This is a genomic window from Rahnella sp. WP5 (assembly GCF_000745615.1).
Lineage (GTDB): Bacteria > Pseudomonadota > Gammaproteobacteria > Enterobacterales > Enterobacteriaceae > Rahnella > Rahnella aceris.
In genome coordinates, this window is the sequence record NZ_JQJR01000011.1 from 173,014 (window position 1) to 287,004 (window position 113,991).

At 52.4% G+C, this 113,991-nt stretch carries 101 protein-coding genes, 2 pseudogenes and 1 other annotated feature; of the genes and pseudogenes, 41 read left to right on the top strand and 62 right to left on the bottom strand.

From position 1 onward, the window contains the following. Positions 1-319: 319 nt before the first annotated feature. The 5 genes from EX31_RS11205 to EX31_RS11225 form a co-directional block, all read right to left on the bottom strand. Entirely contained in the window at positions 320-1,291 is a 972-nt protein-coding gene (locus EX31_RS11205; RefSeq protein ID WP_013575185.1) for a chemotaxis protein, read from the bottom strand. A gap of 192 nt (positions 1,292-1,483) precedes the next feature. Next, positions 1,484-2,461 carry an oxidoreductase gene (locus tag EX31_RS11210; protein WP_037034816.1) on the bottom strand — a complete coding sequence of 326 codons (978 nt, stop codon included), beginning with the start codon at positions 2,459-2,461 and terminating at the stop codon, positions 1,484-1,486. Between the two features lie 105 nt (positions 2,462-2,566). Then, on the bottom strand, positions 2,567-3,235 hold the full coding sequence (locus tag EX31_RS11215; RefSeq protein ID WP_051931018.1) for an acrylate utilization transcriptional regulator AcuR: 669 nt from the start codon (positions 3,233-3,235) through the stop codon (positions 2,567-2,569). Between the two features lie 170 nt (positions 3,236-3,405). Beyond that, entirely contained in the window at positions 3,406-4,743 is a 1,338-nt protein-coding gene (locus EX31_RS11220; protein ID WP_037034819.1) for an LLM class flavin-dependent oxidoreductase, read from the bottom strand. A 9-nt stretch (positions 4,744-4,752) separates the two neighbouring features. Continuing rightward, positions 4,753-5,739, bottom strand: a complete 987-nt coding sequence (locus EX31_RS11225; RefSeq protein WP_037034821.1) for an MsnO8 family LLM class oxidoreductase — start codon at positions 5,737-5,739, stop codon at positions 4,753-4,755. Positions 5,740-5,968: 229 nt separating this feature from the next. Here EX31_RS11225 and EX31_RS11230 point away from each other — a divergent pair, with 229 nt between their 5' ends. The 7 genes from EX31_RS11230 to EX31_RS11260 all read left to right on the top strand — a co-directional run bounded on the left by EX31_RS11230 (position 5,969) and on the right by EX31_RS11260 (position 12,091). Next, on the top strand, positions 5,969-7,153 hold the full coding sequence (locus EX31_RS11230; RefSeq protein ID WP_037034822.1) for an amidohydrolase: 1,185 nt from the start codon (positions 5,969-5,971) through the stop codon (positions 7,151-7,153). A gap of 201 nt (positions 7,154-7,354) precedes the next feature. Then, positions 7,355-8,287: an ABC transporter substrate-binding protein gene (locus EX31_RS11235; protein WP_037034824.1), complete on the top strand. Its 933-nt coding sequence runs from the start codon at positions 7,355-7,357 to the stop codon at positions 8,285-8,287. Between the two features lie 15 nt (positions 8,288-8,302). Beyond that, positions 8,303-8,818 (top strand): GNAT family N-acetyltransferase, encoded by a 516-nt coding sequence (locus EX31_RS11240; protein WP_013575178.1) that lies wholly within the window; start codon positions 8,303-8,305, stop codon positions 8,816-8,818. Positions 8,819-8,833: 15 nt separating this feature from the next. Continuing rightward, complete coding sequence (locus EX31_RS11245) at positions 8,834-9,748, top strand: amino acid ABC transporter permease (RefSeq protein ID WP_013575177.1); 915 nt, start codon at positions 8,834-8,836, stop codon at positions 9,746-9,748. Between the two features lie 15 nt (positions 9,749-9,763). Next, positions 9,764-10,609: an amino acid ABC transporter ATP-binding protein gene (locus tag EX31_RS11250; protein ID WP_037034826.1), complete on the top strand. Its 846-nt coding sequence runs from the start codon at positions 9,764-9,766 to the stop codon at positions 10,607-10,609. A gap of 389 nt (positions 10,610-10,998) precedes the next feature. Then, entirely contained in the window at positions 10,999-11,403 is a 405-nt protein-coding gene (locus tag EX31_RS11255; RefSeq protein ID WP_013575175.1) for a CidA/LrgA family protein, read from the top strand. Further along, positions 11,396-12,091 carry a CidB/LrgB family autolysis modulator gene (locus EX31_RS11260; RefSeq protein ID WP_013575174.1) on the top strand — a complete coding sequence of 232 codons (696 nt, stop codon included), beginning with the start codon at positions 11,396-11,398 and terminating at the stop codon, positions 12,089-12,091. Before EX31_RS11255 ends, EX31_RS11260 begins: the two co-directional genes overlap by 8 nt. 304 nt (positions 12,092-12,395) lie before the next feature. On the opposite strand, the gene flgL is transcribed toward EX31_RS11260, so the two are convergent. The 11 genes from flgL to flgB all read right to left on the bottom strand — a co-directional run bounded on the left by flgL (position 12,396) and on the right by flgB (position 22,531). Beyond that, entirely contained in the window at positions 12,396-13,358 is a 963-nt protein-coding gene (gene flgL / locus EX31_RS11265) for a flagellar hook-associated protein FlgL (RefSeq protein ID WP_013575173.1), read from the bottom strand. 27 nt (positions 13,359-13,385) lie between these two features. Beyond that, positions 13,386-15,038 (bottom strand): flagellar hook-associated protein FlgK, encoded by a 1,653-nt coding sequence (gene flgK, locus EX31_RS11270; protein ID WP_037034827.1) that lies wholly within the window; start codon positions 15,036-15,038, stop codon positions 13,386-13,388. A gap of 140 nt (positions 15,039-15,178) precedes the next feature. Then, positions 15,179-16,129, bottom strand: a complete 951-nt coding sequence (flgJ, locus tag EX31_RS11275; protein WP_013575171.1) for a flagellar assembly peptidoglycan hydrolase FlgJ — start codon at positions 16,127-16,129, stop codon at positions 15,179-15,181. Beyond that, positions 16,129-17,235 carry a flagellar basal body P-ring protein FlgI gene (locus EX31_RS11280; RefSeq protein WP_037034828.1) on the bottom strand — a complete coding sequence of 369 codons (1,107 nt, stop codon included), beginning with the start codon at positions 17,233-17,235 and terminating at the stop codon, positions 16,129-16,131. Before EX31_RS11280 ends, flgJ begins: the two co-directional genes overlap by 1 nt. Before the next feature lie 10 nt (positions 17,236-17,245). Then, positions 17,246-17,950, bottom strand: a complete 705-nt coding sequence (locus tag EX31_RS11285; RefSeq protein ID WP_071823641.1) for a flagellar basal body L-ring protein FlgH — start codon at positions 17,948-17,950, stop codon at positions 17,246-17,248. A gap of 127 nt (positions 17,951-18,077) precedes the next feature. Then, entirely contained in the window at positions 18,078-18,860 is a 783-nt protein-coding gene (gene flgG, locus EX31_RS11290; RefSeq protein WP_013575168.1) for a flagellar basal-body rod protein FlgG, read from the bottom strand. Positions 18,861-18,881: 21 nt separating this feature from the next. Beyond that, on the bottom strand, positions 18,882-19,637 hold the full coding sequence (locus EX31_RS11295) for a flagellar basal body rod protein FlgF (protein WP_013575167.1): 756 nt from the start codon (positions 19,635-19,637) through the stop codon (positions 18,882-18,884). Between the two features lie 34 nt (positions 19,638-19,671). Beyond that, positions 19,672-20,916, bottom strand: a complete 1,245-nt coding sequence (gene flgE / locus EX31_RS11300) for a flagellar hook protein FlgE (RefSeq protein ID WP_037034831.1) — start codon at positions 20,914-20,916, stop codon at positions 19,672-19,674. 77 nt (positions 20,917-20,993) lie between these two features. Continuing rightward, positions 20,994-21,698, bottom strand: a complete 705-nt coding sequence (gene flgD, locus EX31_RS11305; protein WP_013575165.1) for a flagellar hook assembly protein FlgD — start codon at positions 21,696-21,698, stop codon at positions 20,994-20,996. An 11-nt stretch (positions 21,699-21,709) separates the two neighbouring features. Then, complete coding sequence (gene flgC, locus EX31_RS11310; RefSeq protein ID WP_013575164.1) at positions 21,710-22,114, bottom strand: flagellar basal body rod protein FlgC; 405 nt, start codon at positions 22,112-22,114, stop codon at positions 21,710-21,712. Between the two features lie 6 nt (positions 22,115-22,120). Continuing rightward, a complete protein-coding gene (flgB, locus tag EX31_RS11315; protein WP_013575163.1) occupies positions 22,121-22,531 on the bottom strand; it encodes a flagellar basal body rod protein FlgB in 411 nt (136 codons plus the stop codon). A 164-nt stretch (positions 22,532-22,695) separates the two neighbouring features. Between flgB and flgA the strand changes: the two genes are divergently transcribed. The 3 genes from flgA (at position 22,696) to EX31_RS11330 (ending at position 24,391) form a co-directional block, all read left to right on the top strand. Beyond that, on the top strand, positions 22,696-23,427 hold the full coding sequence (gene flgA / locus EX31_RS11320) for a flagellar basal body P-ring formation chaperone FlgA (protein ID WP_015689767.1): 732 nt from the start codon (positions 22,696-22,698) through the stop codon (positions 23,425-23,427). 159 nt (positions 23,428-23,586) lie between these two features. Further along, positions 23,587-23,889, top strand: a complete 303-nt coding sequence (gene flgM / locus EX31_RS11325; protein WP_013575161.1) for a flagellar biosynthesis anti-sigma factor FlgM — start codon at positions 23,587-23,589, stop codon at positions 23,887-23,889. A 49-nt stretch (positions 23,890-23,938) separates the two neighbouring features. After that, positions 23,939-24,391 (top strand): flagella synthesis protein FlgN, encoded by a 453-nt coding sequence (locus EX31_RS11330; RefSeq protein WP_013575160.1) that lies wholly within the window; start codon positions 23,939-23,941, stop codon positions 24,389-24,391. Between the two features lie 431 nt (positions 24,392-24,822). On the opposite strand, the gene EX31_RS11335 is transcribed toward EX31_RS11330, so the two are convergent. From EX31_RS11335 to EX31_RS11390, 12 genes are all read right to left on the bottom strand, one after another. Beyond that, a complete protein-coding gene (locus EX31_RS11335; protein WP_037034832.1) occupies positions 24,823-25,239 on the bottom strand; it encodes a flagellar protein FlhE in 417 nt (138 codons plus the stop codon). 1 nt (position 25,240) lies between these two features. Continuing rightward, entirely contained in the window at positions 25,241-27,325 is a 2,085-nt protein-coding gene (gene flhA, locus EX31_RS11340; RefSeq protein WP_037034835.1) for a flagellar biosynthesis protein FlhA, read from the bottom strand. After that, positions 27,318-28,472 carry a flagellar biosynthesis protein FlhB gene (gene flhB / locus EX31_RS11345; RefSeq protein WP_013575156.1) on the bottom strand — a complete coding sequence of 385 codons (1,155 nt, stop codon included), beginning with the start codon at positions 28,470-28,472 and terminating at the stop codon, positions 27,318-27,320. The genes flhA and flhB overlap by 8 nt, the downstream gene beginning before the upstream one ends. A gap of 325 nt (positions 28,473-28,797) precedes the next feature. Then, complete coding sequence (gene cheZ / locus EX31_RS11350; RefSeq protein ID WP_013575155.1) at positions 28,798-29,442, bottom strand: protein phosphatase CheZ; 645 nt, start codon at positions 29,440-29,442, stop codon at positions 28,798-28,800. 10 nt (positions 29,443-29,452) lie between these two features. After that, a complete protein-coding gene (gene cheY / locus EX31_RS11355) occupies positions 29,453-29,842 on the bottom strand; it encodes a chemotaxis response regulator CheY (protein ID WP_013575154.1) in 390 nt (129 codons plus the stop codon). A gap of 46 nt (positions 29,843-29,888) precedes the next feature. After that, positions 29,889-30,938, bottom strand: coding sequence for a protein-glutamate methylesterase/protein-glutamine glutaminase (locus EX31_RS11360; RefSeq protein ID WP_013575153.1), 1,050 nt, complete (start codon positions 30,936-30,938; stop codon positions 29,889-29,891). After that, positions 30,938-31,810, bottom strand: a complete 873-nt coding sequence (gene cheR / locus EX31_RS11365) for a protein-glutamate O-methyltransferase CheR (protein WP_013575152.1) — start codon at positions 31,808-31,810, stop codon at positions 30,938-30,940. The genes EX31_RS11360 and cheR overlap by 1 nt, the downstream gene beginning before the upstream one ends. Before the next feature lie 62 nt (positions 31,811-31,872). Beyond that, positions 31,873-33,543: a methyl-accepting chemotaxis protein gene (locus EX31_RS11370; RefSeq protein WP_037034837.1), complete on the bottom strand. Its 1,671-nt coding sequence runs from the start codon at positions 33,541-33,543 to the stop codon at positions 31,873-31,875. A 121-nt stretch (positions 33,544-33,664) separates the two neighbouring features. Further along, complete coding sequence (locus EX31_RS11375) at positions 33,665-35,359, bottom strand: methyl-accepting chemotaxis protein (RefSeq protein ID WP_013575150.1); 1,695 nt, start codon at positions 35,357-35,359, stop codon at positions 33,665-33,667. A 96-nt stretch (positions 35,360-35,455) separates the two neighbouring features. Beyond that, complete coding sequence (locus tag EX31_RS11380) at positions 35,456-36,049, bottom strand: hypothetical protein (RefSeq protein WP_037034841.1); 594 nt, start codon at positions 36,047-36,049, stop codon at positions 35,456-35,458. A gap of 8 nt (positions 36,050-36,057) precedes the next feature. Then, on the bottom strand, positions 36,058-36,354 hold the full coding sequence (locus EX31_RS11385; protein WP_037034842.1) for a hypothetical protein: 297 nt from the start codon (positions 36,352-36,354) through the stop codon (positions 36,058-36,060). A 198-nt stretch (positions 36,355-36,552) separates the two neighbouring features. Beyond that, on the bottom strand, positions 36,553-38,028 hold the full coding sequence (locus tag EX31_RS11390) for an MFS transporter (protein WP_037034845.1): 1,476 nt from the start codon (positions 38,026-38,028) through the stop codon (positions 36,553-36,555). A 114-nt stretch (positions 38,029-38,142) separates the two neighbouring features. On the opposite strand from EX31_RS11390, the gene ftrA reads away from it, so the two are divergent. After that, the gene (gene ftrA / locus EX31_RS11395; protein WP_037034847.1) at positions 38,143-39,156 is read left to right on the top strand and encodes a transcriptional regulator FtrA; all 1,014 of its coding nucleotides are present in this window, start codon (positions 38,143-38,145) and stop codon (positions 39,154-39,156) included. A gap of 561 nt (positions 39,157-39,717) precedes the next feature. On the opposite strand, the gene cheW is transcribed toward ftrA, so the two are convergent. The 7 genes from cheW to EX31_RS11430 all read right to left on the bottom strand — a co-directional run bounded on the left by cheW (position 39,718) and on the right by EX31_RS11430 (position 47,580). Further along, positions 39,718-40,215, bottom strand: a complete 498-nt coding sequence (gene cheW, locus EX31_RS11400; protein ID WP_013575095.1) for a chemotaxis protein CheW — start codon at positions 40,213-40,215, stop codon at positions 39,718-39,720. Positions 40,216-40,297: 82 nt separating this feature from the next. Beyond that, positions 40,298-42,334 (bottom strand): chemotaxis protein CheA, encoded by a 2,037-nt coding sequence (gene cheA / locus EX31_RS11405; RefSeq protein ID WP_153375938.1) that lies wholly within the window; start codon positions 42,332-42,334, stop codon positions 40,298-40,300. A 36-nt stretch (positions 42,335-42,370) separates the two neighbouring features. Then, the gene (motB, locus tag EX31_RS11410) at positions 42,371-43,474 is read right to left on the bottom strand and encodes a flagellar motor protein MotB (protein WP_013575093.1); all 1,104 of its coding nucleotides are present in this window, start codon (positions 43,472-43,474) and stop codon (positions 42,371-42,373) included. Then, positions 43,471-44,361, bottom strand: coding sequence for a flagellar motor stator protein MotA (motA, locus tag EX31_RS11415; protein ID WP_013575092.1), 891 nt, complete (start codon positions 44,359-44,361; stop codon positions 43,471-43,473). The genes motB and motA overlap by 4 nt, the downstream gene beginning before the upstream one ends. A 176-nt stretch (positions 44,362-44,537) precedes the next feature. After that, entirely contained in the window at positions 44,538-45,146 is a 609-nt protein-coding gene (flhC, locus tag EX31_RS11420; RefSeq protein ID WP_013575091.1) for a flagellar transcriptional regulator FlhC, read from the bottom strand. 2 nt (positions 45,147-45,148) lie between these two features. Continuing rightward, a complete protein-coding gene (flhD, locus tag EX31_RS11425; RefSeq protein WP_013575090.1) occupies positions 45,149-45,493 on the bottom strand; it encodes a flagellar transcriptional regulator FlhD in 345 nt (114 codons plus the stop codon). Between the two features lie 1,262 nt (positions 45,494-46,755). Further along, positions 46,756-47,580, bottom strand: coding sequence for an SDR family oxidoreductase (locus EX31_RS11430; protein WP_037034849.1), 825 nt, complete (start codon positions 47,578-47,580; stop codon positions 46,756-46,758). Positions 47,581-47,909: 329 nt separating this feature from the next. After that, positions 47,910-48,031: a sequence feature (His leader region), on the top strand. Positions 48,032-48,104: 73 nt separating this feature from the next. On the opposite strand from EX31_RS11430, the gene hisG reads away from it, so the two are divergent. Genes hisG through hisIE form a run of 8 tightly spaced genes read left to right on the top strand, consistent with a single transcriptional unit; the run spans position 48,105 to position 55,259 of the window. Then, a complete protein-coding gene (hisG, locus tag EX31_RS11435) occupies positions 48,105-49,004 on the top strand; it encodes an ATP phosphoribosyltransferase (RefSeq protein ID WP_013575087.1) in 900 nt (299 codons plus the stop codon). A gap of 3 nt (positions 49,005-49,007) precedes the next feature. Further along, the gene (hisD, locus tag EX31_RS11440) at positions 49,008-50,321 is read left to right on the top strand and encodes a histidinol dehydrogenase (RefSeq protein ID WP_037034855.1); all 1,314 of its coding nucleotides are present in this window, start codon (positions 49,008-49,010) and stop codon (positions 50,319-50,321) included. After that, the gene (gene hisC / locus EX31_RS11445) at positions 50,321-51,454 is read left to right on the top strand and encodes a histidinol-phosphate transaminase (protein WP_037034856.1); all 1,134 of its coding nucleotides are present in this window, start codon (positions 50,321-50,323) and stop codon (positions 51,452-51,454) included. The genes hisD and hisC overlap by 1 nt, the downstream gene beginning before the upstream one ends. A gap of 14 nt (positions 51,455-51,468) precedes the next feature. Next, positions 51,469-52,533, top strand: a complete 1,065-nt coding sequence (hisB, locus tag EX31_RS11450) for a bifunctional histidinol-phosphatase/imidazoleglycerol-phosphate dehydratase HisB (RefSeq protein ID WP_015689709.1) — start codon at positions 51,469-51,471, stop codon at positions 52,531-52,533. Further along, positions 52,533-53,123, top strand: coding sequence for an imidazole glycerol phosphate synthase subunit HisH (gene hisH / locus EX31_RS11455; RefSeq protein WP_013575083.1), 591 nt, complete (start codon positions 52,533-52,535; stop codon positions 53,121-53,123). Before hisB ends, hisH begins: the two co-directional genes overlap by 1 nt. 5 nt (positions 53,124-53,128) lie before the next feature. Beyond that, the gene (gene hisA, locus EX31_RS11460; RefSeq protein ID WP_037034858.1) at positions 53,129-53,866 is read left to right on the top strand and encodes a 1-(5-phosphoribosyl)-5-[(5-phosphoribosylamino)methylideneamino]imidazole-4-carboxamide isomerase; all 738 of its coding nucleotides are present in this window, start codon (positions 53,129-53,131) and stop codon (positions 53,864-53,866) included. Next, positions 53,848-54,621: an imidazole glycerol phosphate synthase subunit HisF gene (gene hisF / locus EX31_RS11465; RefSeq protein WP_037034859.1), complete on the top strand. Its 774-nt coding sequence runs from the start codon at positions 53,848-53,850 to the stop codon at positions 54,619-54,621. The genes hisA and hisF overlap by 19 nt, the downstream gene beginning before the upstream one ends. A 23-nt stretch (positions 54,622-54,644) precedes the next feature. Next, positions 54,645-55,259, top strand: a complete 615-nt coding sequence (gene hisIE, locus EX31_RS11470) for a bifunctional phosphoribosyl-AMP cyclohydrolase/phosphoribosyl-ATP diphosphatase HisIE (protein ID WP_037034927.1) — start codon at positions 54,645-54,647, stop codon at positions 55,257-55,259. A gap of 118 nt (positions 55,260-55,377) precedes the next feature. On the opposite strand, the gene gndA is transcribed toward hisIE, so the two are convergent. Then, positions 55,378-56,787, bottom strand: a complete 1,410-nt coding sequence (gene gndA / locus EX31_RS11475; RefSeq protein ID WP_013575079.1) for an NADP-dependent phosphogluconate dehydrogenase — start codon at positions 56,785-56,787, stop codon at positions 55,378-55,380. Positions 56,788-57,290: 503 nt separating this feature from the next. Between gndA and EX31_RS11480 the strand changes: the two genes are divergently transcribed. Genes EX31_RS11480 through EX31_RS11490 form a run of 3 tightly spaced genes read left to right on the top strand, consistent with a single transcriptional unit; the run spans position 57,291 to position 63,122 of the window. Then, complete coding sequence (locus EX31_RS11480) at positions 57,291-58,109, top strand: ABC transporter permease (RefSeq protein WP_037034861.1); 819 nt, start codon at positions 57,291-57,293, stop codon at positions 58,107-58,109. Continuing rightward, a complete protein-coding gene (locus EX31_RS11485; protein WP_051931020.1) occupies positions 58,099-59,490 on the top strand; it encodes an ABC transporter ATP-binding protein in 1,392 nt (463 codons plus the stop codon). The genes EX31_RS11480 and EX31_RS11485 overlap by 11 nt, the downstream gene beginning before the upstream one ends. Beyond that, the gene (locus EX31_RS11490) at positions 59,487-63,122 is read left to right on the top strand and encodes a glycosyltransferase (RefSeq protein ID WP_037034863.1); all 3,636 of its coding nucleotides are present in this window, start codon (positions 59,487-59,489) and stop codon (positions 63,120-63,122) included. The genes EX31_RS11485 and EX31_RS11490 overlap by 4 nt, the downstream gene beginning before the upstream one ends. Before the next feature lie 69 nt (positions 63,123-63,191). Here the strand turns inward: EX31_RS11490 and EX31_RS11495 are convergent, their stop codons facing one another. The 4 genes from EX31_RS11495 to rfbC form a co-directional block, all read right to left on the bottom strand. Further along, positions 63,192-64,088: a glycosyltransferase family 2 protein gene (locus tag EX31_RS11495; protein WP_037034865.1), complete on the bottom strand. Its 897-nt coding sequence runs from the start codon at positions 64,086-64,088 to the stop codon at positions 63,192-63,194. A 50-nt stretch (positions 64,089-64,138) separates the two neighbouring features. After that, positions 64,139-64,972 (bottom strand): glycosyltransferase, encoded by an 834-nt coding sequence (locus EX31_RS11500; protein ID WP_037034867.1) that lies wholly within the window; start codon positions 64,970-64,972, stop codon positions 64,139-64,141. A 123-nt stretch (positions 64,973-65,095) separates the two neighbouring features. Then, positions 65,096-65,968 (bottom strand): dTDP-4-dehydrorhamnose reductase, encoded by an 873-nt coding sequence (rfbD, locus tag EX31_RS11505; RefSeq protein WP_037034869.1) that lies wholly within the window; start codon positions 65,966-65,968, stop codon positions 65,096-65,098. Then, entirely contained in the window at positions 65,965-66,501 is a 537-nt protein-coding gene (gene rfbC, locus EX31_RS11510) for a dTDP-4-dehydrorhamnose 3,5-epimerase (RefSeq protein ID WP_037034871.1), read from the bottom strand. The genes rfbD and rfbC overlap by 4 nt, the downstream gene beginning before the upstream one ends. 613 nt (positions 66,502-67,114) lie before the next feature. Here rfbC and rfbB point away from each other — a divergent pair. Both rfbB and rfbA read left to right on the top strand, forming a co-directional pair. Continuing rightward, on the top strand, positions 67,115-68,179 hold the full coding sequence (rfbB, locus tag EX31_RS11515) for a dTDP-glucose 4,6-dehydratase (protein WP_037034873.1): 1,065 nt from the start codon (positions 67,115-67,117) through the stop codon (positions 68,177-68,179). Positions 68,180-68,198: 19 nt separating this feature from the next. Beyond that, positions 68,199-69,071: a glucose-1-phosphate thymidylyltransferase RfbA gene (gene rfbA, locus EX31_RS11520; protein WP_037034876.1), complete on the top strand. Its 873-nt coding sequence runs from the start codon at positions 68,199-68,201 to the stop codon at positions 69,069-69,071. Between the two features lie 115 nt (positions 69,072-69,186). Here the strand turns inward: rfbA and galU are convergent, their stop codons facing one another. After that, positions 69,187-70,074 (bottom strand): UTP--glucose-1-phosphate uridylyltransferase GalU, encoded by an 888-nt coding sequence (gene galU, locus EX31_RS11525; RefSeq protein WP_013575068.1) that lies wholly within the window; start codon positions 70,072-70,074, stop codon positions 69,187-69,189. A gap of 462 nt (positions 70,075-70,536) precedes the next feature. On the opposite strand from galU, the gene EX31_RS11530 reads away from it, so the two are divergent. Beyond that, positions 70,537-72,126 (top strand): TerC family protein, encoded by a 1,590-nt coding sequence (locus tag EX31_RS11530; RefSeq protein ID WP_013575067.1) that lies wholly within the window; start codon positions 70,537-70,539, stop codon positions 72,124-72,126. A 78-nt stretch (positions 72,127-72,204) separates the two neighbouring features. On the opposite strand, the gene asmA is transcribed toward EX31_RS11530, so the two are convergent. The 4 genes from asmA to apbC all read right to left on the bottom strand — a co-directional run bounded on the left by asmA (position 72,205) and on the right by apbC (position 76,618). After that, the gene (asmA, locus tag EX31_RS11535) at positions 72,205-74,055 is read right to left on the bottom strand and encodes an outer membrane assembly protein AsmA (protein ID WP_037034877.1); all 1,851 of its coding nucleotides are present in this window, start codon (positions 74,053-74,055) and stop codon (positions 72,205-72,207) included. A 43-nt stretch (positions 74,056-74,098) separates the two neighbouring features. Continuing rightward, positions 74,099-74,680 carry a dCTP deaminase gene (dcd, locus tag EX31_RS11540; protein WP_013575065.1) on the bottom strand — a complete coding sequence of 194 codons (582 nt, stop codon included), beginning with the start codon at positions 74,678-74,680 and terminating at the stop codon, positions 74,099-74,101. A gap of 37 nt (positions 74,681-74,717) precedes the next feature. Next, positions 74,718-75,359, bottom strand: a complete 642-nt coding sequence (gene udk, locus EX31_RS11545) for a uridine kinase (RefSeq protein ID WP_013575064.1) — start codon at positions 75,357-75,359, stop codon at positions 74,718-74,720. 146 nt (positions 75,360-75,505) lie between these two features. Continuing rightward, positions 75,506-76,618 carry an iron-sulfur cluster carrier protein ApbC gene (apbC, locus tag EX31_RS11550; RefSeq protein ID WP_013575063.1) on the bottom strand — a complete coding sequence of 371 codons (1,113 nt, stop codon included), beginning with the start codon at positions 76,616-76,618 and terminating at the stop codon, positions 75,506-75,508. Here apbC and metG point away from each other — a divergent pair. Continuing rightward, complete coding sequence (gene metG / locus EX31_RS11555) at positions 76,612-78,801, top strand: methionine--tRNA ligase (RefSeq protein ID WP_255347860.1); 2,190 nt, start codon at positions 76,612-76,614, stop codon at positions 78,799-78,801. The two genes, apbC and metG, sit on opposite strands and share 7 nt — an antisense overlap. Positions 78,802-78,945: 144 nt before the next feature. On the opposite strand, the gene EX31_RS11560 is transcribed toward metG, so the two are convergent. Then, a complete protein-coding gene (locus EX31_RS11560; RefSeq protein ID WP_231576049.1) occupies positions 78,946-79,131 on the bottom strand; it encodes a DUF1127 domain-containing protein in 186 nt (61 codons plus the stop codon). A gap of 255 nt (positions 79,132-79,386) precedes the next feature. Here EX31_RS11560 and EX31_RS11565 point away from each other — a divergent pair, with 255 nt between their 5' ends. Together EX31_RS11565 and EX31_RS11570 are read left to right on the top strand one after the other, a co-directional pair. Further along, the gene (locus EX31_RS11565; protein ID WP_013575060.1) at positions 79,387-80,805 is read left to right on the top strand and encodes an aminotransferase-like domain-containing protein; all 1,419 of its coding nucleotides are present in this window, start codon (positions 79,387-79,389) and stop codon (positions 80,803-80,805) included. 25 nt (positions 80,806-80,830) lie between these two features. Further along, positions 80,831-81,721: a LysR substrate-binding domain-containing protein gene (locus EX31_RS11570; RefSeq protein WP_015689689.1), complete on the top strand. Its 891-nt coding sequence runs from the start codon at positions 80,831-80,833 to the stop codon at positions 81,719-81,721. A 119-nt stretch (positions 81,722-81,840) separates the two neighbouring features. On the opposite strand, the gene EX31_RS11575 is transcribed toward EX31_RS11570, so the two are convergent. After that, positions 81,841-82,122 (bottom strand): CBU_0592 family membrane protein, encoded by a 282-nt coding sequence (locus tag EX31_RS11575; protein WP_013575058.1) that lies wholly within the window; start codon positions 82,120-82,122, stop codon positions 81,841-81,843. Between the two features lie 219 nt (positions 82,123-82,341). On the opposite strand from EX31_RS11575, the gene EX31_RS11580 reads away from it, so the two are divergent. The 5 genes from EX31_RS11580 to EX31_RS11600 are packed head-to-tail and all read left to right on the top strand — an operon-like array spanning position 82,342 to position 89,375. Further along, complete coding sequence (locus EX31_RS11580) at positions 82,342-83,925, top strand: ABC transporter substrate-binding protein (protein WP_013575057.1); 1,584 nt, start codon at positions 82,342-82,344, stop codon at positions 83,923-83,925. Beyond that, on the top strand, positions 83,925-84,872 hold the full coding sequence (locus EX31_RS11585; protein WP_013575056.1) for an ABC transporter permease: 948 nt from the start codon (positions 83,925-83,927) through the stop codon (positions 84,870-84,872). Before EX31_RS11580 ends, EX31_RS11585 begins: the two co-directional genes overlap by 1 nt. A gap of 11 nt (positions 84,873-84,883) precedes the next feature. Then, positions 84,884-85,711, top strand: a complete 828-nt coding sequence (locus EX31_RS11590) for an ABC transporter permease (protein WP_013575055.1) — start codon at positions 84,884-84,886, stop codon at positions 85,709-85,711. Further along, positions 85,708-87,351 (top strand): ABC transporter ATP-binding protein, encoded by a 1,644-nt coding sequence (locus EX31_RS11595; RefSeq protein ID WP_015689688.1) that lies wholly within the window; start codon positions 85,708-85,710, stop codon positions 87,349-87,351. Before EX31_RS11590 ends, EX31_RS11595 begins: the two co-directional genes overlap by 4 nt. After that, entirely contained in the window at positions 87,348-89,375 is a 2,028-nt protein-coding gene (locus EX31_RS11600; protein WP_037034881.1) for a CocE/NonD family hydrolase, read from the top strand. Before EX31_RS11595 ends, EX31_RS11600 begins: the two co-directional genes overlap by 4 nt. A gap of 178 nt (positions 89,376-89,553) precedes the next feature. On the opposite strand, the gene EX31_RS11605 is transcribed toward EX31_RS11600, so the two are convergent. Further along, positions 89,554-90,000, bottom strand: a complete 447-nt coding sequence (locus EX31_RS11605; RefSeq protein ID WP_013575052.1) for a winged helix-turn-helix transcriptional regulator — start codon at positions 89,998-90,000, stop codon at positions 89,554-89,556. 103 nt (positions 90,001-90,103) lie between these two features. Between EX31_RS11605 and EX31_RS11610 the strand changes: the two genes are divergently transcribed. Together EX31_RS11610 and EX31_RS11615 are read left to right on the top strand one after the other, a co-directional pair. Beyond that, positions 90,104-90,898 carry an SDR family NAD(P)-dependent oxidoreductase gene (locus EX31_RS11610; RefSeq protein WP_037034883.1) on the top strand — a complete coding sequence of 265 codons (795 nt, stop codon included), beginning with the start codon at positions 90,104-90,106 and terminating at the stop codon, positions 90,896-90,898. Between the two features lie 92 nt (positions 90,899-90,990). Beyond that, positions 90,991-91,680 carry a fumarylacetoacetate hydrolase family protein gene (locus EX31_RS11615; protein WP_013575050.1) on the top strand — a complete coding sequence of 230 codons (690 nt, stop codon included), beginning with the start codon at positions 90,991-90,993 and terminating at the stop codon, positions 91,678-91,680. A gap of 20 nt (positions 91,681-91,700) precedes the next feature. Here EX31_RS11615 and EX31_RS11620 read toward each other — a convergent pair whose 3' ends face one another. The 7 genes and pseudogenes from EX31_RS11620 to EX31_RS11650 form a co-directional block, all read right to left on the bottom strand. Next, entirely contained in the window at positions 91,701-92,507 is an 807-nt protein-coding gene (locus EX31_RS11620) for a hypothetical protein (protein WP_037034885.1), read from the bottom strand. Continuing rightward, positions 92,507-92,704 carry a hypothetical protein gene (locus EX31_RS11625; RefSeq protein WP_037034892.1) on the bottom strand — a complete coding sequence of 66 codons (198 nt, stop codon included), beginning with the start codon at positions 92,702-92,704 and terminating at the stop codon, positions 92,507-92,509. Before EX31_RS11625 ends, EX31_RS11620 begins: the two co-directional genes overlap by 1 nt. A gap of 134 nt (positions 92,705-92,838) precedes the next feature. Next, complete coding sequence (ansP, locus tag EX31_RS11630) at positions 92,839-94,320, bottom strand: L-asparagine permease (RefSeq protein ID WP_013575047.1); 1,482 nt, start codon at positions 94,318-94,320, stop codon at positions 92,839-92,841. A 230-nt stretch (positions 94,321-94,550) separates the two neighbouring features. Next, on the bottom strand, positions 94,551-95,399 hold the full coding sequence (gene bglG / locus EX31_RS11635; protein ID WP_037034893.1) for a transcriptional antiterminator BglG: 849 nt from the start codon (positions 95,397-95,399) through the stop codon (positions 94,551-94,553). 168 nt (positions 95,400-95,567) lie between these two features. Continuing rightward, the gene (locus EX31_RS11640; protein WP_037034894.1) at positions 95,568-96,965 is read right to left on the bottom strand and encodes a glycoside hydrolase family 1 protein; all 1,398 of its coding nucleotides are present in this window, start codon (positions 96,963-96,965) and stop codon (positions 95,568-95,570) included. A gap of 22 nt (positions 96,966-96,987) precedes the next feature. Next, on the bottom strand, positions 96,988-98,862 hold the full coding sequence (bglF, locus tag EX31_RS11645; protein ID WP_037034895.1) for a PTS beta-glucoside transporter subunit IIABC: 1,875 nt from the start codon (positions 98,860-98,862) through the stop codon (positions 96,988-96,990). 304 nt (positions 98,863-99,166) lie between these two features. After that, positions 99,167-99,939 (bottom strand): annotated as a pseudogene (locus EX31_RS11650) (SDR family NAD(P)-dependent oxidoreductase). Positions 99,940-100,057: 118 nt separating this feature from the next. On the opposite strand from EX31_RS11650, the gene EX31_RS11655 reads away from it, so the two are divergent. The 3 genes from EX31_RS11655 to EX31_RS11665 all read left to right on the top strand — a co-directional run bounded on the left by EX31_RS11655 (position 100,058) and on the right by EX31_RS11665 (position 105,043). Next, positions 100,058-100,957, top strand: coding sequence for a LysR family transcriptional regulator (locus EX31_RS11655; RefSeq protein ID WP_037034896.1), 900 nt, complete (start codon positions 100,058-100,060; stop codon positions 100,955-100,957). A 298-nt stretch (positions 100,958-101,255) separates the two neighbouring features. Beyond that, positions 101,256-102,668, top strand: coding sequence for an MFS transporter (locus EX31_RS11660; protein WP_037034897.1), 1,413 nt, complete (start codon positions 101,256-101,258; stop codon positions 102,666-102,668). Further along, complete coding sequence (locus EX31_RS11665; protein WP_037034898.1) at positions 102,665-105,043, top strand: glycoside hydrolase family 3 N-terminal domain-containing protein; 2,379 nt, start codon at positions 102,665-102,667, stop codon at positions 105,041-105,043. The genes EX31_RS11660 and EX31_RS11665 overlap by 4 nt, the downstream gene beginning before the upstream one ends. 63 nt (positions 105,044-105,106) lie before the next feature. On the opposite strand, the gene ruvB is transcribed toward EX31_RS11665, so the two are convergent. From ruvB to aspS, 6 genes are all read right to left on the bottom strand, one after another. Continuing rightward, positions 105,107-106,114, bottom strand: a complete 1,008-nt coding sequence (gene ruvB / locus EX31_RS11670; RefSeq protein ID WP_037034899.1) for a Holliday junction branch migration DNA helicase RuvB — start codon at positions 106,112-106,114, stop codon at positions 105,107-105,109. A gap of 8 nt (positions 106,115-106,122) precedes the next feature. Further along, on the bottom strand, positions 106,123-106,737 hold the full coding sequence (ruvA, locus tag EX31_RS11675; RefSeq protein ID WP_013575037.1) for a Holliday junction branch migration protein RuvA: 615 nt from the start codon (positions 106,735-106,737) through the stop codon (positions 106,123-106,125). Positions 106,738-106,824: 87 nt separating this feature from the next. Further along, positions 106,825-107,346 (bottom strand): crossover junction endodeoxyribonuclease RuvC, encoded by a 522-nt coding sequence (gene ruvC / locus EX31_RS11680; protein ID WP_013575036.1) that lies wholly within the window; start codon positions 107,344-107,346, stop codon positions 106,825-106,827. A gap of 108 nt (positions 107,347-107,454) precedes the next feature. Then, on the bottom strand, positions 107,455-108,198 hold the full coding sequence (locus EX31_RS11685) for a YebC/PmpR family DNA-binding transcriptional regulator (protein ID WP_013575035.1): 744 nt from the start codon (positions 108,196-108,198) through the stop codon (positions 107,455-107,457). 25 nt (positions 108,199-108,223) lie between these two features. Then, positions 108,224-108,670: a dihydroneopterin triphosphate diphosphatase gene (gene nudB, locus EX31_RS11690; RefSeq protein WP_013575034.1), complete on the bottom strand. Its 447-nt coding sequence runs from the start codon at positions 108,668-108,670 to the stop codon at positions 108,224-108,226. Continuing rightward, positions 108,670-110,466, bottom strand: coding sequence for an aspartate--tRNA ligase (aspS, locus tag EX31_RS11695; protein WP_037034901.1), 1,797 nt, complete (start codon positions 110,464-110,466; stop codon positions 108,670-108,672). The genes nudB and aspS overlap by 1 nt, the downstream gene beginning before the upstream one ends. Positions 110,467-110,801: 335 nt before the next feature. Between aspS and EX31_RS11700 the strand changes: the two genes are divergently transcribed. Together EX31_RS11700 and EX31_RS26005 are read left to right on the top strand one after the other, a co-directional pair. After that, positions 110,802-111,377 (top strand): hydrolase, encoded by a 576-nt coding sequence (locus tag EX31_RS11700; protein ID WP_037034903.1) that lies wholly within the window; start codon positions 110,802-110,804, stop codon positions 111,375-111,377. A 219-nt stretch (positions 111,378-111,596) separates the two neighbouring features. After that, positions 111,597-112,032 (top strand): annotated as a pseudogene (locus tag EX31_RS26005) (transposase); the annotation flags it as partial. A gap of 87 nt (positions 112,033-112,119) precedes the next feature. On the opposite strand, the gene EX31_RS26325 reads toward EX31_RS26005, so the two are convergent. After that, complete coding sequence (locus EX31_RS26325) at positions 112,120-112,584, bottom strand: hypothetical protein (protein WP_037034906.1); 465 nt, start codon at positions 112,582-112,584, stop codon at positions 112,120-112,122. Positions 112,585-112,808: 224 nt separating this feature from the next. Here EX31_RS26325 and EX31_RS11720 point away from each other — a divergent pair. Next, positions 112,809-113,983 (top strand): IS3 family transposase gene (locus EX31_RS11720; protein WP_156106971.1). Its coding sequence is split into 2 segments (ribosomal slippage): positions 112,809-113,067 and positions 113,067-113,983, totalling 1,176 coding nucleotides; the frame shifts between segments, so codons are not numbered across the junction. Positions 113,984-113,991 lie beyond the last annotated feature (8 nt).

Below are 113,991 nucleotides of genomic sequence, written 5' to 3' on the forward strand. Positions count from 1 at the left end.
ATGCTGATATTATTTTTTCAGTTTCATGCAAATAAATTTTTTCGTTATGAGGGTCAGCCTTAAATACGTTGTTAACGCTGTTATTATTAAAACAATTCTTATCGTCGCTCTAATGGATAATTTCGATATCACTATCGAAATTGTAGATACGGGGCGGATCTTAATAGGGGAAAACGTGGCGAAGGAACAGACTGACCGGGGAAATGCTGCGCAGCAGGAAATGCAGGCAATAATTTTTCTGCACGTTGTTCGGTATGCCGCTGATAATAAAAAGCCCGCACAAGAGAACGGGCCTTTTATACATCAGTGTTTGATGAAATTACACATGGGCGATTTTCTTCGCATCCAGCGCTTTATGAATAGCCGCTTCCAGTTCGTTGATTTCAAACTTCGCCACGTAACCGTCGGCGCCCACTTTACGCACGTGATCTTCGTTGGCGCTGCCGGATAATGAAGAGTGAATGATCACCGGAATATTTTTCAGGAATTCATCACGCTTGATATTGAGCGTCAGCGTAAAGCCATCCATTTCCGGCATTTCCAGATCAGTTAAGACAAAGGAGATTTTATCGGAAATGGGCAGCCCCTGGGCTTTGCATTCTTCGGCCATTTTGCGGATTTTATTCCAGGCTTCCAGACCAGTGACATGCATCTGCGCCGGAATCTCCATCATGTTCAGGCCTTTTTCCAGCATCTGACGGGCAACTTTAGAGTCTTCGGCGACAATCGCCACCGTACCCGGCTTGAGTTTAAACGCGCTGGTTTTCTTCTTATCCATGTTGATATTGCTGTTCGGAATAATGTCATGGAGAATTTGTTCAACGTCGAGCACCAGCGCCAGACGGTTACTGGATTTATCGCTGTCCAGACGCGCAATACTGGTGATGTTGCGGCTCTTCACACCGGCTTCGGCGGCCAGCACCTGACTCCATTCAAGACGCACAATGTCGTCTACGGATTCCACCGCAAACGCCTGGGTGCTGCGCGCATATTCGGTGACCAGCAAAATGTTCAGGCCGGTTTTTGGTACGCATCCCACCACCGCAGGCAGGTCGATGACCGGAATAATTTCGCCACGGATGTTCGCCATGCCCATCATCGGCGAGACCATTCCGGCGGCTTTGGTCAGCGTGGGCATCGGCACGATTTCGCGCAATTTAAAAACGTTGATACCAAAAAGTTCAGATTGCTCATCATCCGGAGAGGTCCCCAGACGGAACAGCAAAAGCTCAAACCGGTTTGATGAAGTGAGATTGGTTCTCTCATCAATTTCTTTCTGAAAATTATCCATACTTTCCCCATGCCTGTTGTTATTCGTTTTTGACTATGTTCGCGCTGTACGTCATTCGGAAAATAAGGAATTCCATTCTCTTTTTTCTCAGAGGGACATTCTTTATATCGGCCGCTCAGGAGGAATTCTTTATAGCGGGGAGAAAATTGAAGGGAAAGCACCCGGTATCACGGGAATACCGGGCAAAAAGGGTCAGCCGCCGATTTTCACCAGCGTCCGGCCCTGAATTTTATTGTTCAGGAAATCGGCTGCGACAGCCGGAGCTTGTTCCAGGGTAATTTCCGTCGCGGCCTGCTGATAAAAGTCATCCGGCAGCGTATTCAGTAAACGCTCCCAGACGGCAGCACGGCGTTCAGCGGGAACCGAAACCGAATCCACCCCCTGCAAACGGACGTTGCGCAGAATAAACGGCATCACGGTCGTCGGCAGGTTAAAGCCCCCCGCCAGACCGCAGGCCGCCACGCAACCGCCGTAGTTGGTTTGCGCCAGCAGTTTAGCCAGCACTTTGTCACCGACGGTATCGACCGCACCGGCCCAGACTTGTTTTTCCAGCGGACGGGTCTCTGCAAAATCATCGCGGGAGAGAATTTCGCTGGCACCCAGTTTACGCAGATAATCATGCGTAGATTCACGGCCCGTCACCGCAGCCACGGTATAACCGAGTGTATGCAACAAGGCCACCGCCGTACTACCCACGCCACCGCTGGCACCCGTCACGACCACGGTGCCGCTTTCGGGTGTCACGCCCGCTTCTTCCAGCGCCATGACGCACAGCATGGCAGTGAAACCGGCGGTGCCGATAATCATGGCATTGCGCGCAGCCAGACCTTCCGGCAGCGCGACCAGCCAGTCACCTTTGACGCATGCCTGCTCCGCCAGACCGCCCCAGTGCGTTTCGCCAACGCCCCAGCCGGTGAGAATGACGGATTGCCCGACGGAGAAACGCGGGTCGTTGCTGCGGCTGGCATGGCCCGCAAAATCAATGCCCGGCACCATCGGAAACTGACGAATGATTTTGCCTTTCCCGGTGATGGCCAGTGCATCTTTGTAATTCAGCCCTGACCAGCTGATATCAACCAGTACGTCGCCTGCCGCCATGTCCGGCAGCGCAATCTCTTTCACTTCGGCCAGCGTGGCCTTGTCTTGTTGTTCCAGAACCAATGCTTTCATTTTTTTCCCTTTATGATTTCAGGAGATTAAAGTTTTTGTCATGAGGTATGCGATGACTCACGTAATGATTGCAGGTGCTATTTTTTGAATTTATGGCCGACGAGTTTATGAATGAACAGGTGACTGCAGCGTATGACGGAAATACGCCCAGAACTGATCCAGCGGTTCGGCCGAGCGGTACAGTTTTGCGCGCATCACCGCGCCTTCCCAGCCAGACCAGAAAATCTGCGCCAGTTGCGCAGGCGGCATGTCTGATGCGATATCTCCGGCCTGCCGGGCTTCTTCCAGACAGGTGGCAACACGGCCTTCCCATTCGCCCAAAATCGTTTTGAGTTGCTGCGAAAAATCTTCCGGCAACAGCGGGGATTCCTGCAATAAATTGCCGACCAGACAGCCGCGTCTGAACTCAAACTTCGCCATTCCCTCACCGGCATGGGTCACAAACGCACCGATGCGTTGCAGCGGTGACAACTCAGCCCTGAGCAGAAACTTGTCGAGTTTGTGGGCGAAAAATGAGCCGTAAGCCGTCAGAACGGCCATGCCGAAATCCTGCTTACTTTTGAAATAGTGATAAAACGATCCTTTCGGCACCGCGATGTTTTTAATCACCGCGTCGATGCCTGCTGACAGGTAGCCCGTTTCGGTGATCACTTCAAGCCCCGAACGGATCAGCGCTTCACGCGTATCATCAAACTCGCGTGCCGTTCTCGGCGGACGCCCGCGGCGCGGTTTGACTGGCACGTCAGGTTCAGTAGAAAGCTCAGCACTCATCATTTAGACCGATCGTTTTTTAATTGCAGAAAGCCTACGCCCAATTTTTTAGGCGGGCAAGTCCGTGAATGTTTTTACAGGGTAAAAAGTCCCGGACCTAAAAAACCTGCAAAGCAAAAAGCCCGCCCGGAGTTACCGGAGCGGGCCTGTGATACAGCATGAGTATGTTGTAACTATTTTTCGTTCACTGTCTCGCGGCGGGTTTCCTGCACGCTATAACGGTTGGTTTTGAACGGAATATTCAGGCGCTCACGCAACGTCGTTGCCTGCGAGGGATGCCAGTAGCCACGGGCTTCCAGCACCGGTAACACCAGCCGGGTAATGTCGTCCAGCGCTTCGGTCAGTACCGGTCCGCTGATGATAAATCCGCTGGCACCGCCCTCTTCCACCCAGCGGATCAACTGGTCGGCGACCGGTTCTGGCGTGCCGAAGAATTCGCCGCGCGGCAGCGTGGTCTGATACGCCACTTCACGCAGCGTCAGGTTTTCCTCCCGCGCCAGCTTCTTGATGCTGTCGGTGGTGGAGCGGAAAGTGTTTTGGCCTAAATCGCCCAGTTCAGGGAACGGGCCGTCCGGCGGATACTGGCTGAAATCATGGTGATCGAAGAATCGCCCGAGATAGGCCAGCGCATCGTCAAGTGACAACAGCGACAGAAGATACTGATATTTGGCCTCGGCTTCCTCTTCGGTTTTGCCGACAATCGGGCTGATGCCAGGGAAAATACCCACCGGATGGCGGCCATTTTTGCTGACCTGTGCCTGTAATTTTGCCGAATATTCCTGTGCTTCTTCCAGCGTCCGGGCGTTAGTGAAAACGGCATCGGCAGATTTACCTGCCAGCGCGATACCGGCATCCGACGCGCCAGCCTGGAAAATCACCGGCTGCCCTTGCGGTGAACGCTGGATATTCAGCGGCCCTTCGACCGAGAAAAACTGTCCCTGATGATTCAGTTTATGCAGCTTCGCCGCGTCGAAGAACACACCACTTTCGCGGTCACGCACAAACGCGCCGTCTTCCCACGAATCCCACAGCCCCTGCACCACGCTGATGTATTCTTCAGCAATCTGATAGCGCAGCGCATGTTCAGGATGGTCTTTGCCGAAGTTTTTCGCCGAACCGGCCAGCGGCGAAGTCACCACGTTCCAGCCCGCCCGTCCCTGACTGATGTTATCTATTGACGCCAGCTGACGTGCGACGGTAAAGGGATCGCTGTAGGAAGTGGAAATAGTGCCCGCCAGCCCGATGCTGTGGGTAGCCGAAGCCAGCGCAGACAGCAACGCGACAGGTTCGAAACGGTTGAGGAAATGCGGCAGTGATTTTTCGTTGATGTGTAATCCGTCGGCCACAAACAGGAAATCAAAACCAGCCGCTTCGGCGCGCAAGGCTAAATCACGGAAATAGGGGAAATTGACACTGGCATCCGCAGGCGCTTTTTCGTGACGCCACGAATTCATGTGGCCGCCGGCACCGTGCAACATCAGACCCAGCTTGATACTTTTTGAATGGCTCATGAAATCTCCTTAAAGCTGGCCAGCCAGCAATTCGATGGACTTCAGCCGCACACCGGCTTCAGTCAGTGGAGTGTGAATAACAAATTCGTTCACGCACAGGCGGCGCTGAATATCGCGCAGTTGCTCGTGGATATCGCCCGGCGTGCCGTGCAGCACGCTGATTTGCTGCTGTTCGATATGGTATTGCGTCGCACCTGACTGCCGCACAAAGGCTTCAGCCTGTTCGCGGGAACCGACCGTAACGTGCCGGTCGCCCAGCGTGACGCGAAAATTATGCTGGCCAGTCACCAGTTCAGCGGCCTGCTCGCGGGTTTGTGCCGCCAGCGCCGCCAGACTGACCAGCGCCTGCCCTTGTCCGGCGGAATATTCGTGGAAGGCCAGCACCGATTCGGTCATCACTTGCGCTGAAGCATTGATAAAACCGGCGAAGACAAAGTTCCAGCCCAGTGACGCGGCCAGACGCGCGCTTTCTTTGCTGGCACCGAGCAAAAATCGCTGCGGTGCCACCGGCGGACGCGGTAACGCACGGGCTTCTGTGCCCGCCAGATGGTCATCCAGATGCGTGAGATAATGTGTCAGTTGCTGTAACTGCGCCGGGAAACCAGGCGATGATTCGGCCGGTGTATGGGCACGCAGCGCTTTGGTTGACAAGGGTAAACCACCGGGCGCTTTGCCGATGCCGATATCCACGCGATCCGGCGCCAGTGATGACAACAGATGGAAATTCTCTGCCACTTTATACGGGCTGTAATGTTGCAGCATCACACCGCCGGAGCCGATCCGCAGCCGGGAAGTGCGCGCCAGCAGCCAGGCGATCAACACTTCCGGCGAGCTACCGGCCAGCTTTTCAGTATCGTGATGTTCTGACACCCATAAACGGTGATAGCCCAGTTTTTCTGCTGCCAGCGCAAAAGTCAGCGTGGCGTCTAGCGCCTGCGCTGCGGTCTGCCCGTCATTAATCGGGCTTTGATCTAATAAACTCAGTCGGTAATTCACCTGCGCATCCCTTTTTATCCGTTGTGATAAAAAGAGTTCCACGAAATAAGTTCAAAGCTAAATAATAAAAACACGTTTCTATAGTCAGTATTTTGCTATGCAAGGCACTGTGCAAAACGACTATAAATTATAGCGACTGAGTATTTAGTGATTGGCTTCTGTCTGACTAGCATGGAATGACTTGCTACATATCTTTAACAATCATTTTCAGACAATAAGGTTATTTGCCATGAGCATTTCACTTGCCGAAGAAACGAATAGCATTGCCCCCCGACATGAGACAGGACTGGAAGAACAACTCATCGCTTATCGCCGTGAATTACATCAGCATCCTGAATTATCCAATCAGGAATTTGTGACCACGCAAAAGATTACCCAATGGCTGAATGCTGCCGGGATCCGCATTTTATCGCTCGGGCTGAAAACCGGCGTGGTGGCTGAAATTCGCCCGGCACACGGCCCGGTTGTTGCCCTGCGCGGTGACATCGATGCCCTGCCGATTGAAGAAGCCTCCGGTGTGCCGTTCAGTTCGCAACAACCCGGCGTGATGCACGCCTGCGGCCACGATTTTCATACCTCTGTTATTCTCGGCGCGGCCCATCTGCTTAAAGCAAGGGAAGACCAGCTACCGGGCCGCGTACGGTTGTTTTTCCAGCCTGCGGAAGAACGGTTTGGCGGTGCGTCGCAACTGATTAAAGCCGGTGCACTGGAAAACGTTGATGCGATTTTCGGCCTGCATAATGCGCCAGAACTGCCGGTCGGCACCTTTGAGACAAAAGGCGGCGCATTTTATGCCAATGTGGACCGCTTCCAGATAACCGTGACCGGCAAAGGCGCGCACGCCGCACATCCGGAAGAAGGTACCGACAGCATTGTCACCGCCAGCCACATTGTGACCGCGCTGCAAACGGTGGTCAGCCGCAACGTCAGCGCTCAGGAGGCGGCGGTAGTCAGCGTCACCCGTATTGAAGGCGGCAACACCTGGAACGTATTACCCCAAACCGTGGAACTGGAAGGCACGGTGCGCACCTACAGCAACGGGATCCGCGAGCAAATCCCTCAGCGGATACGCAAGGTGATCAACGGGGTGGCAGATGCGCTGGGGGCGAAGGCCGAACTGCACTGGTTTGGCGGGCCGCCAGCGGTGGTGAATACACCGCGCTGGGCAGACTTTGCCTTACAGGCCGCTGCGGAATTTGGCTATAACGCGCAAGTAGCGCAGGCGCAGATGGGGGGCGAGGATTTTGCATTTTACCTGCATCATGTGCCGGGTGCGTTTGTCAGCATCGGCTCGGCCAGCGATTTCGGCTTGCATCATCCGCAATTTAATCCTGATGAGTCGGCTATTTACCCGGCGGCGAATTATTTCCAGCAACTGGCAGAAAAAGCGCTGAGTGAATTAACCGGAAAATAACCTTTTCATACCTGACTTTATTTCCTCACGCCCGGATATTCCGGGCATTTTTCGTGCAAAATTTCCGGCGAAATGTATTTCCACTTTATCTCTTTGATTATTTAATTTTGTTGTTTTACATCCCTGTAACACTCGGGAATAGTGAGAGCGTCACCTCACGGTCATCACCACTTAAAATAAGAATGCAGGGTAAAAATAATAATGATGAAACATAGCGTAACCATCACAGCCACCGCCATCGCGGCAATATTAAGTTTTTCATCAGCGGCATACGCCGCGCCAGGTATTGATCTGATTGCCAATGAAACGCCGGTGAATACACCGAAAAGCCCGGAAGCCGTGGCAAAAATCCCGGCCAACTTTAAGTTTGTCGAACCGGGTACGCTGACCGTGGCGCTGGCTGTGCTCGGCAGCGCCCCACCCTTCGGGCTGTACGCCCGTGACAATAAAACCGTGATCGGCAGCGAGGCGGATATCGCCCGTCTGGTCGCCGACGGTTTAGGCCTGAAACTCAAAGTGGTGCCGGCTTCATGGGAAGACTGGCCGCTGGGCGTGACGTCGGGGAAATACGACGCAGCCATCTACAACATTACCGTCACCAAAGACCGTAAAACCAAATTTGATTTCGCCACCTACCGCGAAGATACCCTCGGTTTCTATGTGAAAAGTGACAGCAAAATCACCTCGATAAAATCCGCACCCGATATCGCCGGTAAACGCATTATTGTCGGCTCAGGCACCAATCAGGAAGCCGTGTTGCTGGCGTGGGACAAAGAAAACCAGGCGAAAGGATTACCGGCGCTGAAACCGCAATATGTCACCGATGACGCTGCCGCGACGCTGGCTATCCAGTCCGGTCGCGCCGATGCCACGTTCGGCCCGAACGTCACCGGCGCGTACAAAGCGTTGCTGACCGGTAAAACCAAACTGGTCGGCACGGTGCCGGGCGGCTGGCCGAAAACCGCCAATATCGCCGTGACGCTGAAAAAAGGGAATGGCCTGGTGGATGCCGTGCAGGCGTCGCTGAACAGCGCTATTGCCAGCGGAGCGTATATCAAAGTGCTGGACCGCTGGGGCGAAAGCGTCGAGAAAATCGATCACTCTGAAATTAACCCGCCAGGGCTGGGCGACTGATCAGGAGCAGAAACGATGAGCGAAGATATTTTCATTCAGACCGTGCCGGAAGACCCGCTGATTGCGCCGGTCATCGAAGGATTATTCGGTGAATACCGCGACCGTTACGGCGATTTCTTCTCGAGCCAGCCGCCGGAAGATGACAGCGTGTTTTCCGCGCCCGATGGCACCTTCATTGTTCTGCTGAGAAACGGCGCGCCCATTGCAATGGGCGCGTACAAACGCTACGACGAACAGACTGCCGAACTCAAACGCATCTGGACTCACCGCGCGCTGCGCCGTCAGGGACTGGCACAAAAAATTCTGCATGAACTGGAGCGTCGCGCAGCCGCGTACGGTTACCGGCGGGTATTTCTCACCACCGGATTCCGCCAGCCCGAAGCGGTCGGATTGTATTTGTCCCACGGTTATCAGCCGCAATTCGACACCCGCCTCGATCCGGAGGTCTATTCCCGGCCACCGTATGACGGGCGCCTGCCGTTTACCAAAACGCTGAAGGCGGACGTGCCGGTCACGTCATCTGCAACGTAACAGAAAGAGAAAATAATGAGCGAAAATGCCCCTTCATCTGTGAATCATCCGCCGCTGAAAGTGGTGCCCGCGCGCTATCCGTGGCGTCTTGCCGGTGCGGTTTTTTCGGCGTTTATTCTGCTGGGCATCATCCAGTCGATTGCCACGAATTCCCGCTGGGAATGGGGCGTATTTCGCCAGTGGTTTTTTGACCCGGTGATCCTGTCCGGGCTTGGCAAAACTCTGTTGCTCACGCTGCTGGGCACCCTTTTTGGGGTGATTTTCGGCACGGCACTGGCCCTCGCCCGCCTGTCGAAATCCTATTTACTGAACGCACTGGCCTGGGGGTATATCTGGCTGTTCCGTTCCCTGCCGTTGTTGCTGGTGCTGATCATTCTCTACAACTTTTCCTATCTCTACGACAACCTTTCGCTCGGCATTCCGTTCACCACGATTTCCTTTTTCAGCACCCCGACGGTGGATTTGCTGGATCAGTTTTCCGTCGCCGTGCTCGGTCTGTCGCTGGTGCAGTCGGCCTATACCGCCGAGATCATTCGCGGCGGGATTTTAGGGGTAGAACACGGCCAGCATGAAGCTGCGGCCGCGCTGGGATTACCGGCCTACCGCCGGACCTTCCGCATCATTTTGCCGCAGGCGTTACGTTCAATTCTGCCGACCGGTTTTAACGAAGTGATCAGCCTGGCGAAAGGCACATCGATTGTTTACGTCCTGTCGATGCCGGAACTGTTTTACACCGTGCAGGTGATTTACAACCGCACACAGCAGGTGATCCCGCTGCTGATGGTCGCCACCATCTGGTATCTGCTGATCACCACCGTGCTGTCGGTTTTGCAGTATTACGTCGAACGCTATTTCTCCCGCGGCACCGTGCGTCAGGTCGCGCCGACACCCTTGCAGCGCCTGCGTCAATGGCGCGTCGCCCGTTCTTAATAAAGGGAAAGCACTATGTCAGAAGCCTTTGATTTATTCGTTAACCGCCCGCAGGAAGCGCCTGTTGAGCAGCTGTTTCCACGCAAACCTCAGGCTGCTACCGTCGGGCGCATCGAAATCAATAATTTGAGCAAATACTACGGCGCGCACAAAGCGCTGGATAACGTGAGTCTGCGCATCGAACCGGGCACCGTGACCGTGATCCTCGGCCCGTCCGGCTCGGGGAAATCGACCCTGCTGCGCACGATTAACCATCTTGAGCGCGTCGATGAAGGTTTTATTCAGATTGACGGCGATTACATCGGCTACCGCCGCAAAGGCGATACGCTGTATGAACTGAAAGAGCGCGCCATCCTCAAACAGCGCACACATGTCGGTTACGTTTTTCAGAATTTCAATTTATTCCCGCACATGACGGTGCTGGATAACATCATCGAAGCGCCGGTGGTTCACGGTCTGCTGAGCCGCAAAAACGCCATCGCCCGTGCCTGTGAACTGCTCGACACGGTCGGTCTGCGCGAAAAAGCGCACGCATGGCCGCGTCATTTGTCCGGCGGACAGCAGCAGCGCATCGCCATCGCCCGTGCGCTGGCGCTGAATCCTAAAGTCATGCTGTTTGATGAACCGACGTCCGCCCTCGATCCCGAACTGGTTGGCGAAGTGCTGGATGTGATTAAGAAGCTGGCGCAGTCGGGCGTCACGCTGGTGGTCGTCACCCATGAAATCGGCTTCGCGCGCCAGGTGGCGGATCAGGTGGTGTTTATGGTGGATGGTCGCGTGGTTGAAAGCGGCGCTGCCGCACAGGTGCTGGAACGGCCGGTTCATGCCAGAACCCAGGCTTTCCTGGAGAAGGTGCTTTAAGACTGGCAAATTTTGGTTTTACAGTGGCACTGAATGCCTGATTTAGACGCCTGACCGAGGAAATTTCAGTTTCTTACGTGCAGTGCTCACATTTGACGCACTGCGCCGAAACCGCCCGGGAGGGAGAAGTGCTTTCTCCCTCCCGGATCTCCCTTCGCTTTTTCAACCAGCACTCCGCTCGCTGGCTATGTTTCAGGTATCACCGCAACAGGCTGGAACCTCTCATTCAGCAAGCTTTCTGAATCGCCCGCAACCCACAATCCGTATTTTCCCCGTTTACCAAACGCCATTTTGGAATACACTTCATTCCTAAATTTCATACTCCGTTTTGTGGCGCAGATCACATCTTAATTGTATGATGAATACATTATTCAACTGGGTGATACACCATGAGCACCGCAATCTCTCTGGTATTCCAATATGTTCGGGCGTTTATTCTGATTTATCTCTGTTTATTCGCCGGGAATGCGATTTCATCTCTTTTACCGCTCACCATTCCCGGCAGCATCATCGGCATGCTGATCCTGTTTGGTTTGCTTTCAACCCAAATTCTGCCGTTCAAATGGGTCAAACCGGGCTGTAATGTTCTGATTCGCTATATGGCGTTGCTGTTCGTCCCTATCGGCGTCGGGGTCATGAATTATTACGAGCAACTGCGCACGCAGTTCGGGCCGCTGGTGGTGTCGTGTCTGGTCAGTACCCTGATTGTATTGCTGGTTGTCGCCTACTGTTCCCACTATATCCATGGCGAACGCGGTGCGGTGACGGATAAAGCGGAGGATAAAAATGATTGATATATTGTGGTCGCTGCCGCTGACGCTGGTGGTGTTTTTCGCCACCCGTAAGCTCGCTATTAAACTTAAAATGCCGCTGCTCAACCCGCTGCTGATGTCGATGGTGGTGATCATTCCCCTGTTGCTGGTCACCCATATCCCTTACGCACGCTATTTCGCGGGCAGCAAGATCCTCAATGATCTGCTGCAACCCGCCGTCGTGGCGCTGGCGTTTCCCTTGTACGAACAACTGCATCAGATCCGCGCCCGCTGGAAATCCATCATCAGTATCTGCTTTATCGGCAGCGTGGTGGCGATGGTGAGCGGCACCGCGATTGCATTATGGATGGGAGCAACGCCGCAAATTGCCGCATCGGTATTACCGAAATCCGTCACCACGCCGATTGCCATGGCCACCGCGCAGTCGATCAATGGTATTCCGGCCATCAGCGCCGTATGTGTGATTTTCGTCGGCATCCTCGGCGCGGTCTTTGGTCATACGATTTTGAATGTTCTGAAGATCACCACCAAAGCCTCACGCGGGCTGGCGATGGGTACCGCATCACACGCACTGGGTACCGCCCGCTGCGCAGAAATGGATTATCAGGAAGGCGCATTCAGTTCACTGGCGCTGGTGATTTGCGGCATCATCACCTCCCTGCTCGCCCCGTTCCTGTTCCCCGTCCTTCTCGCCCTCTTCGGTCATTAACCCATAACGGGCACAGATTCCTCTAACGGGTTCGGATTGTATCAAGGCGGCAACTGAGCGAATCCCCGGGAGCTTACAATAAGTAAGTGACTGGGGTGAACGAAGGCAGCCAACGCAGAGACAATTTGAAGCAGGACGAGGAAAAAGTGTATGTCACTTAAACCTTAGAAAAAGTGACATACAAAGCTGAAAGTACCCGGTTTAAGTACAGTCAGAAAAGAATCTGCCGGTCTGCCGTAAAAGCAGACAGGCAGCGATAACGAAGAGATGGAGCCTGGCGCGTAAGCTTACGCGCCGGAGAGTATTACGAATTCATCTGGAACAGTGACATACCCTGCATGGCGCTGTAGGTCTTATAAGATGCCTGAAGCGCAACCTGCTGCAAGGTGTAGGTCGAAATTGCTGAGGTCCATTCGGTATCGACCAGATTACTGAGTTTGGTCGAGTTCGATACATCGCGGTTGTCGCCCAGTGTATCGAGATTATCCAGTTCGGACATCTGCGTACCCAACTCTGAACGTACGGAAAGCACGTTGTTGAGTGAGTTACTCAGGCCGCGGTTAGCTTTATCGATGGCATCGGTGTATTGCGTATCCGTGGTGTTATCCGCCGATGGCGTTCTCAGCGCAGTCAGCGCACCGTCGATGGTTTTGAATAAATCTGATTCGCTCGGAGAACCGTCCGGTTCGGCTTTCGCATCACCGGTTAAGGCATTAAAAATCTGGTTACCGGTATGGTTGATGGTCATGGTGCGACTGGTATCAACCTGCTGAGTAATAGACGTCGTGCCCCCGGAATAGGTTACCGCACCCGTTGTGGCGTCCTGCGTATAAGGCGGAGTATCACTTTTGTAACCGGCGAAGATGAAGCGGCCGTTACCGTCGGTGCTGTTCGCCAGGTTCACCAGTTGCGATTTCAGGCTGTCCAGTTTTGTCGCCAGAGAAGAACGGTCGTCATCGCTTAAAGAACCGTCACCGGCCTGAACGATCAACGTCTGTGCATCCTGAATCGTCGAGGTCACGCTGCTTAAAATCGACTCTTCCTGACTCATACTCTGGTTAGCAAAGGTACGGGCCACGGAAAACTGGCTGTTCTCCGATTGCGCCTGACGTACCAGCACCGCCTGCGACGCCGCCAGCGGGTCATCCGAAGGCTTGCTCACTTTGCTGCCGGTCGACAACTGTAAACCGGTCGCCTGGAAGCGGTTCTGACCATCCAGTACCGCATTCATGTTTTGGTTGTAAATCATATTGGTACTAAGACGCATGGCATCAGTTCCTTATCAGTTCTGGGATCAGCGAATGTTGATGATCGCGTCGAATATCGTCGAAGCCGTCTGCACGACCTGCGCGTTCGCCAGATAATATTGCTGGTAACGTTGCAGATCGCCGTATTCTTCATCGAGGTTAACCCCGGAGATAGACTGCTGTTGAGCGGTGAGCTGCGTGACGATATTCGCCTGTGAGGTGCTGGTGGTGGTCAGCGTGGAAACCTGGTTACCCACGTTACTTACCATGCTGGCGTATGCGCCCGACAGGGTGGATTTACCTTCCACCAGTTTCGCAGTTTGCAGATTCAGCAGTTTCTGCGCGTTGGTGTTGTCACTCACGCCGCTGTCTGCCGCACCCGCTGCGGCGATCAATGAAGAATCACTGATAGCCAGATTCATGCTGCCCGCAACATTGCTGACCGTTTTGATGGTGATGCTGTCATTGGTATTCGGCGTGCCGGTGACGGAAACCGACAAGCCATCGAAATTCATCGTCGGATCACCATTGCTGTCGGTGCCCGCCGTCGGGGTGATTTTTGCCCCGTCGGAAACGCGGGTTACATCCCAGCTGGTGCCGTTGTAAGCCATAGTGTAATCGCTGGCTTTCACCGCTGCCGTGTCGGTATATGCCACGCTCAGTTGGGCGCTGCCGGTATTTTTGGTGTTGCTGACCGTGGTCGCGCCGGTGAAGGAGAAGAAGTCCGTCCCCGCGTCACCGTTGAGGTCAAAACCGGCTTTGTTGGTGGTATTGAAGCTGTCAGACAGCGCCAGCGCCAGTTGCCCGAGCTGGTTAATGGCCGGTTCCAGGTTGTCTTTACGGAAAGTCAGCGTGCCGCCGAGCGAACCGGTGGTCAGACGGCTTTCCTGAATTTCAGAAACCGAACCGTCCGGTTGGGTCATGCCGACCGTCAGTTTGGAAGGATCGGCACTGGACGGCATCGCAACCACCGTTTTGGCGTTGCCGCCGCTCACCAGCGGCGTGCCGTTGGCGAATGAAATATTGTAAGTATCGCCGTCCTGCTGGGTCACGACCACACCGGTGACGTTGTTCAGCTGACTGACCAGTTGGTCACGCTGATCGAGCAAGGCGTTAGGTTCCTGTCCGGTGCTGCCACGGGTCGCGGTGATCTGACTGTTCAGTTTGGCAATCTGCGACGCATAGGTGTTGATCTGGTCAACATTCTGCGTGACTTGCTGGTTAACGGCGGTATTCATGTCATTCAGGTATTTGGCTGAACTGTTGAACTGCGCGGTTAAACCCTGTGCCTCACCCAGCACTGCCTGACGAGCCGCACTGTCGCTGGCATTGCTGGTCAGCGTTTGCAGGCCTTTAAAGAAAGTCGACATGGTGGCATCGATACCTGTGGAACTGTCGCCGAGCAGGTCATCGATAGAGCTGGCCTGATCAAGCTGCGTTGACAGCGCGCTGCCGGTTGCGCTGGCACCCAGAAGCTGCTTCACCACGAAAGAGTTGTACTCACGATTCACACCGGTCACCGTCACACCGTTGCCGATATAACCGGCAGGAGTAGAGATGCCATTACTTTGCGTAATAATGGCGGTCTGGCGGTTATAACCGGCCACACTCACGTTAGCGATGTTGTTCCCGGTGGTACTGAGCGCCGCCTGCGCTGCGTTCAGTCCGCTCATTGCGGTATTAATTAAGCTACTGGACATGAGTGACCTTTTGGCTGCCGGTGACTTTTTACCACCGTGTAATTAAGGAAGCTGAGCCGGGGGTTTCCCCTTTTCCCATTCTGATCGTGTTATCGGCCTGCACCGCTAAAACTTGAGAAAAAAAACGAGGATTTGCGGGTCTAGAAGATATCTTTTAAATCATGGCTATAGGCTTTCACCGCCTGCTCACCCGCGCCTTTGATTTTCTGGATCACACTCACCAGTTTGTCGGCATAATTCGGGTCGGTCGCGTAACCTGCACGTTGCAAGGCATGCGCGGCTTGTTCAGGAGTACTGGCCGAGGCAACCTGCGCATAACGCGGGTTGTTGGTAAGCAATTTGATGTAATCGCTGATGGCTTCCACATAGGAGCCGTACACGCGGAAACTGGCCTGCACTTTTTTCGCCACGCCGCTGGTATATTCCGTGGTGGTGATTTGGGTGGTCGGACCGTCCCAGCTGCTGCCCGCTTTGATACCGAACAGGTTGAAGCTGCGTTTGCCGTCGGCAGTCGGGATCTCGCGCTGCCCCCAGCCAGATTCCAGCGCGGCCTGCGCCATGATCAGCTGATGCGAAATCCCGCTGTCTTTACTGGCGACCTGTGCCGGAATGGTGAGGCTGGAAACGAACTGTCCGCTGTCGGCTGGCAACGGTGCGCCGCCGGTGGTGCGGTCCGGCGCAGTCGGAATGACTTTGCGCAGATACTGTTCCATCGCCTGCAACGGCATGGTTTTCAGCACTTCGCCGTCCAGCGCCATCGGCACCGTTCCCGCCAGTTCTGACGGTTGCTTGCTGCCACCGGTCAGTTGTTCGACCATCATGTCGGCCATGCCCAGCCCTTTGTCGGACATGTCCTGAGCAATTTGCTGATCGTACATCGATGTATAAAGTTTGGTGGATTCGTTATCCAGAATCCCCCCTTGCGGCAGTGCCTGACGCATGCTTTTCAGCATCATCTGCACGAACACCCCTTCAAACTGCTTCGCCACTTCTTTGATGTGCGCCTGAGGATCCTGCGCCACATCCCGCTTCAGTTTGTTAAGGGATTGCGTGTCATACGCCGCCCCTGACATCGACATCAGATCGCTCATCAGATAATTTCCAAATCAGCACGCAGGCATCCGGCTGTTTTCATCGCCTGCAGAATGGACATCAGATCGATAGGCGTCGCGCCTAACGCGTTCAGGGTACGGACAACGTTGTTCAGGCTGGCACTGGAGCGTACCTGCTGAATCGACCCGCCGGACTGGCGTACGGAAATATTGGTGTTCGGCGTCACTACCGTCTGACCGCCGCCAAATGGCGTATTCGGCTGGCTGACATCGTTCTGGCGATCAACCACCACAGACAGATTGCCCTGTGCAACCGCACAGTTATCCAGGGTCACATCGCGGTTCATGACCACCGAACCGGTACGGGAGTTGATGATGACTTTCGCATCCATCGGCCCGACGTTCACTTCGATATTTTGGATCTGCGCCAGAATGCGCACCTGAGAGGTATTGCCACGCGGCACCACCACCTGAATATTGCGGGAATCCAGCGCTGACGCCACCCCCATTCCCTGACGGTTGATGGCGTCACTGACCTGCTGCGCCAGGTTGAAATCTTCGTCGTTAAGTTGCAGGCTGATCACGCCTTCGGTGCCGAACGTACTCGGCAATTCGCGTTCAATGGTTGCCCCGCCGGTAATACGCCCACCTGAAACCTGGTTAACTTTCACGCTGCTGCCACCGGAGGAAGCGCCTGCACCGCCGACCAGCACGTTACCCTGCGCCAGTGCGTAAACCTGATTATCCACCCCTTTCATCGGGGTCATCAGCAAGGTGCCGCCGCGAATACTTTTGGCATTACCCATGGATGAAACCACCACATCGATGGCCTGACCGGCACGCGAAAACGGCGGCATTTTGGCGGTGACCATCACCGCTGCCACGTTTTTCAACTGCATGTTAGTGCCTGCCGGTACTGTGATACCGAGCTGGGACAACATGTTAGTCAGCGTCTGGGTGGTAAAAGGTGTTTGTGTGGTCTGGTCACCGGTACCGTCAAGACCCACCACCAGCCCGTAGCCGATCAGGGCGTTATCACGCACCCCCTGTACCGTCGTCAGATCACGAATACGGTCGGCGGATGCGGGCAGTACCACCAGGGCGGACATCGCCAGACAGAGAATACCGGAAAGGAGTTTTCGCATGATTGCCTCGTTATAACGGCGATAAGTTTAAGAAGAACCGCTGCAACCAGCCCATGTTCTGCGCTTCATTGATGTAGCCATTCCCGACGTACTCGATGCGTGCATCTGCCACCTGCGTGGAGATAACGGCGTTCGAACCGCTGATGGTGCGCGGGTTGACCACACCGGAGAACCGGATAAATTCAGTTCCCTGATTAATTTCGATTTGTTTCTCTCCGACAACTTTCAGGTTGCCGTTTGCCAGCACTTCCCCAACCGTCACGGTCAGGGTGCCGCTGAAGGTGTTATTGGCCGCTGCGCCGCCTTTACCGGCAAAGGTGTTGGCACCGGTCATATCGAGGTCGGCACGGGCATTACCGAACAGACCTTCCAGATAACGTGGCGCTGTCGCTGCGCCAAAGCTGGTCGCGCCGTTGCGGCTGGCGTTCGCTGAGGAGCTTTTGCTTGCACTGACATTTTCCTGCAAGACAATGGTCAGCGTGTCGCCGACATTACGTGGACGGCGGTCTTCAAACAGAGGCTGATAACCGTAGTTCATCGGCTGAACTGACTGGAAAATCGAACCGTTAGGAACCGGCGGTGCCGCAGGCGCAGGGGTCGCTGTGGTTGCTCCGGGTACCAGCGGGGTATGCGGCATATACGCGCAGCCATTCGCCAGTAACGTGATTAACAGCGGCAGCACCAGCTTGCCTGGTCGGTCTTTAGAAGAAGTCATTACCGACGTGTTTTTTTTGGTCACCACAGTTATCGCCTTTAAAAAATCGACCTGGTAGGGATCTGAACCGGTTCAGGACAGAAGCGTTTCCGCCCCTGCCCTCTTGTTTTCAATCAACCGCCAAACATTACAGCTGGGAAAGTTTCTGTAGCATTTCGTCCGAGGTGGACACGGCTTTACTGTTAATTTCGTAAGCACGCTGGGTCTGGATCATGTTGACCAGTTCTTCCGCCACGTTGACGTTAGAGGTTTCCACATAACCCTGATACAGCAGACCCGCGCCGTTCAGACCGGGGGTGCTTTCGGTTGGTGCGCCGGAGCTTTGGGTTTCCTGGTACAGGTTTTCACCGAGTGATTCCAGGCCGCTGTTGTTGATGAAGGTGCTCAGCGTCAGTTGCCCCACCTGCTGTGCCGCCGTCTGACCTTGCGTGGTCACACTCACGATACCGTCACGCCCGACCGTCATGCTCAGCGCATTCGCCGGAACGGTGATCGCAGGAATAACCTGATAACCACTGGAGGTCACCAGCTGACCGTTCTGGTCAACCTGGAAAGACCCGTCACGGGTATAGGCCGTCGTGCCGTCCGGCAACTGAACCTGGAAGAAACCTTCCCCTTTGACGGCAATGTCTTTGCTGTTGCTGGTCTGCGACAGGTTGCCCTGCGAGAACAAACGCTCAGTAGAAACAGGACGCACACCGGTACCAATCTGTAAACCGGATGGCAGGTTGGTTTGCTCAGAAGACTGCGCACCAGGCTGACGGACTGTCTGGTAAAGCAGGTCTTCAAATACCGCACGCTGGCGTTTAAAACCATTGGTGCTGACGTTCGCCAGGTTGTTGGCGATTACATCCATATTGGTCTGCTGGGCATCCAGACCGGTTTTCGCAATATACAGCGATGGGATCATGTCATTACTCCTCTGCCATCATCAGCTCATTGACAGCAGATTGTTGGCACTCTGTTCATTTTCATCGACGCTGTGGATGACTTTCATCTGCATCTCAAAGCGACGGGCGTTGGCGATCATGTCAACCATGGTTGAAACCGGGTCCGCGTTACTGCCTTCAAGCGTGCCGGGCATGACGTGAATCGTCGGGTCAGGCTGTAAAGCCGCACCCCGTGCCTGAACGGTCGCCGGCGTTGGCCGGAACATACCATCATCGCCACGGGTGACTTCATTGTTGGCCGCTTTCACCAGCTTGAGCTTACCGAGCTGGCCCATGGTGTTGGGGTCAGCACCGGCTTCAAGCACGGCAATGGTCCCGTCCGCAGAAACCGTGAGCTGAGAATTCGGCGGAACTTCAATCGGGCCGTTATCCCCCATCACCGGATGACCCTGAACGGTCAGCTGGTTAGTCGGTGACACTTGCATGTCACCGTTACGGGTATACGCTTCAGAGCCATCAGGCATCTGCACCGCAAGGAAACCGTCCTGCTGTAAAGCCACATCCAGCGGACGGCCGGTGTAGTTCAGCTTGCCCTGCGTCATATCTGCGCCCGGCGTGGATGCCGTGACCAGCGTGCGGGTTTGCAGGCTTTCACCGTCTACCGGCACTGCGCGCATCGCTAAAAGCTGCGAGCGGAAGCCCGGTGTATTGGCGTTAGCCAGGTTACTCGACGTCACCGACTGCTGAACCAGCGTCTGGCTGGCTGCGCCGCCTGCGGTGTAGATAGCGTGATCCATAATGCTGCCCTGTTCTCAGGTGATAAAACGCGTATTAACGCAGGTTAACCAGCGTGTTCAGGATGGAGTCCTGAGTTTTGATGGTCTGCGCATTCGACTGGTAGTTACGCTGAGCAACAATCATGTTGACCAGTTCCGCACTCAGATCGACGTTGGAAGATTCCAGCGCGCCGCTGGTCATTGACGCTAAACCGCCCTGACCCGCGATACCGGTTACAGCCTGGCCGGAAGACGCGGTAGCCGTCCACACGTTGTCGCCTTCAGATTTCAAACCTTCCGGGTTAGAGAAGTTACTCAGCACAATCTGGCCCAGTAACTGGGTTTTGTTGTTGGAGTAAGTGCCGGAGATTGTGCCGTCGTCATTGATGGTGTAACCGGTCATCTGACCCGCTGCATAACCATCCTGAGTCTGGGAACCGATGCTGTCGCTGCCGGTGCTCTGCTGGATACTGCCGGTGAAATCCAGGGAAACGGTTTGTGGCGTCACCGTCCCGTTAGTCGCGGTGTTCATTGGCAACGTCAGTGCCAGACCGGCATTGGCGACGCCTGCGGCGTTAGTGGTACTCACCAGCGCACCACTGGTATCAAATTGCATTGCACCAATTTTGCCAGCTGTTGAACCTGTGACGCTGCCGTCTTGCGCGTAAACATCCCAGTTGTTCGCAGAGGTTTTCACGAAGTAGACGTTGTTATCGTGGGCATTACCCTGTGAGTCATAGGTGGTGATGCTGTTCACGTAGTTGTAGCTGGTGTCATCGCTGCTGCTGAACGTTTTGGCGGCCGGGATCGCCGTATCCGTTGAGTTCAGGTTAGCCACCATCGTACCCACCGTGGTGGCTTTTGCGTTCATCAGGGTGGTCGGGATGTTCAGGGCAACCGGCTGTGCGCCTGCGGCGATAGTCGGGGGGGTGCCGGTGGCCGGAAAACCGGTGACACTCAGACCCTGCATGTTCACCAGATTACGGTTGGCATCCAGTGAGAACTGACCATTGCGGGAGTAATAAACCGCGCCACTGGTGTCCGTCAGACGGAAGAAACCGTTGCCGCTCAGGGCCACATCCAGACCGCGGGAAGTGTTGGTGGTCGTACCGTCATTGAAGTTCTGAGTGACAGCGGCGACTTTAACGCCCATACCGGTTTGGGAACCGGCAAACATATCGGCAAAAGAGGCGGTGGCTGTTTTAAAACCGACGGTCGCGGAGTTGGCAATGTTGTTACCAATCACATCGAGGTTAGTCGATGCCGCGCTCAGGCCGCTGACTGCTTGGGAAAAGCTCATGTTAGCTCCATTGTACTGTGTGTAGTGTTTTTAGCTCCTGCCCCGGCGAAGGGGAGGGAGCGGTCTGAGTGACTCACTTACAAAATCTGGCGTACAGAATCGACTTTCGCGGTTCCGCGTACGCCCAGATCCAACGCGGTATTCCCGGCTGAATCTGTCGTTACACCATTGACCAGCGCATAGTTCAGCGGTGTTGCCACCATTTGCTGACCATTGTTCAGGGCATTGATGCTGAAGGTGTAGCTGCCATCCGGTGCTTTGGTGCCATCGTCCTGTGTACCGTCCCAGGTATAGCTGTGCACACCGGCAGTCTGGGAGCCCAGCGTGATGGTTTTCACCACTTTACCGGTGGCGTCGCTGACTGTAGCGGTGGTGGTATCGGAGGCCGTTTCCAGTTCAAATCCGAATGGCGTGGTGCTGACAGTGCCGTCAGTGTCGCTGCCGACCAGAATTGCGCTGCCGGACACCATCACGCCGTGACCGATCAATGAACTTGCCTGAACAGATGAACCACTGGTGATTTGTCCGGAAATGCTGCCCAGCGTGGTATTGAGTTTTTCAATCCCGCTGACGGTGCTGATTTGTGCCAGCTGACTGGTCAGCTGACTGTTATCCATCGGATTGGTGGGATCCTGGTTTTTCAGCTGGGCGACCAGCAGAGTCAGGAAACTGCTGGATAAATCATCCGCAGAACTGGTTCCGGTTGTGGACGAACCACCGGAACTGGTGCTGGCGATCGTGGTGTTATCAGTGGTGTCATTAATCGACGTGGTAATTGCCATGATTCGCTCCGCTATTGCCCCAGAGTGAGGGTTTTCATCATCAACGACTTGGTGGTGTTAAGCACTTCGACGTTGGCCTGATAACTGCGGGAAGCGGAGATGGTGTTCACCATTTCGCTGACCACATCTACGTTTGGCATCTGCACATAGCCTTTTGCATCCGCCATCGGATTGCCCGGCTCATACACCATGCGCATGGGTGCCGGGTCATCAACGACCTGCGCCACTTTCACGCCGCCGGTTTCCTGACCCGGTGCTGCATCCACCTGGAAAACCACCTGCTTCGCTTTATACGGCTTACCATCCGGGCCGGTGACGCTGTCGGCGTTGGCCATGTTACTGGCGCTGACGTTCAGGCGCTGAGACTGCGCGGCCAGCGCAGAACCGGCGATATCAAAAATACCAAGCATTGACATGGGCTATTATCCTTGCAGCACCGACATCATCCCTTTGATTTGCCCGCCGAGAACGGTCAAATCGGTCTGATAGCGCACGCTGTTATCCGCAAAATTGGTACGTTCACGGTCCATATCGACCGTGTTGCCATCTGCCGATGGCTGGTCAGGGATCCGGTACATCAGATCCATATCAGCAGGCTGTACGTTGGACGCCGGGATATGGCGGTCAGACGTCAGAGACAAGGAGATGCCGCTGCCGCTCGCACGCCCCTGCTCCATCACCTTCTGCAACTGACTGGCAAAATCGATATCGCGCGCCTGATACCCTGGGGTGTCGGCGTTAGCGATATTGGCTGAAAGAATTTCTTGCCGCTGGGCGCGCAGGTTGAGCGCTTCCTGTTGGAACTGTAGTGCGGCGTTCAATTTGTCGAGCATGCGCCCTCCGCAAAGTGAGATTTTGGAGTCGACAGCATAAATGCGAGTGTCAACTGGCTATCGTCTGAATAAGCATGAAATCGGGCGCTATTTGTCCCTTTAGGAATTGCAAAGTGAGCGTAGACTTGTGGCCAGTAGTAGGTTGGCACAAAGGTAAAACGCGAATGAACATGCTGAAAATATGTCGTACAGGCATTACGCTGGGCTGCATCATGACCGGTGCGACGTCTGGTGCTGTGAGCTATGCGCAGTCTTTGCCAGTGCAAGTCAAAAGCGTGCCGGCCTCGTCCAATAGCGATACACTGCTGTCCTCGCAAATTCAGCAGTTCTTCCGCCAGCAATATGCTGAAAGCGGAATGCAGGTGACCGTGGTCGTGAACACCCCGGCGGCGCGTCAGCCCCAATGTTTATCACCACAATTTATGCTTTCACCGAACAGTCGCACCTGGGGCAATGTCTCCGTGGCGGTGAACTGTAACGGCAAGAAAAGTTACGTACAGACCAAAGTGCAGGTCAGCGGAACGTACTGGGTGGCGGCGAAGAACGTGCCAGCGGGCGCTCACCTGACACAAACCGATATGCAACAAAAAACCGGGCGACTGGATCTGCTGCCACCGAAAACCATTCTTGACAGTCAACAGGCGGTGAATGGCATCACGCTGCGAAACATCAGCATCGGCCAGCCGTTAACCTTATCCATGCTGCGCCGTCCTTGGATGGTGCATGCGGGGCAGGAAGTTCAGGTTCAGGCAACAGGCAGTGGTTTTAATGTATCGAGTGCCGGTAAGGCGATGAACAATGCTGCAGCGAATGAATCAGTGCGGATCAGAATGCCGTCAGGTGCAATTGTGAACGGAACAGTAGGCTCAGATGGGTCTGTGACAGTGACGATATAATCCTAAAGTGCAGCCGTTGTTCTGCAAAAAGCTGCAATAAAAGCTAAAGTTATTTCGCCACATGTCGATAACACACGTATCAGAGTCGTCCGCGACGGCATTTTTAAGGGTTTTCATGAGATGTTCAAAACCCTGATCCCCATACTGGAGAAGAAATTTATGGCTATCGATCGTACTCAAGGTGTTTCACCTTTAACCTCGATCCAGCAACGCGAACCGTCTGAAGCTTCAGTACAGAACACGCGTAAAGAAGGCACTGTTTCTGGCACCACCACCAGCGGTACGGCGGTGACCCTGAGTTCAGCACAGGCATCTCTGACTCAGTCAAGTGCGCAGGACATTAACACGGCACGTGTCGAAGAACTGAAACAAGCTATCCGCGACGGTAAACTGACGATGGATACCGGCAAAATCGCTGATGCTTTGTTACAGGACACGCAGGATTATCTCAAAGGTCTTTAAGCTGAAGACCTCAGTGTGAAGACAAAAAGTTGGAAGGTAATAAGGCCCGATGAAGAACTTTATCAAGACCATGACTACCTTGGTTGAAACGTTGCAAGCGCTGGATCAGGTGATTAATCACGAACAAACGATACTGTGCTCAGGCCGCGTAAATGGTGCAGCCTTGCAGCATATAACCGAGCAGAAAAGTTCATTGTTAGCCACGGTAGACTATCTTGATAAACAGCGTCGTCAGCATGACGAACGCCTCAGACAAACCGCACCCTACTCAGATCCACAAGGGCAGAGTCAGCCGGAAATCGCCGCGATGTGGCAAGATATTGTGCAAATGACCGCCAGGCTGAGTCAGATAAATCGTCACAACGGCATGTTACTGGGCAAACAAATCGCCTATAACACCGAGGCGCTGGCGATCCTTAACGCCAGTCAGACGCAGAAATTCTACGGACCGAACGGGCAGGAAACCGTATCGGGGCAAACCGTCAGGAAGATCTCCGTTTAACGCCAGACGAGGGGAACGGTTTCCCCTCCGTATTCGTATTTCCCCCGCGATTCACATCCCGACCTCTGCTGATACCTCTATCAGATTAGCCAGCCTTCTGATTTATCCCGATCTGTTTCCACCCGTCTGATGAGCAGAATGGCTTGCCTGCTGGGCTTTGCCCTGCCCCCGGTTCAGATAAGAGGGGGTTTTAAGGGCTAACACCTGGTCAGTGCAAACTTCAACATATTGATTTTTATTTAATACCCCACCCCAACCCTCCCCTTCGCAGGGGAGGGAGCCGTTCTCAGTTACAGGTGATCCTGGTGTAGCGACCCGGCCAGATGAGTTCCGGTGATAGCTGAACATCCATACAGATAAAATGGGCAAACATTGAGAATGGGAGACGGCGTCCGGAAGGTTTTCAGGGATTACTAGAGCCGGTGGAGGGCTTACTGATAGTTCACGATCACTTCATTACTGATCACCCGCAGCGGCGTATTCATTGCGCCAGCGCCGGGGACAAAATAAACCAGTCTTAATGGTGCAGTGGCGGACTGGCCGTAAAACGATTTTGTCACCCCGCCTTCGGCGTCCAGATTGATGCAGTGATTCATGGTGTTGCAGAGTCTGACCTGTAAACCGGCGGGTCTTGCGCCGAGCACTTCATATTTCCAGCTTAGGGTTGTGATGGTTGCGGAACCTGAACTGCGCACGGGCGCGGATGCCGGCGGTGCTAACGCGCCCGACGACATCATCACGCCACGGTTTTGCAGCACCACGCCGCGCTGGGTATCGGACCATGAACCGGACGCGGCCAGCGCGGGCAGGCTCAGTGTGGTCAGCAACAACAGTGTGGCGCGGCGCATGTTATTCACCGCCGATGGTGGCGGTCATGCGGATCTGGCGGCTGTCGCTCATTTCCAGATTCGACATCACGACGATATTGGGCAGTGAACGGCGCAGGAAGCGTGACAGCAGCGGACGCAGTGCGTGGTTCACCAGCAGAACCGGTGGCGCACTGAGCATATCCTGACGTTGTAATGCCGCCTCGGACTGGGTCAGCAAACGTTCAGCCAGACCCGGTTCCAGACCACCGCCGCTTTGCAGCGCCTGTAACAGCAGACGTTCCAGGGAGGTATCCAGTCCGATAACCTGCACTTCACCGCTGCCCGGGAACCACTGCTGGGTAATCGCCCTGCCGAGCGCAACACGCACCACGGACGTCAGTTCGTTAGGATCCGGCTGGTTCGGGGCATATTCCGCCAGTGTTTCAACAATGGTGCGCATATCGCGGATCGAAACACGTTCAGATAACAGGTTCTGCAACACTTTGTGCATATTGGTCAGGGAAATGATGCCCGGAATGAAATCTTCCGTCAGCTTCGGCATTTCTTTGGTGACACGTTCCATCAGTTCCTGCGTTTCCTGACGGCCAAACAGCTCTTTGGCGTGCATGCTGATCAGGTGATTCAGATGCGTTGCAACCACGGTACTGGCTTCCACCACGGTATAACCCTGAATTTGTGCCTGCTCACGCATTGCAGGTTCAATCCAGACCGCCGCCAGTCCGAATGCCGGATCAACCGTCGCTTCGCCTGGCAATTCGCCAATCGCGCTGCCCGGGTTGATCGCCATCCAGCGGCCCGGATGCGCCGCACCCGTGCCGATTTCCACGCCCTTCATCAGGATACGGTAGCCCGCTGGTGGCAGTTCGAGGTTATCGCGAATATGAATAACCGGCGGCAGATAGCCCATTTCCTGTGCGAATTTTTTACGGATACTGCGGATACGTCCCAGCAGCTCGCCGTTTTGGGCGAAGTCCACCATCGGGATCAGACGGTAGCCCACTTCCATACCCAGCGGGTCTTCAAGCTGAACGTCCTGCCAGCTGGCTTCTACCATTTGTTTACCGTTGTCTGCCACGGCCGGTGCGGCCGCTGCGGTGGTCGGTTTTTTCAGCTCCTGACCACGGGTCCACCACGCCAGCGCCAGCAGCCCGGCGGTGAACATCAGGAAGACAAAGTTCGGCATGCCCGGCACCATACCGAGTAACCCCAGAACACCGGCACTCAGCATCATGACGCGCGGATTGCGGAACAACTGGGTCACCATCTGCTCGCCGACGTCTTCGTTGGTGCCGACGCGGGTGACGATCACACCGGCTGCAGTAGAGATAACCAGCGCCGGGATTTGCGCAACCAGACCGTCACCGATGGTCAGCAGCGTATAGCTTTCAGCCGCATGGCCGAGATCCATACCGTGTTGCAACACACCCACCAGCAGGCCGCCGACGACGTTGATGATCATGATCATCAGACCGGCAACGGCGTCACCCCGCACGAATTTACTTGCACCGTCCATTGAACCGTAGAAGTCCGCTTCCTGCGTCACGTCGCTGCGGCGTTTTTTCGCTTCGTCTTCGCCAATCAGACCGGCGTTCAGATCCGCATCAATCGCCATCTGTTTGCCGGGCATCCCGTCAAGCACAAAACGCGCGCCCACTTCGGCAATACGTCCGGCACCTTTGGTGATAACCATGAAGTTGATCAGCACCAGGATGATAAACACCACGATACCGATGGCGAAATTGCCGCCGACCAGGAAGTGACCGAAGGCTTCAATCACCCGCCCCGCGGCCGCGCCGCCGGTATGCCCTTCCAGCAGGATCACACGGGTTGAGGCAACGTTCAGCGACAGGCGTAATAAGGTGGAAAACAGCAGAATGGTCGGGAATGCTGCGAAATCCAGCGTGCGCTGGGTAAACATCGCCACCAGCAACACCATGATGGATAACGCAATGTTAAAGGTGAACAGCAGGTCAAGGATGAACGGTGGTAACGGCAACACCATCATCGACAGGATGATCAGGATAAGAATTGGGCCTGCCAGTACCTGCCATTGTCCGGACTTAAAGTTGGCGGGTAAACGCAGTATCGCGGCCAGATTAGCCATGGGTATCACTCTCTCCTGCTGCAAAATCCAGACCTTCAGGGACTGGTAAATGTTGAGGTTTTTTCGGGATCAGCCCGCCTTCGCGCTTCCAGCGTTTCAGCTGATAAACCCAGGCCAGAACTTCAGCCACGGCGGCATACAGCGTCGCCGGAATTTGCTGACCAATGTCACTGTGCCGGTAAAGCGCACGCGCCAGAGGCGGCGCTTCCAGCATCGGAATTTTGTGCTCGACACCGAGTTCCCTGATGCGCAGCGCCACGTCTCCCGCGCCTTTCGCCAGTACTTTCGGTGCACTCATTTTGTTTTCACTGTATTGCAGCGCAACGGCGTAGTGCGTCGGGTTGGTCACGATAACGTCCGCTTTTGGCACATCGGCCATCATGCGGCGCCTGGCCATCGCACGTTGCTGCTGGCGGATACGCCCTTTAACGTGCGGGTCACCTTCCTGACTTTTATGTTCGTCGCGGATATCCTGCTTGCTCATGCGCAGCTTTTTCAGGTTGCTCCAGATTTGCCAGAACACGTCGAAACCCACCATCGGCGTTAATCCCAGTACCACCATCAGCCCGCAGAACACCACCATGTTCAGCGCTTCACCCAGTGCGGGAATGGTCGGTTGCGCCATGAGGCGCATCATGTCCGGCCATTTATGCCACAAATACAACCCGGCGACGGTGCCGACCAGCAAGGCTTTCAGAACGGCTTTCAGCAGTTCCGCCAGCACCTGACCGGAAAATAAACGTTTCAAACCGGCAATCGGATCCATACGGCTGAACTTGAACTCAAAGGATTTACCGCTGAACATCAGGCCGCCGAGTAACAGCGGCGCGGCGAGTGCGATCAAAATCAGGCCGCCGATCACCGGCAATAATGCCCAGACTGCGCGGCCCAGCAGCGTCGCCATCTGCTGCAAAACCTGCCGGTCATCGCTGACCATGCCGTGATCAAACTTAAGCCCTTGCGAAATCATCACGCCAAGCTGCCGCGCCATGGATTCGCCCGACATCCACAGCAGCGTTAAGCCGCCTCCCAGCATCAGAATTGAGGTCAGTTCGCGCGAGCGCGGTATCTGCCCTTCCTCACGCGCTTTTTCAAGCCGGTGTGCGGTGGGGGCCTCACTTTTTTCGAGATCGCTTTCTTCAGCCACCGGCGGTTCCTGTCAGGGTTTACCCGGCATGTAAAACACGACGGGCACAATTTCATGCAAACTCCCAACGTCACTGGAGTTGTAGCAAGGCAGCAAGCGAGAGGATCCCGATGAGCTGATATGAGTCAGTGATTCGGGTGAACGAACGACGCTACAGATTCAATGACGCAGGGATAGCATGACAAAAGCGGCGAAGTCTTATTGGTGAATTAGAGAGGAAAAATGGCGGCTATTCAGCAGATGAATTTATTTGTAAAAATTCCAGATAAGAAAAACACCCCTCAGTGCGAGACGGAGAGGTGTTTATTGCTGACGTGCTGGCACATCAAAAACCTAATGAATCCAGCAGATCGTCTACCTGTTCTTGTGAGGCCACAACACCGACACCGTTGGAATCGAGTTGCGGGCCGTTCAGCAGGCTGTCATTTTCACGCTTCGCTTTAGCCTGTTGTTCAGGAATATTTTCCATCAGCACCATTAACAGCTGATTTTCGATTTCCTGTACCACGGTCATCATGCGTTTAATGACCTGACCGGTCAGATCCTGGAAGTCCTGTGCCATCATGATTTCCATCAACTGAGCATTGGTAAAACTGGTGTGCTCAGGGATTTCTTTCAGGTAGCTGCGGGTGTCCGTGACCAGCTCGCGGGCATCCGATAATTCAATCGGATTTTCAAACCATTCATCCCAACGCTTATCAAGTTTCTTCGCGGCAGATTCAAGTTTGTTCTGACGAGGCTGCGCAGCCTCAACACAGTTCAGGGCGCGTTCAGCCGCCTGAGCCGTCATGGTGACAACATAATCAAGACGATCGCGGGCATCCGGAATTGCTTCGGCTGCCTGAGCAATGGCCTGATCCAGACCAAGTTCACGCATGCTGTCACGCAACATACGGGTCAGTTGCCCAATGCGGGCGATAATTTCGCCCGCGGTTGCTGCATCATTTGCAGGCATTGGTATCTCTGCCATATACGGACTCCTACATGCCCAGTTTTTCGAAGATTTTGCCCAGTTTTTCTTCCAGCGTGGCGGCGGTAAAGGGTTTAACCACATAACCACTGGCCCCGGCCTGTGCGGCGGCGACGATGTTTTCTTTCTTCGCTTCTGCGGTTACCATCAGCACCGGCAACTTGCCCAGCGCAGCGTCAGCACGGATGGTTTTCAGCAGATCCAGACCGTCCATGTTGGGCATGTTCCAGTCGGATACCACGAAGTCAAAGCCCCCGGCGCGCAGTTTGTTCAGCGCATCAACACCGTCTTCTGCTTCTTCAACGTTGTTGAAGCCCAGCTCTTTCAGCAGGTTGCGCACGATACGACGCATGGTAGAGAAATCGTCTACTACCAGAAATCTCAGATTTGGATCGGCCATGTTTTATCTACTCCTAAGGTTTGCTACCCAGCACAAGGCTGAAAAATTAAATACGTAATGCCTGACCGGCTGATATTTGCGCCAGCATCCGCTGGCTGATTTGGCTGAGATCCACCACTTCGTTTACGCCACCGGTGGCGATAGCCTCACGGGGCATACCGAACACCACACAACTGGCTTCGTTTTGTGCAAGGGTGTAAGCCCCTGCGCGGTGCATCTCAAGCATGCCGGCGGCGCCGTCATTGCCCATTCCCGTCAGGATCACCCCAACGGCATTGCGTCCGGCAAACTGCGCCACCGAACGGAATAAAACGTCGACCGACGGACGATGGCGGTTCACCGCCGGACCGTCGTTCAACTTAACCTGGTAGTTGGCGCCACTGCGCGTGAGTTCCATATGTCTGTCACCCGGTGCGATATACGCATGGCCCGGCAAAACACGCTCTCCGTCTTCTGCTTCTTTCACCGTGATCTGACATAACTTGTTCAGACGGTCGGCGAAAGAACGGGTGAAACCCGGTGGCATATGCTGGGTAATCATCAGCGCCGGACAGGTCGGCGGCAGCGGTTGCAGCACGTGGCGGATAGCCTCTGTGCCGCCCGTTGATGAACCGATGGCAATCAGTTTTTCACTGCTCAGCAGCGGCGTATGGCTGAGAATACGCGGCTGATCAATGTTGACGCTTTTGTTCAGACGCGCTTTTGAGGCCGTGCGGATTTTATCGGCAATCATCTCGCTGTAGGCCAGCATACCTTCACGGATACCCAGTTGCGGTTTGGTCACAAAGTCAATCGCGCCAAGCTCCAGTGCACGCAGGGTAATTTCCGAGCCTTTGCCGGTCAGTGAGGAGACCATCACCACCGGCATCGGACGCAGACGCATCAGTTTTTCCAGAAAATCCAGGCCGTCCATACGCGGCATTTCAACATCCAGCGTCAGCACGTCCGGGTTGAATTTCTTGATGAGATCACGCGCCACCAGCGGATCGGGGGCGGTCGCGACCATTTCCATATCCGGATGGCTGTTGATGATTTCCGTCATCAGCTGACGCATTAACGCCGAGTCATCGACGCTCAACACTCTGATTTTATTCATTACCTCTCCTTGGCGAGGCCATAGACAGTCTGACCGCGCAAATAAAATTCCCGGCTGATTTGGCTGAAGTTTTCGGAGTGTCCGGCAAACATCAGGCCACCCGGTTTAAGTAACGGAACAAATCGGCGTAAAATTTTCTCCTGCGTTTCTTTATCGAAATAAATCATCACATTACGGCAGAAAATTGCATCAAACGGACCGTTCAGCTGCCACTGGTTCGCCAGCAGATTCAGTTGCTGGAAAGCCACCATCTGCGCCAGTTCGGGACGCACACGCACCAGGCCACTGTGCGGGCCTGTGCCTTTGAGGAAAAATTTCTGTAACTGCTGCGGGCTGAGCGTGCGCAGTTCTTCGAGGCGGTAAACCCCGGCGGTGGCTTTCTCAAGCACCTGCGTATCGATATCACTGGCCTGAATGCGGCAGCTTGCCATCCGCGGCCCCAGCGCTTCACTCAGCGTCATGGCGATGGAATAGGGTTCTTCGCCGGTCGACGCCGCCGTGCTCCAGACGCTGTAACTGTTCGGACGCGAACGGGCATGCTCTGCCAGGATCGGGAAGTGATGCGCTTCGCGGAAAAACGCCGTCAGGTTAGTGGTCAGCGCATTAATAAACGCCTGCCATTCCGGACTGTTGCTGTCGTTTTCCAGCAGCGCCATATAGCTGGTGAAATCATTAAGCCCGAGTATCCGCAACCGCCGGACCAGGCGGTTGTAGACCATTTCGCGTTTGTGATCCGCCAGCACAATACCCGCGCGCTGATAGATAAGCTCACTTATCCGGCGGAAATGGGTATCGGACAGCGGTAAACGCTGGATCATCTGTGCCATGATCGAAGTGTTATCAGCACTCATTGGCGAGCCTGGTTGATTCATGGTGCAGCTCCATTAGAGGGACAGGTGGTGTAACGGGTACCCAATTCACTCTTCATCTGGTATCAGAATGTTTCCCAGTTATCTGCCGATACCGCGCCTGCGGTTGCCGGAAGTAATGCGGGTTGGGCCACCTGGCGGGATGTCAGGCCCTGAGCCTGTCCGCTGCGGCGTTGACCTGCGCCGTCAGTGGTGGCAAGGCGAAACACCGATACCGCACGGGTCAGATTTTCAGACTCGATTTCCAGCGCATGCGTGGAAGAAGCGGCCTGCTGAACCAGCGTGGCGTTTTGCTGTGTAACCTGATCCATTTGGGTCACGGCAATCGAGACCTGTTCGATGCCACGACTTTGTTCGTCAGACGCCGAGGCGATTTCGCCCATGATGTCAGTTACGCGGGTGACAGCACGAACGATGTCATCCATGGTATTTCCTGCGGATTCAACCAGTTGGGAACCCTGACTGACGCGGCTGACAGATTCATCTATCAGTGCTTTGATTTCTTTCGCGGCCTGTGCGCTGCGTTGTGCCAGGGTTCGTACTTCACCGGCCACGACCGCAAATCCACGGCCCTGCTCACCGGCACGTGCCGCTTCAACCGCCGCGTTCAGTGCCAGAATGTTGGTCTGGAATGCAATGCCATCAATAACGCTGGTGATTGCGCTGATTTTCTTCGAGCTGCCTGCAATATCATTCATGGTTTTCACCACGTTGCCGGTCAGTTCACCGCCTTTTTCTGCGGTATTCGACGCATCGCGTGCCAGTTGCGTGGCCTGACGGGCATTCTCGGCATTCTGTTTCACGGTGGCGGTCAGTTGTTCCATGCTCGCTGCGGTTTCTTCCAGCGCCGACGCCTGCTGTTCAGTCCGTGAAGACAAATCAGTGTTGCCCGCCGCGATCCCTTTCAGGCCGGAGAACATGGTGTCAGCGCCGTGACGCACGGTGCGGACGGTGTCAGCCAGCGACGTTTGCATCTGCTGCAGGCTTTCCAGCATGACTTTAATTTCGTAGCGCCCTTCTGCAACGATGGGCGAAGAGATATCACCGGCCCCGATGCGGTCGAAATGTCCGCGCATAATGGTCAGCGGAGTAAACAGAATGCGGCGGGTCACCACCAGCGCCAGTACCGTCAGGGCAATCAGCAGAACCAGGGCGACGGAAGTGTTGATCATGACATTCTGGTAAGACGCCGCGGTTTGCGTTTGCGCTTCCCCGAAGCGGGCACTGACGTAGGCAGTGTAATCACCGACATCTTTCTGGAACTGATCCTGGTACTTTTGCGCCGGACCGTTCAGAAAACCGTTCATGTCGCCGCTGGACAGCAGCTCAGTCAGCGTCTGCAACATATCGTGCAGTTGCTGATAACTCGCCTTGTTCACAGCGGTCAGTGCCACCGCTTTTTCTGTTCTGCGGGGCAGAGCCAGAAATGCAGCGTAAGCGTCTTCGGCCTTTTTCAGGCTGGCTTTAGCATCCGACATCAGCTGAGTGATGTTTTCCTGGGGCTGTTTCAGCGCCAGACGCGTTGCCGCGCGGTTAAGGGTATTACGGGTCTGCAACAGATAAGACCAGGACTGGCTGAGCGCATCACGCTGTTCAGCGGTGTTGGATATCTGCTCAAAATTCAATTTATCCGTGTGGGCGGCCTGCAGCGATAACCCGCTGTTAACCAGTTGCATAACAAAGAACACTATCAATAACAAAAACATGCAGGTGGACACACGGATGTGCTTAAACATGGATAACCTCATTAGGTGCCAGCCCAGACCGGCACCTTTATTCTTATACCCTTCAGACTCGGGACTGCCTTTGCGTTAACGGCAAACCTGACTCTTTCGGGTCGCGATGTTATGTACGTGCTTAGAAGGTTTCCCAGTTTTCGGTTAAATCTGTTCCCTGCGCTCCACCCTTACCGGCTTTAGAACCAGAAAGGTTCGGAGTCAACAGAGACAGCCTCGCCGAAGATGCCGGATTCTGGCGCACGTTGTTATTTGCGGTCTGGCTCAGCGTAAACACGGCCACTGATTGCGTCAGCAGGCTCGCCTGCTCTTCCAGCGCCGCAGAAGCGGACGCGGATTCTTCAACCAGTGAGGCGTTCTGCTGCGTCACCCGATCCATTTCAGTGATGGCTTGTGCGACCTGCTCAATCCCGCGGCTTTGTTCATCCGATGCCGAGGTGATTTCGCCCATAATGTCAGTCACACGCGTAACGGCATTCACCATGTCATGCATGGTTTCACCGGCACTTTCCGCCAGCACTGAACCGGTATTAATGCGGCTGACAGAATCATCAATCAGCCCTTTAATTTCTTTTGCTGCCTGCGCGCTGCGTTGCGCCAGGGTACGGACTTCACCGGCCACGACCGCAAATCCACGGCCCTGCTCACCTGCACGCGCCGCTTCAACGGCGGCGTTCAGCGCCAGAATGTTGGTCTGGAAAGCAATCCCGTCGATCACACCGGTAATGTCGGTGATCTTTTTCGAGCTGCTGGCGATGTCATTCATGGTATCGACCACGTTTGCTACCACTTTCCCGCCCTTCTGTGCGGTTTCGGACGCGCTCAGTGCCAGCTGGCTGGCCTGACGGGCGTTTTCGGCGTTCTGTTTCACGGTCGCAGTCAGCTGTTCCATACTGGCGGCGGTTTCTTCCAGCGCAGACGCCTGCTGTTCAGTACGTGAAGACAAATCACTGTTGCCTGCGGAGATCTCGCTCGCACCGCTGTAAATTGCATCAGCGCCATGACGTACACCGGAGACCGTGCGGATCAGTTCGTCCTGCATGTACTTGAGACTATCGGCAAGCTGGCCGATTTCATTACGGCTTTTCACGACTATTTCGTGCGTCAGATCACCGGTTGCAATTTTACGGATGGTATCGACGATATTTTTCAGCGGATGGATCAGGATGCGTTGCACGCCAGTCCAGGCCAGCAGGATGAAAATCGCCAGCACAATCAACACGGTACCCAGCATCCATATGGCATGCGTAAAGGAATTCTCGCTCACTTTCACCGCCTCGTTATACAGACGGTCGTTCTGATCGATATAGGTGACGAAAGCTTTTTCGAAGTTGTCCTGATACTGCTGAGTCGGTTGTTCGAAGAAGTCATTGATACGCCCCAGACCAATCAGCTCAATCAGTTCCGAAAGCGCGTCATGCAGCACCTGATATTGCTTTTTGGCGTCGGCAGCAAATTGCGGGTTCTGGCTGGCATCAGCGGGGATTTTTTGATAACTGGCAAAGTGCTGATCGGCGATTTGCAGATCTTTGGTGGCGGTATCAATCAGTTCTTTGACCGTTGCACCGCTGCCCATCTGGTTGGCGTCGAGCATGAAACGGATACCCGCGCGGTTCAGGGTGTTGCGGGTTTGCAGCAGATAAATCCAGCTGGCGTTAAATTCTGCCTGTTGTAAACGGATTTGCTGAGACGTGGTGAAATTATCTTTGTCTGTCTTTAACGATTTAAAGAACAGGCCACCGGATACCAACTGTAAAGCACCGAAGACCACCAGTAAGATCACGATGCCCGTGACCACTTTCATACGGTTAAACATGTTGTTCCTTTTCAAATGAGAATTATCTGGAACAGTTATCGGCAGGAAGAACAGGAACTTTATGTGATGGGGGTCAAATTTTTTCGGGGGAAGTGATCAGGCGACGGTGGCGACAAAACTCTTCAAAACTGCGATGCGATGGGCATCCGGATTGACCAGAAGGTCGTGATGAATCATCAGCACCACGCCTTTAAGTAACTCTGTGGTGTTGTCGATCTGGGACAGGGATTTGAGTTTTTCGATATCATTACCGATCTCGCGCCCTTTCAGGGAAAGGCGCTTATTGGCCAGACCGGTCGCCAGTTCGGACGTCAGCAAGGTCACCAGGCGCAGGGCCGCTTCAGGGTTTGATGCCAGCTGATGAATATAATATTTGAGCAGTAACGGCACGAAATCAGGGGTTGCCCCCAATTCCGCACTCGCCATGTTCAGCAGATCAATCATGTGCGCAGGCACACGGGTTTCCACGGCTTTGCGTTGTATCTGCAACTGCTTTTTGATAGCAGGCACAGACTGAAAAGGGATCACCGCAACGCTGTCGCAGGTTTTACATACGCCCGCAATGATATTTTTCACCATACCGCTGCCGTCATCAAACGGCACATCGCGCAGCTGATAGCTGACAATGCGAAAAGCCTCACAGACGCCACACATCGCCTTTTTCTCGTCTCCGACTTTATAAATAATCATATTCTTCCTTAATGATGAACGCTGATAAAAACACTGGTGGGCTCTGTAAAATACCACTTGATGTACCAGGGTACTCCGGCACTACTGACGGTGATGATGTGGACATCAATACTGCTGTCAAAATGGTAGGGGCGAACCTGATAATTATCTCCGGATGCCCTGCCGATTAAGGCCGCCACTTCAAAGGGCGAGATGTCACCCGTACTTAACAAATTCTTAAGCTGAATCCCGCGTCTTGCCTCAAATTCAATATTTCCATTCTTCAAACATTCGATCACCTTCCATTTGATCTCTCTGAAACTCATGAGCCCTCAATGTACGCCAGTTGTCGTACTTAATCAAATTATCATTTTGCATCACGACTATTTCCGTGAAGCCCCGTCCCGCAGGGCTATCACGCCATATTCAGTAAAAAGATGCGCAGGGAAAATGATTATTTTTCAGGTAAATGGAAGACATTACGCAAAAACGCGCTGCACGACATGCAACGCGGATTTGTAAACTCAGGACGGCTCGCAAGACATCGTTTTACGCCGCCCCCTGCCGTTAAAAAGCAAATAACTGAGAAGTGCCAGTACCCAGACGCCTGCCGCGCCATAGAGCAGAATGCCTGCAAAGCCATCAGTCAGTGCCTGCGCAATCTGTCCGCTTTGCAGGGTTTCAATGGCTGAGCCGCCTGCAATACGTTCTGCCAGCAAAGATAAATCCCCTGCTGCGGGCATGACTTTTTTCAGGCTCCTGGCAATTCCCGCCATTAGCAGGTTTCCCATGAGCGCAATGTTGATCGCCAGGGTAATCAGGCGCGCACTGATATCAATCCCCGACGCCATTCCCGCGCGGTTAGCCGCAACAGAGCCGGTCGTGGTATTGGTGACCGGCGTATTGGTCAGCCCCAGCGCAATGCCTGCCAGCAGCGCACCCGGCAATAAGCTGAGGTGATGAACGACGGCGATTTGCATCAGCATAAAACCTGCGCCTATTGTGAATAATCCCAGCGGGATCAGACGTGACGCGCCAAAACGTGTTGTCAGTTTTTCACCGAGCGGTGGCATCAGCAACGTGGGTAACGTATAAGCCAGCAGTGCCATACCGGTAGCGACACTGCCATACCCCAACCCGCCCTGATAATACACCGGCAGATAAATCATCAGCGGCCAGAAGCTGAAATTCATCCCTACCGACCCCATCAGCGCACCAGAAAATGCCCGGACGCGGAAGACCGAAAAATCAAACATCGGGTGCGGATGGCGTTTTTCAATGCCGATGAACATCACCGCGCTGACGGCGGTAGCCAGCAGAACGGCGCCTGCTGTGACACTGTTCCAGCCCAGACTGCTGCCCTGAGTAATGAGGAACGTCGCGCCCAAGACCGTGACCGAAAGGGTAATCAATCCCCCCAGATCCAGTTTTTTAGCCTGTCCGTCACGGGATTCCACCACGTTTTTCAGCGCCAGAATCAGGGTCAGTACGGCGATAACAACGTGGATCAGAAACACCCATCGCCAGCTCAGCCAGGCGACCAGCGTGCCGCCGATGATCGGGCCGAATCCTAACCCGAAACCAAACGTAATCCCCCATGCGGCAAACGCCTGACTGCGCGCTTTCCCTTGCGGAAACTGCGACGAAAGGATCGCAATCAGGCAGGTCAGCATTGCGCCGCCGCTCAGTCCCTGAAGAAAACGTCCTGCGATAAGCCATTGTGCGCTACCGGCGAGACCGCACATCAGCGAGGTCAGCCCGAACGCTGTAATGCTGATGATAAAAACACGTTTCCGTCCATAGCGGTCTGCCAGCGTACCGGTCGCCATCAGTACCGTGGTGCAGGCGAGTGTGTAAGCGTTCATGATCCACTGAAGCTCGCGGAAACTGGCATGCAGTTCCTGTTCGAGTACCGGTGATAATACGGGGACGCTGGAAATTTCCAGCCCCGACATCAGGGCGGCCAGACAAACCGCCATCAGTGCGAGTGTGTTTTTCATGATTAAATCCTGCGGGGATAAGAGACGCATAGCATGGAAGATTGGCGTCAGAGTAGAAATCTGCCGGTATGCCATGTATCGTCAAGATCGTGCCAACCTGAGGGTTATCCTTTCATGCAAAAAGTTGATCTGCCGCTGATGTCTTCCTCCCGCCATCCCGCTGCGCCCAACCGGCGACTGGTGCTGCTGGCTTATGAATGTCTGTGTACCTTCGAGTTTGGCATCGCCGTCGAAGCCTTTGGCCGTGCCGATGAACTCACGGGCGAACCGCTGTACGAGTTAGCCGTCGCGTCGGTAGAAGAAGGGACTTTCGGCGCGCAAGGCGGCGTGCGGCTGGTGGTGGATGGCGGGCTGGAACTGCTGGAAGACGCCGGTACGATTGTGATCCCCGGCTGGCGCAGCATTCACGAACCGGCGTCTGAGCGGCTGATTGCTGCGCTGCAAAAAGCCCATCACAACGGGACAAGAATTGTGTCGATCTGCGCGGGAAGTTTCGTGTTGGCCGCTGCGGGTTTGCTGGACGGTAAACGCGCGACGGCACACTGGAACAGCACCGATGTTCTGGCGCAAAAATTCCCTGACGTGCAGGTTGAGCACGGCATGATTTATGTCGATGAAGGCAGCATCATCACCTCTGCCGGTGGTGCGGCGGGCGTCGATTTGTGTCTGCATCTGATCCGCCGTGATTATGGTATCGAAGTCGCTAACCGTACAGCGCGCCGCATGGTGACGCCGCCGCTGCGCGAAGGGAATCAGGCTCAGTTGATCCAGCAACCGGTACCACGGCATCAGACAAAAACGCTGGCGCCCTTGCTCGATGACTTACGCGGCCATCTCAATACACCGCTGGTGATTGATCAGCTCGCCAGACAAGCCGGTATGAGCCGCCGCACCTTCCTGCGCCGCTTCCATGATGCTACCGGCACTACACCGGGAGAATGGATGCTGACCGTGCGGCTGGAAAAAGCCTGCGCCCTGCTGGAAAACGGCACACTGAGTATTGACCGCGTTGCCGAACAGGCCGGTTTCGGATCGCCGGAAACTTTACGTCATCATTTCCGCCAGCGGCTGGGCATGTCGCCGACACAATGGCGCAAGACGTTTGTTGAACGGGATTTGGTGGGATGAGTTTTGGGGGGCTGGCGGCAGTGGACTTCCGCCGCCCTGGTGATGCATTTCTAAGCTGCCTGTCCGGCAGTGAACTGTTGGGTTTTCAGGTTTACGCTTTGAACGGCAAGAGATTATCCCTGTTTTAGCAGAAATACCCTCTTTTTTTGTGTGTTCGCGTGCACTCATTAAATCAATGAGTTAGGAGCAGTGCAAAAAAGAGGGTCAGTCTGGAGATGTCATTAATACCCCATCCCGGCCTTCCCCTTCGCCGGGGAACGAGCAAGAAAAAAACTTCTGCCCTTATTTTTAACAGGAAGAATCAGAACGAGGGTTTTATTCGATCGAGACTGGCGTGATCAAAAATCTTGCTGAACGGAGCGGCCTGAAGACAGGGGGCTTCAGGACCGGGAGAAGGCATCGCGGAGCGACAAGATTTTGCGCCACACGCTAGGGTGACAGAACATGTCCGTCGTGCCTGCGACAGCGCGCAGTGAAAAGAGCGTGGAGTCCAGAGGCCCGCGCGATTGCGGGTCTCTGGGCCAGTGTGGGCGGCGAGCCCACGACCTTGACCTTAAGGACTTAAATCTTCGTCACCGAATCTACCAACGCCATTTCTTCACTGCTCAGCAGCTTCTCAATATCCACCAGGATCAACATACGGTCACCCAGCGAACCCAACCCCGTCAGATACTCCGTCGACATGGTCACGGCGAATTCCGGTGCCGGGCGGATCTGATCCTGGCTCAGCGACAGCACGTCTGATACGCCGTCAACCACGATCCCGACAACGCGGTTTTCGAAGTTAAGTACAATCACCACCGTGTTTTCGTTGTAAATCACATCTTCCTGAGCGAATTTCACCCTCAGGTCGAGGATCGGCACGATGACGCCGCGCAGGTTGGTGACACCTTTAATAAAGGCCGGGGTGTTAGCAATACGGGTTACCTGATCATATCCACGGATTTCCTGCACTTTGAGGATATCGATGCCGTATTCTTCATCGCCTAAAGTAAAGATCAGAAATTCCTGACCTACTGTTTCGCCCGCAATTTTCGCCACGGTTGCAAGTCCTGCCATGTTGTTCACCTTTGCTTTTATCTTTAAATCGGCCTGAGTTTTTCACACCCGGCAACCTTGCGGTCACCGGCAGCTTTGCTTGTTATGCGGCGGTGGAGCCTGTTGCTAATTTATCGCGGTTCAGTGACTGCAGTGCAGACACGTCCACGATCAGCGCCACACTGCCGTCGCCCAAAATAGTGGCGGCGGAAATGCCCGGTACTTTGCGATAGTTGCTTTCCAGGTTTTTCACCACAACCTGATGCTGACCAATCAACTGATCAACCAGCAACGCGTAGCGACGCCCTGCACTCTGCAAAATCACCACAATGCCCTGCGTGGCTTCGGTTTTGGCGTCTTCAACATCAAAGACGTTGTACAACTCAACCAGCGGCAGGTATTCACCGCGCACCTGCAGAACACGTTCGCCACCGGCCATCGGATGCAAATCCTCTGACAGCGGTTGCAGAGATTCCATCACCGCGTTCAGTGGCAGAATGAAGACTTCTTTACCGACTTTCACTGACATCCCGTCGAGGATCGCCAGCGTCAGTGGCAGCAGGATACGGATGGTAGTGCCTTTGCCCTGCTGGGAATGGATTTCAACGTGCCCACCCATTTCCTGAATGTTTCGTTTCACCACGTCCATGCCGACACCACGGCCTGAAACGTCAGTGACTTTTTCTGCGGTCGAGAAGCCTGCGGCAAAGATCAGCATGCCGACTTCTTCATCGCTCATGTTGTCATGGACGTTCATGCCCTGCGATGCGGCTTTCGCCAGAATACGTTCGCGGTTCAGACCGGCACCATCGTCGATCACTTCGATGCAGATATTGCCGCCCTGATGTTCTGCAGAAAGCGTCAGGTTACCGGTGGGTTCTTTACCATTGGCAATACGCACATCCGGCGTTTCCACACCGTGATCCAGACTGTTACGCACCAGGTGCGTTAACGGATCGATGATACGTTCGATCAGGCTCTTATCCAGTTCGGTCGAGCTGCCAAGCAGTGTCAGTTCGATTTGCTTATTCAGTTTGCTGGCCAGATCTCGCACCAGACGCGGGAAGCGGCTGAACACGAATTCCATCGGCATCATACGAATCGACATCACCGATTCCTGCAAATCACGGGCATTACGTTCGAGCTGGCCCATGCTGTTGAGCAGGTCACTGTGGACAACCGGATCCAGCAGATCGGAACGCTGCGCCAGCATGGACTGGGTGATCACCAGTTCGCCCACGAGGTTGATCAACTGGTCAACCTTTTCAACAGCAACACGGATGCTGGTGGATTCAGGGGCTTTAGGTGCACGGGCTTTCGCCGGTTCGCTGTTCGGCACTGCCGTCAGTACCGGAGCCTGACGGGCAACGACCGCCGGTGCTGCGGCCACTTCCGCCACAACAGGCGCGGATGCGGCAACCGCAACGGCTTCAGAAGCAACCGCTGCCGGGGCGTGAGTGAAGCTGATTTGTTCCGGCTCCAGCACAAAACACAGCACGGCAATAATGTCGTCTTCGCTAACCGTGGTGACCAGGGTGGCTTCCACACTGTCATCAGTCTGAACCGGATCTTTTATCTCGCCAAGATTGCCGAGTTCCTCCAGCATCACAGGAATTTCCTGTGTTTTCAGGCCGGAGAGACGAACGCGCAAATCGCCCTTACCGGCAGCGGGTGCAACCGGCGCTGTCGCGACAGATTGTGCCGCTGTCTGGTCTTCAACCACGTGAAGATCAGGCACAGGTTCACGCGCCTGTTGCGCTTCGAGGGCCAGTTGTCTCAGGGCCGCACAGATATATTCAAAGCTTTCTGCGTCAGGATCCCGGGAAGATTTATAGGCGTCGAGTTGCTCCTGCATAATGTCTTTTGTTTCCAGAAACAGGTTGATGATGTCGGTGCTCAGGCTCATTTCAGCGCGACGAGCACCGTCGAGCAGGTTTTCCAGTAAGTGAGTCGTTTCCTGTAAAACCGTAAATCCAAACGTGGCTGCACCGCCTTTGATTGAGTGCGCTGCGCGGAAAATCGCATTCAGTTGCTCAATGTCAGGCGCCTGCGGATCAAGTAACAACAGATGTTGTTCCATGTCCGCCAGCAACTCGTCTGCTTCATCAAAAAATGTCTGATAAAAATCAGTAATATCCATGCTCACGTGATCACCTCTGCTGTGAATCGCGGCTTGTTAATGTGTCGCAGGTGCCGTGCCCGCCGCGGCAGCCGGAGCTGCCGTCGCAGGTTGAGCGCCTGCCGAGGGTGTCACTGGCGTCTGCGTCTCAATCCCGGGTATTGATGGTGCTTTCTCTGGTGTGGCCGGTGCCGGGTTTGCCTGTGGCGCTAACGCCGGAGCTGCCGGAGCCGAACTCATTTTTGGTGCTAATGCCGGCACTTTTTGTGTGCCTTGTACTTGTCTTTGCAGCTCGCCAGCGTCACTGATCGTGATCGCCTCGCCCTCGCTGTTTTCCCGTTCAATCGCTTCTTCCGCGTGTTTGTTCAGGACCAAAATACTGATACGACGGTTGATGGCGTCACCTGCCGGATGGTTTTTCAGTTGCATGGAAGACCCCATGCCCATCACCCGCAGGACTTTCCCTTCGCTGAGGCCGCCGCTCATCATCTCGCGACGTGAAGCATTCGCGCGCTCAGTCGACAGTTCCCAGTTGCTGTAGCCACGTTCACCTGTGGCATACGGCATGTCATCGGTATGCCCCGCCAGACTGATCTTGTTCGGAAAACCATCCAGTACCGGGGCAATCGCCCTGAGGATATCGCGCATGTACGGCTCAACAATCGCGCTGCCAAGCTGGAACATCGGGCGGTTTTTGCTATCGATAATCTGAATGCGCAAACCCTGCTCGGTCAGGTTAATCATCAGGTGTGGACGTAAATCTTTCAGCCGCGGATCCGACGCCAGCATGTCTTCCAGCTTTTGCTGCAACCGCTGTAAATCGTCCGACTCACGCTTACTCGCCCCCTGCGACTGCTCCATTTTATGGACTTCCCCGTCCTGTACGGTCGGGTCTTCGCCACCGCCCGGGATCGGGCTGGTAGCATCGCTGCTGCGCGGCCCGCCGGTGATCGCCACCGCAAGGGGGGTACGGAAGTATTCGGCAATTTGCACCAGTTCTTTAGGGCTGGAGATCGAAATCAGCCACATCACCAGAAAGAAAGCCATCATCGCTGTCATAAAGTCAGCGTAAGCAATCTTCCACGAACCGCCGTGATGCCCTCCGCCGTGCTTATTCTTTTTCTTGCGTACAACAACGATTGGATGGCTCTGATGCTTCATACTTTTTCTTCTTCAGTTTGTTTCTGACCCGGCGACTTGACCTGGCGAACGTGTTCCTCCAGTTCAATAAACGAAGGTCGCTCCGAGGTGTACAACGTTTTACGGCCAAACTCGACGGCAATTTGTGGCGCATAACCGTTAATGCTCGACAGCAATGTCACCTTGATGCACTGCATCATTTTGGCGTTTTCAGCACTCTTCTGGCGTAACACGCTGGCCAGCGGAGAAATAAAACCGTACGCCAGCAGGATACCGAGGAAGGTCCCGACCATCGCGTGGGCAATCAGTGCCCCGAGTTCTGCGGCAGGTCGGTCAGCAGCGGCCAGGGTATGTACGATCCCCATTACCGCGGCGACGATACCGAATGCCGGGAGTGAGTCACCCACCAGCGCCAGGCTGTTCGCCGGCACTTCACTCTCGTGCTCGTAAGTTTCGATTTCCTCGTCCATCAGCGCTTCAATTTCAAAGGCATTCATGTTGCCGCTGACCATGAGGCGCAGATAGTCAGTCAAATATTCGACTAACTGTTTATCGGCAAGGATGCGCGGATAATTAGCAAAAATGTCGCTTTCGGCCGGATTGTCGATGTCATTTTCCAGCGACAGCATCCCCTGTTGGCGTGATTTGGCTAATACCCGGTAAAGCAGCGCCATCAGATCCATATACAACGCTTTATTGTATTTTGATGCGCGGAACAACTGCGGCAGCGCGCGCATGGTGGATTTGATCGCTTTGCCGTTGTTACCGACGAAGAAGGCACCGATGCCGGCACCGCCAATAATGAGCAATTCTGCGGGTTGGTATAACGCGCCCAGCTCACCGCCGACGAGCATGAAACCGCCGAACACAGAGCCCAACACCACGATGTAACCTATTATCACTAGCACGATGAATCCTTAATTCGATGTGGTTTTAGGGCGAGGTTAAGCGCGCGCCATGTGCCTGACCGATTTGTGCCGTAGAAACGTGCATAAAAAGTGTCAGAGAATGGCTGAGATGTTAGGGGGGAATTGATGAGCGGTGGTAGCCACCGCTCAGAACGACTTACTGCAACCCAACTATCTCAAACTGCGTGCTTGACCTGTTCGTCCAGCTCTTGAGATGTTATATCGGCAACCTGCGGGGAAAGTTTACGTTTTTTTACTGCTCGGGACGGGGGCTGGCAAAGACTGCAAACAAACCCGTGGCGGGGTTGGTGTGCATGGGTAATAAATGAGCCATCACAGCAGTTACACGCTGAAAGCTGCAACATGCCGCTGTCGACAAAACGTACTAACGTCCAGGCACGGGTCAGCGCAAGGATCGGCGCTTCCCCCGGCTGCTCAGGACACTGTTCCAGATATAAACGATAAGCCTTGATCACCGCCTCCACGCCATTACAGTGGCCGCTCTTTAGCAGGAAAGAGTAAGCGTTGTAAAACATGGAGGAATGGATGTTCTGTTCCCAGGTCATGAACCAGTCAGTAGAGAACGGCAACATGCCTTTCGGGGGAGGACTTCCTCGCAACTCTTTGTACAATTTAATCAGTCGGCCACGACTTAATTGCGTTTCGCTTTCCAGCATCTGCAATCTGGCACCCAGCGTAATCAGTTCCATAGCCAGCTGAATGTCCCGTGCTTCCTGAACAATACTTTTTTCTGCTGGCTTGGTTGACGCATCTTTACCAGACATAGCTACGCCCTTTTCTTCATCGCGCCGCTTTCTTTCGCGGCCAGGCCTTTCAGCAGATGGCTGGACAACAAGATACCGGTATGGATTTGTTGTAAGTCATCCACCCGCGATTCCTGGGTCAAGCGTTCAATTGTCTTGCTGTCATCAAAGCGGAACTGACACAAAAGCTGGTTCGTTTCAGCTAACTTCACCATCTGAGGCAGCGTCAGCTGTCTCAGGGTATCTGCCATAACGTCATCGATCCCCAGGCGAAACATCGCTGAGGCCTTTTCGTCGTTAATCAAACGCTGTGCCAACAGTAAATATGACAGGTTGATATCATATATGTGCTTAAGCAATTCGGACATTCTGTTCTACCCCATTACCGATGCCGTTTTTTTAAGACGGCGGATTGATAGACATATTCCATGCAGCAAGAGTTTTACCCGGCGTGACAGGAGTATTTTTTACTATCAAAACAATTGGATCATTGGCTGATTAATAAATCTCACGATGATTATTAGATTTATCACGCGGTATTTACTTCACCGCCAATACAAAGTTGTTCCTGATGTAAACTAAATTAATTGTGACAATTGCACTGCTAAGTAATCGAAAAACACTTTAGTTTTGGTGTACTGGCAGAGTCCGTTGCTGTGATGGCGCCTCATTCAGTGAAACGCTTTTACATACATTATTAGGAATAATCTTACTACGCTGCAACTCTAACCCCGTTTCCTTTATACATACAATCTTACCGTTGACGAATTTTGAATAAAGTGTGATGGAGATCACACTTTATGACTTTATTTTGCTTCTGAAAGTGCAATTTATCGTAAAAATTTGCGCATTTTTAAGCCAAAAGTAAAAAAGCGTCTAAAAAGCTCTCTTCAGACAGCCTTTTTTAGCCTTTTTTAGATCAATTTGTACAAAGGCCAACCAAAGCCAAATGAACAGCACAGATAATAATTAATAACTTCTCATGCAGCTATTTATGCTGGAAATTTCAAATAGCATGATCATTGTGCTAAATACACTCAACCCAGTCAGCACAAGGGTTTTCGGGGAGTTGTCCTAATGGTTTGTGAGGAAATTAAGCGCGAATTGTTCTTAAACCGTGAGCAAGCACGCGGTTTAAGAAATAAAAAGACAATTATTGTAATAATTTATGATCGGACATGCGGAAACATCCAGCAACAAGGCCGGATTGATAAGAAGAAGTGATGGAATGGCATAGTGGTGCCGAACTTAACCTATCGGCAACTGTTCAGGAAAACTTTAATCATTGTGCTTAAAAAAGTGCTTTATACCGCGCAATAGCAAATAAAAAGCGCGTGACTAGGAATTTTATTACCAGACCAGCATCTGTCGCCAGTTTCACCTGCAGATTAGCGATTAAAACGCATTTTTAACTACGCTGTCAGAAGAATATTAGACAGCAAGCTTAAAAAATGTACCGCCATTAAACCGGCTAATTAAACGGAAGGATAAAATAGGCGTTGCAGGATAAATGAATAATTTCCTGCACATGAGAAAGGGGGTTTCCGAACGTTAATGCAGCAGACACTTAACAACCTGCCGAAATTTCCGGCAGGTCATAACGTGAAATTATCTACACCGCGTTTGGTGATTAAAAAGGCATGGTTCGCGGATCAGCATGCTGATATTCAAAGCCAAGTTCTTTGCAGATCCGCTCACCATCGACGATTTTGCCCTTCTGTGCTGAAGCTTGTTCAGCAAAAGTCGGCGGCTCCAGCCCCATCTGTCTGGCCAGCGCCGGATAAAACTCCGCTTTGGCAGGATGAGCAGGTGCGCACAGGTTATACGTATGGCCGCCTTTCGGCAGACTGAGTAACAACGCAATCGCGGCAATCACATCATCCTGATGCACCAGGTTGACGCCATGCTGACCGCCTTTCACCTGAGTCTTTCCGGCCATAAAACGTCCCGGATGACGATCACCACCGACCAGACCGGCCAGACGCAGTACATCGACAGACGTATTGGGTAAACCATGGAGCCAGTTTTCGAGTTCTTTGAGCACCTTTCCGCTGGTCGTGACCGGTTCAAGCGGCGACCCCTCACGCACCACCCCCTCTCCTTCGCCATAAACAGATGTCGAGCTGGTGAAAATAATGCGTTTGACGTTATGCGCCAGCGCGCTGTCGGTTAACAGCTGTACCGCCTGGAAGTACAGTTCACTGCCTTCCACCGTCCGGCGCGCAGGCAGGGTAATGATCAGCGCATCGACATTCAGCAACTGATCGAGATCTTCCGCCGCACATTCCATCTGCGGCGTAAACACCAGCGGGAAACACTCGATCCCCACGGCTCTGGCGGCATCTACCCCATCCGGCGTGGTTTTACTGCCGACCACCTGATAACCTTTTGAAGCCAGCGCCATCGCCAGTGGCATTCCCAGCCAGCCCAGTCCGATAATCGAAACCTTCTTCATACTTCGCTCCGTTGTTTCATTGGCATGTGGCATCACATCACCCACTGCTGATACTGCTTCCTTTATACTAGCAAATGTCACCTTTTCCCGGTTCAGCCTGCGTAAGGTTTTCTCTGCCTCTGTTAACAGATCATTCATTTATTCGATGAAAACCCTGCTGCGGATAAGAAAAACTCATCATCGGAAAAAAAGGTTGCGCTGTTACCGCCCGATAGTTTAGTTTTATTGGCAGCGAATTTGATATGTGTGGCGAATGATTCAAATCTGAATCACGCGGCATATAAATGAACATACTGAGACACTGACATGACAAACGTTCTGATTAACCACCGTCATCACCATCACCCTGACTAGTCTTTCAGGCGATTGGTGCTGGGAGACTGTTTAGATCTTCCAGTGGCGCAGAACGCAGAGATAGCCCCCGGAAGATTTCTTCCGGGGGCTTTTTTTTGGCCTGACGGATTGAAGTTAACGCCTTTAAACAAACGATTTTTACGATAAATAATTAAGAAACTGAGGTCATCATGCTGGATAAAACACGTTTACGGATAGCAATGCAAAAGTCAGGTCGCCTGAGCGATGAATCACGCGAACTGCTGGCCCGCTGCGGGATCAAAATCAACCTGCAGGAACAGCGTCTGATCGCCTTCGCAGAAAACATGCCGATCGACATTTTGCGCGTGCGTGATGACGATATCCCGGGGCTGGTGATGGACGGTGTGGTGGATCTGGGCATCATCGGTGAAAACGTGCTGGAAGAAGAGTTGCTGAGCCGCCGCGCCCAGGGCGAAGACCCGCGTTATTTCACCCTGCGTCGTCTGGATTTTGGCGGTTGCCGTCTGTCACTGGCGACGCCACTGGACACGGAGTATACCGGTCCGCAAAGCCTGCAAAACGCCCGCATCGCCACCTCGTATCCGCACCTGCTCAAGCAATATCTCGATAAAAAAGGCGTCGATTTCAAATCCTGCCTGCTGAACGGTTCTGTGGAAGTCGCCCCGCGCGCCGGTTTGTCGGATGCGATTTGTGACCTGGTCTCTACCGGCGCCACGCTCGAAGCCAACGGCCTGCGTGAAGTGGAAGTGATTTATCGCTCCAAAGCCTGTCTTATCCAGCGCGACGGCGAAATGCCACAAGAGAAACAACTGCTGATCGACAAAATGATGACCCGTATTCAGGGCGTTATTCAGGCACGCGAATCCAAGTACATTATGTTGCACGCGCCAAGTGAGCGTCTTGATGAGATTGTTGCCCTGCTGCCGGGCGCTGAGCGTCCAACCATTCTGCCGCTGGCAGGCGATCAGCAACGTGTGGCCATGCACATGGTCAGCAGCGAAACCCTGTTCTGGGAAACGATGGAGAAACTGAAAGCGCTCGGCGCCAGCTCCATTCTGGTTCTGCCAATCGAAAAAATGATGGAGTAAGCCATGAAGCCTGACGCGTTCACTACCCCGATTGACTGGCAGCAATGCGACGAACAACAGCGTCGCGAGCTGCTGACACGCCCGGCAATTTCGGCGTCTGACCGTATTACCGAATCTGTCAGTGAAATCCTGCGCCGCGTGCGCAGTGAAGGTGACAGTGCGCTGCGCGAGTTTTGCGCCCGCTTTGATAAAACTGAAGTCCAGGAATTGCGCGTCACTGCACAGCAAATCGGGGCAGCGGCCGCGCGTTTAGGTGAGGATGTTAAACAGGCGATGGCACATGCCGTGCGCAATATCGATACTTTTCATCAGGCACAAAAACTGGCTGTGGTGGATATCGAAACCCAGCCCGGCGTACGTTGCCAGCAACTGACCCGCCCTATTCAGTCCGTGGGCCTGTATATTCCGGGCGGTTCTGCGCCGCTGGTGTCCACCGTATTAATGTTAGCGACCCCGGCGCGTATTGCCGGATGCCAGAAAGTGGTGCTGTGTTCTCCGCCGCCGATTGCCGATGAAATTCTGTATGCCGCGCAACTGTGTGGCGTGGAAGAGGTGTATCAGCTTGGCGGTGCGCAGGCAATTGCCGCGCTGGCCTTTGGCACCGAAACCGTGCCGCGCGTGGCGAAAATCTTCGGGCCAGGCAATGCCTACGTCACCGAAGCCAAACGTCAGGTTAGTCAGAGCCTGGACGGCGCGGCAATCGATATGCCAGCCGGGCCTTCAGAAGTGCTGGTGATTGCCGACAGTGGCGCAACACCTGACTTTGTCGCCTCTGATTTGCTTTCTCAGGCAGAACACGGCCCCGATTCTCAGGTGATTTTGCTGACGCCGGATTTGAAAATGGCGCAGGCGGTTGGTGAAGCCGTTGAACGCCAGTTGCAGACATTATCCCGCAGCGAGATTGCCCGTCAGGCACTGGCAAGCAGCCGTCTGATTGTGGCGAAAGACATCGCGCAGTGTATCGAAATCAGCAATGCGTACGGTCCGGAGCACTTGATTTTGCAAACCCGTGAGCCGGAGCAACTGGTCGACAGTATCACCAGCGCCGGTTCAGTATTTCTCGGTGACTGGTCACCGGAATCCGCAGGCGATTACGCTTCCGGCACCAACCACGTCTTGCCGACTTACGGTTACACGGCCACCTGTTCCAGCCTCGGTCTGGCAGATTTCCAGAAACGCATGACCGTTCAGCAGTTAACGCCTGAAGGGTTGCTCGGTCTGGCAAATACCATCGAAACCCTGGCGCAGGCTGAACAACTGACCGCACACAAAAATGCCGTGACTTTGCGCGTTAACGCTTTAAAGGAGCAACGCTGATGAGCAATGAAAACACCCTCAGCGTTCAGGCGCTGGCACGTAAGAATGTGCAGGAACTGACCCCGTATCAGTCCGCACGTCGTCTCGGCGGCAACGGTGATGTGTGGCTTAACGCTAACGAATACGCCATCGCGCCACAGTTCGAACTGACACAGCAGACCTTTAACCGTTATCCGGAATGTCAGCCTGCGCTGGTCATCAACCGTTACGCAGCTTATGCGGGTGTTGACCCGGAACAGGTGCTGGTCAGCCGTGGCGCAGACGAAGGCATTGAACTGTTGATCCGCGCATTCTGTGAACCGGGCAAAGACGCTATTCTTTATTGCCCGCCGACTTACGGCATGTACAGCGTCAGCGCCGAGACAATTGGCGTGGAAGGCCGCACCGTGGCCGCAAAAGCCGACTGGTCTTTGGATCTCCCGGCCATTGAAGCCGCGCTGGATGGTGTGAAACTGGTTTATGTGTGCAGCCCGAATAATCCGACCGGCAATATCATCGATCCGCAAGAGATACGTGCTGTGCTGGAAATGACCCGCGGACGCGCCATTGTAGCGGTCGATGAGGCCTATATTGAATTTTGCCCGCAGGCGACAGTGTCGGGCTGGTTGCAGGAATATCCGCACCTGGCGATTTTGCGCACACTGTCCAAAGCGTTTGCCCTCGCCGGTTTGCGCTGCGGCTTCACGCTCGGCAACAGCGACCTGATTGGTTTATTAATGAAAGTGATCGCGCCTTATCCTTTATCTACGCCTGTAGCCGATATCGCTGCACAGGCGCTGAGCCCGGAAGGGCTGGCGATAATGCGTCAGCGGGTGACTGAAGTGACGGAAAACCGCGCGTGGTTGCGGGAAGAACTGGAAAAATGCGCCTGCGTTGAAGAGGTTTTTGCCAGCGACACTAACTACGTCCTCGTCCGCTTCTACGCTTCAAGTGCCGTCTTTAAAAACCTCTGGGATCAGGGCATTATCCTGCGTGACCAGAACAAGCAACCGGGACTTTCCGGCTGCCTGCGGATCACAATCGGTACCCGGGAAGAACTGCAACGGGTGATCACCGCCCTGCTGCCTTTACCTGGCGCTACCGCATCCACTCTTAATGATAATCAAAATAGCCCCCGCAAGGAGCACATGTGAGCCAGAGTCCGTTATTGCAAAAAACACTGTTTATCGACCGCGACGGTACCCTGATTTCCGAGCCACCTGAAGATTTTCAGGTCGACCGTCTGGACAAACTGGCCCTCGAGCCGGGCGTCATTCCGGCACTCTTAGCGCTGCAAAATGCCGGTTTTAAACTGGTGATGATCACCAATCAGGACGGTCTGGGCACCGCCAGTTTCCCGCAGGAAACCTTCGACCCGCCGCACAACCTGATGATGCAGATCCTGACTTCACAGGGCATCGTTTTCGACGAGGTGCTGATTTGTCCGCACCTGCCAGCCGATCACTGCGATTGCCGTAAACCAAAAACCAAACTGGTGGCGGGTTATCTGGAAAGCGGCGTACTGGACACGGCAAACAGTTATGTGATTGGCGACCGTGACACTGATATCCAGCTGGCGGCCAATATGGGTATCGCCGGGCTGCGTTATCAGCGCGATACGCTGAACTGGGCGACGATTGCAGAGCAACTGACTCAACGTGACCGCCATGCAAAAGTTAACCGCGTAACGCGTGAAACGGCCATTGATGTGGATGTCTGGCTGGATCGCGAAGGTGAAAGCAAAATCCGTACCGGCGTCGGTTTCTTCGACCATATGCTGGATCAGATCGCTACGCACGGCGGTTTTCGTATGAACATCGAAGTGAAAGGCGATTTGTATATCGACGATCACCACACGGTGGAAGATACCGCACTGGCGCTGGGCGAAGCGCTGAACAAAGCGCTGGGCGATAAACGTGGCATTGGCCGTTTCGGATTCGTACTGCCTATGGATGAATGTCTGGCTCGCTGTGCACTGGATATCTCCGGGCGTCCGCACCTGGAATACAAAGCTGAATTTAACTATCAGCGCGTCGGCGACCTGAGCACGGAAATGGTCGAACACTTCTTCCGTTCACTGTCTTATGCGATGGCCTGTACCCTGCACTTGCGTACTAAAGGCAAGAACGATCACCACCGTGTTGAGAGCCTGTTCAAAGCCTTTGGCCGCACACTGCGCCAGGCAATTCGTGTGGATGGCAACACCCTGCCGAGCTCGAAAGGAGTGCTGTGATGAATGTCGTTATCCTTGATACCGGCTGTGCCAACCTCTCTTCCGTGAAATATGCAGTTCAGCGTCTGGGCTATGAGCCAACGGTGAGCCGTGAACCGGAGATTGTGTTGCAGGCTGACAAATTGTTTTTACCGGGCGTCGGCACGGCGCAGGCGGCGATGGAACAGCTCGAACAGCGTGAGCTTATTGACCTGATCAAAGCCTGCACCCAACCGGTGCTGGGCATTTGTCTGGGTATGCAACTGCTGGCTTCATCGAGCGAAGAAAATGGCGGTATCGATACACTGGGTATTATTGAGACGCCGGTGCAGCGCATGCCAGACCTTGGTTTGCCGCTGCCACATATGGGCTGGAATCAGGTCACCGCCAACGCCGACAGCCATTTATTCCGCGGCATTGATGAAAATGCTTACTTCTATTTCGTCCACGGATTTGCCATGCCGGTATGCGAAAACACGGTCGCTCAGACACTTTACGGCGAGCCCTTCAGCGCCGCCGTACAAAAAGACAACTTCTTCGGCGTGCAGTTTCATCCCGAACGTTCCGGTGCCGCGGGCGCACAGTTGCTGAAAAACTTTCTGGAGATGTAAACAGCATGATTATTCCCGCTTTGGATTTGATCGAAGGCAGCGTGGTGCGTTTGCATCAGGGCGATTACGGTCAGCAACGTGACTACGGCAATGATCCGTTACCGCGTTTGCAGGATTATCAGCAGCAAGGTGCGCAAGTTCTGCACCTTGTCGATTTAACCGGCGCGAAAGATCCGGCTGCACGCCAGATCCCTTTGCTGACGAAATTACTGGCCGGTGTTTCCGTGCCGGTGCAGGTCGGTGGCGGCATCCGTAATGAGCAGGACGTTGAAGCACTGCTTAACGCTGGCGCAACCCGCGTGGTGGTCGGTTCGACCGCAGTGAAAGATCCGGCGACCGTGCAGGGCTGGTTCAGCCGTTTCGGCGCGGATGCGCTGGTGCTGGCACTGGATGTACGCATCGATGCCGAAGGTAGCAAAAATGTGGCCATCAGCGGCTGGCAGGAAAACTCCAATGCCACGCTGGAACAGGTCGTCGAGCAATATCTGCCATTCGGCCTGAAACATGTGCTGTGCACCGATATTTCCCGTGACGGTACGCTGGCCGGTTCCAACGTCGAACTTTATCGTGAAGTGACAGCGCGTTATCCGCAGGTGGCGTTTCAGGCTTCAGGCGGTATCGGCTCACTGGATGATATCGCAGCATTGCGTAACAGCGGTGTGGAAGGCGTGATTGTCGGGCGCGCATTGCTCGACGGTAAATTTAATGTGACGGAGGCAATTTCATGCTGGCAAAACGGATAATCCCTTGCCTCGACGTTAAAGACGGTCAGGTCGTCAAAGGCGTACAGTTCCGCAATCACGAAATCATCGGCGATATCGTACCGCTGGCGCAGCGCTATGCGCAGGAAGGCGCGGACGAACTGGTATTCTACGACATCACCGCCTCAAGCGACGGCCGCGTAGTGGATAAAAGCTGGGTATCGCGCGTGGCTGAAGTTATTGATATCCCTTTCTGCGTGGCGGGTGGCATTAAGAGCCTTGAAGATGCCAGCCAGATTTTACAGTTTGGTGCAGATAAGATTTCTATTAATTCCCCTGCCCTGGCGGATCCGACACTGATCACCCGCCTTGCCGACAGGTATGGTGTACAGTGTATCGTCGTGGGTATCGATACGTGGCACGATACAGAGACGGGAACTTATCAGGTTCATCAGTTTACCGGTGATGAAGCGCGTACTAAGATCACCACCTGGCAGACTATCGACTGGGTGAAGGAAGTGCAGGAACGCGGCGCAGGTGAAATTGTGCTGAATATGATGAATCAGGACGGCGTGCGTAACGGATATGACCTTGAGCAACTGAAGATGATCCGCGAAGTGTGTCATGTTCCGCTGATCGCTTCGGGCGGCGCGGGGACCATGTCACACTTCCTCGACGCCTTCCGCGAAGCACAGGTCGACGGCGCACTGGCCGCCTCTGTGTTCCACAAACAAATTATTAATATTGGCGAGCTGAAAAGCTACCTGGCCGAAAATGGCGTGGAGATCCGCTTGTGAGTAATCAGGATGTAAAAACCGGTCTGCTGACCGATGAACAGATTAGCCAGCTCGACTGGGAAAAAGTGGATAACCTGATGCCAGCCATCATTCAGCACGCGGTGTCGGGTGAAGTGCTGATGCTCGGATATATGAATCAGGAAGCACTGGGCGTTACGCAGTCTTCCGGCAAGGTAACGTTTTATTCACGCACCAAAGAGCGTCTGTGGACCAAAGGCGAAACGTCAGAAAACTACCTGAACGTCGTCAGCATCACCCCGGATTGCGATAACGACACGCTGCTGGTGTTGGTCAATCCGGTTGGCCCGACCTGCCATAAAGGCAATAACAGCTGCTTCCACCCTGCCGAAACCGACTGGGCGTTTCTGTATCAGCTCGAAGAACTGCTCGCCTCGCGCAAAACCGCCGATCCGGAAAGCTCGTATACCGCCAAACTTTACGCCAGCGGTACCAAACGCATCGCACAAAAAGTCGGTGAAGAAGGCGTTGAAACTGCGCTGGCTGCCACCGTCAACGACCGCTTTGAACTGAAAAATGAAGCCTCAGATCTCATTTATCACCTGCTGGTATTGCTGCAGGATCAGGATCTGAACCTGAGTGCAGTCATTGAGAATCTGCGTCAGCGTCATAAGAAATAACGTCGAAAATTCAAAAGTAAAAGTTCAGACGTAAAAAAGCCGCCTTTGCTGATGCATTGGCGGCTTTTTTGTCTCGACGTGACAACACCGGCACGCTTAACACGTGCCGGTCAGGCAATTAATCCAACCATTCGGTATGGAATACACCATCTTTGTCGGTACGTTTGTAAGTATGCGCACCGAAGTAGTCACGCTGTGCCTGGATCAGGTTGGCGGGCAGAACCGCAGAACGGTAGCTGTCGTAGTAGTTGATCGCAGCAGAGAAGGTTGGCGTCGGGATACCGTTCTGAACGGCATAAGACACGACATCACGCAGCGCTTGCTGATATTCATCAGCAATGTTTTTGAAGTACGGAGCCAGCAGCAGGTTAGCGATAGAGGCATTTTCAGCATACGCATCGGTAATTTTCTGCAGGAACTGTGCACGGATGATACAACCCGCACGGAAAATCTTCGCGATTTCACCGTAGTTCAGATCCCAGTTGTTCTCATCTGATGCGGCTTTCAGCTGTGAGAAGCCTTGCGCGTAAGAAACGAGTTTGCCCAGATACAGAGCACGACGCACTTTCTCGATGAACTCCGCTTTGTCGCCAGAGAAAGGTTTCACCGCCGGGCCGGACAGTACTTTAGAAGCCGCAACACGCTGGTCTTTCAGGGAGGACAAGTAACGGGCAAACACAGACTCGGTGATCAGCGTCAGTGGTTCGCCCAGATCCAGTGAGCTCTGGCTGGTCCATTTACCGGTGCCCTTGTTCGCTGCTTCATCCAGGATCACATCGACCAGGTATTTACCTTCTTCGTCTTTCTTGGTGAAGATGTCTTTGGTGATGTCGATCAGGTAGCTGCTCAGCTCGCCTTTGTTCCAGTCAGCAAAGGTGGTCGCCAGCTCTTCGTTGCTCAGGTTCAGGGACTGCTTTAGCAGAGAATACGCTTCTGCGATCAGCTGCATGTCGCCGTATTCGATACCGTTGTGAACCATTTTGACGTAGTGACCGGCACCATCTGCACCGATGTAAGCCACACAAGCGTCGCCATCTTCAGCACGGGCTGCGATTTTTTCAAGAATAGGTGCTACCAGCGCGTAGGCTTCTTTCTGACCGCCAGGCATGATAGACGGGCCTTTCAGTGCGCCCTCTTCACCGCCGGAAACGCCGGTACCGATGAAGTTGAAACCTTGCTCGGACAGTTCGCGGTTACGGCGAATGGTGTCTTTGTAATAGGTGTTACCGCCATCGATCAGGATGTCGCCTTTATCCAGGTGCGGAGTCAGGGATGCGATGGTTTTATCAGTTGCTTCACCGGCTTTCACCATCAGCAAGATACGACGAGGTTTTTCCAGCGAGTCAACAAACTCTTCGACGGTGTAGTGCGGAACCAGATTTTTACCCGGATTTTCAGCGATGACTTCATCAGTCTTGTCGCCTGAACGGTTAAAAATGGAAACGGAATAACCACGGCTTTCAATGTTAAGCGCGAGGTTACGGCCCATGACCGCCATACCGACAACGCCGATCTGTTGTTTGGACATTAGCAACTCCTGTCTGAAATAGTTGATCGCCCAGTTTTTAGTCTAAACCCCTGTAAACAGTGAGTTTAACTGCACTGAGCCATACAAATGAACACAAGCATTGTACATGAGAATGGCGAAGGGTGAACCTATTGCAGCCATAACAATATTCTGATCGCACATGCCAGCAATCCCCTGCTTCGCCCTTCTCAGAGGCCAGCTTTACTTTACCGGTAACATGTGGGGAATGCAGGTAAAAAAGAGCTAAAGTGACAGCGAAAGTTTTGTTGCCTCTATCAAGCCGCTTAGAGCAGCGTTTCTGTACGATTGGCATATAAAGTTACCTCCTCCAATTGGGGCTGCGACAAGTTAGATTTATCTGAGGGGATAAACCAACATAAGGCATGTATCCTTTAGCCCAACTTTGGGGTTAAAATTACCGGCTAAGGGTAAAGTGTTGTCTATTAAGACCCCCTATAGTAGAAGCATAATGAGGTTTTTATGAGTTATGAGGTAGTTGCCTAATGCAATCTTTCAACGCGTCCCCCCGAGAATTCGTGGCAAGCGCTGTACGCAACCGAGCATTAATTTATAACCTGGTCAAAAGGGAAGTTGTTGGGCGATATAAAGGCTCAATGCTGGGTATACTTTGGTCGTTTTTTAACCCTGTATTTATGCTGGCCGTTTATACCTTCGTTTTTAGTGTCGTATTTAATGCGAGATGGGCAGGTGGTGGTCAGTCAAAAACAGAATTTGCACTTATACTGTTTGCAGGGCTAATAGTTTTCAATTTATTTGCAGACTGTTTCAATCGTGCACCGGGTCTGGTACTTGCTAATGCTAACTATGTTAAAAAAGTTGTTTTCCCTCTAGAAATCCTTCCTTGGGTGTCGGTCGGTTCAGCACTATTTCATGCAATGATCAGCATCATCGTCTGGGTCATCTTCTACATTTTCGTCGTCGGAGTTCCGCATTTAACTATTCTGTTACTCCCGATAACAATTATTCCATTAGTTCTGCTTTCTGTTGGTGTGAGCTGGGCTCTGGCATCCCTGGGTGTTTATTTACGCGACGTTTCACAACTTGTTGCGGTACTGACGACAGTCCTGATGTTTTTATCGCCAATTTTCTTCCCTATTGAAGCATTGCCGGAACATTATCGTCCTTTATTGAAGATGAATCCGCTGGCACCCGCTATCGCTGAAATGCGCGACGTTCTGTACTTCGGTGGGATCCCAAAGATCAGTTCTTTCTGCATTTATTTTGCAGCTTGTAGCCTGGTAGCCTGGCTCGGTTTTGCATGGTTCCAAAAAACAAGAAAGGGGTTTGCCGATGTCTTGTAATTCCATCGATTCTTCGATAGACGTTAAGGCTGCAGATATTGATGTCAGCACAGAAGAAATTGCTATTAGTGTCGAAGGTCTGGGGAAATGTTATCAAATTTATGAAAAACCCCGGGATCGCCTCCTACAAATATTTTTTCGTGGTCGCAAAAACTTCTTTAGAGAATTTTGGGCATTACGGGATGTTTCCTTTAAAGTACGCAAAGGGGAAACTGTAGGGATTATTGGCCGCAATGGTTCAGGTAAATCCACACTCCTTCAGATGATTTGTGGAACATTAAACCCAACGGTTGGTAATGTCACTGTTCAGGGCAAGGTCGCTGCCCTTTTAGAATTGGGGGCAGGTTTTAACCCCGAATTTACCGGGCGTGACAACGTCTACATGGCGGCCTCGCTCTATGGCTTAAGTCGTGAAGAAGTGACGAAACGATTCCATTTAATTGAAACATTTGCAGATATTGGCGAGCATATCGATCAGCCAGTCAAAAATTATTCAAGCGGAATGTATGTACGACTTGCGTTTGCTGTCATTGCGCATGTGGATGCTGACATCCTGGTTATTGATGAAGCACTTGCCGTTGGTGATGCAGTATTTACGCAAAAATGTATGCGTTTTATTCGTAAATTTAAAGAAACGGGTACACTGATTTTTGTCAGCCACGACATGAACTCGGTACTGAATCTTTGTCAGGATGCCGTATGGCTTCATAAAGGTGATTTAGTAAAAACGGGATCAGCCAAAGAAATCGCAGAAGATTATCTGCAGTACACATTGCAGGAAGTCTACGGTGAGGATGCCAAACTCCAGGCATTAGCGGAATCGACCGGAAATGCCAACCAGGCTCTTGACGAAGCCTTCGAAGCTAATGAGCCAATACTTCTCGATTACGAAAGTAAAATTAAGGTTACGGATAATCTGAGTCAAGCGAATGGCTGGAAAAGTGGTGCCGGAGAGATTACCGCCGTCGAACTGACCACTTATAACAATGAAACGAAAACGGTGTATCAGGGTGGAGAATCCGTCAAGTTGGTGATCAAAGCCAAAGTTGAAACCCATTTTGACCGCCCGATTCTGGGTTTTATTGTCAAAGACAGATTAGGTCAGGATTTATTTGGTGAGAATACTCTCCCTTTCACCAACTTACATCCAAAAGAAATCGAACCTGGGCAGAATATTGAGGGAGAATTTAAATTTAAACTCCCCATGCTGCCTAACGGTCAATATGTCGTCATGGCATCACTTGCTAATGGTGATATTCACGATCATGTTCAGCACCATTTCCTGCATGATGCCCTTATTATAAATGTCTCTTCAAGCAAAGTTCGCTGGGGACTGGTTGGTATTAATTTTTCAAAAGTTGATCTGAGAGCCATAGTATGAAAAAACTTTACGATTTGTACGAAGAAAGCACAGGTAAAATTTCAGATAAATGGAATATTTATTTTGATGCTTACGATAACATCATGGCTCCCTATCGTAATAAAGCAGTCACCATGCTTGAGATTGGTGTTCAGAACGGCGGATCTCTTGAAGCCTGGTCAAACTATTTCCCTCATGCTGAAAAAATTATTGGTTGTGATATCGACGAGTTATGCGGAAATTTAGAATATACCGATCCTCGCATTAGCGTTTTTGTGGGAGACGCCACCTCCGAGAGCACCAGTAAAAAAATTATCAATTTCCAACCTGAACTCGATATTGTTATCGATGATGGCTCGCATACATCACCTGATATTATTCGTGCCTTTTGTAAATATTTCGGCACCATTAGGAATGGCGGTGTGTTTATTGCTGAGGACCTGCATTGTAGTTACTGGGAGAATTACGAAGGGGGTATCTACCATCCCTATTCTTCCATTTCGTTCTTCAAAAGACTTGTCGATATCATCAATCATGAGCACTGGGGAGTTGATAAAGCATCCGGAAGCGTACTTGATGAATTTAAAGAGCACTATCAAGTTGAAATCGATGACGAAATTTTATCAAAAATTCATTCTGTCGAATTTATAAACTCTATCTGCGTCATCCGCAAAAAAGAACATGAACAGAACATTCTGGGTGAGCGATACATTGCCGGGGAGGAAGAGTCCGTTGTTGTGGGTAACAAGAACTACCACAAAACTCTTCTTAACTCCCCCCCTCAGAATGACAATATCTGGTCTACCATGCTGCATTCTCCTGCTGCCCAGTGGCTTGAGATGAACGAAAGCTTAGCCAGTCTGACAACAGAGCATGAGCAGAGCCTGCATGAATTAGAACAGCTCAAAGCAGAGAACAGTAAGGTTCAGGAAAAATGTATGCAAGTCCTGGCTGATAATGTGGATTTGCATCATTTACTCGACAAGGCCAATTCAACGACGAGCCATTTACAAAACCGTGCATCTCAACTCGAAAGCCGAGTCATTGATTTAGAAAAACAAATTAATGAAATCTGGAAATCGAAAAGCTGGAAGATAACCAAGCCTATTCGTTGGTTCTTCATTAGCCTGCGCAGAGCAAAATTACTTTCTCGTCTAATTGGTCCATCTATTAAACGAGGTGGCGGCGTATCCAGCACATTCAGAAAAGCAGTCGGAGTTTATCGCCGAGATGGACTTATGGGGATCCGCAGACGCTTACGCTCAGTTGCGCATCACCTGCCCTCTGAAAACTTTATTCACCCGACTTACCCTATTTTAAAAGAACAGATCACGCTACCCGCCGAAAAGATTTTAGTGCCGCGGGTACTAATCATTGGGGAACTCAGTATTCCTCAATGCAAAAAATATCGTGTACTTCAAAAACAAGAAATGTTCCGCCAAAGAGGATATGAGTGCAATATTCTAGACTGGAATGATATCGCCGGGGCTTTCGAAGCATTACAGCGGCATTCCGTGGTCATTTTCTACCGAGTTCCAGGCTTCGAAAGTGTCATGCATGTGATTGCCGAAGCGAAGAGACTGAACATTAAGACTTACTGGGACGTTGATGACCTAATTTTTGATGAAGAGATACTGAGAAACAGTAAAACGCTTCAGGGCCTTGATCCTACTGTTTTAAAAGATCTCATCAATGGTGCAACACTTTATCGGAGCACTATGTTGGCCTGCGATGGTGGTATCGCCTCGACTCCCGGCCTGGCAAAAGCAATGCAGGAAGCCGGAGTAAAAGATGTTGTAATCATCGAAAATGCGCTTGATCACCAAACTATGGTGACGGCCGATGAGATCAATAATTCAGCAATAAGTTCAACTAAGTCAGATGAATATGTACGTATAGTTTACGGTTCAGGAACTAATACACATAATATTGATTTTGAAGAAGCGGCACCGGCTATTGCAGTAATTTTGGCAAAATATCCTAATGTGAAATTTAGAGTGATCGGTCAACTGGATTTACCCGATTATTTATCAAAACATATCTCACAGGTAGAATTTTTCCCTACCTGTACATATGAAGAGTATTTGGTGCTACTCTCTGAATGCGATATCAGTATTGCACCACTGGAAAATTATATTTTCAACGATTCAAAAAGCAATATCAAATATATTGAAGCCTCATCACTTCATATACCATCAATATGTTCACCGCGCTCTGCATTTACTCAGGCCATCATGCATGAAAAAAATGGTTATCTTTGCAACAGTGAATCTGAATGGATCATGGCATTCAGTTCATTAATTGAAGATAAACAAAAACGTATTGAAATAGGTGAAAGAGCCTATCAAAATGTAATGTCTCACTATTCACCAGTGAGTATTGCACAAGATCAAGTTCAACCTTTTATTGACCATATTTTTAGTGAAAAAAGACGACAAACAATTCTTTCCGTGAACTGTTATTATTCCCCACGTTCATTCGGTGGTGCAACGATAGTTGCTCAGGAAATTAACAAAGAGCTTCGTAATAACGGAACAATTGTACATGTGGTCACTGCATTTTCTGACCGCGACGTAGCATCGTACCAATGTAAGCGCTATGAAACTGATGGAATGAATGCATTTGGCATTGGCATTCCGGATAATTTAAGCTCAAGAGAAAGCTTTGATAACCTAAATATCACGTCGGTATTTGAAGATATTGTAAAGGTCACTAAACCAGATATTGTTCATTTCCATTGTATTCAGGGAATGGGTGTCAGCATGTTAGACATATGTAATCAATTTAATGTTCCATATGTTGTTACCCTTCATGACGCATGGTGGCTCAGCACAAACCAGTTTATGATTGACACAAATGGCGTTTATGTCGGTCAGGCGATGATTGATGCTGAGCGTGAGACTGGAAACATTGCTAATAAGCATTTCAATTTCCTTAGGGATTCGCGGGTAAGAGGAACTCTCAATGCAGCAGCAGCCATATTATCACCAAGCAAATATTTTGCCGATTTCCATATTGCCAATGGCTTTAAAGATGTCATTATTAATAAAAATGGCATCCTGAAGCCTAAAAGCACCAAGCATGTACGCTCAGGTAACACACTAAGATTTGGCTACGTTGGCGGTAATACTGAAGTTAAAGGTTTCCACCTTATCCGCAAGGCATTCACTAAGCTTTCAGATAAAGACATCAGCCTTAGCATTGTCGATAATACAACAAATCTTGGGTATTCCTCTTTCACGGAGTCTGAGCTTGATTTCTTCGACAATACTATTCTTGTTCCTGGATATACTCAGCAAAATATTGACGATTTCTTCTCCAATATTGATGTATTACTTTTCCCTACTCAATGGAAGGAAAGTTTTGGCCTAACGGTTAGAGAAGCGTTAATCCGTAATGTCTGGGTCATCGTCACGGATGCTGGTGGTGTGACTGAAGACATTATTGAGGGGGAAAATGGTTTTATCATACCTCTTCAGGATAAAGGTGAAGCTCTATATGCAGCCATTAATAAAACAGTTGCTATCTATTCAGAGCGCTATGCGCAAGGTGAAGTTGTATTGCCGAGCAATACAATTACTACCTTTGAACAACAAGCAGTCGAATTACAGCATATTTTTGATAAAATATTAAGCACTAAAATTCCTGACTAAGTTTATCTAGCATTTAAAACAGATAAAGCCAACAATTGTTGGCTTTATCATTTGAATAAGTAATACACGTCAATGTCTGCGATTTAAGAAACCATCTTTAATAGCTCGTAAAAAGCTATGTAGGTATTCTCTCTTTTTACTCTTTTGGGTAAGAATCAAAATAACCTGATGTATAAAATTGAAAATAAACTCACGAACGACCATCAGTTTAGGTACATGCTTCATTCGTAACAAAAAGAAAGCATTACGTACACGATAATATCTTCTGAATGGCGAATGTACGGGAATATTGAACATGAAAAATCTAACGATCTTATCGCCAATAGAATGTGTCATACGGGCAGAGGTCCCTACATAAATAGTGTATCCTTGGCTAGTTGCTCTCAAACACCATTCCGTATCGACATAATCAATAAAAAGTGATTCATTCATATAGCCTATCTGACGTATAGCGTCGATAGGTATCATTGACCCTGACGAAATAATCAGTGATGTTGCAAAAGGGGCACTATAATTTTCAGGATTTATTTTTTTACGTAAACCAAACCGATTAATATCAATAACTTTATAGTAAAAACCATGCCTGGAATCCGTAAACACTGGTCCTATAGTCGCTATTTTGGAGTCATATTGTCTGACTCTCAAAAAATCTTGTGTCAGCGCTCGGATGTAATTCTCATCAATTTTACTGTCCTGATCAAAGAATACGATGTACTCAGCGCCCTTTTCTTCTGCCTTTCTGATACCTATATTTTGTGCTGCCGCAATCCCAAGGTTTTTTTCAAGCTCAATAAAGACGCAAATCTCGCGTAAGTTTGCAAATTTTTCACGGCCCAAACTGCCATTATCCACGACGATAGATTCGACACCCTGTCTTTTGAGTGAATCAATGAGATGCATGAGGTCATTAATTATCGGTTGATAAGAGACAATAACGGCAGCCGGTTTTATTTTTTCACACAACATGCATCACTTCCCTATTTCCCAGCAACCAAAACCGTCAGGTATGACGTGACTCATTTCTTTGTACACACCGGGAGCGCGGACAGGCAAGTTTTATTGACTTCTTTTCTTTTCCTGTCAAAAATCCAACCCCATTTATTAAAATAAAGGATCGAAGATTTAATATGGCACATTAATAAAGATGTATTTTTGTATGACCCCTTACCAAACTCATGAATGATTTCTTTACCTGAACAATACATTATTTCAGTATGGTCCAGCGCTCGTCGACATAGATCAACATCTTCAAGATACATAAAGTACCTTTCGTCAAAACCTTTGAGCTTTATTAATAAATCAGAAGAAATTAGCATAAAACAACCCGAAACCGAAGGGACAGAAAAGTTCCTGCTAAAATCGGCATCTTGTATTTCATATCGCTGATCCATTTTCTTCGCTAACGACGGCATGAAACGTCTTAAAAAGAGATTCAGCGGAGTCGGCAAGAGTTTACAGCTATATTGCTTGGAGCCATCTGAATAACGGATTGGAGGAGAAACAAATTTGTAGCCATGACAACGGCACTCTTCCAATAAATAAGAAACAACGCCCTCATTAAAATATACGTCGGGATTACAGATTAAAAAGTACTCACACTGAGGTAGAAACTCCGCCATTGCCTGGTTATGCCCGTGGCCAAAGCCACAGTTTTTGTTGGATTTAAGAACTATAATACGCGGATTGTTAAGGGAAAATGCCCAGCCGCAACCACCATTGTCAACTAATACAATCTTGGCTATCTGCGGCTCACGAAGCAGAGAATTGATAGTACGCTCAATCTGGGCATAGGTATGATTGAATAAGACGATCGAGGCAATGACGTCTGATTTCACTAAGTCAGCAACCATGATTTACACTTCCTATCCCCTGATATGTGAGGGGATTTTATATTCAATCAAAAACAGAAATGATTTTTAACACTGATATTTAATTGAGGCAGGCTGAACCAACCTCAATTACCCGTCCGACGTTTATGCACTGACTTCATTCAATATTTTAGGGATAATCGTTTCCAGTTGTTTCTTCCAGTTTCCTGGTGCAATACCTGCAGTATTCAGTTTATTGGTATTCATGACTGAATAACGCGGACGAGCAGCCGGTGTTGGATACTCTTCAGTAGTAATCGAAGATAATGCCGGTATCCGGGGATATGAACCTGAAGCATGCGCAGTGGCGAAGATACTAAGGGCAAACTGATACCAGCTAACGCTTTCATCGCCACTATAGTGATATAAACCCGGCTTGAAATTAGGTATCGACAGTATTTCGATAATAGCCTGAGCCAGATCACCCGCATAAGTTGGACAACCGTACTGATCACCGACAATACTCAAAGCATCGCGTTGAGCGCCGAGGCGAAGCATTGTTTTAACAAAATTATTACCATATTCGCTAAATACCCACGATGTGCGGATCACAATCCCTTTAGGTGATTGTAAAACTTCCAGTTCACCAGCCCGCTTTGTCACCCCATAGACACTTTTAGGGTCACAGTTGTCTGATTCACTGTAGGCAATTTTACTTTCACCATTAAACACGTAATCCGTTGAAACATGGATGAAAGGAATATTGAGCTTACCGGCCTGGCTTGCCAGATTCTTGACAGCCTGACAGTTAATGGCAAAGGCGGCATCGTAATCAGATTCAGCTTTATCTACAGCGGTATAAGCTGCCGCATTAACAATGGCATCAGGCTTGAAACTATCAATAACTTTTTGAACTGCAACAAGGTCGGTAATATCAAGTTGCTTTCTGTCAGTGGCTAATATTTCCAATGATTCGCCAGCGCGATCACTAAAACAGCGCCCCAGTTGCCCCTCTGCTCCCGTCAGCAAGACTCTCATTTGAAAAGCTCTCCGAACGATTTACCTTTACCATCTTTTTCCGAAAGTAATGGGCTTTCAACAGGCCATTTTACCCCGACTTCAGGATCGTTCCAGATCAAACATCCTTCATTGCGAGGATCATAGTAATCAGTGCATTTATACTCAAAATCGGCGAAGTCTGAAATCACCACAAAGCCATGGGCAAGACCGGGTGGTACCCACAGCTGATTCTTATTGTCTTCCGAAAGATATACACCTACCCACTTACCGAAAGTTGCGGACTCTGGACGGATATCAACCACAACATCAAATACTTCACCACGGACAACACGAACCAACTTGCCCTGCGGTTTAGACGTTTGAAAATGTAAGCCACGAAGAACGTTTTTCGATGAACGGGAGTGGTTATCCTGAACAAAATCCAGATCGATTTCTAACATTTCCTTGTAGCGATTTTGCTGAAATGTTTCCAAAAAGAATCCGCGATCATCACCGAAAACTTTAGGTTCTACTAATTTTACGCCAATAACTTCTGTGTCAATAACATTCATTTTTATAGCTCACTCGTTATGCAATTATCCAACGACACGTTACCTTTGCTGTATAAACGGTTGTTGATGCCGTTCTTACAAATTCCATTTATGAAGCATTCAGCCATTCCCATTTTCTAAAAAATCGTACCACAAATGCCTATTGCGGCTCACTCAGAATCTGGCTAAAAGTTCATTTCTCGGCTAACTGTATCTTTACTATACGGTTCGTTGCTTACAAACTCATCCGCAATTTGCAATACACTGACCAGCAGAGCTGCCGTGACCGATAATGAGACAGCCCCCCCCTCTCTGAAACCAAGTTTTTGCTGCAAATTGGACAATTCCTACAAGAACCCTGAGTCACAAGTAATATGATACCTGTCCAGTTCTGGCAGAAGATTTTGTGTGTGTGCCCCCCACAACAGCAGGGTACTTTTCAAACAGACCGTTGATATATTTTAGTTAAATATAGCTTGCAGAAATATTTAGCATGAAAATGCAGGAATCACCTGATTATAGCTGCGCTTACACTAACTCTGCGCTACGCTATGTTCTTATTCGCGACAAAAGCGAAATAGCTGATTTTTTGGGCATGTGAAAAAGCTAACACTTAATAAATGAGTACGTATATATGAAAATTTTGATCACCGGTGGTGCCGGTTTCATCGGTTCAGCAGTTGTTCGTCACATTATTGATAATACAAAGGATAGTGTCCTGGTTGTCGATAGCCTCACATACGCGGGCAATCTTGAGTCACTCCTTCCCGTATCATCTGATCCCCGCTATCAGTTTGCGCAGGCAAATATTTGTGATCGCACAGAACTGGATACTCTTTTTACTGACTTCCAACCGGATGCTGTTATGCATCTTGCTGCTGAAAGCCATGTTGATCGCTCGATTGATGGCCCGGCAGCCTTCATCGAAACCAACATTGTTGGCACTTATGTGCTTCTGGAAGCAGCCCGACATTTTTGGCTTTCTCTGCCTGAAGAGAAAAAATCAGCTTTCCGCTTCCATCATATTTCAACGGATGAGGTGTATGGCGATTTGCACGGCACAACGGATCTTTTCACTGAAACGACGCCATATGCGCCAAGCAGTCCCTACTCTGCATCAAAGGCCTCCAGCGATCATTTAGTGCGAGCCTGGCAGCGCACTTACGGCTTCCCTACTATTGTGACAAATTGTTCAAATAATTACGGTCCTTATCATTTCCCGGAAAAACTCATTCCACTCATCATTCTTAACGCACTTTCAGGTAAAGCATTACCGGTATACGGTGATGGCGCACAGGTGCGCGACTGGTTGTATGTTGAAGATCATGCCCGTGCACTTTATAAAGTGGTTACCGAGGGTGTCGTAGGCGAAACCTATAACATTGGTGGTCACAATGAGCGCAAAAATATTGACGTCGTAAAAACCATTTGTGAGTTGCTCGATGAACTGATTCCCGCAAAACCAAATGGGATCGCCAAGTTCTCCGAACTGATTACATTTGTGAAAGATCGTCCTGGTCACGATATGCGTTACGCCATTGATGCCAGTAAGATTGAGCAAGAGTTAGGCTGGAAACCACAAGAAACTTTCGAAAGCGGAATTCGTAAAACGGTTGAATGGTATCTGAACAATGAAAATTGGTGGAGCCGGGTTCAGGATGGTTCTTATGCCGGTGAACGTCTTGGCTTGACTAACTAATTTTAAGGAGAAGAATCTAGTGAAAGGTATCGTTTTAGCTGGCGGTTCAGGCACACGCTTGTACCCCCTAACCCGCGGTGTATCGAAACAGCTGTTACCGATTTATGATAAACCGATGATTTATTATCCAATATCTGTGCTTATGCTGGCAGGTATTAATGAAATATTGGTGATTTCTACCCCTGAAGATATGCCATCCTTTCAACGCTTACTGGGTGATGGTTCTCAATTCGGCATTAAACTCGAGTATGCAGTACAGCCATCTCCAGACGGCCTTGCCCAGGCATTCATTATCGGTGAAGAGTTTATAAACGGCGAACGTTGTGCACTTGTTCTTGGCGACAATATCTATTTTGGTCAAAGCTTTGGCAAACAGCTTGAAGCCGTTGCTAAACGAGAAACGGGCGCAACAGTCTTCGGCTATCAGGTTCAAGACCCCGAGCGTTTTGGCGTGGTTGAATTTGATAAGGACTTTAAAGCACTTTCCATTGAGGAAAAACCATTAAAACCAAAATCTCAGTGGGCAGTGACCGGACTCTATTTCTATGACAAAAATATCGTTGAGATGGCTAAACAGGTTAAGCCATCTCATCGTGGTGAGCTTGAGATAACGACATTAAACGAAATGTATCTTGAGAAAGGTCAATTGCAGGTGGAGCTTCTGGGCCGAGGTTTTGCGTGGCTCGATACAGGAACACATGATAGCCTGATTGAGGCTTCACAATTCGTCCACACCATTGAAAAACGACAAGGTTTTAAAGTAGCTTGTCTGGAAGAGATTGCGTTTCGTAAAGGATGGTTGAGCAAAGAGCGTGTTGCTGAACAAGCTGCATTAATGAGCAAAACTGCTTATGGCGCGTATCTGACCCAACTGCTTAACGAACATAACTGATTATAAATTCAGGCTGATGGGCTAGTCCGGCCTGAATTATTTTCTAAATATCACTTCAGATAAAAAAAAAGCACCGAAAATTCGGTGCTTTTTATTGCTCGAAATAAATTAATTTTTACTCTTCAGCAAACTCTTTCAACCATGCCTTGAACGCTTCGCCCTGCGTGTTATGGCGAATACCGTACTCAACAAACGCCTTCATGTAACCGAGCTTATCACCACAGTCATGTGAACGGCCAGTCATGGAGAAGGCTTCAACAGTATGTTTTTTCATCAGCATGGCAATGGCATCAGTCAGCTGAATTTCATTACCTGCACCATACGGTGTCACTGCCAGCAGTGGCCAGATAGCTTCGGACAGAACATAACGGCCGACAACCGCAAGGTTTGATGGCGCGTCCTTCAGTTCCGGCTTTTCAACGATAGCCGTCATTGGCGCGCTTTCGCCCGGCTCAACTTCTACGCCGTTGCAGTTAACAATACCGTACTTGGAAACGTCTTTCTCCGGCACTTCTTCAACCATGACCTGGCTGTTGCCAGTTTCCTGGAAGCGACGAAGCATGGCAGCAAGGTTATCTTTACGCAGATCGCTGGTGGAATCATCCATCAAAACGTCTGGCAGAATAACCGCGAAAGGAGAATTACCAATCAGAGGTTTTGCACACAGAACCGCATGCCCAAGGCCTTTTGATTGCCCCTGACGTACGTTCATGATGGTCACGCCTTTCGGGCAGATAGACTGCACTTCTTCCAGCAGCTGACGTTTCACACGGGATTCAAGCATACTTTCCAGCTCGAAAGAGGTATCGAAGTGGTTTTCGATCGCGTTTTTCGAAGAGTGTGTGACCAGAATGATTTCTTTGATGCCCGCCGCAGCACATTCATTAACGATGTACTGGATCAAAGGCTTATCGACGATAGGCAGCATTTCTTTTGGAATGGCTTTCGTCGCTGGCAACATACGTGTGCCCAGACCGGCAACAGGGATAACAGCTTTTAACATTGTAAAGGATACTCCTTGAAACCTATGGTGTGTAAATTCAGTCAGTTACCATCCAAACGCGTCAGGGATTTCTCTGAACTGAAATTGTAAAATTGATTTAAATTCCCAATCCGATAGTTCTTCCATGAGTATAGTCTCTGTGATTTGGTTTAGGGAGACCATACTCATGACTTTAGGACTCAAACACGATTATGTTAATTCAGTTACGATACCAGTAAGCCGCACCAAACAGTAAGCTAAAGGCTTATTTTTAGGAATGTTATACCTGTTCGGTGATTTAATAATCGTAACTTGCTGCTTTCCAAATCAGTCCTGACGGCTTTTTATCACATCTCATCCTTCTTCCCCCGGGCCCCCTTGCCAGTTTGCCTAGACCGCTGTTTTAGATTTGAAATTTGTAGCGCTGGCGCCCATTATTCACCATGCGACAATCGTCGTGTAACCAAAGGTGAAAAACGCAATATGGAATGGATCGCCGATCCCTCGATTTGGGCCGGGCTTGCGACCCTGGTAGTTCTCGAAATTGTCCTGGGGATAGACAATCTCATTTTCATTGCCATCCTGGCGGAAAAACTTCCGCGTCAGCAGCGTGACAAGGCTCGCGTCACCGGGCTTTTACTGGCCCTCGTCATGCGCTTACTTCTGCTGGCCTGCATTTCCTGGCTTTCGACACTGACCCGCCCTCTTATTGCCGTGCTCGGGCATCCGTTCAGCGCGCGCGATATGATTATGCTCGCGGGGGGGATATTCCTGTTGTTCAAGGCGACGATGGAGCTTAATGAACGACTCGAAGGCAAAGATGAAGAACAAAGCCATCAGCAGCGCGGTGCTAAATTCTGGCCGGTCGTTGCTCAGATTGTCGTGCTGGATGCGGTCTTTTCACTCGACTCAGTGATTACCGCGGTCGGGATGGTTGAGCATCTGGCCGTCATGATGGTGGCGGTGTGTATTGCTATCGGCCTGATGCTGTTAGCCAGTAAACCACTGACACGTTTCGTGAATGCGCATCCGACTATCGTCATCTTATGTCTCAGTTTCCTGCTGATGATCGGCTTCAGCCTGGTTGCCGAAGGTTTTGGCTATGTTATCCCGAAAGGGTATTTGTATGCCGCGATCGGTTTCTCCGTGATCATTGAAGGGCTGAATCAGCTGGCACAGTTTAACCGCAAACGCTTTTTATCCTCGCGCCGCTCTCTGCGTGAACGCACTGCAGAAACCGTATTGCGCGTCTTGCGTGGCAAACATGAAGAAGCCGAACTTGATGCTCACTCTTCAAACATGATTGCAGACAGCGCTGACGAAGAAGATGCGATTTTCAACCAGCAGGAGCGTCACATGATTGAACGCGTGCTGGGACTCGGGCAACGCACTGTCAGCAGCGTCATGACCTCCCGCCATGATGTAGACCATCTTGAACTTAATGACCCTGTCGACGTGCTGACGCAGCAAATCGCTGATAACCAACATACCCGTATGCTGGTCACCGAAGACAGCTCCACCGACGAACCGCTTGGCGTTGTGCACGTTGTCGACCTGCTCAAACAACAACTGCTGCAAAATGAACTGGATCTTAAGGCGCTGATCCGCCAGCCCCTGATTTTCCCGGAACAGCTTTCTCTGCTGATGGCCCTCGAACAATTCCGCCAGGCAAAAACGCATTTTGCTTTCGTGGTCGATGAATTTGGTTCTGTCGAAGGGATCGTGACCCTGACGGATGTGATGGAAACCATTGCCGGTAACCTGCCAGAGTCTGACGAAACGCCTGATGCACGGCATGATATCCAGCAGCAGGAGGATGGAAGCTGGATAGCCAACGGCTACATGCCGCTTGACGATCTGGTGATGTATATTTCCCTGCCGGTGGATGAAAAAAGGGAATATCACACGCTGGCCGGTCTGCTGATGGAATATACCCAAAGCATCCCGCAGGTGGGCGCGCAGATACACATTAATGACTATCTGTTTGAGCCTTTAGAAGTCAGCAGTCACCGCATTTTAAAAGTGAAGATCACGCCACCTGATACCGCCTCTGAAGATGATTACGAAGTCTGACTCAATCCTGTAAACAAAACGGGGTGCCTGCGATGGCACCCCGTTTTGTTTATGCTCAGAATTGGCTTAGAAAAGAGATTATTTGTTGAGTAATTTCTCAACATCGCTTTTTTCTTTACTGTCCTTACGCTTGTCGACCCAGTTCTGAAGGGCGCTGCGAGCGCTTTGTTCAAACGTACGCCTCAGTATCTGGTCCACCTGCAGCTGATATCCCATCTGAGCCCAGGGTCCGTAAACCCGCAACGGGATGTCTGTCGTTTTCAGGGTATTGATCAGATTATTGTCACCTTTCCAGCCACCGGTAACGCGGATCAGCAGGTTCATATCCACCTTTTGATTCGACATATCGATTGTTCCGTCACCTTTCGCAGACACCATTGGCGACTGACCTTCAAGATTATTCAGCGTCAGTGTACCTTCGGCCAGATGTCCCTGCGCTTTCAGCGTATCGATCTGGCTATAGTGCTCATACTTTTCAAGTCCCTGAACATTACTGGTATTACGGCTGACCGCCTGCTGAATGAGTTGCTGAATATTAAGGCCATTCAGACGCGCGTTATCCATTGAAAGCTGCCCCTCGCCTTGCCATCGCCGTGCAAAATCAACGGCCGACAACCCTTCTCCGTTAACATTCCCTTGCATAGAGAAGCTCCCGGTCAGGACTTTCGGTAACCCGTAAGCTGTCAGTAAATCACCCAGTTCAATGCTGTCCACATCCGGTGTCAGATGGACCTGAATTTTATTCCCCGTGACATCCAGGGTGCCTGGCAGAGAAAAGCGCCCTGTTCCCAGATTGCCGCTAAATGTCGGCAAGGAAACCTGGCCCTGATGATTGACCGCATTCAGGGCCAGGTTCTGGATTTTCATACCGCGATAAGTGAGATCAGCAACTTTAAGCGCCAGGGTGGCATTGAAGGTTTGCAAATCATTCAGCCCGTTTGGCTGTTCATCCACATCACGGGCGATAACGGGTGCTGACGTCACAGACTGCGCGGTTTGCGACGATTGTTCCTGCGTATCAGGCTGCCAGCCGGAAAGCGCATCAAGATCAAGCTTATCAGCGGTTAAATTGAGCTGATAATCCGCCAGTTCTCCCAGCTTCGCAGAGGCCGTGCCGGAGATCTGATTATCATTGGCCGACAGGGCCAGCTGGTTCAGCGTCAGCATATTGTTATCACGCTGATAGCTCACCTGCATGGAACCATTCCCCTGAAGGCCTTTCACCGGGATATCGGCACCATTGAGTTGATAAGTGAACTTGCTGATGCTGGCAGAGACAGCCTGCGGATAGTGCTGCATATCCAGGTCGGCTTTCATGGTGAACGACAGATCGCGCTGGTCGCGGTTTATGCGACTTGAAAGCTGGATACTAGCCTGACGGTTGTCATTCTTTTCCATTTCCAGATTGATATCACGCACGTTGATCTGCTCGTCATCACCGCGCTGCCAGATGAGTAAACTGTCAGCCACGCTGATTTTATCAATATCAAATTTCCAGCCCGCTTCAAGTTCGGATGCCCCTGGCGCAACAGGCGTTGGCGTAGAAGGTGCGACCGGTGCATTGGGCTGATTCTCTTCCGTTTCCGGCGTTAAACGAATGACGGCGTTTTTCAGCAGAACCTGCTTGACCGCGAGCTGATGAGAAATAAGAGGCCAGAGTTTGACATCCAGCCGCATGTTCTCAGCGCTGACAACCGGTGCCTTAGCCCCAGGCGCGGTCAGAGAGGTCTGTCCGGCAATGATGCTGAGCTGCGGCCAGACATGCCAGCGCAGGGAACCGTTGATAGCCAGTTGATAGCCGCTTTTCACCTCGACCCTCTCTACCATGTACTGGCGGAAATCGTTCGGGTTAATCAGGAATACCAGCGAAGTCATACCGGCAATGATAACCACCAGTAAAATCACCAGTGTTGTCAGGAGTCTTCTCATGCCTTCCTCACGTTTTTATCCGGAAAACGGATAAAAAACAGAATCAGTCTTTATCAATACGACTGGCAATAGCGCTTTGCTGGTCGCGGTATTTCGCATCCTGACGGCTATTGTATGGCCGTGCAGCAGAACCGGATAACGGTTCAAAACTCAGCGCGCCAATCAACATTCCCGGGCGAAGCGCCAGCGGGAGCTTACCTGAATTATAAAACTCGAGAACAATACGCCCTTGCCAGCCCGGATCAATGCGGTGTGCGGTCACGTGCACCATCAGCCCGAGACGCGCCAGTGAAGAGCGTCCGTCCAGCCAGCCCACCAGATCGTCAGGAATGGTGACAGACTCAAAGGTCACCGCCAGTGCCAGTTCGCCCGGATGCAGGAAGAACGCCTCGCCTTCCGGCAACACAATCTCATCACTCATCACTTTATCGAGTGCAGCGCTGACTTCGTCTTTAGGGCCACTCAGATCGATATAACCCGCATTGTGCCCGAGGAAAACGCGAAATCCGTTACCCAGACGCACATCTACCGTTGCACCATTAATCCGTTCAACCGGAGGACGGGGTGAAATACCTAATTTGCCGCTGTCCAGCCAGGCCTCTATATCTCGGTCGCAAAGTCTCATCGTATCTCCGGTATGGTTTTAACGGATTGTTCCGCGATTAATTGAAGAACTGGCTGATTTTAGCCTTGAGGATATCAATCGCAATCCGGTTTTTGCCGCCGCGCGGCACAATGATGTCTGCGTATTGTTTTGAAGGCTCGATAAATTGCAGGAACATTGGACGAACCGTTTTCTGATACTGCGCCATCACAGAATCCATCGAACGACCACGTTCATTGACGTCACGCTTCATACGGCGCATCAGACAGATATCCAGCGGAGTATCGACGAAAATGGAGAAATTCATTTCGTCACGCAAACGTGCATCGGTCAGGAGCAGGATCCCTTCCAGGATAATCACTTTCTTCGGTTTAAGGGTCACCGTCTCAGGCAGACGGGTATGCTCAATGAAGCTGTAGCTTGGCAATTCAATCGCCTGACCAGACTTCATTGCCTGTAAATGCTGGAACAGCAAATTGTGGTCCATCGCACTGGGATGGTCGTAGTTGGTTTTGACCCGCTCTTCCATGGTCATGTGACTTTGGTCTTTATAGTAGCAATCTTCCGGGATCACCCCGATATGCTCATCACCAACCTGATCACGAAGTTCACGGTATAACGTACTGGCGATGAGGCTTTTTCCCGAAGCAGATGCGCCAGCGATACCCACGATGACACACTGATGGAATTTGTCAGACATAAAATTAAAGACCTGATTTGGAAGTTGGAAGGCAAGCACAGATATATGCTTTGAACGCGCCAATTATAAGTACAACACACTGCCCGATGCCAGCGTTAAGGCTGTGTAATCGCTGACATCAGGCAATAATTCACAGAGTTGGGGGATTAAACGGCTCTGAAGGCAATTTCTGTCGGGATGGCATCGCCTTTCCAGAACAGTTGTGACGCAATTTTTGCCGCCAGCTCACGGTAAATTGCCGTGAATTCACTTTCGGGGTTGGAAACGACTGTTGGCTCACCACGATCTAAATCTTCACGCAGGGAAATATGCAGCGGCAATTGCGCCAGTAAATCACAGCGGTATTTCTCAGCCAGACGTTGTGCGCCACCGGTACCGAAAATCGGTTCGTGATGCCCGCAGTTGCTGCACACATGCATACTCATGTTCTCTACAATCCCCAGAACCGGCACATGCACTTTTTCAAACATCACGATGCCTTTCATTGCATCGAGCAGCGCGATATCCTGCGGCGTCGTGACCACTAAGGCGGCGGTAACCGGGATGTTTTGCGACAGCGTCAGCTGAATATCACCCGTACCCGGCGGCAGATCGATGACCAGATAATCCAGATCCGGCCAAAGCGTATCCTGAAGCATCTGCATCAGCGCTTTACTGGCCATCGGCCCGCGCCACACCATGGCATTTTCATCCGTCACCAGATAGCCAATCGAGTTGGTCGCCAGGCCGTGTGCCATAATCGGCGACATGTGCACGCCGTCCGGCGAGGTCGGACGTTCTTCCTCAGTGCCCAGCATATTCGGTACTGACGGGCCGTAAATATCGGCGTCCAGAATACCGACTTTGGCACCTTCTGCTGCCAGCGCCAGCGCCAGGTTCACCGCCGTGGTCGATTTCCCTACCCCGCCTTTACCCGAACTGACCGCCAGAATATTGCGCACACCTTTGATACCCGGCTGATCGTTCGCCCGTTTGATGGTGGCAATATCGTGGCGCAGATTCCACTGAATGGCCGAAGCGCCGGTCACCCGCAACAATTCGCTGCTGGTTTGTTCTTTTAATACATCAAAACCACTGTTCCAGGCGAACGGCAGGGTCAGATCAATATGTAAAACGTCATCCATTAACACGCAGTGATGCAACGCTTTCATCGCGGGCAAATCTTTTTGCAGTGTGGAATGGCGGAAGGTGGCCAGTACGCCGGTCACGAGTGCGCGCAGCCCTGCGGGTGTGGTCTGCTGTGGGGATTGAGATGTCATCCCGGCTCCTTGAAAGGGGGTTATCAGACTATTTATCTATCCATAAGCATAACAGAACACACGTAAGGAGATCCCCCGTTTGTTTACGCGGGGCGGCGCTTTCGGTTAACATCAATGCCCCTGATTTCAACTACAGAAAGCAAGCTCTTACTATGGCTCAAGTCGCGAAAAAAATTTTGGTAACCTGTGCACTTCCGTACGCCAACGGATCCATCCATCTCGGTCACATGCTCGAGCACATCCAGGCTGACGTCTGGGTCCGTTACCAGCGAATGCGCGGCAATGAAGTGCATTTCATCTGTGCGGACGATGCACACGGCACCCCGATCATGCTGAAGGCGCAGCAGCTCGGTATCAGGCCGGAAGAGATGATTGCCGAAATGAGCCAGGAGCATCAGAAAGATTTCGCCGGCTTCGGCATCAGCTACGACAACTATCACTCCACGCACAGCGACGAAAACCGTGAGCTGTCTGCGCTGATTTACGGTCGTCTGAAAGAAAACGGTTTTATCAAAAACCGCACCATTTCGCAGTTGTACGATCCTGAGAAAGGCATGTTCCTGCCAGACCGTTTCGTTAAAGGCACCTGCCCGAAATGTAAATCACCGGATCAGTACGGCGATAACTGTGAAGTGTGTGGCGCAACCTACAGCCCGACGGAACTGATTGACCCGAAATCTGTGGTCTCCGGTGCGACGCCGGTATTGCGTGATTCCGAGCACTACTTCTTTGATTTACCTGAATTCAGCGCGATGTTGCAGGCGTGGACCCGTTCGGGCGCGTTGCAGGAACAAGTGGCAAACAAAATGCAGGAGTGGTTCGAGCATGGTCTGCAACAGTGGGATATCTCACGCGATGCGCCATACTTCGGCTTTGAAATTCCTGATGCGCCGGGCAAATATTTCTACGTCTGGCTGGACGCGCCAATCGGCTACATGGGTTCATTCAAAAACCTGTGTGACCGCCGCACTGACCTGAATTTTGACGAGTTCTGGAAAAAAGATTCCACCACCGAGCTGTATCACTTTATCGGTAAAGACATCGTTTATTTCCACAGCCTGTTCTGGCCAGCCATGCTGGAAGGCAGCGGTTTCCGCAAGCCGACCAACCTGTTTGTGCACGGTTATGTCACCGTCAACGGCGCAAAAATGTCCAAGTCGCGTGGCACGTTCATCAAAGCCAGCACTTATCTGAACCATCTGGATGCGGACTGCCTGCGTTATTACTACACCGCGAAACTGTCTTCACGTATCGACGATATCGACCTGAATCTGGAAGATTTCGTGCAGCGCGTTAACGCTGATATCGTGAACAAAGTGGTTAACCTGGCCTCACGTAATGCCGGTTTCATCGCCAAACGTTTTGACGGCAAACTGGCTGACACGCTGGCCGATGAAACGCTGTACAAAACCTTCACCGATGCCGCTGAAAGCATTGCTCAGGCGTATGACAGCCGTGAATCAGGCCGTGCAATCCGCGAAATCATGGCGCTGGCTGACCTGGCAAACCGCTATGTCGATGAGCAGGCGCCGTGGGTAGTCGCAAAACAGGAAGGCCGCGACGCTGACCTGCAAGCCATCTGCTCAATGGGCATCAATCTGTTCCGCGTGCTGATGACTTACCTGAAGCCGGTTCTGCCTTCACTGTCAGAGCGCACTGAAGCCTTCCTGAATACCACACTGGACTGGGACGCGATTGCCCAACCGCTGTTGTCGCATCAGGTAAATCCGTTCAAAGCGCTGTTTAACCGTATCGAACTGGATAAAGTCACCGCGATGGTTGATGCTTCGAAAGAAGACATCGCAGCCGCCAAAGTACCGGCAACCGGTCCGCTGGCCGATGACCCGATTCAGGAAACCATCACGTTTGATGATTTCGCCAAAGTGGATATGCGTATTGCCCTGATCAAGAGCGCTGATTTTGTGGAAGGTTCAGACAAATTGCTGCGTCTGCAACTGGATCTGGGCGGTGAAACCCGTCAGATTTTCTCCGGTATCCGTTCTGCGTATCCTGATCCGAAAGCACTGGAAGGCCGTCTGACCATCATGGTCGCTAACCTCGCACCGCGTAAAATGCGCTTCGGCATCTCTGAAGGGATGGTGATGGCGGCGGGCCCTGGCGGAAAAGACATCTTCCTGCTCAGCCCGGATTCCGGCGCACAGCCGGGTATGCAGGTTAAATAAAACTCATGACTGCTCCTCCCCCTGCGAAGGGGGAGGTTGGGAGGGGGTTTTACAGACAAAATAAAGAGTTGGAGAAACTTCAGCTTATTTTTTTGACCTTAATACCCCACCCCGGCCCTCCCCTTCGCAGGGGAGGGAGCATAATCACTTCGGCCAGTTCGGCCAAATGGCTTTCGGATACTCTCTGTCGATATCCGATTTCGCCAGCCCGATATCTTTCAATTGATCAGCACTCAGCGAATGCAAAATCTTGCGGCTGACGCGGCGCTCATTCCAGCTATGCACGATAGCAAACAACTGTTTTATCCATCCGCTCTTTTTTTGCGGCATCTGTACTGCCCTGTCCGCCCTCAAGATATCAGCACAAACGCGTGTCTCACATCCGGCAAACTGCCGTTCTTCAATGATATTTTTCATATTCTGCTCCCGTTGACGACCTGACATCAGGATCTTACAAACAGTAAAAACATTACAGATTCAGTTTTTTTATATTTCGACCATACAGATCTGGATCTGATGACAGATTCAGCGTTAGATTGTGTCCATCTGTACTGCTTTCTTTGCGCAGGCGTTGAGGAAAAGATAATGAATCGTTACGAAAATCTGGCAAATGTCTTGAGTGACCGTATTGAGCAGGGGCTGTATCCGGCAGGTATCCGGCTGCCTTCGGTGCGGGTGTTAAGCAGTGAACATGGCGTCAGCGTCAGCACGGTTCAGCAGGCCTACCGCGTGCTGGAAGAAAAACAGCTGGTGGAGGCACGACCAAAATCAGGCTACTTTGTCAAAGATGCACGCTTGCAGGCAGCGCTTCCGGCGGTTTGCCGCCCGACGCAACGTCCGGTGGATATTTCCCAGTGGGATCAGGTACTCGAACTGATTACTTCCCCGCACCGTCCCGGCGTGGTGCAGCTCGGGCGGGGCTCGCCGGATGTCACGGCTGCCACGCTCAGGCCCCTCAGCCGCCTGATGGGGCGCGCCGGCCAGCATCAGAATCTCAACGCGTTTCATTACGACAGCATTTACGGCTCAGAAGAATTACGCGAACAAATCGCCCGTCTGATGATTGACAGCGGCAGCCATATGGATGCCAGCAATATCCTGATCACCACCGGCTGTCATGAAGCACTGTCTATCGCCATCCGTTCGGTCTGTGAACACGGCGATATCGTGGCGGTGGATTCGCCGAGTTTTCACGGGGCGATGCAAACCCTGAAAGGTTTTGGCATGAAAGCGCTGGAAATCCCGACCGATCCGGTGACCGGGATCAGCCTCGAAGCACTGGAGATGGCGCTGGAACAGTGGCCGGTCAAAGCCATACAACTGACGCCCAACTGCAATAATCCGCTCGGTTACAACATGCCTGATGACCGTAAGAAAAGCCTGCTGCGTCTGGCGCAACGCTACGATATCGCCATTATCGAAGACGATGTTTATGGTGAACTGGCGTATCAGTATCCGCGCCCTGCCACCATTACCTCTTTCGATGAAGATGGCCGCGTATTGCTGTGCAGTTCGTTTTCCAAAACGCTGGCGCCCGGTTTACGCGTCGGCTGGATCGCGCCGGGTCGCTATCACGACCGTGCGCTGCACATGAAATACATCACCACCGGCGCCTCGGCTACGCTGCCACAAATCGCTATCGCGGATTTCATCAAACAGGGGCATTATCTGCAGCACATGCGCCGGATACGTAACCAGTACCAGCGCAATCTGTGCACCATGACTGACTGGGTGATGAAATATTTTCCGTGCGGCTCCCGGGTTAGCCGCCCCCAGGGCGGTTTTTTGCTGTGGATCGAACTTGATGAACGCGTGGATACACAGCGGCTGAACCGGCTGCTCGAAGAGCATTTAGTGCAAATTGCCATCGGTTCGATATTCTCTGCTTCTGGCAAATACCGCAATTGCCTGCGCATCAATTATGCACAGCCCCTGACAGCAAAAACTGAACGCGCCATCCAGCAGGTGGGCCTGACGATTTCTCAGATGCTGGAAAACTGCTAAACGTCCATCCGGAGACACTTTTACCGTGCAGATAGAACCGTTACCGCCACTGAACACGCTGGTGGCTTTTGAATGCGTGGCGCGTTATTGCAGTTTTTCCCGGGCAGCCGACGAGCTGAATCTTACCCAAAGCGCCATCAGCCGCCAGATCATTCAACTGGAGGAAATGCTCGGTTGTAAGCTTTTCCAGCGCGCCCAGCGTAAAACGACCCTGACGCCGCGCGGTGAAACCTATGCGCAACAAGTGCGTAAATTACTGGGCGATATTTCGCAATCCACGGCGGAAGTCATGGGCTGGAACGGTTTGCCGCAGGTCACGCTGGCCTGCACCAGCGCCATGAGCGGCCTGTGGCTTTCGTCGCGTCTTTCCTCGTTGCGTCAGTTGCTGCCCGACCTGCAAATCCGCATGAAGATTTCCGACAGCTTTTCAGATCTCAAGTCATCAGAATTTGATCTGGCTATCTTCTATCTGCGCGAGCCACCGCCCGGTTATCACGTACAGGCGCTGTTTGACGAAGTCTGTTATCCGATGTGCTCGCCGGCATTCCTCAGCCGTATGCCACCTGACGCCAGCGCCGCCGATTTACTTGAACAGACATTGCTTATTCAGGATGACCCGCAACGCGAATGGACCGGCTGGCGCGACTGGTTTGCGTCGCAGGACGTCAGCTTCGTCACGCCGCGCAGAACATGGCGGGCCAACAACTATCCGTTTCTGGTGCAGTCGGCGGTACTGGGTGATGGGATTTTGCTGGGCTGGGAAGGACTGGTGCAGGATTACATCAATAACGGCCAACTGGTCGCCGCACATCCCGGCAAACTGGCTGCCGCGGGAAAATGCTACATGCTGACGCCGCAGGACCGGTTCCTCAAACCTGTGGTGCATAAAGTGATTAACTGGTTAAAACAGCCGTAAAATGAATGAATTTGCCAGGCCGGATATCCGGTCTGGCAATGAATATTCAGCAGGATTGACGAGATCATGTTCACAGTGATTTATGAAAAATAATAATAATCCGACATCATAATAAAATATTATGAATTGACATCGGCTGGCGGTATTTTGTTTTTCTCCAGATATCTGCGTTTTCTCGCAGAATTCATACCAATTAATGTGAATAACAGCCAGCATGACTGCGAAATACAGGATGCAAGGTTGAAATCATGACTTAACGAATACAGGCCAAACACGCCGCCGATTATATTAAGATAGGCGTAACTGTTAGCATCAACCGCTAGCCTGCGCATTTGAACCAGCGCATAAGCCAGAAGATAGCAAAACACGCCAATTAAACCGACAACCGTATGCAGTTCCACCGGTCACTTCCCTTTCCAGACGTTGATAGCTGAGAAAAATAAAGCTTTTCAGGGTGTTCTGCCGCGCATTTTTCGCATACCCTCATGATAAATTCTCATGCAAGTTCAACAGGGGGTTTTGATATAAATCATCAAGGCAATCCATTGCGCCAATTTAGAAACACCCGGGGTATTTCGCCTGCACCTATAAAATTCCAGCACGTACTATGGAGATAATTAATGAAAGATAATAATTCCCCTTTGACGAAATTAATGCAGGATGCACAACTTAGCCGTCGCGGCTTTATTACCAGCGTTTCTGCTGTGGGTATTACCAGTGCTATGGGCTTTTCACCGTTCTCTGCTTTTGCTGCTGAGCCGAAAAAAGGCGGCATATTAAAACTGGGTATGTCAGGGGGAAATACCAGTGATACGCTGGACCCGACATTATTCAGCGACTGGGTGCCATTAAATCAGGCATATATGCTGATGAACGGCCTGATTGAAATTGATGAAAATAACAAAGCCACACCTGAATTGTTCTCCGCCTGGGAAGCCAAACCCGGTGCCACCGAGTGGGTGTTTACCGTTCGTGATGGCGTCACCTTCCATAATGGTAAAAAACTGGATGCAGATGACATTCTTTATTCCATCAACCTGCATCGCGGCGACAAATCCAAAAGCGCCATCAAAACTCAACTGGCCCCGATTACCGGTCTGACCAAACAGGGCGACAACCAGATCCTGATCACGCTTGAAAGTGGCAACGCCGACCTGCCGTATCTGCTGGCGGATTACCATCTGGTGGTGGTACCCAACGGCTTTACCGACTGGTCGCATCCGATCGGTACCGGCGGTTTTATCTTTGATCAGTACGAACCGGGCGTGCGATCGCTGTTCAAACGCAACCCGAACTACTGGAAGCCGGATCGCGCCTTTGTTGATGCCGTGGAAGTGCTGGTCATCAACGACCCGACCGCCCGCACCAATGCCCTGATTTCCGGCCAGGTTCACGCGATTAACCGTGTCGATTTCAAAACCGTCGATTTCCTTAAACGCAGCCCGGCACTGAACATTGTGCGTTCATCCGGCGGTCAGCATTTCACCTTCCTGATGGATTGCAGCGTCGCGCCGTACAATAACAACGACGTGCGCATGGCAATTAAACACGGCATAGATCGCCAGAAAATCCTCGATACCGTGCTGCGTGGCTACGGTTCGCTGGGCAACGACCATCCGATCCCGAAGACAGACCGCTTCTTCAATCACAGCCTGGAACAGCGCGTTTACGATCCGGACAAATCGAAGTTCTACCTGAAAAAAGCCGGTCTGACGGATCTCAACATCGAACTGTCCTCCTCTGACGCCGCTTTTGCCGGTGCGCTCGACGCGGCCGCCCTGTTCCAGGGGCAAGCACAAAAAGGCGGCATTCAGGTCAACATCAAACGCCAGCCCGCCGACAGCTACTGGGACGATGTATGGATGAAAGCCCCGTTCAGCATGGGTTACTGGGGCGGACGTCCGACGGCTGACCAGATGTTCTCCACCGCGTATCAGTCGACTGCCAAATGGAACGACACCCACTGGAAAGATGAGAAGTTTGATGCCCTGCTGTTGCAGGCACGCTCACTGCTCGATGAAGGCAAACGCGCTGAAATCTATGGTGAACTGCAAAGTATCGTGCGCGACGACGGCGGTGCAATGATCCCGCTGTTTGGCGATTATCTTGATGCAGCCAGCAAAAAAGTCGGCGGTATCAGGCCACATCCGATGTTCAACTTCATGGGTGGTCGTCTGGCCGAGCGCGTCTGGCTGGAGGCATGATGAAAAAACGGATTTTACAGCGGATCCTGTTAGGCATTATCACGCTGTGGCTGGTTTCTGTGCTGATTTTTATCGGCACGGAAATGCTGCCCGGCGACGTCGCGACGGCCATTTTAGGCCAGAGCGCCACGCCTGAAACCGTTGCCGCGTTGCGCCTGCAACTCGGGCTGGATGAACCGTCTGTGCTGCGCTATCTGCACTGGCTGGCGGGCATTATGCACGGCGACTTAGGGCATTCGCTGGCGAACGGTCGCGCTATCAGTGACGAATTGCTGCCACGTCTGGCGAACACCTTGTTCCTCGCCGGATACGCTGCGGTGATCGCTATTCCGCTGGCTGTCGGTTTGGGGATCGCATCAGCTATCTGGCGCGGTTCCGTTTTTGACCGGCTGGCAAATACCCTGACGCTCATCAGCATTTCGGTGCCGGAGTTTTTTGTCGGCTACATTCTGGTGATCGCCTTCGCCATTCGTCTGACCTGGTTCCCGAGTCTGGCAATGGTCGACAGCAGTTCGTCGTTTATTGACCGCCTTTACGTCTGCACCCTGCCGATGCTCACCCTGACGCTGGTGGTGCTGGCACACATGCTGCGCATGACGCGCGCCTCAGTCACTGCGGTGATGGCCAGCCCATATATCGAAAGCGCGGTGCTTAAAGGCATTCCGCGCTGGCGTATCGTGGTCGCGCACGCGCTGCCAAACGCCCTTGCACCGATCATCAACGTGGTGGCATTCAATCTGGCCTATCTGGTGGTCGGTGTGATCCTGGTGGAAGTGGTGTTTGTCTATCCGGGTATCGGGCAATACATGGTGGATGCGGTAACCAAGCGCGACCTGCCGGTGGTTCAGGCCTGTGGCCTGCTGTTTGGCGGCACTTACATTTTCCTCAACACCACCGCCGACTTACTGGCGATCTGGTGCAATCCACGCCTGCGCCATGCGCGCTAAAAGGGGGACACATGAACCGATATTTCATTAACATCCCGCTGTCGGCCTGGATAGGGATTGTGATTATTGCGGTGAACCTGCTGGCAGCTATTTTTGCGCCATGGCTCGCCCCGCACAGCGAAACCGAACAGGTCGGCGACATCTGGCTGCTGCCTTCCGCCGCCACGCCGTTTGGCACTGACAGTCTCGGGCGCGACATGCTTTCCCGCATCCTGTTTGGCGCACGCACCACCATCGCCATCGCGCTGACCATCACTTTCAGTTCTTTTATCATCGGCATTATCACCGGCTTTACGGCGGCAATTTACGGAAAATGGGTGGATGTGGTGCTGTCACGTATCGTCGATACCGTGATGTCGATTCCGGTGCTGATTTTCGCGCTGATCGTATTGTCGGTGATGGGCACGTCCATTCCCGTACTTGTGCTGACCATCGCCCTGCTCGATGCTACCCGCGTGTTCCGTCTGGCAAGGCTCGTGGCGCAGGCGATTGTTTGTCAGGAATATGTTGAAGCAGCGCGTCTTCGTGGCGAAGGGTTGCGCTGGGTGCTGTTCAAAGAAATTCTGCCCAACGCCCTGCCACCGCTGCTGGCGGAATTCGGGATGCGTTTCTGCTTTACCTTCCTGTTTATTGCGGGCTTAAGTTTCTTAGGTCTGGGCATTCAGCCGCCATATGCCGACTGGGGCAGCATGGTGCGCGACAACGCGCAGGCGATTAACTTTGGTCAGTTCGCGCCGTTGTATCCGGCAGCAGCGATTGCCCTGCTGACGATTGGCGTCAATCTGGTGGTCGACTGGCTGCTGGCGCGGAATAGTCTGCCGCATGGAGATGAAGCATGACACGCACAATTTTAGAAATGCGCGGGCTGCGCATCGAAACCCTCGACGGTTCGCCGCTGGTGCAGGATATTTCCCTGAAACTGGCGGCGGGTGAAGTGCTCGGTCTGATTGGTGAATCCGGTGCGGGCAAGTCTACCATCGGGCTGGCAGCGTTAGGCTATGCGCGTCAGGGCTGCCGCATTGCCGGTGGCGAAGTTTTCCTGGATGGCACCGATATCGTTTCTCAGCCTTCCAGCGTAAAGCGCGAATGGCGCGGCAGGCGCGTGGCGTATGTGGCGCAAAGCGCGGCGGCGTCATTTAATCCGGCGCTGACCATCGAAAAACAGGTCTGCGAAGGCCCGATCCGCCACGGTCTGATGAACAAAGAAGAAAGCCGCCAGTGGGCAATTTCACTGTTCCGCTCACTGGATTTGCCGGATCCGGAAAACATCGGCAAACGCTATCCGCATCAGCTTTCCGGCGGCCAGCTTCAGCGCGCAATGGCCGCGATGGCGATGTCCTGTAAACCTGATTTGCTGATCATGGATGAACCGACCACCGCGCTGGACGTCACCACGCAAATTGAAGTGCTGGTGATGCTGCGCAAACTGGTGCGTGAATTCAACACCGCCGCGCTGTATATCACCCACGATCTGGCCGTTGTCGCACAACTTGCCGACCGCATTATGGTGCTGCGCCACGGCAAAGAGGTGGAAACCGGCAGTACGCAAACCATTCTGGAAAACCCGCAGCAGGAATATACGCGGCGTCTGGTGGCAGAGCGTGAACACGCACTAACACCACTGGCCGATGGTCATGAATCTGCCGGTCAGCCGTTGCTGACCCTGCAAAAACTGAGCACCGGCTACAATGGTAAACGGGTGGTACACGACGTCAGCCTGCAACTGCCGCGTGGCAAAACGCTGGCGATTATCGGCGAATCCGGCAGCGGCAAAAGTACGCTGGCGCGGGCGCTGGTCGGATTGCTACCCGACACCGAAGGCACGGTGGATTTCGACGGCATTGCGCTTTCGCATAATTTTCACCAGCGCAATAAAGAAACGCTGCGCCGTATGCAGATGATTTATCAGCTGCCTGACGTGGCGCTGAATCCGCGTCAGACGCTGCTGGATATCATTGGCCGCCCTCTGACCTTCTACTTTGGGATGAACAAAAAACAGGTGCGCGAGCGCGTCGAAGAGTTACTCCGCCTGACTGAACTGCCGCTTAAACTGATCGACCGTCGTCCCGGCGAGCTTTCCGGCGGGCAGAAGCAGCGCGTCTGTATCGCCCGCGCACTGGCCGCACAGCCGGAACTGATTATCTGCGATGAAGCCACGTCGGCGCTCGATCCGCTGGTAGCGGAAGAAGTGTTGAATCTGCTGCGCCGCTTACAGCAACAGCTCGGGCTGTCGTATCTGTTTATCACGCATGATCTGGGCACGGTAAAACGGATCGCCCATCAGGTGGCGGTGATGTATCAGGGTCAGGTGGTCGCCAGCGGCGATACCGACGTGGTCTTCAGCGCGCCAATGCACAGCTACACTGAAAAACTGCTGACCTCCGTACCGGAAATGCGCACCAGCTGGCTGGACGAGGTTCTCGCCCTGCGCGGCACGGCGCTTCCTGCGGCAGCCATTTCTTCGACAGGAGTTTTATGAGCACCAAACGCATCGTGACTGAATTCCCTCACGCCGTCACCGTGACTGAACATCTGTGGATCCCGCTGAGGGACGGCACACGCCTCGCTGCCCGCCTGTGGCTGCCGGATGACGCTGAACACCAGCCGGTTCCGGCCATTCTCGAATACATTCCTTACCGCAAACGCGACGGCACCCGCACCCGCGACGAACCAATGCACGGCTTTTTCGCCGGAAACGGCTACGCCGTGGTGCGCGTGGATATGCGCGGCAGCGGCGAATCCGACGGACTGCTGGCTGACGAATATCTGTTGCAGGAACAGGATGATGCGCTGGAGGTGATTGAGTGGATCACCGAACAACGCTGGTGCAGCGGCAACGTCGGCATGATGGGGAAATCCTGGGGCGGATTTAACGGTTTGCAGGTTGCCGCCCGCCGCCCTGCCGCGCTGAAAGCCATCATCACCGTGTGTTCAACGGATGACCGTTACCGCGACGATATTCACTACAAAGGCGGCTGCCTGCTTAATGACAATCTCTGGTGGGGCGGCATTATGCTGGCGTACCAGAGCCGACCTTCCGACCCCGCACTGGTCGGTGAAAGGTGGTACAAAGACTGGCTGAACCGTCTGGAAAACATGCCATTCTTCCCGGCATTGTGGATGGAACATCCGCTGCGCGACGCATACTGGCAGCATGGTTCGGTGTGCGAAGACTGGTCCGCTATTCAGTGTCCGGTGATGGCCATCGGCGGCTGGGCAGATGCCTACAGCAACGCAGTGTTCCGCCTGATGGACAATCTGAAAGTGCCACGCCGCGCCATTCTCGGTCCGTGGGCGCATATCTATCCGCAGGACGGCACACCGGAACCGGCGATCGGTTTCCTGCAGGAAGCGGTACGCTGGTGGGATCACTGGCTGAAAGGCGAAGACAACGGCGCGATGGCAGGCCCGATGATCCAGACCTGGTTGCAGGACAGCCAGCCGCCCTCGGCGATGCGTCCGGTCAGCCGTGGTGAATGGGTGGGATTTGATCGCGGCACCGCCAGCAATATCAATCACATCCCGCGCTGGCTCACACGAGGCCAGCTCAATACTCAGCCGGACGTTGACGCAGGCGTTATCAACATCTGTTCACCGCAGAATCACGGTCTGATGGCCGGCGAATGGATGGGTGCCGGTGTGCCCGGCGAAATGCCGCCGGATCAGCGTGTCGATGACGGCATGGCAGAAATCTTTGATGGCGAACCGCTGGCCGAGCCGCTGACCATTTTTGGCTTCCCGGAATTTACCGTCGAACTGAGCAGCGATAAACCGGCTGCGATGTTGTACGTCCGGCTTTCTGACGTTGCACCGGACGGTTCGGTAAACCGTGTCACGCACGGCTGGCTGAATCTGTCGCATCTGCACGGCCATGATCAATCTGTGCCGCTTATCCCCGGTCAGAAAGTCAAAGTACCGGTACAACTGGATGGTATCGCACACCGCTTTGCCACCGGTCACCGGATTCGACTCTCGCTGGCGACCACCTTCTGGCCGATGATCTGGCCGATGGCGGAGGTCGCCACGTTGACGCTGGATTTGCACAGTGCGCAGCTCAGCCTGCCGGTGTGCGAACAGCCGGTATCCATCGACGGCCCGATTGCTGAGCCACAAAGCGCGCCGCTGACACCGCAAACTGTGCTGTCGCCAGGGCGCGTGGATCGCAACATCACTTACGATTTCCTCACCGACAGCTGGACCAGCGTGACCAACGGCGTCGGTGGCGTTTTCGGTGAAGGCGTTTACCGCTTCGATGATATCGACACGACGGTCGATCACAATCTGCGGCGCGAGCTGTCGGTCAGTAACAGTGATCCGTTATCCGCGCGCTATCTGCTGACGCAGACCATGAAGATGGGACGTGAAGGCTGGTGGATGGAAGCAGAAATCACCCTCGAATTGCGCAGCGACCTGACACACTTTATCGTCAGCGGCGATATGGTGGTCAGCCTGAACGGCGAAGAGGAATTCACGAAATACTGGCACGAGAGGATTGCGCGGTAATGTTTTTTTGCTCCCATAAGCCGTGATTTTGCCTTGCTCCTCCCCCTGCGAAGGGGGAGGCCGGGAGGGGGTTTTAAGGGCTGACACCTCGTTTAAGTAAACTTCAACTTATTGATTTAACTTTAATACCCACCCCAACCCTCCCCTTCGCAGGGGAGGGAGTCGACCGAATTCTCGATCAAGATTCAGGAATAATCGCCTTTATATCCCGGCTTTCCAGCACCCGCCCGTCCTGCGCATGGATTTCCAGCTTACGCAGCGGCTGGCGATTTTCGATATCTACCAGTTGCGTGCAGGCTTCGCCAGCTTCAAACAAATATTCACTTCCCCACTGCCCCAGCGCGACCAGCACCGGTTGCAGCGCCAGCCCTTTTTCCGTCAGCACGTAATCCTGATACGCCGAACCATCTGCCGCCGGTTCAATCTTCATAATGCCTTCGGCAACCAGCGCTTTCAGGCGGGAACTGAGAATGTTCTTCGCCGCCCCCAGACTGCGCTGAAATTCACTGAATCGTGAGAGGCCGTACATCGCATCGCGGACAATCAGCAACGTCCACCAGTCGCCGATTAAATCCAACGCACGGCCAGCCGGACAAGGCGTGTTTTCCAGACGGGTTCGTTTCATGGCACCTCCTGCTTAAAGAATCTGGTTGCATTATAAAACCACCGATGCTAAAAATCATCTGGTTTTATTATTAAACCACCCTATCCAACACCGAGGTTCTACTATGTCAGATACAATTCGCACTCAGTCCGTGGCCTTAATCACCGGTGCATCAAGCGGCATCGGGGCCACTTACGCCGACCGTCTGGCGAAACGCGGTTATGATTTAGTGCTGGTTGCCCGTGATGCAACGCGCCTGAAAACACTGGCTGAACGCCTGCAGGATGAAACCGGCGTAAAAATCACCGTGTTACCCGCAGACTTAACCCGCAGCGAAGATCTGGCACGGGTAGAAGATTTTATCCGTGCAACACCGCAGATTTCCCTGCTGATCAATAACGCCGGGGCTTCGCTGAAAGCCGGTTTTGAAAACAGCGATGCCGACGCCATCGGGAATCTGATTACGCTGAACGTCACCTCGGTGGCGCGTCTTTCCCGCGTGGCCTTCGACGGTCTGATCAAGCATAAAGACGGGGCGATTATTAATATCGCCTCGGTAATGGCGCTGACGCCGGAACTGCAATCTGCGGTATATTCCGCCACCAAAGCCTTTGTGCTGACTTTCAGCCAGACGCTGCAATTTGAAATGGCCGAGCGCGGTCTGTACGTTCAGGCGGTGCTGCCTGCCGCAACACGAACGGAAATCTGGGAACGTTCGGGCAAAAATATCGATGAAGTGCCGGGTGTAATGGAAGTGGGTGAACTGGTGGATGCCGCCTTGCTGGGCTTTGACCGCAAAGAAAAAATCACCATTCCACCATTGCAGGACGAAAAACAGTGGGATGAATTTGATGCCCTGCGCAGTGCAATGGTACCGAACTTCCTGCAGGCTCACGCCGCACCGCGTTACAAGGCCTGACAGTGACACATTGACCAGTAACATAAATTTACTGGTCAATGTTGATTCGCTTTGCAAATATGTTAATTCGATAACTTTGTGAAGTGAATACGATGACTGAATATGTAATTGCTGCACCCGAAGTTCCGTCTCTCGCCGTCGAAGGCCAGAGCGCCCGCTTTCCGTTGCGCCGCGTGTATTGTGTTGGCCGTAACTATTCCGAGCACGCCCGTGAGATGGGTCATGACCCTGACCGCGAACCGCCTTTCTTTTTTGGCAAACCGGCTGATGCCGTGGTTCCCGCCAGCGGCAATGTGCCGTACCCGACGCTGACCGACGATCTGCATTATGAAGTAGAACTGGTCGTTGCGATTGCCAGAGGCGGTAAAGATATTGCCGCTGAAGACGCACTGTCACACGTCTGGGGTTATACCGTGGGCGTAGATTTAACCCGTCGTGATATTCAGGCGCAGGCCAAGAAACTGGGACGTCCGTGGGACTTCGCCAAAGGGTTTGATGATTCCGCACCGGCGAATCCGCTGCAACCCGTGAGTCAGACAGGTCATCCGGCTGCCGGTAAAATCTGGCTCGATGTGAACGGTGAAAAACGTCAGCGCGGTGATTTGAGCGACCAGATCTGGCAGGTAGCGGACGTCATCAGCTATCTCTCTCAGGCGGTTGAACTCAAGCCCGGTGATCTGATCTATACCGGTACGCCAGCAGGTGTGGGTCCGGTAGTGCGCGGTGATGTGATCACCGGCGGCATCGAAGGTCTGAGTGATTTCAGCTTCACTATCGTGTAATGCATGCAGGACGCCTTATTTCAGGCGTCCTTCTCACCAATTTTCCGGGCCATTTCTTCTTCAACCAGCGGAATAAGCTTCTCGAACGCACAGGCACTTGACGGGTCAAACAGCGACAGCGTTTCTATCTGGCTAAGTAAAATCACCTTACGAAACTTCAGCGCGCTCACCGGATCTGACACCGGAGTGATGCCATGTTCCTGATAATAGCGGGCATAATTATGCTCAACGCGCAGCTCCAGTGTGTCTTTATCGCGATAACCGCTGACCATCGGGATCACGACCACATTGTCCGACGAACTTGTTTCACACCTTGCGGTATGCACCATGCCGATATAAACACGCCGCGACTGTAGGGTGATGAATACCATATCGCCCTCTTCCATACACTGATACAACAGCCCTTCCACGCCGTTGGCGCGGGTAAGTTGTTTGTACAACTCTCTGCGTCCGGCAGTATTAAGGCGCAAGCCCGGTGACCAGGTAGTGCGGACCAGACACAGCATCACGGAGACGGCAAGCATAATCACCACCGGTGCCTGAATGCCTAAGAAACTCCAGTTGATGAAATCACGCTGGTAGTGCACATCCTGATGCAAATGCGGCAAGGCGGGCAGCCAGTTGATGACACCGGAAATCCCCCACAGCACCAGATATAGCAGTGCTATTACCAGTACGCCCTGCAGGACAAAAATACAGCCATACAGCGCCACCAGAAAATAGACGTCCCAGCCAAAGGTGCGTTTAAGTTTGAAGCGCGATGAAATGTCGCGGGTGGTATACCAGTAGCCGCAGACCATTAACACCATGAAAACGGCTGTCGCCATTACAGCACGCTCATGCGTTTGACGTGGCGGGCAAAGTCTGCCTGCATCTCCTGATTAGCCGGATTGACTGATGCCGTACCGTTTTCATCAATCAGAATACGCTCGCCCTCTTCCAGCGTATTTTCCATGTCTGCGGCACTGAACAGTCCGAGAAATTTTTCCGGGCTGGAAAATATTTGTAAAACAATCTTCAACATAGGTTTGCCTCTCCTCATAAAAGAATAAGCCTAGTCAAAGGAAAGAGACATTGTGGCTGTTTCAGATTTTTTACGGGCAGGAATGAAAAAGGGCCGCCATGACGGCAGCCCTTTGCTGGAATCTGCGAAACGAATTACTTCGCTTCAATACTTTCCTGATGTGCTTCTTCCTGCGCAGCCTGTTCGGCATGCACTTCAGCAGCACGTTTGCGCAGACCTATCCAGCCCAGTACCAGCAGGATGATCAGCACCGGAATGGTCGCCACCGTGTAGGTGCCGTTCGGGTAGTCAAACGCCATCAGGATCAGAACGCCCGCCAGGAAGGCCAGCGTCAGCCACGAGGTCACCGGTGCCCACGGCATTTTGAAGGAAACGTCTTTCGCACGACCTTCTTTGATTGCAGTACGCAGTTTCATCTGACAGACGATGATGAAAGCCCATGAACTGAGGATGCCGAGTGAGGCGACGTTCAGGACAATCTCAAACACCTGCGAAGGCACGTAATAGTTGAGCACTACACCGATCACATAAATGCCGACAGTGACCAGAATACCGGCGTACGGCACCTGCTGCGCACTCATCTTCGACATGAATTTCGGTGCTGAACCGCCCATCGACAGGGAACGCAGAATACGACCGGTGGAATACAAGCCGGAGTTGAGGCTCGACAGCGCTGCGGTCAGAACCACGATATTCATGATGGTACCGATGTAAGGCACGCCCAGCTTGCTGAAGAAGGTGACAAACGGACTTTGGCCCGCCTGATAGGCATTCCACGGCAGCAACAGCACCAGTAACACCACGGAGCCGACGTAGAACAAAGCGATACGCCAGATCACGCTGTTAATGGCTTTCGGCAGCACTTTCTCAGGATCTTTGGTTTCGCCCGCCGCCGTACCGACCAGCTCAATGGCCGCGAACGCAAAGACCACGCCCTGCACCAGAACCAGCGCCGGTAACAGACCGTGCGGGAAAATACCGCCGTTGTCGGTAATCAGATGCAGACCGGTGGTGTTACCGTCCAGTTGTTTGCCGGTGCCGAGGAACACCACGCCAACCACCAGGAAGATAGCAATCGCCGCCACTTTGATCAGCGCAAACCAGAATTCCATCTCAGCGAACCACTTCACGCCGATCATGTTCATGGTTGCCACAATCGCCAGTGCGCCCAACGCAAACATCCATTGCGGAACATCACCGAAGGTTCCCCAGTAGTGCATGTACAGAGCCACTGCGGTGATATCGACAATGCCGGTCATCGCCCAGTTCAGGAAGTACATCCAGCCTGCTACGTAAGACGCTTTTTCACCCAGGAATTCACGGGCATAGGATACGAAGCTGCCACTGGTCGGACGGTGTAAAACCAGTTCGCCCAGTGCACGCAGGATAAAGAATGAGAAAATACCACACACCGCATACACGATAGCCAGCGCCGGACCCGCCATCTGTAAACGCGCACCCGCGCCGAGAAACAGACCGGTACCGATAGAACCACCAATGGCAATCATCTGAACCTGACGGTTGCCCATACTCTTGTGATAACCATGATCGTGAGAGTCCAGCCAGCGCCGTTTAGCCGCGTGCTTCGCCTCTGCCGTTTTTTTATGAGACTTCATTATGAGTTGTTCTCCAAAATAACCTTCACCTGACGCCGGGTGCTGCAAGCAAACGATTGCAAGCCTCGCCGTTTATGGGGTTTACCCACTGTAGTTTTTTTAGCCGGAACTGTTTTGGTGCAATAACGGCGAAGGATGCTACCTGTTCTCACTAACCGTGGCAAAAAAAACCGTCATTAAAAATTGTGAACAGTCATATTTCGCGCAGCAAATTTTGCGCTTGCGTGCGCTCAGGACGATCCTTTCGGCAGACACTCTTTTCTCACCCGTTCGATATTAATGGAGAGATACATAATTTCTTCCGTGGTCAGTTCGCGCTGATATTGCGCGGCCAGATAATCGCCGATTTTTTCCGCGCACAGCCACGCCTGTGGGTAATTTTCTTTTACCGCCACGTGCAGGCTCATGTCATCGTCGGCTACCACCGTGCGGCTGAGCATCCGCTGGGCGAAGAATTTAAGATGGGTGACGAAGCGCTGGTAGCTCAGCGACTCCTCGTCGTACTCAATACGCAGCTGGTATTTCACCAGATTGAGGATTTCCTGCATCACGCGGGTAATCTGCGCCACTTCCGGCATTTCGCCGTTAAGCTGCGCATTGACCAGGTGCAGGGCAATAAAACCGGCTTCATCCACCGGCAATCGCACGCCGAGGCGCGAATCGATGATATCCAGCGCTTCCAGCCCGAGCGCATATTCTTTCGGATACAGACGGCGGGTTTCCCACAGCAAGGCATTACTGATCGGCACGCCCTTCTTCTGCCGTTCGATGGCAAAATTGCAGTGATCGGTCAGCGCGATATACAGGTTTTCCTGCAATTTCCCCAGCCGTTCGCGTGCCAGCGAAATAATCTGATCACAGGTGGTCATCACTTCCATCGGAATATGCGACAGCAACTCCGTCAGATGCGCGACCAGTTCGTCATTCTGCAGGGCAAAAATTTTCTCGATTTTGCTTTCATCCAGCTCATCCCCGGCTTTCTTCATAAACGCCAGCCCGCGTCCCATCACCACCTGTTCGCGTTGCTGCCCGCTGACGACAACCACCACATTATTATTGAGTATTTTGGCGATTTTCATTGTAACTCCCTGAAAAGAAAAACCTGATCGTCCGTATGGATGATCAGGTTTTGTCTGCCGCAGTCTTGGGATCTGCCTGATAATTTTACCAGATCCGATCCTCAGTCAGACGTAAATTTTGCCCTCAAAACGTGACGATGGCCTTAAGTCCCTACAGACAGGATCAGATCAGGATGTTAATGACGCACCGTTTGAATTAATCACTTCCTGATACCAGAAGAAACTTTTCTTACGGCGGCGCTCCAGCGTGCCATTGCCCTGATCGTCGCGGTCTACATAGATATAACCATAGCGCTTGGAGAATTCCGCTTTCGAGGCGCTGACCAGATCAATCGGTCCCCAGCTGGTGTAACCCATCACTTCCACGCCGTCTTCAATGGCTTCACGCACCTGAACCAGATGGTCATTGATGTACTGAATGCGGTAATCATCATTAATGCTGCCGTCAGCTTCGACTTTATCGCGCGCGCCTAAACCGTTCTCCACAATAAATAGCGGTTTCTGATAACGGTCATAAAGCTCATTCATTAAGAAGCGCAACCCTTCCGGGTCAATCTGCCATCCCCATTCGGAACTTTGCAGATGCGGGTTCGGCACCATATTTAATATATTGGCACGCGCTTTAATATTTTGTTCTTCATCCGTGGTGACACAACCGGTCATGTAATAACTGAATGAGATAAAGTCGACGGTTTCTTTCAACGCAGCTTTATCTTCAGAAGTAATATTAATTTCCATGCCGCGGTCTTTAAAGAAACGCGGCATATAAGCCGGATACGCGCCGCGCACCTGCACATCGCCGAAGAATAACCAGTCGCGGTTCTGCTGCAAGGTTTCCATCATATCGGCCGGTTTGCAGGTCAGCGGATACAGCATTCCGCCAAGCAGCATATTGCCGATTTTGCCGTCAGGAATGATCTCGTGACAGGCTTTTACCGCTTTGGCACTGGCAACCAGCTGATGGTGAATGGCCTGATAGATGTCCTGTTTGCTGCTGTCTTCCGGCAATCCGACGCCGGTAAACGGCGCATGCAGCGACATATTGATTTCGTTAAAGGTCAGCCAGTGTTTGACTTTATCTTTATAACGGCTGAACACCGTGCGGGCATAATTTTCAAAGAAACCGATGGTATCGCGGCTGCCCCAGCCACCGTGTTTTTTTACGATGCCGTACGGCATTTCGTAATGGGAAAGCGTCACCAGCGGTGTAATACCGTATTTTGCCATCTCATCAAACAGTCGGTCGTAGAATGCCAGACCCGCTTCGTTCGGCTGCGATTCATCCCCCTGAGGGAAGATACGCGTCCAGGCGATTGAGGTGCGCAGAACGGTAAAACCCATTTCAGCGAACAATTTCATATCTTGCGGATAACGGTGGTAGAAATCGATGGCGACATCTTTCACGCCGAAATCCCCTTCCGTGCGTTCCTGCACCGGGCCGAAAACACCCTGCGGTTGCAGATCCGATGTGGATAAGCCTTTACCGTCGGTCAGGTACGCACCTTCCACCTGATTAGCGGCAACGGCACCGCCCCATAAGAATCCGTTTGGAAATGGCTTGTTCATGTGAACCTCCAGGCTCTGGTCGTTATCGTAATAAAGTCAGTAAAAGGGTTTGTTCGCTGGCGTCCTGTCCGACACAGGCCGGAATGACGTCGAGATAATCGTCGCTGTTGGTGACCAGCACCGGCGTTGTCAGGTCGTATCCCGCCTCCGTAATGCCCTGTATATCGAACGCCAGTAACAGATCCCCCTGCTTCACCACCGCATCAACCGCGACGTGTGGTGTAAAGAATTTGCCGTCCAGCTTCACCGTATCGATGCCGACGTGGATTAGGATTTCTGCGCCGTCCTCCGATTCAATTCCGATGGCGTGATGGGTTTTGAACAGTGAAACCACCGTGCCGTCTACCGGTGAGACCACCCTTCCGGCGACAGGCACAATGGCCACACCTTTACCCAGCAGGCCGCTGGCGAATGTCGGATCTTTCACTGTGTCGAGTGCGATACACGGTCCGCTCATCGGGCTGGCGATCAGCGTTTTGCCGCGCGGCGCCTGTAACGCATCGGCCTGGGCCTTTTCGCTGACTTCCGGCGCGACCGCTTCTTGTTTTACACCGAAGAAATAAGTCGCCAGTGCGGCAAACAACAGCGCAATCAGGGTGCCTGCAATCCCGGCGGTCACCGTTTTATCAAAACCAGTGGGCGGAATAATCTGGGTAAACGTGAAGACACTGGGGAAACCGAAGGAATACGCCGTGGTCTGGAAGTAACCGAGCACCGCAGCGCCGAGCGCACCGCCGACGCAGCCAAAAATAAAAGGACGCCGATGCGGCAGGGTGATGCCATACACCGCCGGTTCCGTGATACCGAAAATCCCGGCGCTGATCGCCGACCCTGACAATGCTCGGGTACGGGCATCTTTGCTCCGCAGCATCACACCCGCGACCGCACCAACCTGTCCCATCACCGCAGGCAGCAACAGCGGAAGCATGGTGTCATGGCCGAGCACGCTGAAGTTGTTGATCATCAACGGCACCAGCCCCCAGTGCAGACCGAAGATCACACAGACCTGCCACAGTGCGCCCATAAAGGCACCGGCGACCATCGGGCTGACGTGATAAACAAACTGGTAGCCATGGGCCAGTTGCTGACTGGCCCAGGTCGCGACCGGCCCGATAACCAGGAATGTCAGCGGCACAATCACCATCAGGCAGATCAGCGGTGTGATGAAGTTACGCAGCGCGCCGGGTAAAATTTTCATCGACTGCTTTTCCAGCCAGCTTGATGCCCACGCGGCCAGAATCACCGGAATGACCGAAGAGGTATAATTGATAAAGACCAGCGGGATGCCTAAGAAATGCTCGCTGTGCGCGCCGGACTGCTGTACATCAAATGCGGCGATCATCAGCGGGTGCACCATCGCGCCGCCAATCATCATGGTCACAAACGGATTACCGCCGAATTTTTTACCGGCGGTATAACCGATCACCAGCGGGAAGAAATAAAACATAGCGTCGCTGGCGGCGAACCAGACTTTATAGGTACCGCTTTCCGGCACCATCCAGCCACAGGCCAGCGCCAGTGCCAGAAAACCTTTCAGGATCCCCGATGCCGCCATAATGCCGATAAACGGCGTGAATATGCCGGAAATGACATCAATCGCACGGGCAAACACACTGCCGTTATCACCCCTGTCGTCATCGCTGCCGTCTGAAAGCGCGCTGCCTTTCACCAGCGCTTCATAGACGGCACCGACGTGATTGCCAATCACCACCTGAAACTGACCACCGCTCTCGACCACCATGATCACGCCCGGATTTTCTTTCAGCCCGGCAGCATCGGCTTTGCGGGTATCTTTTAGCTTGAAGCGTAAACGGGTGGCACAATGCACCACACTGTTGACGTTTTCCTTTCCGCCCACTCCGCGGAGAATTTCGTCGGCTAATGTTCTGTATTCCATAGTGTCATCTCATCAGAGTAAGGGCGTCGTGCACGACATTGCCGTTGCGTTGCAAAGGGGCGGCCGGCCCCTGAATTCAGGCCAAAAAAAAACCTAAACGTCCGGTCTCTTCGTCATACACGAAGAAACGAGAAGTTTAGGTTTTGCCTGTCAGACAGTAACAATCCTGCTTTCTGAACCGGATTCTCTGGCGAATCGGAAACAGAAACAAGTCGTAATATCCGCCGGATGATGAAACTGTGATCGGCTTCAGACTTTGTGCAGACTGACGCCCGTCCCTGAGCCTCGGTCTTTTTTGTCCTGACTAACGCAGGCCCGCCACCGTAAATCCGCCATCGACCAGCAGATTCTGACCGGTCACAAATCGCGCTTCATCACTGCACAACCACGCCACAACATCCGCGACATCTGCCGGTTCGCCACGCGCCCTGCGGGTGTCAGGCGTACAAAAGGGATCAGCGTTTCTTCATTTGCGCCCATCCGCCGCGCCATCGGGGTATCGATAATGCCGGGATTAACGTTATTGATGCGGATATTCTGCGCACCGGTTTCCAGCGCTATAGCGCGAATCATCGCGTCAAGCCCGCCTTTGCTGGCGGAATACGCAGCAGAGCCAATACTGGCTCCGTGCGCCAGCCAGGAAGAGGTATTCACAATCGCGCCGCCACGCCCTGCGGCGGTCATGGCTGCCAGCTGATATTTCACTGACAGCCAGACGCCTTTCAGATTGGTGGCAATCACCCGGTCAAATTCCGCTTCTGTCATGTCACTGACTGGCGCAAAACCTTCCACACCCGCATTATTAAACGCGGCGTCCAGTCGCCCGTAATGCGCCAGCGTCGCGGCAATAAGATGCCGGACCTGCGCGCTGTCTGACACATCGGTCGGCACCGCCAGGGCATCACCGCCCCGTTCACGGATCATCATCACCGTTTCCTGGAGCGCCGTTTCCCGTCTTCCTGCCACCACGACTTTCGCACCATCGCGTGAAAACGCCAGTGCGGCCGCCCGCCCGATGCCTGAGCCGCCGCCCGTGACCAGCGCAACCCGCCCCTGTAACCGTAATGTTTGCGACATATTTTTCCCCGTTGATGAATTTCCCAAACCGAGGCCTGACTATAAGCGCATTGATTGTTGTGAATAAGCCATGTTATATCGCATGCTTTACTGGCTTTTATTCATCAATAGGAAACTGATGCGCACCCACGAATTCGGAGAACTGAGAGCATTTGTCGCCGTAGCGGAAGAGAAGAGTTTCCGCAAAGCCGCGGCGCGGCTGAATTTAACCGCTTCAACGCTGAGCCATTCCTTACGTTCGCTGGAAGAGCGTCTGGGCGTCAGATTGCTTAACCGCACAACGCGGCAGGTATCGCCCACCGAAGCGGGTTACGCATTGCTGGCGGAAGTGGTGCCGGCATTATCAGTCATCTCTGATGCGATGGAGAAAGTGAACGCTTTACGGGAGATACCCAAAGGCACGGTGCGTATTAATACGCCACGCATCGCTGCTGACATGGTTTTCCTGCCGCAGTTGCCCAAATTTTGTCAGGCGTTCCCGGATATCACGCTGGAACTTGCCACCAATGACGGTTTCGTGGACATCATCAGTGAGGGGTTTGATGCAGGCGTACGCATCCGGGGCGATGTTCAGCAGGACATGAGTGCGGTACGCCTGACCGCCGATTTTCACTCTGCGGTGTACGGTTCGCCGGATTATTTCGCCCGCTGCCCGCAACCACAAACGCCTGCCGATTTGAAAAACCATGCCTGCATTGGGCGTCGGGAAATTGCCAGCGGTTCGCTGTACCGCTGGGAGTTCGAAAAAAATGGGCGACAGATTACCGTGCCCGTCAGCGGGCCGCTGGTGGTCGACAGCGTCAGCATGATGACCCGCATTGCGCTCGACGGAATCGGGCTGGTGTACAGCGCGCAGAGTGCTGAACATGATGCGCTGGTGGCGGAAGGTAAGCTGATCCGGGTGCTTGAAGACTGGTCGGTCACCTTTCCCGGATTCTTTCTCTATTACCCCGGCCACCGCCAATTACCCGCCGCATTAAAAGCAGTGACCGGTTATTTCCGCTGGCGGGAAGAGTGATAACCCCCCTGTCTCAGCCCATTCAACGGAGATGGCATCCCGCTCAACGCGGGCCTTTGCCAGTCCGGATCCCCGCGCCGATGAAGCAAACACCGCCGTCAGTTTGATCCCGTTCACAAATAAAAAACAAAATCAAAAAACGTAAATTGCATATTCATTTCCTCAATTGTTTACCTGAGTTCTATTCACAATACTTTTGGCACCATTTTACTTCCCAGGCTGTTTATCTTTTTTTCCGTTAAAGACATGAATTATTTTCCGTCGGTTATCTCTCCTTACAGAAAGCAGGTAACAAATAATGGTGATCACTCCGGTTCTTTCAGTAAAAGATAAGATTGGCTACGGACTCGGCGATATGGCCAGTGCGCTGGTCTGGCAAACTGCGACTTTATTTCTCGCTTATTTCTACACGGATGTTTTTGGTTTACCCGCCGCGATTATGGGCACACTATTTTTAGTGGTACGCGCCGTGGATGCCTGCGTAGATCCCTGCATCGGTGCGCTGGTTGATCGCACCACAACACGCTACGGGAAATTCCGTCCGTGGCTGCTGTGGTTTGCAATACCGTTTGGGGTCTGTTGCCTGATCACATTTTATGTACCAGACATATCACCGACCGGTAAAATTATTTATGCAGCAGTCACTTATACATTACTCAGCCTGGTGTATTCCGCCATCAATGTGCCGTATTGTGCCATGCCGGGGGCGTTAACACTCGACCCGCGCGAACGCCATTCGCTGCAGTCGTGGCGCTTCGGACTGTCATTTGTCGGGGGTCTGGTGGTGACAGTGATCGCCCTGCCGCTGGTGGCAAAACTCGGCGCAGGTAACCCGCAGAAAGGCTATTTCTATGCCATGAGCCTGATGGGTTTGCTCGGTATCGTATTATTTTTCTGTTGTTTCGCACTGACGCGTGAGCGTTATCAACCGCGCAATGACACCTCCGGTTCAATGCTGAGCGACCTGAAATTACTGTGGAATAACTCACAATGGCGCATTGTTTTTATTTTTAATATCTTACTATTATGTGCCGTCGTTATCCGTGGTTCCGCCACCATGTATTATGTGAAATATGTGCTAGGCCGCCCGGATCTGATTTTTAATTTTATTGTTTTTGGCATGATCGCCTCGTTATTTGGCGCACTATTGTCTGAGAAAATACTGGGTAAATTCGACCGGATTAAATCCTATCAATGGACAATTCTGACTTTTGTGATGTGTAATGCAGCGATTTTCTTTATTCCCTCCCCTTCCGTCAGTCTTATTTTCGCCCTCAATCTTGTGTTCAGTTTTATCCAAAACCTGACCACGCCGCTGCAATGGACGATGTTCTCCGACGTTGTGGATCACGAAGAATCCCGCACCGGCCGCCGGCTTGACGGGCTGGTATTCTCCACTGCGCTGTTTGCCATCAAATTCGGGCTGGCACTGGGCGGTGCCATCGTCGGCTGGGTGCTTGGTATGGTCGGTTACCTGCCAAACGGCGCCACGCAAAGTGCTTCGGTGATGTTGACCATCAATTCACTGTTCACACTGGTGCCCTGTGCGTTATTCCTGCTGATGGCCGCGCTGCTTTTTACCTACAAACTCAACAGCCGCACCATGCAAACTATCGCCTCATCCCTCGCAACGCGACGTTCTTTCGGGGGCGACGATGACCCCGTGCTCAGCGGTTCACGCCCTTTGATTAATCAAGGAGATGTAAGATGACTTATCTTTATCAGGATGCTTCACAGCCCGTTGCCCGCCGCGTCGCCGATCTTCTGGCACGCATGACGCCGGAGGAAAAATTCGCTCAGATGCATGCGTTCTGGCTGATCCTCGACAGCAACGGCAATCACAAAGAACGTACCGATCTGAGCGATGATTTTTCCGGTCACAAACAGAGTCAGGCGCTGGAACAGCAACTGGCATCTGGCGCAGGGCAAATCACCCGTCCGCTCGGCACGCACGTGGTCAGCCCGGCAGAAGGCGTACAGGCGCTGAACCGGCTGCAAAAAACGCTGGTAGAAGACACCCGGCTGGGTATTCCGGCGATGTTCCACGAAGAATGTCTGGTCGGCTTATTGTGCAAAGACGCCACACTGTTTCCCTCGTCCCTGAGCTACGCCTCAACGTGGGATCCGCAACTGATGGAGCAAATTGCAGGTGCTATCCGTCAGGAAGCACAAAGCGTTGGTTGTCATCAGGGGCTGGCACCGGTTCTGGATGTGTCGCGCGATGCGCGCTGGGGACGTACCGAGGAAACCTTTGGTGAAGACCCGTATCTGGTCGGCGTGATGGCGACCGCTTACGTGCGCGGATTACAGGGCGAAGCGCGGGACCTGCTGGCCACGCTGAAACATTATGTCGGGCACTCTTTCAGTGAAGGGGCGCGCAACCATGCGCCGGTGCATCTTGGTTTTCGCGAGCTGAATGACACTTTCCTGCTGCCGTTTGAGATGGCGGTGAAGCTGGCGAATGCCGGTTCTGTGATGCCGGCATATCACGACATTGATGGTCAGCCTTGCCACAGCGATCACTTCCTGCTGACCGAAATCTTGCGTGAACAATGGGGGTTCGACGGTCTGATTGTTGCCGATTACGGTGGTGTCAGCCTGCTGCATCAGCATCATGGCGTCAGCCATGACGATGCCGAATCCGCCGCGCTGTCGTTCAATGCGGGTCTGGATATTGAATTACCGAAAGGCGACTGCGCACAACATCTGGCGGATGCCGTTTCGCGTGGCCTGATTGATATGGCGAAAATTGACGAAATTGTCGCACGCGTGCTGACTGAAAAATTTCGCCTTGGCCTGTTTGAACAGCCTTACGCCATTGAGCCTGAGCCGCAGCTTCAGCAACCTGCCACGCGTGAACTGGCCTGGAAAGCCGCGGTCCGCTCAATCACTCTGCTGGAAAATAATGGCATCCTGCCGCTGAAACCCACATCCGGCCAAAAAATCGCGGTGATCGGCCCGACGGCAGATGATCCGCTGGCGTTGCTCAGCGGTTACAGTTTCCCGGTGCATCTGATCATCAGCGAAATGGAAGCGCAGACGGAACAGATCATTACGCCATTACAGGCATTACGCGAGGCCTATGGTGAGCAAAATATCCGTTATACCAAAGGTTGCCATATTCTCGAAAAACGTACGGCAGGTGCGCCGGTATTCCCCGGCGATGCCGCAACACCCATGCAAAGCTCGCCGGTATCACGAAGTACCGCGCTGATCCCGCAGGCCGTAAAACTGGCGCAGGAAAGTGACGTCGCACTGGTGTTTGTCGGCGATCTGGCCGGTTTATTCCAGAGCGGTACTGTCGGCGAAGGCTCTGATACAGACAGTCTGCAACTGCCGGGCGTTCAGCAGCAGTTGCTGGAAGCCGTGATCACAACCGGCAAACCAACCATTGTGATAATGACCGGCGGTCGTCCGTATTCCCTTGGCGGACTGGAGGAAAAAGTCGCCGGGTTCCTGATGGCATTTGCGCCCGGTCAGGAAGGAGGACGTGCAATTGCCGATATCGTCAGCGGCAAAGAAGCACCGTCCGGGCGGCTGGTGGTTTCCGTACCGAAAAGTGCCGGTGCGATGCCGTATTACTACAATCACAAACTGAAAAGTGGCGGCACGCCGATCGCCTTCCACTTTGGCGCAAAATACCCGTTTGGCTACGGACTAAGCGGCACCACGTTCCGCTATCATGATTTACAACTGAATCAGCAGCCGGTCGCCATCGAAAACGGAGATATTTCAGTACAGATTCAGGTGACCAACACCGGCAGTCAGACAGGCAGCGACGTGGTGCAGGTTTATCTGCGTGATTGCGTGGCGTCAATGGTGCGTCCGGTGCACGAACTCAAAGCCTTTGAACGCATTGAACTGGATGCCGGACAAACTGCGACGCTCAGTTTCAGCATTCCGACCGATATGCTGAATTTCACCAATAACGCCGGTAAGCGTATCGTCGAACCGGGCGTTGTTGAAATTCAGGTGGGCTCTTCAAGCGCCGATATTCATGCAACAGGAAAGGTGATTCTGGCGGGTGAAGTACGCGAGTTGCCACGTAACTGGCGGATGGTCAGCCGCTGTGAAGTTAGTCGTTAATACCTGATGAGGGAAAGCAAAACGGACGCTCAGGGCGTCCGTTTTTTATGCTCAGGAGATCTGTTACTCAGATTCTCTGGCAATACCGAAATGCTTATACGCATGATTGGTCGCCATACGCCCGCGCGGTGTGCGCTGAATAAATCCCTGCTGGATCAGGAAGGGTTCGATGACGTCTTCAATCGTCTCGCGCTCTTCGCCAATCGCCGCGGCTAAGTTATCCAGCCCGACCGGCCCGCCGCTGAACTTATCGATAATGGCCAGCAACAGTTTGCGGTCCATGTAATCGAAACCTTCGGCATCAACATCCAGCATATCCAGCGCGCCGTTAGCCACATCACCATTAATGGTACCGTCGCCTTTCACTTCCGCGAAGTCACGCACGCGGCGTAATAAGCGGTTAGCGATACGCGGCGTTCCGCGTGAACGGCGGGCTATCTGATGCGCGCCCTCTTCCGACAACTCCAGCCCGAGGCAGGAGGCGCTACGTCCGACGATGTGCTGCAAATCAGCCACCTGATAGAACTCCAGACGCTGTACGATACCGAAACGGTCACGTAACGGTGACGTCAGGGAACCGGCGCGGGTCGTCGCACCAATCAGGGTAAACGGCGGTAAATCGAGTTTGATAGAGCGTGCCGCAGGACCTTCCCCAATCATGATATCCAGCTGATAGTCTTCCATCGCCGGATAGAGAATTTCTTCAACGACCGGTGAGAGACGGTGGATTTCATCAATAAAAAGCACATCATGCGGCTCGAGGTTGGTCAGCATCGCGGCCAGATCACCGGCTTTTTCCAGCACCGGCCCCGACGTGGTACGTAAATTCACGCCCATTTCGTTCGCCACGATGTTAGCCAGCGTGGTTTTACCCAGTCCCGGCGGTCCGAAAATCAACAGGTGATCGAGCGCATCTTTGCGTTGCTTAGCCGCCTGAATAAAGATTTCCATTTGCGAACGCACATGCGGCTGTCCAACGTATTCGCTGAGCAACTTCGGGCGGATCGCACGGTCAATGACCTCTTCTTCACTGAAAACTTCGGAAGAAATCAGGCGGTCAGCTTCAATCATCGTTTACCTCACAGCGCTGCGCGCAGCGCTTCTCTAATCAACGTTTCAGATTCTGCCCCCGGTTTGGCCACCTTGCTGATCATGCGGCTGGCTTCCGGTGGTTTATATCCGAGGGATATCAGGGCTGCAACGGCTTCGCCTTCGGCGTCAGATTCTTTAGCTTTCGACGCCGATGCAGGTAGCGTGATATCAGTATGATTGTTAAATAGATCACCGTTTAATCCTTTAAACCGGTCTTTCATTTCGACGACCAGGCGTTCTGCGGTTTTCTTACCGACGCCAGGTAACTTAATTAATGCGGTGATTTCTTCCTTTTCTACCGCACTGACAAACTGCTGCGCCGACATGCCTGACAGAATCGCCAGCGCCAGCTTCGGCCCAACGCCGTTGACTTTAATCAGCTCGCGGAACAGCGCGCGCTCTTGTTTATCGTTAAATCCGTAGAGCAACTGGGCATCTTCACGGACGATAAATTGCGTGAAGATGATAGCTTCCTGACCCAGTTCCGGCAATTCATAAAAACAGGTCATCGGCATATGCACTTCATAGCCCACGCCGTTGGTTTCAAGCAGCACCAAAGGGGGCTGTTTTTCCAGAATAATGCCTCGTAGTCTGCCTATCACGTTCATTTTCCTTATCAGGTCAAAAGCAGCGATGTTTATATCATAAAAAAGGCTGGATGGATATCCAGCCTAATGGACTTGCGGCGTCTATCGCATCCGTCCGCGCGCCATCTGTAATTTGTCACTGCTGAGCCGGATAGCATTCTGGCTCATATGACAATGCGTTATGGCAATTGCCAGCGCATCGGCGGCATCGGCCTGCGGGTTAGCCGGTAATTTCAGGATTGACCGCACCATATGCTGAACCTGCGCTTTTTCTGCCGCACCGGTACCGACGACGGTCTGTTTGACCTGCCTCGCCGCATACTCAAACACCGGCAGATCCTGATTGACAGCAGCGACAATTGCCGCACCGCGTGCCTGCCCGAGCTTTAACGCGGAGTCGGCGTTCTTCGCCATAAACACGGATTCGATGGCAAAAAAATCAGGCTGAAATTGCGTAATGATTTCCGACACACCGGCGTAAATCAGTTTCAGACGTCCCGGCATATCGTCCACCACGGTGCGGATACAGCCGCTGCCGAGATAGCTGAGCTGACGCCCTGTCTGGCGGATAATGCCATAGCCGGTAATACGCGAACCGGGGTCGATCCCCAGAATAATAGCCATAGCCAGTCAACGCCTTGTGTTGTCGTTTTTTTGGAAAGTTGGGGAGAGTATAAACTGCTGAGGGACAACAGGATAGCCAGCCGGTGGTAGCCACCGGCGGCACTGAGATTACAGGGTTTCTGCGATCTCGTCGGAGATTTCACCGTTGTGGTAAACCTCCTGCACATCGTCACAATCTTCCAGCATGTCGATCAGGCGCAACAGTTTAGGTGCAGTTTCTGCATCCATGTCGGCTTTGGTCGATGGGATCATCGTGACTTCAGCGGAATCGGCTTTGTAACCGGCGGCTTCCAGCGCATCTTTCACTTCGCCCAGATTTTCCCAGGCAGTGAACACATCGATAGCGCCATCATCGTAAGAAATGATGTCTTCAGCACCCGCTTCAAGCGCGGCTTCCATCAGCACGTCTTCATCCAGACCAGGAGCGAAAGTGATCACGCCTTTTTTGGAGAACAGATAAGCCACGGAACCGTCGGTACCCAGATTGCCACCGGTTTTGGTGAAGGCATGACGCACTTCTGCCACGGTACGGTTGCGGTTATCACTCAGACATTCAACCATGATGGCTGAACCGCCAGGACCGTAACCTTCATAAATGATGGTTTCCATGTTGGTGTCTTCGTCACCGCCCACGCCACGTGCGATAGCCCGGTTGAGGGTATCGCGGGTCATGTTGTTGGACAGCGCTTTATCGATAGCCGCACGCAGACGTGGGTTTGAACCCGCATCGCCGCCGCCCAAACGCGCAGCGGTAACCAGCTCACGAATGATTTTGGTAAAAATTTTGCCGCGTTTAGAATCTTGCGCCGCTTTGCGGTGCTTGGTATTGGCCCACTTACTGTGACCTGCCATAAATATCTCCAAAAAGTCTAAAGTCTTAACAGACCGAATAGTTTACAAATTCTTCAATCGCCTGCTGGTTGCTCGGGGAGACTGTCAGCGCTGCCGCTGCCAGTTTATCGAGCCACCGGTACGCATGATGTTCGGTGAGAACCACATCACGCTCGTCGGGTAACGCCAGACAGAACCAATGTTCTTTATTGCGGGTCACACCGGGAGCATAGCGATGGCGCAAATGCGCAAATATTTCAAAGTCCTCGCAGCGATGGCAGTCCTGCAGAGTCAGGTTTTCACCTGCAATGTCGATACCGACCTCTTCCATGACTTCACGCTGCGTGGTTTGATTTGGGGATTCCCCGTCTTCCAGACTGCCGGTCACCGACTGCCAGAAATTCGGGTCATCCTTTCGTTGAAGCATCAGCACCCTGCCGGTGTTTCTGGCGTAGATGACGCACAGTATCGACTCAGGACGCTTATAGCTCATTAGTTATTCTCTGTATTTGTGTCTGGTGTCACTTCTTTTTTCGCCACAACCGCAATGCCCAGTTCCAGCAGCGACGCAGGGTTGGCAAAACTTGGCGCTTCGGTCATCAGACACGCCGCAGCGGTAGTTTTCGGGAAGGCGATCACGTCACGGATGTTATCCGTGCCGGTCAGCAACATCACCAGACGATCGAGACCAAATGCCAGACCGGCGTGCGGAGGCGTACCGTATTTCAGGGCGTCGAGCAGGAAGCCGAATTTCTCGCGCTGTTCGTGCTCGTTAATACCCAGAATGCTGAACACGGTCTGCTGCATTTCGCTGCGGTGAATACGCACAGAACCGCCGCCCACTTCGTAGCCGTTGATCACCATGTCGTAGGCGTTAGCGATAGCAGAAACCGGGTCCGCTGCCAGTTCTTCTGCGCTCATGTCTTTTGGTGCAGTGAACGGGTGGTGCATAGCGCTCAGGCCGCCTTCGTCAGTGTCTTCAAACATCGGGAAGTCGATCACCCACAGCGGAGCCCACATGTCTTCTTTAGTGATTTTCAGGTCACGGCCGACTTTAAGGCGCAGTGCGCCAATCGCGTCAGTCACAATCTTCGCGCTGGCTGCGCCGAAGAAGATCATGTCGCCATCCTGTGCACCAGTGCGTGCGATCAGGGCAGCCAGCAGTTCTTCATTCAGGAATTTAGCCACCGGGCTCTGGATACCGTCCAGGCCTTTCGCCACTTCATTCACTTTGATATAAGCCAGGCCTTTCGCACCGTAGATTTCGATGAATTTGGCGTATTCGTCAATTTGTTTACGGCTCAGGGAGGCACCGCCCGGAACGCGTAATGCAGCCACGCGACCTTTCGGATCGTTGGCCGGATCAGCAAACACTTTGAACTCGATGTTTTTCATCAGGTCCGCAACATCCACCATTTCCATCGGGTTGCGCAGGTCCGGTTTATCAGAACCGTAGCGACGCATGGCCTCTGCGAAGGTCATGATCGGGAAGTCGCCCAGATCCACGCCTTTCACTTCCTGCCACAGTTCACGGGCCAGTTTCTCCATCACTTCGCGCACTTGTTCGGCGCTCATGAAAGAGGTTTCCACATCGATCTGGGTGAATTCAGGCTGACGGTCAGCACGTAAATCTTCGTCACGGAAGCATTTTACGATCTGATAATAACGATCAAAACCAGACATCATCAGCAGTTGTTTGAACAGCTGAGGAGACTGCGGCAAGGCGTAGAACTTACCTTTGTGCACACGGCTTGGCACCAGATAGTCACGCGCGCCTTCCGGTGTAGCTTTGGTCAGCATCGGAGTTTCGATGTCGAGGAAGTCATGGCTGTCCATGAAACGGCGTACGAAGCTGGTGATTTTTGCACGCGCTTTCAGGCGGTTAGCCATTTCAGGACGACGCAAATCCAGATAGCGGTATTTCAGACGCGCTTCTTCAGTGTTGACGTGGTTGGAGTCCAGCGGCAGCGATTCTGAACGGTTGATAATGTTCAGATTACTGGCGAACACTTCCACTTCACCGGTCGCCATGTCTTTATTGAACTGGCTTTCCGGGCGTGCACGCACGGTGCCGGTTAACTGGATGCAGAACTCGTTACGCAGTTCAGACGCCAGCTTGTAGGCTTCTGCCTGATCGGGGTCGAAGAAAACCTGAACGATGCCTTCGCGGTCACGCATATCGATGAAAATCAAACCACCCAAATCGCGGCGACGGTTAACCCAGCCACACAATGTTACTTCCTGGCCCACATTGGACGCATTCAGTTTTCCACAATATACAGTACGCATAACGGTATCCTTTTGATCCCACTACCCGGCCTCATGGCTCACAGGCACAGAAACGGTTATTGACTCTGGTCGCCCGCCGCAAAACTCAGCAGCGCACGGAATGGGTTTTATTCAGGTCGAAAAAAGGCGGCTATTATAAAGGAATTTCCGGCGAAGGATAAGTGCGAACACGTCAACGCTGGCGCGGAAATTCACTCGTGTTGCTGGCTACACATAATTTAACAAAATTATATCTTTTTGCTCCCCGCGCTAGCATAGACTCACGCAATCCCCTTTGTACACGCAGTAAATGATTCCTTTCTCTCATTACCCATTTTGAAAACCGGGAGCTAAACATGAAACTTGATCCAAAAAACACCGCGCTGGTACTAATTGACTTACAGAAAGGAATTTTACCGTTCGCAGGCGGCCCGCACACCGCACAGCAGGTGCTGGATAATGCCACTGAACTGGCAACCCGTTTCCGTAAACTGGGTGCGCCGGTCGTCATGGTTCGCGTGGGCTGGTCTGACTCTTTTGACGAAGCGCTGAAACAACCGGTTGATGTCCCTGCGGCTGCGCCGGAAGGCGGTTTACCGCCAAGCTGGTGGGAATTCCCGGAACAACTGGGCGTAACCGACAGCGATCTGCTGGTGATCAAACGTCAGTGGGGCGCGTTTTACGGCACCGATCTGGATTTACAACTGCGCCGCCGCGGCATTAAAAGCATCGTGCTTGCCGGTATTTCCACCAACATCGGCGTGGAATCTACGGCCCGTAATGCCTGGGAACATGGCTATGAACTGGTGATCGCAGAAGATGCGTGCAGCGCACACAACAATGACCATCATCAGTCCAGCATGCAGTTTATTTTCCCGCGTATCAGCCGTGTCCGTTCCACTGCCGAAGTGCTTGCCGCGTTGCCAGAGTAACGCTACCCTGATTTTCATGCCTGAACGCCGCCCGCTGAGGCGGCGTTTTATTTGGGATTTGGCCCGGAAAAGGGAGCATCGATATGTATATTGGTTTACCGCAATGGCATCACAGCGCCTGGGCAAAGATGGGTTTGCGTGATCTCCTCCCTGAAAACAGTGCCAGTCTAAACTGAAGTATCCGGTCTTTCTTTCATCTCAATGAGAGGCATATTAACCATGAATAAGACCCGTTATACCGAAGAACAGATAGCCTTTGCCCTTAAACAGGCTGAAATCGGCACTCGGGTGGAGGAAGTGTGCAGAAAGATGGGGATTTCTGAGGCTACTTTTTACAATTGGAAGAAGAAGTTTGGCGGCATGGGCGTGACAGAACTGCGTTGGCTGCGCCAACTGGAGGAAGATAATCACCGCCTGAAACGGCTGGTCGCCGATCTCAGTCTGGACAAGGAAATGCTGCAGGACGTCATCCGAAAAAAGTTCTGAGGCCGGTGCAGAAACGCGAGGCGGTTGAATACCTGCTGGCGGCGTACCGCATCGGGGTTCGCAGGGGATGCCGGCTGATGATGCAGAGCCGAAGGTTTACAACTACCGCAGCTGCCGCGATGACCGGGCCCTCACGCAGCGGATACGGGAGATTGCAGAAACCCGCATTAATTTGTGTCAATTTTTATGAATTTAATCCCGAGCCATGCCACAACACAGGCCGGGAAGCCCCTAAACAAGCCGTATTAAATGCAACTTAAAAAGACTTCTCTGCGTATGCTTCGCTAACATTAGGGTGATTTTGAGCACAGATTTTTAGGATGGTTAGCGCATGTTGCATTAGCGCCTCACTGCGCTCTGGTTCAAACCATTGACCATTAAACTTACCACCATGGAAAAGGTTGTTTCTCACGCGACGTATTAATACAAAAATCTTTAGTGCTACGTTCGGTTCTTCTAGCGGAGTGGCATCCCAAGCAAGAGCACCATCTTTAACAACCTGCTTTTTTGGCGGGTGATTAATAAAATAGTCAACAGCGGCAATGAATGCAGGGTCTTTAGGTGAGGTAAAGACGTGCTTAACATCTTTTGCATACCAATCCCAGTTTGCCTCTGCTTTTCCATCTTTGGGCTTTGGCTGAGTTGCTTTTAGGCAATACTCATAGCGGGAAAACTCACGAAAGAACTCAAAACTAAGATTATCTATGTTGGATTTTTCCATGCTGGCTGCCTACCTTTTTTATTTGAAGTGACCTAAATTTTCCAACAAGGATAAGGCAAATACCACCCTTTGGATTGTTGTATTTTGGCTATACCCGCCTCCTGTTGAATAGTAATCGCTTACCTAATCAGCAATGGGAAATATCCGCGATTGTAGTGGCACACTGAATTTGGCCACCTGAATAGAGGTGATATCATCACCTCACAGTAAAAACAGGTGGCATTATGACCGGACGTAACAGACGCAATTTTAGCCCCGAGTTTCGCCTCGAAGCTGCCCAGCTTGTACTCGATCAGCATTACACCGTTGCCGCCGCTGCTACGGCAATGAACGTCGGCAAATCCACAATGGACAAATGGGTTCGACAACTGAAAGAAGAGCGAGCGGGAAAATCACCCACTGCTTCACCCATGACACCTGAGCAGATTGAAATACGCGAGCTAAAGAAAAGACTTCAACGCGTTGAAATGGAAAGGGATATATTAAAAAAGGCTACCGCGCTCTTGATGTCAGACTCCCTGAACAATTCTCATTAGTTGAGAAACTCAGGGCGCGGTTTCCTGTTGCCGTTGTGTGCAACGTGTTTGGGGTTCATCGCAGCAGTTATAAATACTGGCGGCAGCCCAGGAAGCCTGACGCCACGAGAGTGGCATTACTGAGCCTTGTGCGTGAAGTTTATCGCGAAAGTAACGGCTCAGCAGGAGCGCGAAGCATTGCCGCGATGGTCACCACCAAAGGTATAAAACTGAGCCGCTGGCGGGCAACAAAGCTAATGAAAGCGCTCAATATTATCAGCTGTCAGCAACCTGGCCATCGTTATAAGAAGGCGTCTAAGGAACACATTGAGATCCCTAATTATCTGGATCGCCAGTTTGCTGTTACCGAGCCTAATCAGACCTGGTGCGGTGATGTGACTTATATCTGGACGGGAAAACGCTGGGCTTATCTGGCTATAGTACTCGATTTGTTTTCCCGTAAACCGGTTGGCTGGGCGATGTCATTTTTCCCTGATTCAGCACTGACAGGTAAAGCCCTGTCGATGGCCTGGGAAGCACGGGGAAAACCGGCTAATTTACTGTATCACTCGGATCAAGGCAGTCACTATACCAGCAGGAATTTCAGGCAGTTACTGTGGAGATATCAGATAAAGCAAAGTCTGAGTCGCCGGGGAAATTGCTGGGATAACAGCCCAATGGAACGGTTCTTCAGAAGTCTGAAAACAGAGTGGGTACCGGATAATGGCTACGCTAATTTTAGCCAAGCCAGCACGGCAATAACGAATTACATCACAGGATATTACAGCCAGCTCAGACCTCATCAATATAATGGTGGTTTGACGCCGAATGAATCAGAAAGATTGTTTTGGAAAAACTCTAAAGCCGTGGCCAGTTTTTGTTGACCACTACA

Excerpts from the sequence above, each read along its gene's own strand:
- EX31_RS11205 (WP_013575185.1), bottom strand. The coding sequence starts at position 1,291 with ATGGATAATTTTCAGAAAGAAATTGATGAGAGAACCAATCTCACTTCA.
- EX31_RS11210 (WP_037034816.1), bottom strand. The coding sequence starts at position 2,461 with ATGAAAGCATTGGTTCTGGAACAACAAGACAAGGCCACGCTGGCCGAA.
- EX31_RS11215 (WP_051931018.1), bottom strand. The coding sequence starts at position 3,235 with ATGATGAGTGCTGAGCTTTCTACTGAACCTGACGTGCCAGTCAAACCG.
- EX31_RS11220 (WP_037034819.1), bottom strand. The coding sequence starts at position 4,743 with ATGAGCCATTCAAAAAGTATCAAGCTGGGTCTGATGTTGCACGGTGCC.
- EX31_RS11230 (WP_037034822.1), top strand. The coding sequence starts at position 5,969 with ATGAGCATTTCACTTGCCGAAGAAACGAATAGCATTGCCCCCCGACAT.
- EX31_RS11235 (WP_037034824.1), top strand. The coding sequence starts at position 7,355 with ATGATGAAACATAGCGTAACCATCACAGCCACCGCCATCGCGGCAATA.
- EX31_RS11240 (WP_013575178.1), top strand. The coding sequence starts at position 8,303 with ATGAGCGAAGATATTTTCATTCAGACCGTGCCGGAAGACCCGCTGATT.
- EX31_RS11245 (WP_013575177.1), top strand. The coding sequence starts at position 8,834 with ATGAGCGAAAATGCCCCTTCATCTGTGAATCATCCGCCGCTGAAAGTG.
- EX31_RS11250 (WP_037034826.1), top strand. The coding sequence starts at position 9,764 with ATGTCAGAAGCCTTTGATTTATTCGTTAACCGCCCGCAGGAAGCGCCT.
- EX31_RS11255 (WP_013575175.1), top strand. The coding sequence starts at position 10,999 with ATGAGCACCGCAATCTCTCTGGTATTCCAATATGTTCGGGCGTTTATT.
- EX31_RS11260 (WP_013575174.1), top strand. The coding sequence starts at position 11,396 with ATGATTGATATATTGTGGTCGCTGCCGCTGACGCTGGTGGTGTTTTTC.
- flgL (WP_013575173.1), bottom strand. The coding sequence starts at position 13,358 with ATGCGTCTTAGTACCAATATGATTTACAACCAAAACATGAATGCGGTA.
- flgK (WP_037034827.1), bottom strand. The coding sequence starts at position 15,038 with ATGTCCAGTAGCTTAATTAATACCGCAATGAGCGGACTGAACGCAGCG.
- flgJ (WP_013575171.1), bottom strand. The coding sequence starts at position 16,129 with ATGAGCGATCTGATGTCGATGTCAGGGGCGGCGTATGACACGCAATCC.
- EX31_RS11280 (WP_037034828.1), bottom strand. The coding sequence starts at position 17,235 with ATGCGAAAACTCCTTTCCGGTATTCTCTGTCTGGCGATGTCCGCCCTG.
- EX31_RS11285 (WP_071823641.1), bottom strand. The coding sequence starts at position 17,950 with ATGACTTCTTCTAAAGACCGACCAGGCAAGCTGGTGCTGCCGCTGTTA.
- flgG (WP_013575168.1), bottom strand. The coding sequence starts at position 18,860 with ATGATCCCATCGCTGTATATTGCGAAAACCGGTCTGGATGCCCAGCAG.
- EX31_RS11295 (WP_013575167.1), bottom strand. The coding sequence starts at position 19,637 with ATGGATCACGCTATCTACACCGCAGGCGGCGCAGCCAGCCAGACGCTG.
- flgE (WP_037034831.1), bottom strand. The coding sequence starts at position 20,916 with ATGAGCTTTTCCCAAGCAGTCAGCGGCCTGAGCGCGGCATCGACTAAC.
- flgD (WP_013575165.1), bottom strand. The coding sequence starts at position 21,698 with ATGGCAATTACCACGTCGATTAATGACACCACTGATAACACCACGATC.
- flgC (WP_013575164.1), bottom strand. The coding sequence starts at position 22,114 with ATGTCAATGCTTGGTATTTTTGATATCGCCGGTTCTGCGCTGGCCGCG.
- flgB (WP_013575163.1), bottom strand. The coding sequence starts at position 22,531 with ATGCTCGACAAATTGAACGCCGCACTACAGTTCCAACAGGAAGCGCTC.
- flgA (WP_015689767.1), top strand. The coding sequence starts at position 22,696 with ATGAACATGCTGAAAATATGTCGTACAGGCATTACGCTGGGCTGCATC.
- flgM (WP_013575161.1), top strand. The coding sequence starts at position 23,587 with ATGGCTATCGATCGTACTCAAGGTGTTTCACCTTTAACCTCGATCCAG.
- EX31_RS11330 (WP_013575160.1), top strand. The coding sequence starts at position 23,939 with ATGAAGAACTTTATCAAGACCATGACTACCTTGGTTGAAACGTTGCAA.
- EX31_RS11335 (WP_037034832.1), bottom strand. The coding sequence starts at position 25,239 with ATGCGCCGCGCCACACTGTTGTTGCTGACCACACTGAGCCTGCCCGCG.
- flhA (WP_037034835.1), bottom strand. The coding sequence starts at position 27,325 with ATGGCTAATCTGGCCGCGATACTGCGTTTACCCGCCAACTTTAAGTCC.
- cheZ (WP_013575155.1), bottom strand. The coding sequence starts at position 29,442 with ATGGCAGAGATACCAATGCCTGCAAATGATGCAGCAACCGCGGGCGAA.
- cheY (WP_013575154.1), bottom strand. The coding sequence starts at position 29,842 with ATGGCCGATCCAAATCTGAGATTTCTGGTAGTAGACGATTTCTCTACC.
- EX31_RS11360 (WP_013575153.1), bottom strand. The coding sequence starts at position 30,938 with ATGAATAAAATCAGAGTGTTGAGCGTCGATGACTCGGCGTTAATGCGT.
- cheR (WP_013575152.1), bottom strand. The coding sequence starts at position 31,810 with ATGAATCAACCAGGCTCGCCAATGAGTGCTGATAACACTTCGATCATG.
- EX31_RS11370 (WP_037034837.1), bottom strand. The coding sequence starts at position 33,543 with ATGTTTAAGCACATCCGTGTGTCCACCTGCATGTTTTTGTTATTGATA.
- EX31_RS11375 (WP_013575150.1), bottom strand. The coding sequence starts at position 35,359 with ATGTTTAACCGTATGAAAGTGGTCACGGGCATCGTGATCTTACTGGTG.
- EX31_RS11380 (WP_037034841.1), bottom strand. The coding sequence starts at position 36,049 with ATGATTATTTATAAAGTCGGAGACGAGAAAAAGGCGATGTGTGGCGTC.
- EX31_RS11385 (WP_037034842.1), bottom strand. The coding sequence starts at position 36,354 with ATGAGTTTCAGAGAGATCAAATGGAAGGTGATCGAATGTTTGAAGAAT.
- EX31_RS11390 (WP_037034845.1), bottom strand. The coding sequence starts at position 38,028 with ATGAAAAACACACTCGCACTGATGGCGGTTTGTCTGGCCGCCCTGATG.
- ftrA (WP_037034847.1), top strand. The coding sequence starts at position 38,143 with ATGCAAAAAGTTGATCTGCCGCTGATGTCTTCCTCCCGCCATCCCGCT.
- cheW (WP_013575095.1), bottom strand. The coding sequence starts at position 40,215 with ATGGCAGGACTTGCAACCGTGGCGAAAATTGCGGGCGAAACAGTAGGT.
- cheA (WP_153375938.1), bottom strand. The coding sequence starts at position 42,334 with ATGGATATTACTGATTTTTATCAGACATTTTTTGATGAAGCAGACGAG.
- motB (WP_013575093.1), bottom strand. The coding sequence starts at position 43,474 with ATGAAGCATCAGAGCCATCCAATCGTTGTTGTACGCAAGAAAAAGAAT.
- flhC (WP_013575091.1), bottom strand. The coding sequence starts at position 45,146 with ATGTCTGGTAAAGATGCGTCAACCAAGCCAGCAGAAAAAAGTATTGTT.
- flhD (WP_013575090.1), bottom strand. The coding sequence starts at position 45,493 with ATGTCCGAATTGCTTAAGCACATATATGATATCAACCTGTCATATTTA.
- EX31_RS11430 (WP_037034849.1), bottom strand. The coding sequence starts at position 47,580 with ATGAAGAAGGTTTCGATTATCGGACTGGGCTGGCTGGGAATGCCACTG.
- hisG (WP_013575087.1), top strand. The coding sequence starts at position 48,105 with ATGCTGGATAAAACACGTTTACGGATAGCAATGCAAAAGTCAGGTCGC.
- hisD (WP_037034855.1), top strand. The coding sequence starts at position 49,008 with ATGAAGCCTGACGCGTTCACTACCCCGATTGACTGGCAGCAATGCGAC.
- hisC (WP_037034856.1), top strand. The coding sequence starts at position 50,321 with ATGAGCAATGAAAACACCCTCAGCGTTCAGGCGCTGGCACGTAAGAAT.
- hisH (WP_013575083.1), top strand. The coding sequence starts at position 52,533 with ATGAATGTCGTTATCCTTGATACCGGCTGTGCCAACCTCTCTTCCGTG.
- hisA (WP_037034858.1), top strand. The coding sequence starts at position 53,129 with ATGATTATTCCCGCTTTGGATTTGATCGAAGGCAGCGTGGTGCGTTTG.
- hisF (WP_037034859.1), top strand. The coding sequence starts at position 53,848 with ATGCTGGCAAAACGGATAATCCCTTGCCTCGACGTTAAAGACGGTCAG.
- gndA (WP_013575079.1), bottom strand. The coding sequence starts at position 56,787 with ATGTCCAAACAACAGATCGGCGTTGTCGGTATGGCGGTCATGGGCCGT.
- EX31_RS11480 (WP_037034861.1), top strand. The coding sequence starts at position 57,291 with ATGCAATCTTTCAACGCGTCCCCCCGAGAATTCGTGGCAAGCGCTGTA.
- EX31_RS11485 (WP_051931020.1), top strand. The coding sequence starts at position 58,099 with ATGTCTTGTAATTCCATCGATTCTTCGATAGACGTTAAGGCTGCAGAT.
- EX31_RS11490 (WP_037034863.1), top strand. The coding sequence starts at position 59,487 with ATGAAAAAACTTTACGATTTGTACGAAGAAAGCACAGGTAAAATTTCA.
- EX31_RS11495 (WP_037034865.1), bottom strand. The coding sequence starts at position 64,088 with ATGTTGTGTGAAAAAATAAAACCGGCTGCCGTTATTGTCTCTTATCAA.
- EX31_RS11500 (WP_037034867.1), bottom strand. The coding sequence starts at position 64,972 with ATGGTTGCTGACTTAGTGAAATCAGACGTCATTGCCTCGATCGTCTTA.
- rfbD (WP_037034869.1), bottom strand. The coding sequence starts at position 65,968 with ATGAGAGTCTTGCTGACGGGAGCAGAGGGGCAACTGGGGCGCTGTTTT.
- rfbC (WP_037034871.1), bottom strand. The coding sequence starts at position 66,501 with ATGAATGTTATTGACACAGAAGTTATTGGCGTAAAATTAGTAGAACCT.
- rfbB (WP_037034873.1), top strand. The coding sequence starts at position 67,115 with ATGAAAATTTTGATCACCGGTGGTGCCGGTTTCATCGGTTCAGCAGTT.
- galU (WP_013575068.1), bottom strand. The coding sequence starts at position 70,074 with ATGTTAAAAGCTGTTATCCCTGTTGCCGGTCTGGGCACACGTATGTTG.
- EX31_RS11530 (WP_013575067.1), top strand. The coding sequence starts at position 70,537 with ATGGAATGGATCGCCGATCCCTCGATTTGGGCCGGGCTTGCGACCCTG.
- asmA (WP_037034877.1), bottom strand. The coding sequence starts at position 74,055 with ATGAGAAGACTCCTGACAACACTGGTGATTTTACTGGTGGTTATCATT.
- dcd (WP_013575065.1), bottom strand. The coding sequence starts at position 74,680 with ATGAGACTTTGCGACCGAGATATAGAGGCCTGGCTGGACAGCGGCAAA.
- udk (WP_013575064.1), bottom strand. The coding sequence starts at position 75,359 with ATGTCTGACAAATTCCATCAGTGTGTCATCGTGGGTATCGCTGGCGCA.
- metG (WP_255347860.1), top strand. The coding sequence starts at position 76,612 with ATGTCATCCCGGCTCCTTGAAAGGGGGTTATCAGACTATTTATCTATC.
- apbC (WP_013575063.1), bottom strand. The coding sequence starts at position 76,618 with ATGACATCTCAATCCCCACAGCAGACCACACCCGCAGGGCTGCGCGCA.
- EX31_RS11560 (WP_231576049.1), bottom strand. The coding sequence starts at position 79,131 with ATGCCGCAAAAAAAGAGCGGATGGATAAAACAGTTGTTTGCTATCGTG.
- EX31_RS11565 (WP_013575060.1), top strand. The coding sequence starts at position 79,387 with ATGAATCGTTACGAAAATCTGGCAAATGTCTTGAGTGACCGTATTGAG.
- EX31_RS11580 (WP_013575057.1), top strand. The coding sequence starts at position 82,342 with ATGAAAGATAATAATTCCCCTTTGACGAAATTAATGCAGGATGCACAA.
- EX31_RS11585 (WP_013575056.1), top strand. The coding sequence starts at position 83,925 with ATGAAAAAACGGATTTTACAGCGGATCCTGTTAGGCATTATCACGCTG.
- EX31_RS11590 (WP_013575055.1), top strand. The coding sequence starts at position 84,884 with ATGAACCGATATTTCATTAACATCCCGCTGTCGGCCTGGATAGGGATT.
- EX31_RS11595 (WP_015689688.1), top strand. The coding sequence starts at position 85,708 with ATGACACGCACAATTTTAGAAATGCGCGGGCTGCGCATCGAAACCCTC.
- EX31_RS11600 (WP_037034881.1), top strand. The coding sequence starts at position 87,348 with ATGAGCACCAAACGCATCGTGACTGAATTCCCTCACGCCGTCACCGTG.
- EX31_RS11605 (WP_013575052.1), bottom strand. The coding sequence starts at position 90,000 with ATGAAACGAACCCGTCTGGAAAACACGCCTTGTCCGGCTGGCCGTGCG.
- EX31_RS11610 (WP_037034883.1), top strand. The coding sequence starts at position 90,104 with ATGTCAGATACAATTCGCACTCAGTCCGTGGCCTTAATCACCGGTGCA.
- EX31_RS11615 (WP_013575050.1), top strand. The coding sequence starts at position 90,991 with ATGACTGAATATGTAATTGCTGCACCCGAAGTTCCGTCTCTCGCCGTC.
- EX31_RS11620 (WP_037034885.1), bottom strand. The coding sequence starts at position 92,507 with ATGGCGACAGCCGTTTTCATGGTGTTAATGGTCTGCGGCTACTGGTAT.
- EX31_RS11625 (WP_037034892.1), bottom strand. The coding sequence starts at position 92,704 with ATGTTGAAGATTGTTTTACAAATATTTTCCAGCCCGGAAAAATTTCTC.
- ansP (WP_013575047.1), bottom strand. The coding sequence starts at position 94,320 with ATGAAGTCTCATAAAAAAACGGCAGAGGCGAAGCACGCGGCTAAACGG.
- bglG (WP_037034893.1), bottom strand. The coding sequence starts at position 95,399 with ATGAAAATCGCCAAAATACTCAATAATAATGTGGTGGTTGTCGTCAGC.
- EX31_RS11640 (WP_037034894.1), bottom strand. The coding sequence starts at position 96,965 with ATGAACAAGCCATTTCCAAACGGATTCTTATGGGGCGGTGCCGTTGCC.
- bglF (WP_037034895.1), bottom strand. The coding sequence starts at position 98,862 with ATGGAATACAGAACATTAGCCGACGAAATTCTCCGCGGAGTGGGCGGA.
- EX31_RS11655 (WP_037034896.1), top strand. The coding sequence starts at position 100,058 with ATGCGCACCCACGAATTCGGAGAACTGAGAGCATTTGTCGCCGTAGCG.
- EX31_RS11660 (WP_037034897.1), top strand. The coding sequence starts at position 101,256 with ATGGTGATCACTCCGGTTCTTTCAGTAAAAGATAAGATTGGCTACGGA.
- EX31_RS11665 (WP_037034898.1), top strand. The coding sequence starts at position 102,665 with ATGACTTATCTTTATCAGGATGCTTCACAGCCCGTTGCCCGCCGCGTC.
- ruvB (WP_037034899.1), bottom strand. The coding sequence starts at position 106,114 with ATGATTGAAGCTGACCGCCTGATTTCTTCCGAAGTTTTCAGTGAAGAA.
- ruvC (WP_013575036.1), bottom strand. The coding sequence starts at position 107,346 with ATGGCTATTATTCTGGGGATCGACCCCGGTTCGCGTATTACCGGCTAT.
- EX31_RS11685 (WP_013575035.1), bottom strand. The coding sequence starts at position 108,198 with ATGGCAGGTCACAGTAAGTGGGCCAATACCAAGCACCGCAAAGCGGCG.
- nudB (WP_013575034.1), bottom strand. The coding sequence starts at position 108,670 with ATGAGCTATAAGCGTCCTGAGTCGATACTGTGCGTCATCTACGCCAGA.
- aspS (WP_037034901.1), bottom strand. The coding sequence starts at position 110,466 with ATGCGTACTGTATATTGTGGAAAACTGAATGCGTCCAATGTGGGCCAG.
- EX31_RS11700 (WP_037034903.1), top strand. The coding sequence starts at position 110,802 with ATGAAACTTGATCCAAAAAACACCGCGCTGGTACTAATTGACTTACAG.
- EX31_RS26325 (WP_037034906.1), bottom strand. The coding sequence starts at position 112,584 with ATGGAAAAATCCAACATAGATAATCTTAGTTTTGAGTTCTTTCGTGAG.